This window comes from Pseudomonas sp. PvP025, from assembly GCF_017832155.1.
Taxonomy (GTDB): domain Bacteria; phylum Pseudomonadota; class Gammaproteobacteria; order Pseudomonadales; family Pseudomonadaceae; genus Aquipseudomonas.
In genome coordinates this window covers 4,822,668-4,937,755 of the sequence record NZ_JAFIBJ010000001.1, presented here as the reverse complement: position 1 = coordinate 4,937,755, position 115,088 = coordinate 4,822,668, and the positions used below count along the sequence as shown (strand labels likewise).

Here is a 115,088-nt window from a genome sequence, read left to right as displayed (position 1 = left end):
CACGGTGGCCCGGGCGCCATGGCTGAGCAGTGTGCTACGCATCGTTGGCGGGCTGCTGGTGCTGGTACTGGCCGGGCACCTGCTGCTTGGCGCGGCAGTGGACGTGGCGAGCGACCTGGGCCTGTCGGAGCGTATCGTCGGGCTGACGCTGATTGGCGTCGGCACTTCCCTGCCGTGCCTGGCGACGTCGCTGATCGCCGCCCTGCGCGGCGAGCGCGAGATTGCCGTAGGCAACGTGATCGGCAGCAACCTGTTCAACCTGCTCGGCGTGCTGGGGCTCACCGCCCTGCTCGCGCCGACGCCACTGTCGGTGTCGCCCAATGCCGTGGACTTCGACCTGCCGGTGATGCTCGGCGTGGTGGTGCTGTGCCTGCCGGTGTTCTACAGCGGCTACCGCGTGACCCGCGCCGAAGGCCTGGTGATGCTGGGCCTGTACCTGGCGTATGGGCTGCATGTGATGGCGTTTACTACGGGCATGCCCCTGGCCGGCAAGCTTGAACACCTGATGCTGTATTACGTCCTGCCGGCGCTGGTGGCTTTTCTGTTGTTCAGCACGCTGCGCGCCTGGCGCCGCCAACACAAGAGGGAACCGCAATGACCGATCAGAAGAAACCCGGCGTAGCCATGCGTCGCCAGGTGATGGGCGATGTGTTCGTCGACCGCGCCCTGGGCAATGCCACTGAATTCACCCAGCCGTTGCAGGACTTCGTCAACGACCATGCCTGGGGCAGTGTATGGAACCGCGAGGGGTTACCGCTCAAGACCCGCAGCCTGATTACCCTCGCCGCCCTCACCGCGCTCAAGTGCCCGCAGGAACTCAAGGGCCACGTGCGCGGGGCGTTGAACAATGGCTGTACGGTGGAAGAGATTCGCGAGGCGCTGCTGCATTGCGCGGTGTATGCGGGGGTGCCGGCGGCGATTGATGCATTCCGGGCGGCGCAGGAGGTGATTGAGGTGTATCAGGCAGAGCAGCGGTGATCTTCAGATAGCTATCGCAGGCAAGCCCACCGCAACCTTAGATCCACCCACCCGCCTGCAACACGAAAATCCCGATATTGGTGGTCACCGCCGCCATCAGCGTGGTGATCACGATAATCGCCGCCGCCAGCTCGTGATTACCCTCGGCCGCGCGGGCCATCACATAACTGGCTGCGGCGGTGGGCGCACCGAAGTACAGAAACAGAATCCCCAGTTCGGGCCCGCGAAAGCCCAGCAGCCAGGCCCCCAGGGTGGCGACGATCGGCAGCCAGACCATCTTCATCAGGCTCGCACTGAGCGCCATGTTGCCACTCTTGCGCAGCGCCGCCAGGGACAAGGTGCCACCGATGCAGATCAGCGCCAACGGCAGCGTGGTGTCGGCCAGGTACTGCATGGACTTTTCCAGCCAACCGGGCACGCCGAGCTGGAAGTAGGCGAACGGCGCGGCGACGAACACGCTGATGATCAGCGGATTGGCCAGCACACTCTTGCAGATGCTCCACGGGTCGGACTTGATCACCGGGCTGTACACCGCCAGCACGATGGTCGACAGCGTGTTGTAGAGCAGGATCACCAGCGCCGCGAGGACGGCGCCCAGGGAGATGCCGTAGTCGCCGTACATGCTGGCGGCCAGCGCCAGGCCGATCACCCCGTTGTTGCCGCGAAACGCGCCTTGGGCATAGATACCCCGGTCTGCCGGCTTGCAGCGAAAAATCGCCCAGCCCCAGGCCACGGCAAAACTCAGCACGGTGGCGACCGCAAAATAGATCAGCAAGCCCGGTTGGAGCGCCGCATGCAGGTCGGCGTGCAGGATGCCGAGAAACAGCAGCGCCGGCATGGTGACGTTGAACACCAGGGAGGAAGCGGTATGGATAAAGTTGTCGTTGATCCAGTTGATGCGCTTGAGCAGCACACCGAGAAACAGCATGGCAAACACCGGCGCGGTGATGGTAAGGGTGGTGAGGAAGATAGCCAGCATGCCGGGGAGAACCTTTGAGCGTCGTCAGAAGGTCAATGATAAGCCATGCGGCGCGGTGGCGTCTGGTAGGCCGCTATCGGGAGCAAGCCCCCTCCCACATTTGACTGCATTCACAGTTCAACATGTGGGAGGGGGCTTGCTCCCGATGCAGGCGACGCGGTCTCAGGTAATCGGTGCCGGGTTGAACAAGGTGATGTCGTTATGCAGCTTGTGATGCTCGGCCCAGGTCTGTTTCTTGCCGCTGGCGACGTCCAGGTAGAAGTGGAACAACTCCCAGCCCAGTTCCTCGATGCTCGCACGCCCGGTGGCGATGCGCCCGGCGTCGATGTCGATCAGGTCCGGCCAGCGCTGCGCCAGCTCCGTGCGCGTCGACACCTTGACCACCGGCGCCATCGCCAGCCCGTAGGGCGTGCCGCGTCCGGTGGTGAACACGTGCAGGTTCATGCCCGCCGCCAGTTGCAAGGTGCCACACACAAAGTCGCTGGCCGGCGTCGCGCAAAAGATCAGGCCCTTGCTCTTGAAGCGCTCGCCGGGGCCCAGCACGCCGCTGATCGCGCTGCTGCCGGATTTGACGATGGAGCCCAGGGACTTCTCGACAATGTTCGACAACCCGCCCTTCTTGTTGCCCGGCGTGGTGTTGGCACTGCGGTCCGCCTCGCCCTTGGCCAGGTAACGGTCGTACCAGTCCATTTCCCGCACAAGCTCCTGGGCAATTTCCTTCGTTTGCGCGCGCGACGTGAGCAGGTAGATGGCATCACGGACTTCGGTCACTTCGGAAAACATCACCGTGGCGCCGGCCCGCAACAGCAGATCCGAGGCATAGCCCAGCGCCGGGTTGGCGGTGATGCCGGAGAACGCATCGCTGCCGCCGCACTGCATGCCCAGGATCAGCTCGGACGCCGGCACGGTTTCGCGGCGACGCTGGTCGAGTTTTTTCAGGCGGGTTTCGGCCAACGCCATGATCTGCTCGATCATTTCGGTGAACCCGTGACTGGAATCCTGTAGCCGATACAGCCACGGCTCGCTCAGGTCGACCGAGCTGTCGTTCTCATGCATCACCTGCCCGGCCTGCAGTTTCTCGCAGCCCAGGCTGATCACCAGCGCTTCGCCGCCCAGGTTCGGGTTGCGCGCCAGGTTGCGCACGGTGCGGATCGGGATGTAGGCATCCGTCGCCGTGATCGCCACACCGCAGCCGTAGCTATGGGTCAACGCCACCACATCATCGACATGAGGATACTTGGGCAGCAGTTCGTCCTTGATGCGCTTGACCGCGTGGTCGAGTACACCGGTGACGCACTGCACCGTGGTGGTGATGCCGAGGATATTACGCGTGCCCACGGTACCGTCGGCGTTGCGATAGCCCTCGAACGTGAACCCTTGCAAAGGCGCCTGGGCTTCGGGCACCTCGGTGGACAGTGGCAGGCTGTCCAATGGCGGTGCGGTGGGCATGCGCAGCTGGTCTTCCTGCACCCAACTGCCGCGCGGGATCGGCGCCAGGGCGTAACCGATGGTCTGGCCATAGCGAATGATCTGACCGCCTTCGGGAATATCTTCCAGGGTCACCTTGTGGCTCTGGGGGATGAAATCCACGGTGACCAGGCCGTCCGGGAACTCGGTCCCGGCCGGGACGCCCTGGTCATTGACCACGATCACCACGTTGTCGCGCTCGTGCAAACGGATCGAGCGCGGCGAGTCGGCATGTTCAATCAATTGCATCACGGGGCCTCTCAGGAATGCGCTTCGGTTAGGTTGGTCAACGCTGGCCCCTTGCTTGGCGGCTCTTTGAGGACTACACGCTTGATCGGGCCGACGATGACCAGGTAGCTGAACACCGCCACCAGTGCGTTGGCACCGACGAACACCAGCGCCCATTTGAACGAGCCGGTGGTGCTGATGATGTAGCCGATCACGATGGGCGTGGTGATCGACGCCAGGTTACCGAAGGTGTTGAACAAGCCGCCACTGAGGCCGGCGATCTGTTTGGGCGAGGTGTCGGACACCACCGCCCAACCCAGTGCGCCAACGCCTTTGCCGAAGAAGGCCAGGGCCATGAAGCCCACCACCATCCATTCGATATCCACGTAGTTGCACGCCACGATGCTGCTGGAAATCAGCAGGCCGCCAATGATCGGCGCCTTGCGCGCGAAGGTCAGCGAGTGGCCCTTGCGCAGCAGGTAGTCGGAAATCACCCCGCCCAGCACACCGCCGATAAAGCCGCAGATGGCCGGCAACGAGGCGATGAAACCGGCCTTGAGGATGGTCATGCCACGGTCCTGCACCAGGTACACCGGAAACCATGTCAGGAAGAAGTAGGTGATGCCGTTGATGCAGTACTGGCCCAGGTACACGCCGAGCATCATGCGGTTGGTCAGCAACTGGCGGATGTAGTCCCACTTCGGACCGTCGGTTTTCTTGCCTTTGCCCTTGTCCTGATCCATGTCGACCATCGCGCCATTGGCCGCAATGTAATCGAGCTCGGCGGCGTTGATCATCGGGTGCTGGCGCGGGCTGTGGATCACTTTCAGCCAGACCAGCGAGAAGACGATGCCGATCACGCCCATCACGATAAACACGTGCTGCCAGCCGAAGCTGTAGACGATCCAGCCCATCAGCGGCGCGAATAACACCGTGGCAAAGTACTGCGCCGAGTTGAAGATCGCCGAGGCCGTGCCGCGCTCGGCCGTGGGAAACCACGCCGCCACGATACGGGCATTGCCGGGGAACGAAGGCGCTTCGGCCAGCCCCACCATGAAACGCAGCATGAACAGCGCGACCACGGCGGTGGAGATACCGAATTCACCGACATAGCCTTGCAGCACGGTGAACAGCGACCAGGTGAAGATGCTCAAGGCATAGACTTTCTTCGAGCCAAACCGGTCGAGCAACCAGCCACCGGGAATTTGCCCGGCCACGTAGGCCCAACCGAATGCAGAGAAGATATAACCGAGGGTGACCGCGTCGATGCCGAGGTCTTTTTGCAGGCTAGAGCCGGCGATGGCGATGGTGGCCCGGTCGGCGTAGTTGATCGTGGTCACCAGGAACAGCATGAGCAGGATCAAATAGCGGACGTGGGTCGGCTTGGTCGCTTGCATGTAGAAGTACTCCCACTAATTATTTTTTTTGCGGGTAATCAAGTTGTGCTGCGCACACCGCTTCATGTGGGAGCTGGCTTGCCTGCGACACAGGCACCGCGGTGTGTCAGGCACACTCCGGTAATGCTATCGCAGGCAAGCCAGCTCCCACACCATGCGGGCGCCACAGGTGTTGCGTATTACGAACCGATGTAGCTGGTCTTCACCACGGTGTAGAACTCTTGTGCATAGCGGCCCTGCTCGCGTGAACCATAGGATGAGCCTTTACGGCCACCGAACGGCACGTGATAGTCCACGCCGGCGGTTGGCAGGTTGACCATCACCATCCCGGCCTGGGAGTGGCGCTTGAAGTGGTTGGCGTACTTCAGGGATGTGGTCGCAATGCCCGCCGACAGACCGAACTCGGTGTCGTTGGCCATCGCCAGTGCCGCTTCGTAGTCCGCCACACGTACCACGTTGGCGACTGGGCCGAAGATTTCTTCACGGCTGATGCGCATGGCGGCTTCGCTGTCGGCAAACAGCGTCGGCGCCAGGTAGTAGCCTTCAGTGTCGCAGGTCACCAAACCGCCACCGCTCACCAGCCGCGCACCTTCGCTCTGGCCGATGTCGATGTATTTCAGGTCCTGGTCCAGTTGGGCCTGAGACACAACCGGGCCGATGTCGGTGCCGCTTTTGAGGGCGTGGCCGACCTTGATCGACTTCATGCGCTCGGCCATCGCCGCGACGAACTGGTCGTGAATACCGGCGGTGACGATCAGGCGGCTCGATGCGGTGCAGCGCTGGCCGGTGGAGTAAAACGCGCTCTGCACGGACAGCTCGACGGCCTGCTTGAGGTCGGCGTCATCGAGAATGATCTGCGGGTTCTTGCCGCCCATTTCCAATTGCACCTTGGCCTGGCGCGACACGCAACTGACGGCGATCTGGCGCCCGACACCCACGGAGCCGGTGAAGCTGATGCCATCGACTTTCGGGCTGTTGACCAGCACGTCACCGACCACGCGACCGCTGCCCATCACCAGGTTGAACACACCGGCAGGGAAGCCCGCGCGCGAGATGATCTCGGCCAGGGCCCAGGCGCAGCCGGGTACCAGTTCAGCCGGTTTTATCACCACGCAGTTGCCGTAGGCCAGGGCCGGGGCGATTTTCCAGGCGGGGATGGCAATCGGGAAATTCCACGGGGTGATCAGGCCAACCACGCCCAGGGCTTCGCGGGTCACTTCAACGTTGACGCCCGGGCGTACCGACGGCACGTAGTCGCCGGACAGGCGCAGGCATTCACCGGCAAAGAACTTGAAGATATTGCCGGCGCGGGTCACTTCACCGATGGCCTCGGGCAGGGTCTTGCCCTCTTCCCGGGCCAGCAGGGTACCGAGTTCTTCACGGCGTGCGAGGATTTCGCTGCCGACTTTATCCAGCGCATCATGGCGCGCCTGGATGCCGGAGGTGGACCACGCCGGGAACGCAGCGCGGGCGGCGTCGATGGCCGCATTGACCTGAGCGACATCGGCCTTGGCGTATTCACCAATGACATCGGACAACTCCGACGGGTTGAGGTTGGTGCAATAGTCGGCACCGGCTACCCATTGGCCATTAATGTAGTTTTCAAAACGCTTTGCTTGGGACACGAATCTTCTCCTGACGCAAAAGGCCGCTGATTGCTCAGCGGCCTTGTTGATAAGTTATTGCGGGCCTTGCTTGTCGATCAGCGCGGCCAGGGCTTCGTATTCTTCCGGCAGCAGGTCGGTCAGCGGCGTGCGCACCGGGCCTGCGTCGTAGCCGGCGATCTTCGCACCCGCCTTGACGATGCTCACGGCGTAGCCGGCCTTGCGGTTACGGATATCAAGGTACGGCAGGAAGAAGTCGTCGATGATTTTGCCAACGGTGGCGTGGTCGTCTTTGGCAATCGCGTGGTAGAAGTCCATCGCGGTTTTCGGGATGAAGTTGAACACCGCCGAGGAGTACACCGGCACGCCCAGGGCCTTGTAGGCAGCGGCGTAAACCTCTGCAGTCGGCAGACCGCCGAGGTAGCTGAAACGGTCGCCCAGACGACGGCGGATCGACACCATCAACTCGATGTCACCCAGGCCGTCCTTGTAGCCGATCAGGTTCGGGCAGCGCTCGGCCAGGCGTTCCAGCAGCGGCGCAGTCAGGCGGCAGACGTTGCGGTTGTACACCACGACGCCGATCTTGACCGATTTGCACACGGCCTCAACGTGGGCGGCAACCCCGTCCTGGCTGGCTTCGGTGAGGTAATGCGGCAGCAGCAGCAGGCCTTTGGCACCGAGGCGCTCGGCCTCCTGGGCGTATTCGATGGCCTGGCGCGTCGCACCGCCCACACCGGCGAGAATCGGCACGCTGGAGGCGCAGGTATCGACTGCGGTTTTCACCACCTGGGAGTATTCGCTGGCGGCCAGGGAAAAAAACTCACCGGTGCCGCCGGCGGCGAACAGGGCCGTGGCGCCGTAGGGGGCCAGCCACTCGAGACGCTTGATGTAACCCGCCTGGTGGAAATCACCCTGGGCGTTGAAATCGGTCACCGGGAAAGACAGCAGACCGTGGGAGAGGATGGACTTCAGTTCTTGTGGATTCATTATTCGAACACCCTGGGCGAAGACTTTCTGTCGAAAGGTTATTGTTGGTTATGATGATGTCGTACGTCATCGTACAACTATAAAAGGATTCGTCAACTGCAATTCATCGCAACGGGGGTGCAGCGGGATTTTCCAGACAATGGAAGTCAATGAGGGAGGGGGCTTGCTCTGATGCCAGTCAGTTAAGCGCAGATCCCCTGTGGGAGCGGCGGTGCGACGATTCGACTTGCCCGCGAAAGCGGTGGGTCTTCAACATCAATGTTTGCTGGGCCGACGCCATCGGGAGCAAGCCCCCTCCCACATTTTGTACAGCGTTCGCAAACCATTCCGGTCGGCTCTCAGGCCGCCGCGCTTTTGCTTTTGATCTGGAAGCGCCCCGTCAAACACGCTGGCCGAACGCAGGCTTTGGAGCGTGGGTAACCCGGCAGGACGCCGGGTTAGCCGCGCTGGGCCAAGGATGGCCCATCGCGGCGGCCCACGCTCCAAAGCCTGCGTTCGGGCACACCGAGCCTAAGCGAGGTGCCGAGTGTTGGGGCAAGAGCGTTTTGCTTACTTTTGCGCTTTTCAAAAGTGAGCCGCCGTAAGGGCGGAACCCTAAGTCGCCTTTACCGCAGCACCGGATATGCACACCGAAAAATCGCCATCGCAGGCAAGCCAGCTCCCACATTTTGACCGCATGCAACCCCTGCTTCAGTTGCGCTGCGCCTCTGCCTCTTCATGGGCATGGCGCAGGCGTTCGCGGCTGTTGGTCAGGTGCAGGCGCATCGCGGCGCGTGCTGCGTCCGAATCCTGGCGGGCGATGGCGTCGTAGATTTCTTCGTGTTCGCGGCTCAGGCGGACCATGTAATGCTGCTGGTCGTCATGGGCCAGACGCGCCGAATTCAGGCGGGTTCGCGGAATGATGCTGGTACCCAGGTGGGTCATGATGTCGGTGAAGTAACGGTTGCCGGTGGACAGGGCGATTTCCAGGTGAAACGCAAAGTCCGAGGCAACCGCATCGCCAGCGTGGGCAGCGCTCTCGTTGAGCGCGTCGAGGGCAGCGCGCATGGCCGCCAGTTGCTCATCGCTACGGCGCAAGGCCGCCAGGCCCGCCGACTCCACTTCCAGGCTGATACGCAACTCGAGGATCGCCAGTACGTCACGCAAGGTCACCACGGTGGCCGGGTCAATGCGAAAGCCGCTGGGGCTTGGCGTATCCAGCACAAACGTGCCGATGCCGTGGCGGGTCTCCACCTGCCCCGCCGCCTGCAGGCGCGAGATGGCTTCGCGCACCACCGTGCGGCTGACACCATGGGCGTCCATGATCGCCGACTCGGTGGGCAACTTGTCACCGCGCTTGAGCTGGCCGTCACGGATCTGCTCGGACAACACCGTGACCAATTCCTGGGCAAGGCTGCGGCGCTTGCGGGGAAGACGAGGGGCGGCGCTGGCGTTTTCCATGATGAATCATCTTTCTCGGTGAGCTTGAGCACGCATCATAGCCCATGGTGGTTGTACGATCACCGTCCAGGCGCGACTTTCACCCCTATCCTGCGCGCAAAAAAATGCCCCGACACACGCCGGGGCATTGATTCAGTGCGTCCGCAAGGACAAACCTTTTACTTCACCACTTTCAAGCTCGGCCGGCCGCTGGGGCGCGGGGGTTCCGAATCCGGCGGCGGTAGATCACTACCGCCCTCGCCTTCGATGGACGGCTCGTCCTCGAAAGGCGATTCCAGATCGAAGACCATGCCCTGGCCATTTTCCCGGGCGTAGATGCCGAGGATGGCGCCAATCGGCACGAACAGCGTGTGCGGCACACCGCCGAAACGCCCTTCGAAGCTGACGGCTTCGTTGTCCATGTGCAGGTGGCGCACGGCACTGGGTGATACGTTCAGCACAATTTGTCCATCACTGGCAAAACCCTGCGGCACATCCACCTTGGGGAATTCGGAATTGACCAGCATGTGCGGGGTGCAATCATTGTCCACAATCCACTCGTAGAGCGCGCGGACCAAATAGGGTCGACTGGAGTTCATCAACGGCTCCTTAGGCCTTAGCGCATGTCGCGTTCGACACCAGACAGACTCGCCTGGAAAGCCTCACGCGCAAATTGGCGCTCCATGTAATCAAGCAACGGCTTGGCCGGCCGTGGCAGTTCAATGCCCAGAATCGGCAAGCGCCAGAGTATGGGTAATAGGCAGCAATCCACCAAACTTTGTTCCTCGCTGAGGAAAAAAGGTTTATCCGCGAACAACGGCGAAACGCCTGTCAGGCTCTCGCGCAATTCCTTGCGCGCCACGACACGGGCGGCCTCTTTGCTGCGCGAATCGAGGATCACATCCACCAGCCCGCACCAATCGCGCTGGATCCGATGAATCAGCAGGCGGCTGTTGGCACGCGCCACCGGATACACCGGCAGCAAAGGCGGATGCGGGTAACGCTCATCCAGGTATTCCATCACCACGGTCGACTCCCACAACGCCAGGTCACGATCGACCAGGGTGGGCAAGCTGCCGTAAGGGTTCACTTCGATCAGCTTCGGCGGATGACGACCCGCTTCCACACTGATGATCTCGGCGCTGACACCCTTCTCTGCGAGCACGATGCGTACTCGGTGGGAATAGTGGTCGGCGGGGTCGGAGTAACAGGCCAACCGGTTGGTCACGCCCATGGCGGTCCTCCTCGCTTGTTGAAATTATCGAAAGCTCAAAAACGAGCGCGCCCAGGGGGATTCTCTGCAGCATCCGGTTCAACCGGGTCGCCGTGTAGTCAGAGAAGCCGCTGGGCGCGCAAGATTAACAGCAATTGCTCACGGTTGGATCAATGCACATCCTTCCAGTATTCACGTTTGAGCAGATAGGCGAATACAAAGAAGAAAGCCAGGTAAAGCAAGACGTACGTACCGATGCGCTGGTGCTGCAATTTGACCGGGTTGGCCGAATAGGCCAGGAAGGTCACCAGGTTTCTGACCTTCTCGTCAAACTGCGCTTCACTCAGCTTACCGGTGTTGGGCACGATGGTCAGTTGATCACACGCTTGGTGGGTCAGCGGCGTGCCGGTCAACGGATCATAGTGCTTCTTGCCGTCTTCAACGACCTGAACCTGCGTGCATCCTAACACCTGGCGACCCTGCAGGCCGACCAGAACGTTCGGCATGCCCACATTCGGGGAGACCTTGTTGTTCACGCCCCATGGCCGGGCCGGGTCTTCGTAGAACGACGTGAGGTAGCCGTACAGCCAATCGGTGCCACGAACCCGGGCCACCAGGGTCAGGTCGGGCGGTGCCGCGCCAAACCAGGCCTTGGCGTCCGCAGGCTGCATGCCGATGTCCATGTGGTCGCCGATCCTGGCGCCGGTGAACACCAGCTTCTCCAGCATCAGCGCGTGAGGGATGCCCAGGTCGTCGGCCACGCGCTCATAGCGCTGGTACTTGGCGCTGTGGCAGCCCATGCAATAGTTGACGAAGGTGCGCGCGCCGTCCTGCATGGCGGCCTTGTCGGACACGTCGATGTCGACGTGCTCCAACGGCGCGCCTTGCTCGGCGGCGCAGGCCAGCAGCGGCAGCGCCGCCACCATCAATGCCACGAATAGTTTTTTCATCGGCCCGTCACCCTTTCCGGTACCGGTTTGGTTTTCTCGAACCGGGTGTAGAACGGCATCAGCATGAAGTAGGCGAAGTACAGAAAGGTGCAGACCTGTGCCAGCACCGTGCGCCCAGGCGTCGGCGCCAGTAGCCCCAGCACGCCCAGGGTCACGAACGAAATGCAGAACAGCCACAGCCAAATCCTGCTCAGCCAGCCCTTGTAGCGCATGGACTTGACCGCACTGCGGTCAAGCCAGGGCAGCACGAACAACGCGGCGATGGCCGCGCCCATGGCGATCACGCCCATGAGTTTGTCGGGGATGGCGCGCAGGATCGCGTAGAACGGCGTGAAGTACCACACCGGAGCAATGTGCTCAGGCGTCTTGAACGCGTTGGCAGGCTCGAAGTTGGGCTTCTCGAGGAAATAACCACCCATTTCCGGGAAAAAGAACACGATCGAGCAGAACACGAACAGGAATACCACCACGCCCACAAGGTCTTTCACGGTGTAGTACGGGTGAAACGGAATGCCGTCCAGCGGGATGCCGTTCTCGTCCTTGTGCTGCTTGATGTCCACACCATCCGGGTTGTTGGACCCCACTTCATGCAGCGCCAGAATGTGCAGCACCACCAGACCCAGGATCACGATCGGCAGGGCGACTACGTGCAGGGCGAAGAAACGGTTCAGGGTGATGCCGGAGACCAGGTAGTCGCCCCGGATCCACTGGGCCAGGTCGCTGCCAATCACCGGGATCGCGCCGAACAGCGAGATGATCACCTGGGCGCCCCAGTACGACATCTGCCCCCATGGCAGCAGGTAACCCATAAAGGCTTCGGCCATGAGCGCAAGGTAGATCAGCATGCCAAACACCCACACCAGCTCGCGGGGTTTCTGGTAGGAACCGTAGAGCAGGCCACGGAACATGTGCAGGTAGATGACGATAAAAAACATCGAAGCGCCCACGGCATGCAGCAGGCGAATGATGGCTCCGTGGTTGACGTCACGCATGATGCCTTCAACGGAGGCGAACGCCTCTTCAGCCGTGGGTGTGTAGCTCATCGTCAGCCACACGCCGGTGATGATCTGATTGAACAGCACCAGCAGCGCCAGGGAGCCGAAGAAGTAAAAGAAGTTGAAGTTTTTCGGCGCGTAATACTTGCTGAGGTGGTCTTCCCACATTTTGGTGGCGGGGAAGCGCGCGTCGATCCAGTCCATGAACTTGCTCATCACCCATTCTCCTTGTCGAGGCCAATGACAATCAGGTCGTCCGTTTCGTAGGAATGCGGCGGTACGGGCAGGTTCAGCGGCGCAGGCTGGGACTTGTAGACGCGCCCGGCGAGGTCGTAGTGGGAACCGTGACACGGACAGAAGTAGCCGCCGACCCAGTCCTTGCCCAGGTCTATCGGTGCTACTTCAGGGCGAAAGGAAGGTGAGCAACCCAGGTGAGTACACAGACCGACCAGCAGCAGAATCTCGGGCTTGATCGAACGCACTTGATTCCTGGCGTAGGCGGGCTGGTCGGAATGCTCGGAGGTGGGGTCAGACAGCCGGCCGTCCAGGGTTTTCAGGTTCCTCAGGATTTCCTCGGTACGGCGCACAATGAACACCGGCTGGCCGCGCCACTCGGCAATCATCTGCTGCCCTGGCTCGATCTTGCTGACATTCACCTTCACCGGCGCGCCCGCAGCTTTCGCCTTGGCACTGGGGAACCATGACCCCACGAACGGAACCGCAGCACCGACCGCTCCTGCAGCGCCCACCACGGAGGTGGCTGCTACCAGGAAGCGGCGCCGGCCCGCATTCACGCCGTCATTGCTCATTCAGTCCTCTCCCCATCGGCTCTATGGCCTGCTAAATCAGGCACCTGCTCAGCGTTGAATGTCTGTCTGTAAAAATGTTGTCGGATGGTAGTTAAAAGCCAGACTAATGAATAGGGAATGTCCCTGAGCCCAGCCAGCAGCCCTTGAAGTATAAGGACGCGGCATGTTGTCACGGCAAAAAATACGAAAAATCCGCGCAATAAAAAACGCCCAGCTCCGTGAGGAGACTGGGCGTTTTTGTGGAACGTAAAGCGAATTAACGCTTCGAGTACTGCGGACGCTTACGCGCTTTACGCAGACCGACTTTCTTACGTTCAACTTCACGGGCATCGCGAGTCACGAAGCCAGCTTTGCGCAGAGCGCCACGCAGGGTTTCGTCGTACTGCATCAGAGCGCGAGTGATACCGTGGCGGATTGCGCCAGCCTGACCACTTACACCGCCACCGATAACAGTGACGTAGATGTCGAACTTTTCAACGGTCTCGGTCAGTTCCAGCGGCTGACGAACTACCATGCGGGCAGTTTCGCGACCGAAGAAGTTTTCCAGAGTGCGGTTGTTGATCGAGATGTTACCAGTGCCCGGACGCAGGAAAACGCGTGCGGTTGCGGTTTTGCGACGGCCAGTGCCGTAATTTTGAGTCGCCGACATAATGAACTATTCCGTTAAAACTTCAGTTCTTGGGGCTGCTGAGCAGCATGAGGGTGTACAGCGCCCGCATAGACTTTCAGCTTGCGAAACATATCGCGACCCAGTGGGCCCTTCGGCAGCATGCCTTTGACCGCGATTTCGATCGGGGCTTCAGGCTTCTTGGAGATCAGGCCTTCAAAGTTGGAAGACTTGATACCGCCTGGGAAACCGGAGTGACGGTAGTACATTTTGTCTTGCGCTTTGTTGCCGGTAACACGTACCTGCTCAGCGTTGATGATCACGATGTAGTCACCGGTATCAACGTGAGGGGTGTACTCAGGCTTGTGCTTGCCACGCAGACGGCTGGCGACTTCAGTGGCCAGACGACCCAGGGTCTGACCAGCGGCGTCGACGACAAACCAGTCGCGCTGAACTGTTTCCGGTTTTGCAGTAAAAGTTGTCATTCTTTAATAGCCTCAGGGGCCGCCCTGTAAATTAGACGGCGGATCTTACTGAATAGTGCGTACTTTGACAAGTCAAAGGCAGCCGGATACAGACGCTATCGGGGGCTCGGGTCGGCGCGTCCGTTCAACGGCAAGATTCTTCGGCAGACGGCGCATCACTTCCACTGCAGAAAGAGGTGGGCAATTATGCAGATTGCGAAAAAAAATTCAACCTGCTTTTATGATTGTTTTCCCTGCAAGGAGTACCCGATGGATTATCGACAGCTGGGCCGTACGGATCTGAACGTGAGCGCGATAGCCCTGGGCACCATGACCTGGGGTGAGCAGAACAGCGAGGCAGAGGCTTTCGCACAGATCGAGCGGGCCAAGGCGGCCGGGATCAACTTCCTCGATACCGCCGAAATGTACCCGGTGCCGCCCAAGGCCGACACCTATGCCACCACCGAGCGGTATATCGGCAACTACTTCAAAAGCCGCGGCGACCGGGCCGACTGGATCCTCGCCAGCAAGATCGCCGGCCCCGGCAACGGTATCGACTATATCCGCGACCGTAACCTCAAACACAACCGCACCCACATCGTCCAGGCGCTGGACGCCAGCCTCAAGCGCCTGCAAACCGACTGGATCGATCTGTATCAACTGCACTGGCCGGAGCGCAACACCAACTTCTTCGGCAAGCTGAGCTACCAGCACGAGGATCAGCCGGACATCACCCCACTGGAGGAAACCCTCGAAGCGCTGGACGAGCAGGTCAAGGCCGGCAAGATCCGCCACATCGGCCTGTCCAACGAAACCCCATGGGGCACCATGAAATTCCTGGCCCTGGCCGAAGCCCGCGGCTGGCCGCGCGCGGTGTCGATCCAGAACCCCTACAACCTGCTCAACCGCAGCTTTGAAGTAGGCTTGGCGGAAGTGGCGATTCGCGAACAGTGCGGCTTGCTGGCCTACTCGCCGCTGGCGTTCGGCATGCTCAGCGGCAAATATGAAAACGGCGCGCGCCCGGCCAAGGCGCGGCTGACGGAATACAGCCGCTTCAGCCGCTATTTCAACCCGCAGTCGGAAGCGGCATGCAGCCGCTATGTGGCGCTGGCACGGGAACACGGCCTGGACCCGGCGCAGATGGCCCTGGCGTTCGTCACGCAACAGCCGTTCGTGACCAGCAATATCATTGGCGCCACAAGCCTTGCACAACTGGACAGTAACATTGCCAGTGCCGGGCTGACGCTGTCGAAGGAAGTGCTGGAAGGGATTGAGGCGATTCAGAAGGAGCACCCTAACCCTGCACCCTGATTGATCAGTAGACCGCCATCGGGAGCAAGCCCCTTCCACACTTGATGTGTGAACACGCAGGGGAGCTGCTTTCGATGGCGTCACGGGGCACTGGACACACACGACGAAAAATAAGACGATCCAGCCGTCTGGTGACCACTTTCCCCTATAAGAATAAATGAAATCATGTCCAACCAAGCCTCCACGCCGTTGCGGCGCGTCAGCATCCTGGCCATTGACCGGGTGTTCGCGTCCACGCTCATGCAAGCCAAGGATTTCTTTCACCTCGCCAGCCTGCGCTACGGCAAACAGCAGGGTCTGGGCCTGACCCCGGGCTTCGAAACCCGCCTGGTCAGCCCCGACGGCCAACCGGTGCGCAGCTTCAGCGATGTGATCATGCCGGTGGACGGCGGCCTGGAAGACGCCGACATCATCGTGTTGCCGGCCTTCTGGGACGACTTCGAGACCCTGTGCACCCGCTACCCGCAAGTGCTGCCGTGGCTGCGCGAACAACACGCACGCGGCGCCGTACTCTGCGGCGAGGCCACCGGGGTGTTCTGGCTGGCCGAAGCCGGTCTGCTCGATGGCAAGGAGGCGACCACCTACTGGCGCTTCTTCACGGCCTTCAGCGAGCGCTTTCCCCAGGTGCACCTCAATCAGGACAAGCACCTGACCGACGCCGACAACCTGTATTGCGCCGGCGGCACCACCTCGGCCTGCGACCTCTACATCTACCTGATAGAACGCTTCTGCGGCGCCAATATCGCCCAGGCCGTGGCCCGCGACATCCTCTATGAGGTGCAGCGCAATTATTCGCCGGGACGCATTGGCTTTGGCGGGCAGAAGCTGCACCAGGACGTGATCATCCTGCAGATCCAGCACTGGCTCGAAGAGCATTTCGCCGACAAGTTTCGCTTCGAAGACGTGGCCCGCGAACACGGTATGAGCATTCGCAATTTCATGCGCCGCTTCCAGACCGCCACCGGCGACAAGCCGCTGCACTACCTGCAACGCCTGCGAATCGAGACGGCCAAGGGCCTGCTCTCGGGCAGCCGCAAGAGCATCAAGACCATCAGCTATGAGGTGGGGTATGACGATGCGAGCTTCTTCGCGCGGTTGTTCAGGCAGCACACCGAACTTTCACCGAACCAATACCGCCAGCAATTCCAGCAAGCGGCTTAATTGGGGATAGACACAAAACCAATGTGGGAGGGGGCTTGCTCCCGATAGCAGTCTGTCAGCCAATGATGCACTGACTGATTCACCGCTATCGGGGGCAAGCCCCCTCCCACATTAAAACTCCACAGCTCTGGAAACTGCTTACGGCTTGTGCCCGCGCGACAGGAACTCGTGGGACTGCATCTCGAGCAAACGGCTCAGGGTACGCTGGAACTCGAAATTAAGGCGACCGCCGGTGTAGAGATCCTTGAGCTCGACTTCCGCCGAGATGATCAGCTTGACGTTACGGTCGTAGAACTCATCGACCATGTTGATGAACCGCCGCGCAATATCGTCGGTGGTCACGCTCATCTGTTCCACGCCGCTGAGGATCACCGCGTGGAAGATCTTGCCCAGTTCGATGTAGTCGTTCTGGCTGCGGGGGCCGTCGCACAGTTGGCGGAATTCGAACCAGGCCACGTCGTCGCAGGTACGCAAGGCGATGATTTCGCGGTTCTCGATCATCAGCTTGTCGTTTTCCACCGCCTGGGTGCATTCCGGCGTCAGCGCGCGGAAGCTTTTCTTCAGGCTTTCGTGGGCCGCTTCGTTCAACGGGAAGTGGAACAACTCCGCTTGCTCGAGATGACGCAGGCGGTAGTCGACGCCGCTGTCGACGTTGACGATTTCGGTGTTCTGCTTGATCAGCGCAATGGCCGGCAGGAAGCGCGCTCGTTGCAGGCCGTCCTTGTACAAGCCGTCGGGCACGATGTTCGAGGTAGCAACCAGGGTCACGCCGTTCTTGAACAGCTCTTCCATCAAGGTGCCGAGGATCATGGCGTCGGTGATGTCGGAGACGAAAAACTCATCGAAACAGATGACCCGCGCTTCGTCGGAGAAGCGCTTGGCAATGATGGTCAGCGGGTTCTTCTCGCCCGGCAGCGTCTTCATCTCTTCGTGCACGCGCTTCATGAAGCGGTGAAAGTGCGTGCGCACCTTTTCCTTGAACGGCAGCGCTTCGAAGAAGGTGTCCACCAGGTAAGTCTTGCCCCGGCCGACGCCGCCCCAGAAGTACAGGCCCTTGACCGGCGTCTGGTCTTTCTTGCCAAACAGCTTGCTGAACATCCCGGGCTTGTTCTGCGAAGCCGCGACGAGGTCGTCGTACAGGCGCTGCAAATGACGCACGGCATTTTCCTGCGCCGCATCATGGAAGAATTCAGGGCGTTTCAGATCAGCTTGATATCGTTCTAGGGGCGTCATAATTTCGTTAGCAAGGCAACAAAAACGGGCCGTCACTGTAACGACGGCCCTGAATAATGGCAATCAACCCTTGGTCGGGTTAATCCTCGAGGGGGGTCAACGCAATGCGCAAGGCGGCGATGGCGGCATCGCGTGACGCTTCGTCGGCGAACTCGGCACTGTCGGCCACCGGGTTGCCGTCCAGCCATACGCTGAAGGCCAAGCCTTCATTGCGCACGTCCAGCGCGTCGCCGCTGTGCAATTGCTTGGTTACCGCGCCCGCCGCTTTGCCATCGGCGAAGTTGCGCGACAACAGCAACTGCTCGCCATCGGCGGCCAGGAGACGAAAGCGGAAACTGTCGTCTTCGCGGAAGCTTACAAAACGCGCGGTTTTCGCGGCTTTCTTTTTCGTGGCGACCGGTGCTGCAGCCTGCTCGACGAACGAACGCAGGCCAACGGCCTCGCGCAGTTCAGCCAGAAACGGTGCGGCCACGGCACGGGCCTTCTTCGCGCCCACCAGCAGCAGGTCTTCCATGTCCGACGGGCGCGACATCAACGTGTGATAACGCTCGCGGGCTTCGCCAAGCTGGCCGTCGAGCAGTTGGAACAGGCGGTTCTTCGCCTCGCCCCAGCCCAGGCCCTGTAATAACTCAGCGCGGAACTGTTCTTCCTCGGCCTTGCTGGCAAACGCCTGGTACAGGGTGAACAGGTGTGAATTGTCCGGATCCTTGGCTTCGCCCGGTGCGCGGGAATCGGTGACGATGCGCGAGATCGCGTCCTTCATGTCCTTGGCGCTGGTGAACAACGGGATGGTGTTGTCGTAGCTCTTGGACATCTTGCGGCCATCCAGGCCCGGCAAGGTGGCAACGCTTTCTTCGATCAGCGCCTCGGGCATGGTAAAAAACTCCTTGCCCTTGCCGAACAGGTGGTTGAAACGCTGGCCGATATCCCGGGCCATCTCCACGTGCTGGATCTGGTCGCGACCGACCGGCACCTTGTGCGCGTTGAACATCAGGATGTCCGCTGCCATCAGCACCGGGTAGCTGTACAGGCCCATGCTGATGCCCGCATCCGGGTCTTCGCCGGCCTCCACGTTCTTGTCCACCGAAGCCTTGTACGCGTGGGCGCGGTTGAGCAGGCCCTTGGCCGCCACGCAGGTCAGCAGCCAGGTCAGCTCGGGGATTTCCGGGATGTCGGACTGGCGATAGAACGTCACCCGGTTCACATCCAGGCCACCGGCCAGCCAGGTCGCGGCGATTTCCATGCGCGAGCGCTGGATGCGCTGCGGGTCATCGCACTTGATCAGGGCGTGGTAGTCGGCCAGGAAATAGAAGGAGTCGGCATTGGCGTCCTGGCTGGCGAGGATCGCCGGGCGAATCGCACCGGCGTAGTTGCCCAGGTGCGGCGTGCCGGTGGTGGTAATGCCGGTGAGGATACGGGTACGAGTCGTCATGGGTAATCGCTTATCAGACTGCTGTCAATTCGAGAGGCGCGGCAGCACCAGATCCTTCAGATCGGTGAGCTTGCCATGAAAAAAGTGCCCGCATTCTGCCACTTTCAGCAGCTCATGGGGGCGATTCAAGGCAGCGGACCAGTCGTAGACGAGTTGCGGGTCGACCACTTCGTCGGTTTCCGGCTGGATCACGGTCAGCGGGCAACCCAGCGGCAGCACATCGTTATCGCGCAGGCGCATCACCGCAGCGGCGACCATGAACAAATGCGCGAGTTGTTCGCCCCTGGCTTCCAGGCGCCCGCCGAGGCTGGCGGCCACATAACCGCCGAACGAAAAGCCGAGCAGGGTGATCGGCAGGTCAGGGTGTTTTTCCCGCAGCCAGGTGGCAGCCGCTTCGGCATCGTCGACTTCACCGGTGGCCATGTCATGGGTGCCAGCACTGGCGCCGACGCCACGGTAATTAAAACGCAGCGTAATCAAACCGGCATCGCGTGCAGTGCGTTGCAGGGTCGAAACGACTTTATTGAGCATGGTCCCGCCCTGCACCGGGTTGGGATGGCAGATCAGCGCCAGGCCGCGTGGCTCGGGGTGATCCAGGTACAGGGCTTCCAATTGGCCCACCGGGCCATCGATCAAAACGGGGGTTTCACGCATGAGCAAGAGATGAACTCCGTGACCTCTCAAAGGGTCGACTCGTCTAGCTAAAAGTCTGTGCATGGCATCATTGCGAGCTTAATCGCGGTATACAGCGCAGGTCCGAGCCGTTAACGTAAAGCAAAGCCGTTTATAGAGGAAGGACTCGTGGAACACTCGCTCTTAGTTTGGTTGTTGCCGACTCTTGCCCTGGTTGCCGGTGTCGCCATTGGATTCCTGGTTGCTCGCCTGCTGCCGAATGCCGCGCCTAACCGCACGCAGCGTCAGCTGGATGACATTCAGGAACGTTTTGACAGTTATCAGAACGAGGTTGTTACCCACTTCAACAGCACCGCGACCCTGGTCAAGAAACTCACCCAGAGCTACCAGGATGTACAGGATCATCTGGCCGATGGCGCCAACCGCCTGGCCCTGGATGACATCACCCGCCAGCGTCTGCTGGCCGCGCTGCATTCCGATGCACCGCAAGCGCCACGGGAACGCCTGACCCCACCCCGGGAAAACCAGGAGCCACCACGGGACTACGCGCCAAAAACGCCGAACGCCCCCGGCATGCTGGATGAGCATTACGGCTTGAAGAAGTAAGTCTTTTCAGGCACGACAAAAAGCCCGGCTGATCGATGATCAGCCGGGCTTTTTGTTTGAGACTCGCTTCTCCAACACAACAAAAATCAAATGTGGGAGGGGGCTCGCTCCCGATAGCAATGCATCAGTCAGCTCAGCTGTAACTGACACCCCGCTATCGGGAGCAAGCCCCTCCCACCCTGACCGCAGCCAAGGTTCAGGAAACGGGTTGCTCCTGCAACCAGCCACCCTCGATCCGCACATGCCGCCCATGGAAACGCTTGAGGCTGCTGCGATGGCCGACGCTGACGATGCTCAGCCCCGGCAGCTCATCGATCAAGGCTTGATACAGACTGGCCTCATCCTCCTCATCCATGGCCGATGTCGCCTCGTCCATGTACAGCCACTGCGGCGCGAACAACAAGGCGCGGGCAAAAGCCAGACGCTGCTGCTCGCCGGGCGAAAGCATGCGCTGCCAATGGTTGGCCTCGTCCAGGCGCGCAACCAGCTGCGGCAGACGGCAGGTTTCCAGCACCTGTGCATAACGTTCGGCCGTGTAGGCGCTGTCGTCCTGTGGATAACTCAACACCGCCTTCAACGTGCCGATCGGCAGGTAAGGCTTTTGCGGCAGGAACAGATAACGTGCCGCTGGCAGGCGAATACTGCCGTGACCCGCCGGCCACAAGCGGCCCATGGCACGCAGCAGGGTGCTCTTGCCGCTGCCGGAGCGACCGCTGAGCATCAGGCGCTGGCCCGGCTCGACAATCATGTTCGCATCGGTGAGCAAGTGACGGCCATCGGCCAGGTTCATGCCCAGGCCCTGCACCATCAAGCGTTCGCCTTCGGCATTCACCTCAATAGCGGCCGGACGCTGCTCGTTTTCGGTCATGGCTTGCTGGAAGCTCAACAAACGGTCGCTGGTGGCGCGCCAGGCGGCGAGGTCGGTGTAGGCACTGATAAACCAGCTGAAGTTGCCCTGCACGTTGCCGAACGCCGAGTTGATCTGCATCAGCTCGCCCAGCTCGATCTTGCCGGCGAAGTAACGCGGGGCCGCCACGATAAACGCGAACACGATAGCGATCTGCTCATAACCGGCGGTAAAAAAGGTCAGGCGCTTGGACACTTTCATGATGTCCCAGTAGTTGTGCCATACCCTGCCGAAGCGCGTCTTCAGGCGCTGGTTCTCGTTGGGCTCGCCGTTGTACAGGGCGATACTCTCGGCATTCTCGCGCACCCGCACCATGGAGAAACGCAGGTCAGCCTCGAAGCGTTGCTGCTGGTTGCTCAAGCCGATCAAGCGACGCCCGATCAGGTGGGTCAACCAGCTGCCGACCCCGGCGTAGACCAGCGCACACCAGAACATGTACCCGGGGATGGTGAAACCGAACACTTCAATGCTGCCCGACACGCCCCACAGGATCACGGAAAACGACACCAGGCTGACGACGTTGCGCAGCAGTCCCAGACCCAGGCTCAAGGTGTTGGACGTGAAGCTGTTGAGGTCTTCGGAAATCCGCTGGTCGGGGTTGTCGGTGTAACCGCCCTGCTCCAGTTGGTAATAATTCTTGTGCGCCAGCCAGCGCGCGAAGTGTTTTTCGGTCAGCCAGGCGCGCCAGCGGATGGTCAGCATCTGCGTCAGGTACAAGCGGTAGACCGCACCGAGAATGGCCACCGTCGCGATCCCGCAAAAATAGCCGATCAGTTGCCAGAACGCGGCGGTGTCCTTCTTCTCCAGTGCGTTGTAGAAATCCTTGTACCAGTGGTTGATCCACACGGAGATCGCCACGCTGAACAGTGACAGCGCGATCACTGCCGCCAGCAACAACCACGCCCTGCCCTTCTCCTCACTGCGCCAATACGGCGTGATCATCGCCCAGGTTCGACGGAAGAATTGCCCATGCACGGCGTCATTGACCGCGGAATACTCTGCGTTCTGGTTCATCGTTCAGGCTCTGTAGGAAAAATGGCAGGCGTTTGAACCGATCATAAGGGATCGGTTCAAGGCTCCGTGCGGCCTGAGACGGGTCGTTCAGCTTAGGTTCAGCGGCGCACCGGACGCTTTTGCAACTTGCGTTGCAAGGTACGGCGATGCATGCCGAGGGCGCGGGCGGTGGCCGAGATATTGCCTTCGTGCTCGGTCAGTACACGCTGGATATGCTCCCACTGCAGGCGGTCCACCGACATCGGGTTTTCCGGCACCAGGGTGTCGAGGTCGGCGTGCTCGGAGAGCAGCGCGGCCAGCACGTCGTCGGCGTCGGCCGGCTTGCACAGGTAGTTGCAGGCGCCGCGCTTGATGGCCTCGACGGCGGTGGCGATGCTGGAGTACCCGGTGAGGATCACTACGCGCATTTCCGGGTCGAGTTCCAGCAGCTTGGGCAACAGCACCAGACCCGAGTCGCCGTCCATTTTCAGGTCGAGCGCGGCGTAGTCCGGCAGATCGGCCTGGGCGATGCTCAAGCCTTCTTCGGCGGAACCTGCGGTGCTCACGCGAAAGCCGCGACGGCTCATGGCACGCGCCATCACGCGGGTAAAGGTGGCGTCGTCGTCTACCAGCAACAGGTGCGGCAGTTCTTCGCCTTCGACTTGAATCTCGTCACTCATCGCTATCTCCTCGTGCGACACGGGGCAGGCGCAGCTCGGTGAGCGTGCCACCTTCCTCATGACTGTAGAGTTTCACTGAGCCGCCCGCGCGGGTCACGCTGGCCTTGCTCAAAAACAGGCCCAGGCCGAAGCCTTTGCCCTTGGTGGTAAAGAAGGGTTTGCCGATCTGCTCGGCAATGGCCAGCGGCACGCCGGCGCCGTGGTCACGGATGCTGATGGTGACGTGTTCCGCGTCCCAGTCCAACTGCACGCCCAGGCCTTCGGGGCAGGCGTCGGCGGCGTTGTTCAACAGGTTGAGCAACGCCTGGGTGAGGTCAGGCGGCGGCGCCATGCGCGGCACGCTGCCCTGGCCCAGCAGGGTGAAGCGGTAACTGGCTTCGGGGCGCATCAGGTGCCAGCGGTTCAGGGCTTCGTCGAGCCATTGGGTGACGTCCTGCATCTGCACCGCCAGCCGGCGATTGGCTTCGGCGGCGCGCACCAGTTGCTGCAAGGTCAGCTTGCACTGCTTGACCTGCTCCTGCAGCACGCCGAGGTCGTCCTGCAAGGCCGGGTCATGATGATCCTGGGTCATTTCCTTGAGCAATACGCTCATGGTCGCCAACGGCGTACCCAGCTCATGGGCAGCGCCGGCGGCCTGGGTGGCGACGGCCAGCAGTTGCTGGTCGCGCAGGCCCTCTTCGCGGCGAATGGCACGCAGTTCTTCCTGGCGGCGCAGTTCTTCAGCCATGCGTGCGGCAAAAAAGGTGATGACCGCCGCCGACAGCGCAAAGCTCAACCACATCCCGTAGATCTGCAGGTTTTCCCGCGCGATGGGGAAGGTTTGCAACGGATAGAACTGGGCCAGCAGCAGGGTGTAGAGGGTCAGCGCAATCCCCGACAGCACCACCGAATAGCGCCATGGCAAGGTCACGGCGGCGATGGTCAGCGGCACCAGGTAATAGGAAACGAACGGGTTGGTAGAACCGCCGGAGAAATAAAGCAACACACTGTGGATAAACAGGTCGCAGGCCAACTGCAGCGCATACTCCAACTCGGTGACCGGCCAGGTGGTACGCAACCGGATCACGGTAAACACGCACAACACCGTGGAGAACCCCAGCGTCACACCCAGCGGCAGCCAGGGCAGCGGCAGCAGATCGAACCAATAGGCGAGCCCCACGGAGCCGGCCTGTGCTGCCAGTACCAGGGTGCGGATAAACGTCAGGCGCCAGAGGTTCTGGCGGGTGGCGGAAGTCAGTTTTACGGCGGCGAGCATGGGCTCTCCCGATGAGCGCTGCAGGCGGATCGCCAGGAGTATAAACGAAGCAGCAGCGCAGACAGGGCGCGTGTGGCTCTTTGACGCAGGCCGCACAGACCGCCGTTCGTCGGCATGCGCCGCATTGTAGGTAATGTGTAAACCCGAAGAACCCGACACCAACGTCTACAGTCATACCAACACCACTGTCCCAAGGAGCTTCCATGTCTCGTTTCACTCGCAGCGCAGCCCTGCTCACCCTCGGCGCCAGCACCCTGGCCAGCCTGCCGGCGCTGGCCGCCGACGAACTGCATTACAACCAGATTTCCCTGCGCGCCGAAGTCAGCCAGGAAGTCGCCCGCGACAAGATGATCGTCACCCTCTACACCGAATCGCAGAACAGCGACCCGGCCAAGCTCGCCGCCGACATCACCAACACCATGAACACCGCGCTCGGCCAGGCCCGTGAAGTCAAGGCCGTGACCCTGCGCCAGGGCAGCCGCAACAGCTACCCGATCTACGACAACAAGAACCAGAAGATCACCGGCTGGCGTGAACGCGCTGAACTGCGCCTGGAAAGCGCGGACTTCCCGGCGCTATCCAAGCTCACCGGCGAGCTGCTGAATACCCTGAAAATGCAGAACATGGACTTCGCCATCGCCGACACCACGCGCAAGACCAGCGAAGATGCGTTGCTCAAGGACGCAGTGGCTGCGTTCAAGGCCCGTGCGCAATTGGCGACCGATGCCTTGGGTGGCAAGGGCTACAAGATCGTCAACCTCAACTTCAACACCAATGGCTACCCGATGCCCTACGCACGCAATGGCGCGATGATGATGAAGGCGGCCATGGCTGATTCAGCGCCGACGCCGGAAGTCGAAGCCGGCACCAGCCAGGTAAGCATGAGTGCTGATGGAGTGATTGAAGTTCTGCAGTAAGCCTCTCAATTCAAAAAAAACGGCGCAGCCTTGAAGGCTGGCGCCGTTTTTTTGATCATCGGGTCTCTAATGCCCATAGCGGTAAGTTTTACCCACACGCTGTAGGCCTCTTCTTATGCACGTTTTTTTCCATACAGGGCACAGGCATAACGTGGAACCTTGCGCACGCATTTAGCCACCCAATGATAAATAACTCCATGCGCAAGGTTCCAAACTGTAGCAGGCAGGCCAGCATCAACAGATGCACCAGAAAGATGAGTAATCCCCCGTGGCTTATATAAATTACGAAGCCGAAAACATGAGTTAATCAGTGGCGAAAGAACACTGACCCGCTTCTCTTAATATCATGACATGACGCGGCGCACGCACTGCCAGCGGTGCTATCACGCGCCCGGAAAATGTTGTTAATCACTGATAAGTAGATAGGTCCGACAATGAATATACGCTCGTCTGTGCTACAGCTCCCTGTTACAACGCCTGCTCAACACAGTCGCCCAACGCATGCAATTAACACTGCGCTGCCCTTGGAAAATACACTTCCGGGCACGCCGACCCGCTCAGAAGCTGAAGCGTTGGGTCTGGGACAAAAACCGAACCCCGCCCCAACCCCCAATCATGAATTTGATGTCGCCAAGGGGATCATTTATGGGTCAGTCAGCGTTTCCCCGCCCACGGCAAGCTATACGCAACAGGAGCGTCTACAACGGATCGACGCCTACGCCGGTCGTGTAGTAACGCAAATCAAGAACATAGAAAGTGGCGAGGAAGGCGAAAGTAATATCCGGTTCCAGAAGACTCGCCAGTTTCTGGAGCCTGCCGGCTACTTCAGCGGTGGATTGTTAGCCGCGGGATTCGATCCCCATGAAAAAATCACCGTAACGTTCAATTCATACGTTGGGAAATGGAAACCGGAAGTCAAGACCGACACTGAGAAGCGCACGTATTTTGCCTGGGAAATTGCAGCCGGAGCCCTGAAGCACGATAGACCAGCGGGCGGCGGCCTGCTCAACTTTCAAACTCTGGAAATCAAGCCACAGGACCGGAGCAAGATAAACGATCTGGAAGCGCTGGGTGCGAAGCTGCAAGATCATTGGAAAGATGAAATAGCCAAGCCCATGAGCGACGAGTCAGGCGCATTGGCAAAACGCTCGGGAAAAGCCGATGCCTATGTCGTGAAGGGTATCTTGCAAGGTCTGCGTAACGACAAAGACACTTATAAGACGTTAACACCTGAGGCGCGCGAGGCAATCGATCGCACGCTGGACAAGAATGGAAATGTGGTCATCCCGAATATATACGGCTATCCGCTGTCGGGGTATGCGTTTATCCCTTACGTCAATTATCACGGCAATTATGACACCCGGCCCAATCAAGGCGTGATGTTTGATCTGAAGAACGGCACGGTCGCTGAAATAAAAGGCGATAACGATTTTGCCCAATGGGCTAAAAACAACCGTGAAGCGTTGCAACGTAGCTTCAACGCTCGAGACCGGCAAGGTGGAAACGATGCTCACTGGCCCTCAGCGACAAGTGTGCTCGATAATTTGATTTCAGGTAACCACGCCACCTACCCCGGACGTCGAAACCTGCTCAGTGACAAGCAAGTACCGGTCAGAGAGGCCTTTAATTACACCCAATCTCGCAAGCATCCTTACCACTTGAGATTCGGAGACTTAAAGTCTGGTATTGCCGCCAGTTACCAGGAGGTAAACGTCAACAATGCAACGTGGGCTGACCAAACTGAAGTATTTGGTTCCTCACAGCAAATGTGGAAGCAGGCCAAAGAGTTGTGGGGGCGTACCTTCGGGTACGTACCCATCGTGGGCAACGCAGGCAATATTGTCTTCGGTGTCCATGATTCCATATATGGCATGACCGCCAATGATCGCGTGGGCGGTACGGCCGCAGCCATCATAGCCAGCCTGCAACTGGTACACGAAATTGCGCCATCGGCAGCGGAGGCTGGGCTGGGTGAAGCACAAATCAAACCTAATACCATAAACCGCGAACAATACGGCTGGACATACGATGAGCGCACCCGAAGTCATCAGTTCGTGCGAAAAGTAGAAGCCTCGAACCAGAGCGACATGCCGCACACCGCCAATACCCTGCAAAACGAACAAGGTACGCCATCGGCCGGTGAAGTGGAGCGCACTCATCCGACCGGCGAAATACCCGATAATAAACCTTCAATTTTAACCTCTATAGAAGGTTTGCCGACTGGCGAAGCGCTTTTCTCCACGCCTGAAAAAAACGTAATCCTGAGTGGAGAACTCAACGAACTAAACACCCTAGATAAAAAACTTTATACCTTTACCGACTTCAACAAAAAAGGCACTCAAGAAAGACTCAACATATTGGTACACGGCAGTGTCGACCCTGAGACGGGCATTGCAAAAGTTTCATATAACGAAAAACTCCATACGCCGGCAGAGTTACTTCAGACACTTCACGACGCAGACATTCATCCGGAAACGTTCGACAATGTGCGGCTGTTGTCATGTGACTCTGCAAGCGGTGGAGACGCCTCCTTTGCGGCTCAATTTCAGAAACTCATCGGGCGTCCTGTCAAAGGCTACAGTGGTACCCTGACAACGAACCTCGCGCCGGAAAATATAAACGCGGCCATTCTTAAAGTGGAAGCTGTCTATCTGGAAGCCCTGAAAAACAACCATAGTACCCCACTGACTGCAGCCGATAAGGCGCTGGTCAGATCAGAAGCTGAACAATATGTCTCGCGAGAATTGGCTAAAACCGTAAAACTCAAACCGTCAAAGAAAAACCCCTACTGGCATCCTGTTAAATGGTGGGCCTTTGCGTATAAACCCGTGACCTTCCCCGCACCGTAATATCGAGAGCCCGCTCACGGACGTCCACTGAGCACTACAACGACCTGTGTCAGCCTGGCCCTGAAGCGAAGGCTGCATGAATTTTGCGGCCTCCAGCCTATAGAACGCTGCGAAAAACCAGGATTCTGTGCCCAAGTGCGCCTCAGTCTCTACCTGACAACCCTGAACGGCGGTAACCTCGGTGACCGTCGTTTTCGTTTGGGCCGCTTTTAAGCCTGCCACTTCAGGGGACTCCATGGAAAGAATCGCTTTTAAACCACTGCTCCTTGCCGCCAGCCTCATGGCCTGCATGCCCATGGCCCAGGCGGCGACAACGCTGGTCTACTGCTCCGAAGCCAGCCCCGCCGGTTTCGACCCCAGCCAGTACACCAGCGGCACCGACTTCGACGCCTCGGCCGAAACCGTGTTCAACCGCCTGACCCAGTTCAAGCGCGGCGGCACCGAAGTCGAACCCGGCCTTTCAACCCGCTGGGATATCTCCAAAGACGGTCTGGCGTACACCTTCCATCTGCGCGATGGCGTGAAGTTCCACACCACTGATTTCTTCACGCCGACTCGCGACTTCAATGCCGATGACGTGCTGTTCACCTTCAATCGTCTGCTCGACGCCGACAGCCCGTTTCGCAAGGCCTACCCGTCCGAATCGCCGTACTTCACCGACATGGGCCTGAACACCATGATCAGGAACGTCGAGAAAATCGACGCGCATACCGTGCGTTTCAACCTGAACAACGTCGATGCCTCGTTCGTGCAGAACCTGGCCATGAGCTTCGCCTCGATCCAGTCCGCCGAATACGCCGCGCAGTTGCTCAAGCAAGGCAAGGCCGAAGACATCAACCAGAAACCCGTCGGCACCGGGCCGTTTGTGTTCAAGCGTTACCAGAAGGACTCGCAGATTCGCTACGTGGCCAATAAACAGTATTGGAAGCCCGAGGATGTGAAACTCGACAACCTGGTGTTCGCGATCACCCCGGATGCGGCCTCACGCCTGCAAAAGCTCAAGGCCGGTGAATGCCAGGTGAGCGGCTACCCTCGCCCGCAGGACATTGAAGTGATCAAGCAGGACCCCAACCTGCGCGTGCAGCAGCAGGCCGGGTTCAACCTGGGTTTTCTCGCCTACAACGTGACCCACCCGCCGCTGGATCAGCTCAAGGTGCGCCAGGCGCTGGACATGGCCATCGACAAGCCGGCAATCATCAAAGCCGTGTATCAGGGCGCCGGACAATTGGCGCAGAACGCCCTGCCGCCGGCGCAGTGGTCTTATGACCCGACGATCAAGGACGCCCCGTATGACCCGACCAGGGCCAAGGCGCTACTGAAAGAAGCAGGTATTGCCCCCGGCACTACGATCAACCTGTGGGCGATGACCGTTCAGCGTGCGTCCAACCCCAACGCGCGCATGTCGGCGCAGATGATCCAGCAGGACTGGGCCAAGGTCGGCATCAAGGCCAATATCGTCAGCTATGAGTGGGGCGAATACATCAAACGCGCTAAAAACGGCGAACACGACGCCATGATCTACGGCTGGACCGGCGACAACGGTGACCCGGATAACTGGCTGGGCGTGCTCTACAGTTGTGCCGCGGTCAAGGGCAGCAACTACGCCAAGTGGTGTAACCCGGCCTACGACAAGCTGGTGCAGCAGGCCAAGGTCAGCAATGACCGCGAGCAGCGCATCAAGTGGTATCAACAGGCACAAAAAATCCTTAAGGAACAGGTGCCTATAACGCCTATTGCAAACTCGACGGTTTTCCAGCCGCTGCGTAAGGAAGTGCAGGACTTCAAGATCAGTCCGTTTGGGCTGACACCGTTCTACGGCGTGAGTCTGGAGAAGTAACACAACCGCCCCAACCGGGTGCGCCAGGCGCCTCGGCTGGGCGTTTCTGGTGCGCCCGATGCACCGAAAAAACGCTCTAAATATATGCATTTATGTCAAAACTTTCATAAATGCGACATTCCTGTACGTTCGTACCACACTTTGAGCCCTGCAGCGGTTCAGCATCTTGCAATGGGTATGGCGCCTGCATAAGTATCCGCAGGCCGACTCACGAGGTCGCCCTCACCACCAAAAATGACAACAAATCATGAGGCCAACATGCTCAAACACGCAGTCCTTCCGTTATTAGTGAGCGCGGGCCTAATGGCCGCCGCCCCTGCAGCCCTTGCGGCAACTAACCTGGTGTTCTGCTCCGAAGGGAGCCCGGCCGGTTTCGATCCAGGCCAGTACACCACCGGAACAGACTTCGATGCTTCGGCCGAAACCATGTTCAACCGTCTGAGCCAGTTCGAACGTGGCGGCACCGCCGTGGTTCCTGGCCTGGCCACCAGCTGGGATGTGTCCCCGGATGGCCTGACGTACACCTTCCATCTGCGCGAAGGCGTCAAGTTCCACACCACCCCGTACTTCAAACCGACTCGTGAATTCTCGGCCGACGACGTACTGTTCACCTTCAACCGGATGATCAACAAAGACGATCCATTCCGTAAGGCCTACCCCACCGAGTTCCCGTACTTCACGGACATGGGGATGGACACCAACATCAAGAACATCGAGAAAGTCGATGACCACACCGTCAAGTTCACCCTTGGCACCGTGGACGCGGCGTTCATCCAGAACCTGGCCATGAGCTTCGCCTCGATCCAGTCCGCCGAATACGCCGCCCAACTGTTGAAGGAAGGCAAACCTGCCGACATCAACCAGAAGCCGATCGGCACCGGCCCGTTCGTGTTCAAGAGCTACCAGAAAGACTCGAACATTCGCTACACCGGCAACAAGGACTACTGGAAACCTGAAGACGTGAAGATCGACAACCTGATCTTCGCCATCACCACCGACCCGTCGGTGCGTATCCAGAAGCTCAAGAAAAACGAATGCCAGATCACCCTGTTCCCGCGTCCGGCCGACCTCAAGGCGCTGGGCGAAGACAAGGACCTGAAACTGCCGCACCAGGCCGGTTTCAACCTGGGCTACATCGCCTACAACGTCATGCCGGTACTCAAGGGCCAGACCGCAGCCAACCCGCTGTCCGACCTGCGCGTACGTGAAGCACTGGACATGTCGGTGAACAAGCAGCAGATCATCGACTCCGTGTACCAGGGCGCCGGCCAACTGGCCGTCAACGCCATGCCGCCGACCCAGTGGTCCTACGACACCACCATCAAGGATGCCAAGTACGATCCTGCCAAGGCCAAGGAACTGCTCAAGGAAGCCGGCGTCAAGGAAGGCACCGAGATCACCCTGTGGGCCATGCCGGTACAGCGTCCGTATAACCCCAACGCCAAGCTGATGGCCGAGATGCTGCAGAACGACTGGAAACAGATCGGCCTGAAGGTCAACATCGTCAGCTACGAGTGGGGCGAGTACATCAAGCGCTCCAAAGGCGGCGAGAACCAGGCCATGATCATTGGCTGGAGCGGCGACAATGGTGACCCGGACAACTGGCTGAACGTGCTGTTCGGCTGCGACTCCCTGGCCGGCAACAACTTCTCCAAATGGTGCGACAAGAAATTCGACGGCATCGTAAAAGAAGCCAAGGCTACATCGGATGTCGCCAAACGCACCGAGCTGTACAAGCAGGCGCAACATATCCTCAAAGATGCAGTACCGATGACACCCATCGCGCACTCGACGGTGTATCAACCCATGCGCAACACCGTGCAGGACTTCAAGATCAGCCCGTTTGGCTTGAACTCCTTCTACGGCGTCAGCGTAAGCGGCAAGTAAACATCACTGGCGGCGACGTTTCATAACGTCGCCGTTATTGTTTCTGCCTGGATCGTAGGCAAAAGACTACATATGCATCCATTGCGTCCTACAGCAATGGACTGCGATATGTGCTTCCGCTGCCTACACGGTCCATCCGTCTTTGCGCATTTACTGCAAAGTCCGCGACCCCTAACGTCGTACGACAGCAGAGATGCCACGTTCGGAAAGGCACTTGCTGTGTGTGGGATCAGTAATGTCTTCCTGGCAGGACGCCCGGTTGATTGCTTGCTGATCGATAACTACAAACAAGGATTGGGATCGTCATGCGCCATACCACCGTTCTATCCGCGATTTTCGGCACCAGCCTGCTGGCTGTGGCCACGCTGGGCCAGGCCGCCGACAAGAAGAGCCTGGTGTTCTGCTCCGAGGGCAGCCCGGCAGGCTTCGACACTGCGCAATACACCACCGCCACCGACAACGATGCGGCCGAGCCGCTGTACAACCGTCTGGTCGAGTTTGAAAAAGGTGAGACCAATGTTGTGCCGGGCCTGGCGACCAAGTGGGATATTTCCGAAGACGGCCTGACCTACACCTTTCACCTGCGTGAAGGGGTGAAATTCCACAGCAACAAGGAATTCAAGCCGACGCGGGACTTCAATGCCGACGACGTGCTGTTCACCTTCAACCGCATGCTTGACCCCGACCACCCGTTTCGCAAGGCCTACCCCACCGAGTTTCCATACTTCAACGGGATGAGCCTGAACAAGAACATCGCCAAGGTCGAGAAAACCGGCCCCTACACCGTGGTGATGACCCTGAACACGGTGGACGCCGCGTTCGTGCAGAACATTGCCATGAGCTTTGCCGCCATCCTCTCGGCCGAATACGCCGAGCAGTTGCAGAAGGACGGCAAGCCCAGCGACATCAACCAGAAGCCGATCGGCACCGGGCCGTTTGTGTTCCAGCGCTACCAGAAGGATTCGCAGATCCGTTATGTGGCCAACAAGCAGTATTGGGACCCGAGCCGGGTCAAGCTCGACCAGTTGATCTTCGCCATCAACACCGATGCGTCGGTGCGTGTGCAGAAGCTCAAGGCCGGCGAATGCCAGGTCACCCTGCACCCGCGCCCGGCCGACGTCGACGCGCTCAAGGCCGATCCGAACCTGCAGTTGCTGACCAAGCCCGGCTTCAACCTGGGCTACATCGCCTACAACGTGCGCCACAAGCCGTTCGACCAGCTCGAAGTGCGTCAGGCGCTGGACATGGCGGTGAACAAGCAGAGCATCCTCAACGCCGTGTACCAGGGCGCGGGGCAACTGGCGGTGAACGCCATGCCGCCGACGCAGTGGTCCTACGACGACAGCATCAAGGACGCCGCCTACAACCCGGAAAAAGCCAGGGAACTGCTCAAGGCCGCCGGCGTGAAGGAAGGCACCGAGATCACCCTGTGGGCGATGCCGGTGCAACGTCCGTACAACCCCAACGCCAAGCTGATGGCCGAAATGCTGCAGAACGATTGGGCCAAGATCGGCCTGAAAGTGAAGATCGTCAGCTACGAGTGGGGGGAATACATCAAGCGCACCAAGAACGGTGAGCACGATGTGAGCCTGATCGGCTGGACCGGTGACAATGGTGACCCGGACAACTGGCTGGGCACGCTCTACAGCTGCGACGCCATCGGCGGGAACAACTACTCCATGTGGTGCGACCCGGCGTACGACAAGCTGATCAAGCAAGCCAAGGTTGTGACCGACCGCGAACAACGGACTGTTCTGTACAAACAGGCGCAGCAACTGCTCAAGCAGCAGGTGCCGATCACGCCAGTCGCCCACTCGACGGTCAACCAGCCGTTAAGCGCCAAAGTCGAAGGCTTCAAAGTGAGCCCCTTCGGCCGCAACGTGTTCTCGGGCGTCAGCATTACCCCATAAGAAAATAACCGGATTGCAGAGAGCGAATCGGGCTCTCGCGCAAACGTACGGCCTTTTGTAGGGAAATTTCCTACAGCAAACGTTTGCAACAGCTTGAACGAGTTACACACCCAATAGCCGGATCACCAAAAAAGACCGGCATTAAAAAGAGAACCAAAGGAGCTCCACCCATGAAACTGAGCAACAAAGCGCTTCTGGCCCTGGCCATCAGCAGCATCACGGCAACCGCCTTCGCTGACCCGATCAGCCAGGACTTCGTGCCGACCACACTGGCCGGTACCAGCGCCCAAAGCGAAGCCAAGGGCTTTATCGACGGTCAAAGCCTGGGCGGTACTACCCGTAACTGGTATGCGAACGAAATGAAGTTCCGCAACGACCGCTTCAGCTACCGCAAAGACGGCGTGAAGACCCCAATTTCCCGTCGTATCAACTGGGCTCAGGGCACCATCCTCAACTACACCTCGGGCTTCACCCAAGGCACCGTTGGCGTCAGCACTGAAGTCGCTGCCTACAATTTCATCGCCCTTGACCGTGACCGCAAAGATATTGCCGGCGGCTCCAACCGTACCCTGGCTGACTCCGGCGGCGATGCAGTAGGCCAATGGAGCAAACTGGGCCTGGCCAACGTCAAGTTCCGTGTTTCGAACACCACCTTGACCGCCGGTCGCCAGAACTTCAGCACCGGTATCGTCGACACCATCGGCAACCGTGCCCTGCCTTCGAGCTTCGAAGGTGTGAGCTTCAACAGCGAAGAGTTCAGCAACCTGTCGTTCCAGGGCGGTATCTTCGATCGTGTTTCGCCACGTACCGAGCAGAGCCTGTCGAAATTCCGCTCCGAATACGGCAATGGCCAGGAAACCGACAAGGTCAAGACCCTGGGCTTCAACTACCAGCCGTTCAAGAGCCTGAAAACCAGCGTATTCGCGGCCAACGTCGAAGACTTCTGGAACCAGTACTACTTCGGCGCTACCCACGAACTGGGTGATGCACAGACCCTGGCACTGACCACCGGCCTGAACTACTACAAGACCACCGATACCGGCAGCAAGAAGATGGGCAACATCGACAACGACACCTACTCGTTGTCCCTCGGCCTGACACACCAGGCCCACAGCCTGACCTTCTCGTACCAGGCCGTTAACGGTGACGAATACTTCGACTACCTGCACGAAACCAACGGTATCTACCTGGCCAACTCCCTGACCTCGGACTTCAACAGCCCGAACGAGAAGTCCTTCCAGATCGCCTACGGCATCAACATGGCCGAATACGGCGTACCAGGCCTGAAGTTCAACGTTTACTCGGCTCGCGGCTGGGGCATCGACGGTACTCACTACACCGGCACCGCCTACGGCGAAGCTGGCGCATCGCGCAGCGACCTGCGCCTGATGGATGGCGAGAAACACCAGGAATACGGTGTGGGCACGTCCTACGCGATTCAGAGCGGCCCACTCAAGGCTACGACCATTCGTGGCACCTACGTCACTCACCGCGCCAGCGCACAACAGGCTGACGGCAACATCAAAGAGTTCCGCCTGGTCACCACCATCCCGTTCAACATCCTTTAATTAGCACCAGGTAGACGGCGGGCTCCCAGGAGCCCGCCGTATACGTTTGTCTGGTCCCATCGATTGCAGAGGGCTCTGAATGAAAATGCTCCCGCTACAAGCCGCCATTGCTGCTGCGCTGTTGAGCGTTGCGATCGGCGTTTCGGCAAAACCGCTGGTGGTCTGCACCGAAGCCAGCCCGGAAGGTTTTGACCCGGTGCTGTACACCACCGCCGTCACCGCCGACGCGGCGGCCGAAACCATGTTCAACCGTCTGGTAGACTTCAAGCCCGGCACTACCGAGATCGTGCCCGCGCTCGCCAACGCCTGGGAAATCAGTGAGGACGGCCTGACCTACACGTTCCATCTGCGCGACGACGTCAAGTTCCACACCACCGACTACTTCAAACCCACGCGCAACATGAATGCCGATGATGTGCTTTGGAGCTTCCAGCGCCAGCTGGACCCGAAACACCCATGGCACAACAAGTCCAACGTGGGCTACCCGTACTTTGAAAGCATGGGCTTCAAGGATCTGCTCAAGAGCGTGGAGAAGACCGACGACCACACCGTGGTCTTCACGCTAACGCGCCCTGAAGCACCGTTCCTGGCCGATGTTGCGATGCCGTTCACCGCCATCCACTCCGCCGAATACGCCGACAAGCTGCTCGCTGCCGGCAAGACCGAAGAGCTCAACAGCAAACCGATCGGCACCGGGCCGTTCATCTTCACCCGCTACCAGAAAGACGCCCAGGTGCGCTTCAAGGCCAACCCGGAGTATTTCCGTGGCAAGCCTCCAGCCGACCCGTTGATCCTGGCCATTGCGGTCGACAACAACGTGCGCCTGCAAAAGCTCAAGGCCAACGAATGCCAGATCGCGCTGTATCCCAAGCCCGATGACCTGCCCAGCATCAAGAACGATCCGAACCTGAAGGTCGCTGAACTCGCGGCGATGACCACCGCCTACACCGCCCTGAACACCACCCACAAATACATGAGCGACGCGCGGGTGCGTCACGCGATCAATATCGCGTTCGACAAAAAGGGCTACAACGAATCGCTGTATGGCAAAGGCAACGCCGTTGACGCCACCGGCCCGTACCCGCCGACCCTGCTGGGCTTCAGCGACAAGCTGAAAAACCCGCCGCGTGACCTCGACAAGGCCCGTGCCCTGCTCAAGGAAGCCGGCGTGCCGGAAGGCACTGAGTTCACCCTGTTCACCCGTAACGGCGGCGGCCCGACCAACCCGAACCCGATGCTCGGCGCACAGCGCATGCAGGCGGATCTGGCGCAGATTGGCCTGAAGGTGAATATCAAAGTTATGGAATGGGGCGAAATGCTCAAGCGTGCTAAAAACGGCGAGCACGACATGGTTTCCGCCGGCTGGGCCGGTGACAACGGTGACCCGGATAACTTCCTCACGCCTAACTTGAGTTGCGATGCAGCGAAAAACGGCGAAAACTACGCCCGTTGGTGTAACAAAGAGTTTCAAGACTTGATCGACAAGGCGCGCGCCATCGCTGAACCCGCTCAGCGCGCCGCACTCTATGAACAAGCCATGGACGTTTTCGACAAGGATCAACCGTGGATTCCCATGGCCTACCCGAAAATGTTCACCGCCATGCGTAAAAACGTCGAGGGTTATATCCAAAGCCCTCTGACCACAAATAACTTCGCCACCACCCAGGTGAAGTAAATAAGAGAAACGCTCGGCACCGTCGACATTGACGGTGCCGAACCTGCCTAACCGGCTGATTGAGGTAAACGACAAGATGTTTAGTTTTATTGCCCGCCGACTGGGGTTATTGATCCCCACGTTCTTCGGCATCACGTTGCTGACGTTTGCGTTGATTCGCATGATCCCCGGCGACCCCGTAGAAGTCATGATGGGCGAACGCCGCGTCGACCCCGAGATGCACGCACAGGCAATGGAACGCCTTGGCCTTAACAAGCCCCTGTATGCGCAATACCTGGACTACGTCGGCAAGCTCGCCCAGGGCGACCTTGGCGAATCGCTGCGCACGCGCACCAGCGTGTGGACCGAGTTCACCGCCCTCTTTCCCGCGACCCTGGAACTGTCCATGGCCGCCCTGTTGTTCGCCGGCATCCTGGGCCTTCTGGCCGGGGTGATCGCGGCACTCAAGCGAGGATCCCTGTTCGACCACGGGGTGATGGGCATCTCCCTGGCGGGATATTCGATGCCAATCTTCTGGTGGGGCCTGATCCTGATCATGTTCTTCTCGGTGAGCCTGGGCTGGACCCCGGTGTCCGGGCGTATCGACCTGCTCTACGACATCGAGCCGCGCACCGGCTTCATGCTGATCGACACGCTGCTGGCTGACGAGCCGGACGCGTTCTGGGACGCGCTGCACCACCTGATCCTGCCGGCCATCGTGCTCGGCACCATCCCACTGGCGGTGATCGCGCGGATGACCCGTTCGTCCATGCTCGAAGTGCTGCGTGAGGACTACATCCGTACCGCCAAGGCCAAGGGCCTGTCGCCGGCGCGCGTGGTATTCGTCCACGGCCTGCGCAACGCGCTGATCCCGGTGCTCACCGTGGTCGGCCTGCAAGTCGGCACCCTGCTGGCCGGTGCAGTCCTGACCGAAACCATCTTCTCCTGGCCCGGCATCGGCAAATGGCTGATTGAAGCCATTGGCGCGCGGGACTACCCGGTGGTGCAAAACGGCATCCTGCTGATCGCCTGCCTGGTGATCCTGGTGAACTTCGTGGTGGATATCCTCTACGGCTTCGCCAACCCACGCATCCGTCACCAGCGCTGAGATCATGACCATGACCACACCTACTCCAGTGTCAGCAGTCGATCAAAGCCTGCTGTACCCGTCCCCGTACAAAGAATTCTGGCAAGCCTTCTCCAAGAACAAAGGCGCAGTTGCCGGCCTGGCGTTTATGTTGCTGATCGTGTTCTGCGCGATCTTCGCCCCCTGGGTTGCACCGCATAACCCCAGCGAGCAATACCGTGACTTCCTGCTGACCCCGCCGTCGTGGCTCGAAGGTGGGCAGATCCAGTTCCTGCTCGGCACCGACGAACTGGGCCGCGATCTGCTCTCGCGCCTGATCCAGGGCTCGCGCCTGTCGCTGCTGATCGGCTTGTCGTCGGTGGTGATGTCGCTGATTCCGGGCATCCTGCTGGGCCTGTTCGCCGGGTTCTTCCCGCGTTTGCTTGGCCCCACCATCATGCGTTTGATGGACATCATGCTGGCCTTGCCTTCACTGCTGCTGGCCGTTGCCATCGTCGCGATCCTCGGCCCTGGCCTGATCAACACCGTGATCGCCATCGCCATCGTCTCGCTGCCGTCCTACGTGCGTCTGACCCGTGCTGCGGTGATGGGCGAACTGAACCGCGACTACGTGACCGCCGCGCGCCTGGCCGGTGCCGGCCTGCCACGCCTGATGTTCATCACCGTGCTGCCCAACTGCATGGCACCGCTGATCGTGCAGGCCACGCTGAGCTTCTCCTCGGCGATCCTCGACGCAGCCGCCCTGGGCTTCCTCGGCCTTGGCGTACAACCGCCAACGCCTGAGTGGGGCACCATGCTGGCCTCGGCCCGTGACTACATCGAACGCGCCTGGTGGGTCGTGAGCCTGCCGGGTCTGACCATTTTGCTCAGCGTGCTGGCAATCAACTTGATGGGCGACGGCCTGCGCGATGCGCTCGACCCGAAACTCAAGAACGCCGCCTGAGGAGATTCCCATGTCACTGTTAGAAATCAAGAATCTCAATGTGCGCTTCGGCGACTCGACCGCCGTGCCGGTGGTCGACGGCCTCGACATTTCGGTCGACAAAGGCGAAGTGCTGGCCATCGTTGGCGAGTCGGGCTCGGGTAAATCCGTGACCATGATGGCGCTGATGGGCCTGATCGAGCATCCAGGCATTGTCACCGCCGATGCGCTGACCTTCGACGGCAAGGACATGCTCAAGCTGAGCAACCGCCAGCGCCGCCAGATCGTCGGCAAAGACCTGGCGATGGTGTTCCAGGACCCGATGACCGCGCTGAACCCCAGCTACACCGTGGGTTTCCAGATTGAAGAAGTGCTGCGCCTGCACCTGAAAATGTCCGGCAAGCAAGCGCGCAAACGTGCCATCGAGCTGCTGGAAAAAGTCGAGATCCCGGGCGCCGCCAGCCGTATGGACGCCTACCCGCACCAACTGTCCGGCGGGATGAGCCAGCGTGTGGCAATCGCCATGGCAATTGCCGGCGAGCCCAAGCTGCTGATCGCGGATGAGCCGACCACCGCGCTGGACGTGACCATCCAGGCGCAGATCATGGAACTGCTGCTGGCCCTGCAGAAAGAACAGAACATGGGCCTGGTGCTGATCACCCACGACCTCGCGGTGGTGGCCGAAACCGCCCAGCGCGTCTGCGTGATGTATGCCGGCCAGGCCGTGGAAGTCGGCCAGGTGCCGCAACTGTTCGACATCCCGGCGCACCCCTACAGCGAAGCGCTGCTCAAGGCGATCCCCGAGCACAGCCTGGGCGCCACGCGCCTGGCCACGCTGCCGGGCATCGTGCCGGGCCGCTACGACCGTCCGCAGGGCTGCCTGCTGTCGCCACGCTGCCCGTACGTGCAGGAAAACTGCCGCACCCAGCGCCCGACGCTCGACCCTAAAACCAACAGCCTGGCGCGCTGCTTCTACCCCTTGAACCAGGAGGTGGCGTAATGGCCGTCGTTCTTACCGCCCGCGACCTGACCCGTCACTACGAAGTGTCCCGTGGCCTGTTCAAGGGCCATGCACTGGTACGCGCGCTCAATGGTGTGTCGTTCGAACTGGAAGCCGGCAAGACCCTCGCCGTGGTAGGCGAGTCGGGTTGCGGCAAGTCCACCCTGGCCCGTGCCCTGACGCTGATCGAAGAGCCGTCTTCGGGCTCGCTGAAAATCGCCGGCCAGGAAGTCGCTGGCGCCGACAAGGCCCAGCGCAAGCAACTGCGCAAAGACGTGCAGATGGTGTTCCAGAGCCCGTACGCCTCGTTGAACCCGCGCCAGAAAGTCGGTGACCAGCTCGGCGAACCGCTGTTGATCAACACCAACCTGTCCGCCGCCGAACGCCGCGAGAAAGTGCAGGCGATGATGAAGCAAGTGGGCCTGCGCCCCGAGCATTACCAGCGCTACCCGCACATGTTCTCCGGCGGCCAGCGCCAGCGCATCGCCCTGGCTCGCGCGATGATGCTGCAACCGAAAGTGCTGGTGGCGGATGAACCGACCTCCGCGCTCGACGTGTCGATCCAGGCCCAGGTGCTCAACCTGTTCATGGATCTGCAGCAGGAGTTCAACACCGCCTACGTGTTCATCTCCCACAACCTGGCGGTGGTACAGCACGTTGCCGATGACGTCATGGTGATGTACCTCGGCCGCCCGGTTGAGGTGGGCCCCAAGGAAGACATCTACGCGCGTCCGCTGCACCCCTACACCCAGGCGCTGCTGTCGGCCACCCCGACGATTCATCCGGACCCGAACAAGCCGAAGATCAAGATCGTCGGCGAACTGCCCAACCCGCTGAACCCGCCGTCCGGCTGCGCGTTCCACAAGCGCTGCCCTTACGCGACCGCACGGTGCAGCAGCGAGGAGCCGCTGCTGCGGCCGCTGGATAATCGGCAGGTGGCTTGCCATTACGCGGAGCAATTCGTTGCTTAGGTAACCTGTGGGAGAGGGCGTGCCCGCGAAGGCGGTGGGTCAGTCGACAGCGCCGCGACTGACACTCCCGGATAGGTCAGCTCCCCTACACAGCGTTCTACAGCCCTTCCCGTCAGGTTGCGCATCAGCCTGGCGGGAGGGGCTTTCTTTTGGCGACTCAGGTGTCGCCGTCGTCGTAGGTTTCGCTGTCTTCCCCTTCGTTAAGCGGCTGCTCCGGATCTACCTGAGGCTGGGGTTGGGCTTGGGGTTGCCAACTGCCGGAATTGACTTCGTTCTGCTTTCTCTTGGTGACTGGGCCGGTGTCTTTCCATTGTGGGGTTCCTCTGTCCGCCGACGCGGGGAGAGCCGTCAGTCCCAGGGCCGCGGCCAATGCCAGATGGATTGCGTATTGAAGGTTTCGCACGGGGGGCTCCTTTTCAGTCGATAGGTAGACGCTAGACCTGATGTGGGGTTAGCGCCAATGGCTGGGCAGGGTGGGGTTGGATCGGGGGCATATCCGTTTTCGGGTGATAGCGGATATGGGTTCCGCCCTTACGGCGGCTCACTTTTGAAAAGCGCAAAAGTAAGCAAAACGCTCTTGCCCCACCACTCGGCACCTCGCTCACGCTCGGTGTGCCCGCACGCAGGCTTGAATCCGTGGGCCGCCGCAATGGGCCATCCCTGGCCCAGTGCGGCTAACCCGGCGTCCTGCCGGGTTACCCACGGATTCAAGCCTGCGTTCGGCCAGCGTGGTTAACGGGGCGCCTAAGATCAAAAGCCAGAGCCAGAGCCAGAGCCAGAGCAGATCAAAAACGGTGTGATACCTATCAGACAGATGGAGATCCAAATGTGGGAGGGGGCTTGCTCCCGATGGCAGTGGGTCAGCTACACATAAGTTGACTGACCCACTGCCATCGGGAGCAAGCCCCCTCCCACATTTTGTACAGCTTTCGGCAGACAATTGCAGCCGTTACCGCAGCAACGTATAGGTAAACCCCACCCTAAAAAAAGGGCGAAGCCATCACAGCTTCGCCCTTGGATCTACCGCACAGACCTTAGTGATGCTCACGCGTCGCGCGGAATTTCACATCCGGCCAGCGCTCTTCCATCAGCGCCAGGTTCACCCGCGTCGGCGCCAGATAGGTCAAGTGCCCACCGCCGTCAATCGCCAGGTTTTCCACGGCCTTGTTGGAGAACTCTTCCAACTTCTTCTTATCGGCGCAATCGATCCAGCGCGCCGAATACACGGTGATCGGCTCATACGAGCACTCAACCTTGTATTCCTCTTTCAAACGGCTGGCGACCACGTCGAACTGCAGCACACCCACAGCACCAAGGATGATGTCGTTACTGCGCTCGGGGAAGAACACCTGGGTAGCCCCCTCTTCCGCCAGTTGCTGCAAACCCTGGCGCAATTGCTTGGACTTGAGCGGGTCACGCAGGCGTACGCGACGGAACAGTTCCGGGGCAAAGTGCGGGATGCCGGTGAAGCCCAGCGCTTCGCCTTCGGTGAAGGTGTCGCCGATCTGGATGGTGCCGTGGTTGTGCAGGCCGATGATGTCGCCGGCGTAGGCCTCTTCGAGTTGTTCACGCTCGGAGGAGAAGAACGTCAGGGCGTCGCCGATGCGCACGTCCTTGCCGGTGCGCACGTGGCGCATCTTCATGCCTTTTTCGTAGCGACCCGAGCAGATGCGCATGAAGGCAATACGGTCGCGGTGCTTGGGGTCCATGTTCGCCTGGATCTTGAACACGAAACCGCTGAATTTCTCTTCGACCGGCTCCACGGTGCGCTCGTTGGCGACACGGGCCAGCGGTTTCGGCGCCCAATCCACCACGGCATCAAGCACATGGTCGACACCGAAGTTGCCCAAGGCCGTCCCGAAAAACACCGGGGTCAGTTGGCCGTCGAGGAATTCCTGCTGGTTGAACGCGTGGCAAGCGCCCTGCACCAGTTCCAGCTGGTCGACAAAGCGGTCGTACTCGTCACCCAGGTGGGCTCGGGCTTCATCGGAATCGAGCTTCTCGATGATTTTCACATCGGTGCGTTCATGACCGTGGCCGGCGGTGTAGACAATGATGTAGTCGTCGGCCAGGTGGTACACACCCTTGAAGTCGCGGTAGCAACCAATCGGCCAGGTGATCGGCGCGGCCTTGATCTTCAGGACGGCTTCGATTTCATCCAACAATTCGATCGGGTCGCGGATGTCGCGGTCGAGTTTGTTGATGAAGCTGACGATCGGCGTGTCGCGCAGGCGGCACACGTCCATCAGCGCGATGGTGCGTGGCTCGACGCCCTTACCGCCGTCGAGCACCATCAACGCCGAGTCCACCGCCGTGAGGGTGCGGTAGGTGTCTTCGGAGAAGTCTTCGTGGCCCGGGGTGTCAAGCAGGTTGACCATGTGGTCGCGATACGGGAACTGCATGACCGACGTGGTAATGGAGATACCCCGTTGTTTTTCCATTTCCATCCAGTCGGAGGTGGCATGGCGGTCGGATTTACGCGATTTCACCGTGCCGGCCACTGCGATTGCCTTGCCCATCAGCAACAGCTTCTCGGTGATGGTGGTCTTACCGGCATCGGGGTGGGAAATAATAGCGAAAGTGCGGCGTTTCGCGACTTCGGCGGCCTGGTGGGTCATGGGAAATCGCCTGGCAGGTGAGTCAAAAAAGGGGCGCGAGTATAGCGCAAACCCCACGGGTCGGACCACCGTTCACCCGATCAGGGGTGGCTAAATGCTGCCAAGTGTGGAACCTTTTAAAAGGTGGAGACGTCCACTCCCCTGTTATCGCACTCGTAACAGGGCTGAAAAATCAGCAAGTTAGCCTGACGGGGCTGCGCTCATGGCTCGATACATACCGCGTTGCCGGTATCGACGAGCTGCTTTTCGCGAACGCTTTCGCCGACAGCCAGCAATGGCATTGCCGCCGGAGAATGTGTTCGCCGACAAAAGAAAAAAGGAGTCCGCCTGTGGCTATTCGCTATGGCAAAGGGCTGATAGGAGGTGCGGTTGTCGTCGCGCTCCTGGCCCTGCTGGTCCACTGGATCGGCATCAACACGATCGAACTGTACCGCGACGATTTGTTGTTTTACCTGCAAGCTCATCTGATTCTGGTTTTAGTCTCCATGCTGGCCGCCCTGATTGTGGGCATCCCTGCCGGCATCCTGCTGAGCCGACCGAACATGGTCGGGCGCGCCGAGCGCTTCATGCAGATCTTCAATATCGGTAACACCGTCCCTCCCCTGGCCGTACTGGCCATCGCCCTCGGCGTCCTCGGCATCGGCAGCGGCCCGGCCATTTTCGCGCTGTTTCTCGCCTCCCTGCTGCCCATCGTGCGAAACACCTACGAAGGCCTGAAGAATGTGCAGGGCTCGCTGAAGGAAGCCGCCACCGGCATCGGCATGACCCCGCGCCAAGTGCTGTTTCGTGTGGAATTGCCCAATGCCGTGCCGATCATCATCGGCGGCGTGCGCGTGGCCCTGGCGATCAACGTCGGCACCGCACCGCTGGCGTTCCTGATCGGCGCCAACAGCCTGGGCAGCCTGATCTTCCCCGGCATTGCCCTGAACAACCAGCCGCAACTGCTGCTCGGCGCCGCGTGCACCGCGCTGCTGGCGTTGCTGCTTGACGGTCTGGTGACCATGGCCAGCCGCCTCTGGCTGGAACGCGGGCTGCGTCCGTCTTAAGGCTGGGTAAAGGAATTCACATGAAAAAACTAACGTTGATATTGAGCTGCGTCCTGCTGTGTGCAGGCATCGCGCAAGCCGCCGAAAAACCGGTCATTCGCATCGGCGCCCGGGTGTTCACCGAACAGACCCTGCTCGCCGAAATCACCTCCCAATACCTGCGCACCAAAGGCTATGACACCCGCGTCACTGGCGGCCTGGGCAGCAACCTGGCGCGCAGTGCCCAGGAAAGCGGGCAACTGGACCTGCTCTGGGAATACACCGGCGTGTCGCTGGTGGCCTACAACCACATCGACGAGAAACTCGACAGCGCACAGTCCTACGCCCGGGTGAAAGAACTCGACGCGAAAAAAGGCCTGACCTGGCTGTCGCCGTCGCGCTTCAGCAACACCTACGCCCTGGCGCTGCCGGACAAGGTGGCCAGAGAACATCCCGAAATCAACACTATCAGCGACCTCACCAAGGCCATGGCGGCAGATACCCGGGAACACCGCCTGGTGGCGCTGGACACCGAGTTCGCCAACCGCTCCGACGGCCTCGCCGGCATGGTCAAGCTCTACGACATGAACCTGACCCGCGAGAATACCCGGCAGATGGACGCAGGCCTGGTATACACCGCACTGCGCAACGGCCAGGTGTTTGCAGGGCTGGTCTACACCACCGACGGTCGCCTCAACGCGTTCAAATTGAAGCTGCTGGAAGACGACCTGCACTACTTCCCGGACTACACGGCCGCGCCGGTGATCCGTCAGGAATACCTCGACCAGCATCCGCAACTGGCCGCCGAGCTCAAGCCACTGGCCGATCTGTTCGACGATACAACCATGCGCCAGCTCAATGCGCGGGTCGACGTGGACCATGAGAGCCCGTCCGCCGTTGCCGCAGATTTCCTGCGCCAACATCCCATCAACTAACGAGGAGAAGACATGGAATTTTTAAACGCCTTTTCCCATCTTGATTGGGCCCAGGTGCTGCAACTGACCTGGCAGCACATCACTCTGGTCGGCATTGCCGTACTGCTGGCGATCTTCATTGGCGTGCCCCTGGGCGTGCTGATGACACGCTTCCCGACGCTCGCCGGCCCCTTGCAGGCCAGCGCCACGGTGCTGCTGACCGTGCCGTCGATTGCGCTGTTCGGCCTGTTGCTGCCGTTCTACTCCAAATTCGGCCAGGGCCTGGGACCGATGCCGGCGATCACCGCCGTGTTCCTCTACTCGCTGCTGCCGATCATGCGTAACACCTACCTCGCCCTCACCGGCGTGGAACCGGGCATCCGCGAGGCCGCCAAAGGTATCGGCATGACCTTCGGCCAGCGCCTGCGCATGGTCGAGCTGCCGATTGCCGTGCCGGTGATCCTCGCCGGCGTGCGCACCGCCGTGGTGATGAATATCGGTGTGATGACCATTGCCGCCACCATCGGCGCCGGTGGTCTGGGTGTACTTATTCTGGCTTCCATCAGCCGCAGCGACATGTCGATGCTGATCGTCGGCGCCGTGCTGGTCAGTCTCCTGGCCATCTTCGCCGACCTGCTTCTGCAATGGCTGCAACGCTCGCTGACTCCAAAAGGACTGCTCAAATGATCGAACTTCAAAACCTGACCAAGACTTTTCAAAGCAACGGCAAGACTGTCTCCGCCGTGAACGACGTAAGCCTGACCGTCAATGAAGGCGAAATTTGCGTATTCCTCGGCCCGTCGGGCTGCGGCAAGAGCACCACGCTGAAAATGATCAACCGCCTGATCAAACCCACCTCGGGCAAGATTTTGATCAATGGCGAAGACACCACCGACCTCGACGAAGTGACCCTGCGTCGCAACATCGGGTATGTGATCCAGCAGATCGGTCTGTTCCCGAACATGACCATCGAGGAAAACATCGTGGTGGTGCCCAAACTGCTGGGCTGGGACAAGCAGAAATGCCACGACCGCGCCCGCGAATTGATGAGCATGATCAAGCTCGAACCCAAGCAGTACCTGCACCGTTACCCGCGTGAATTGTCGGGCGGCCAGCAGCAGCGCATCGGCGTGATCCGCGCACTGGCGGCCGATGCGCCGCTGCTGCTGATGGACGAACCGTTCGGCGCGGTCGACCCGATCAACCGCGAGATGATCCAGAACGAGTTCTTCGAGATGCAACGCGCGCTGAACAAGACCGTGATCATGGTCAGCCACGACATCGACGAAGCCATCAAGCTGGGCGACAAGATCGCGATCTTCCGCGCCGGCAAGCTGCTGCAGATCGATCATCCGGACACGCTGCTGGCGCACCCGGCTGACGAGTTCGTGAGCAACTTCGTCGGCCAGGACAGCACCCTCAAGCGCCTGCTGCTGGTGAAGGCCGAAGACGCGGCAGACAACGCCCCGTCGGTAAGCCCGGAAACCCCGGTGGCCGATGCGCTGGAACTGATGGACGAGCATGACCGCCGTTATGTGGTGGTCACCTGCGCCGAGAACAAGGCACTGGGTTATGTACGCCGCCGCGACCTGCACCGCCAGGCCGGTACTTGCGGCCAATACCTGCGCGAATTCAACGCCACGGCGGCGTATGACGAGCACTTGCGCATCCTGTTGTCGCGCATGTACGAGTTCAACCGCTCATGGCTGCCGGTGATGGACGCGGAGCGGGTGTTCCTGGGTGAAGTGACTCAGGAGTCGATTGCCGAGTACCTGAGTTCCGGCAAGTCCCGTGGGGGCAAGACCAGCATCGTTTCGCCTGCCGAGACTGCCCTGGCCTGATCTGACACCCTGCGGTTAAAAATGTGGGAGGGGGCTTGCTCCCGATGGCGGTGTGTCAGTCACTTCATCTGTCACTGATCCACCGCTATCGGGAGCAAGCCCCCTCTCACATTTCCCCTTCGGTGAGTCAGGGAAATCGCCTCGATTACCACTCAGCGGGGAACATCATTCCGTCACACCGGTCGGTTACATAAGTAGCTGCACGCGGTCGCGCGACGAACGCGTGCAAAAACGCGACATTTTTAGTTGATCCCACGCCCATCAAGCCCTAAAGTTCGCGCCGAACGTCCATGCTGGAAACGATCCATCCGGCTCAAGTACTGACGACGAGACAGCAAGGCCAAGGGACGCGTAAATCCCATGGCCTTTTTGCTTTCGGCGACATGCCTTGGGAAGTAGGCGAACCAAAGTGGGGATACGGAGGACGTTCATTTGCACCCATTGCTCAAATCAGTTTGCCCTTAGGAGTTCCCAGCATGTCGATCAACGTCGAAGATTATTTCGCGCGCGCCACCTTTGACAAAATGAAGGCGTTCGCCGACAAACAGGAAACCCCGTTCGTGGTGATCGACACCGCGATGATCAGCCAGGCCTACGATGACCTGCGCGCCGGTTTCGAATTCGCCAAAGTCTATTACGCCGTCAAGGCCAACCCTGCCGTCGAGATCATCGACCTGTTGAAAGACAAAGGCTCGAGCTTCGATATCGCCTCGATCTACGAGCTGGACAAGGTCATGGACCGCGGCGTCAGCGCCGACCGTATCAGCTACGGCAACACCATCAAGAAATCCAAAGACATTCGCTACTTCTACGAGAAAGGCGTGCGCCTGTTCTCCACCGACTCCGAAGCCGACCTGCGCAACATCGCCAAGGCCGCACCGGGTTCGAAAGTGTACGTGCGCATCCTCACCGAAGGCTCGACCACGGCCGACTGGCCTTTGTCGCGCAAATTCGGCTGCCAGACCGACATGGCCATGGACCTGCTGATCCTCGCCCGTGACCTGGGCCTGGTGCCTTACGGCATCTCGTTCCACGTCGGTTCACAGCAGCGCGACATCAGCGTGTGGGACGCGGCCATCGCCAAGGTCAAAGTGATCTTCGAGCGTCTGAAGGAAGAAGACGGCATCCACCTCAAGCTGATCAACATGGGCGGCGGCTTCCCGGCCAACTACATCACCCGCACCAACAGCCTGGAAACCTACGCCGAAGAAATCATCCGCTTCCTCAAGGAAGACTTCGGCGACGAACTGCCGGAGATCATCCTCGAACCCGGCCGTTCGCTGATCGCCAACGCCGGCATCCTGGTCAGCGAGGTGGTACTGGTGGCACGTAAATCGCGCACCGCCGTCGAGCGCTGGGTGTACACCGACGTGGGCAAATTCTCCGGTCTGATCGAAACCATGGACGAAGCCATCAAGTTCCCGATCTGGACCGAGAAGAAAGGCGAGATGGAAGAAGTGGTCATCGCCGGCCCCACCTGCGACAGCGCCGACATCATGTACGAAAACTACAAGTACGGCCTGCCGCTGAACCTGGCCATCGGTGATCGCTTGTACTGGCTGTCGACCGGCGCCTACACCACCAGCTACAGCGCGGTTGAGTTCAACGGCTTTCCGCCGTTGAAATCGTTCTACGTGTAACCTCTGCCCGATCAAAAAGCCCACGCCTTGTCGTGGGCTTTTTGCATGTAAAAAGGAATGTTTCTCGACAACCCACGGCATACTAAGCGCCGTCAATCCCTATCCTGCTTTGCGAGGCCGTACGACGTGTTGAAGAAAACCCTGTTCCAGTTGCACTGGTTCTTCGGCATCACGGCCGGGCTGGTGCTGGCCCTGATGGGGATTACCGGGGCAGCGGTGTCGTTTCAGGATGAAATACTCAGGGCGCTCAACCCCAGCGTATTGACGGTCGAAAAACGCGAAGCCGGCGTGCTGCCACCCGCCGAACTGGTGCGCAAGCTGCAGGCCACCGAAGGCAAGACCGTGTCGATGCTGTCGGTGGAAAGCGACAGCGGCAACGCGGCACGGGTGTTCTTCAGCGCGCCACCGGGTGAGCGACGTGGCCAGATGCGCTACTTCGACCCTTACACCGGCGACTACATGGGCGACGCGGTGGGCCAGGAGCTGTTCGGCTTTATCCTGCAAGTGCACCGCTTCCTCGTCATGGGTGAGACCGGGCGGCAGATCACCGGCGCCTGCACGCTGATCCTGCTGTTCTTTTGCCTGTCCGGCCTGTATCTGCGCTGGCCGCGCCAGGTGACGAACTGGCGCGCCTGGCTGACCCTGGACTGGCGCAAAAAGGGCCGCAGCTTCAACTGGGATCTGCACTCGGTGTTCGGCACTTGGTGCCTGCTGTTCTATCTGTTCTCGGCGCTCACCGGCTTGTACTGGTCCTACGACTGGTACAACAAGGGCCTGACCCAACTGCTGTCCGACGCGCCGCAGAACGAACGGGTACGCACGCGTAACCCGGCGCCTGCAGACGCCCTGCCTGTGGCCAATTACGCCGCGATCTGGAGCAGCATCTACAGCAACGCCGGCCCCGGCTTGAGCGCCTACAACATCCGCATGCCGACCGTCGCCGGGCAGCCGGCCATCGTGTATTACCTGCTGCGCAACGCGTCCAATGACCGCGCACTGAATCAGATCAATCTCGACCCGGCCACCGGCGAGGTCAAATCCCATGACCGCTACGCCGGCAAAAGCCTTAAGTCGCAGCTGCTCACCAGCATTTATGCGCTGCACACCGGCAGCTACTTCGGCGTCGTGGGGCGGGTCATCCTCACTGTCAGCGCGCTGTGCATGCCGTTATTCTTCATCACCGGCTGGCTGCTGTACCTCGACCGCCGTCGCAAAAAACGCCAGGTGCGCGAGGCCCGCAGCGGCCTTGCGACCCACCACAGCCAGGCACCGGCCTGGCTGATCGGCTTCGCCAGTCAGAGCGGCTTTGCCGAACAACTGGCCTGGCAGACCGCCGGGCAACTGCAGTCCGCCGGCCTGCCGGTGAATGTGCAACCCTTGGGCAGTCTCAGCCAGGATGAGTTGAGCCAGGCGCAAAACGCACTGTTCGTGATCAGCACCTTCGGCGATGGCGAAGCCCCCGACAACGCCCGTGGTTTCGAGCGCAGCATCCTGGGCCAGGACGTGTCCCTCACAGGCTTGAACTACGCCGTACTGGCCCTGGGTGATCGCCAGTACCCACACTTCTGCGGCTTTGCGCGGCGCCTGCAGTTCTGGCTGACCCAACAGGGCGGCAACCCGCTGTTCGCCGCGGTGGAAGTCGACAGCGGCGACACTGCCGCCCTGCTCGACTGGCAACAACAACTGGGCCAACTCACCGGCCACGCGCCACCAGCGGCCTGGCCGGTGGCGCAGTATGAACAGTGGACGCTGAGCCAGCGCACGTTGCTGAACCACGACAGTGCGAGCGCGCCGGTGTACCTGCTGGGTTTGACCTCAGCGTCGCCCCACGCCTGGCTGGCCGGTGATCTGGTGGAAATCCTGCCGTGCAATGGCCAGCACGCCATCGAACAGTTTCTCCAGGGCCTGGGCCTGAACGGCAGCGAAGGCGTGCTGATCGACGGCCTGCCGCAACCACTTGCCCAAGCGCTGGCCACACGCCAGTTGCCGGCCAACCTTGCGCACATGGTCGGCCTGCACGCCCAGGCGCTGGTGGATGCACTGGTGCCGCTGGGCATGCGCGAGTATTCCATCGCCTCGATTGCCAGCGACGGTGTACTCGAACTGATCGTGCGCCAGGAACGCCACGCCGACGGCAGCCTGGGCCTGGGTTCCGGCTGGCTCACCGAACACGCCGCCATCGGCTCGGCAATCCGCCTGCGTCTGCGCCGCAACAGCGGCTTCCACCTGCCCGACGTACCGGTGCCGCTGATCCTGCTGGGCAACGGCACCGGCCTCGCCGGCCTGCGCAGCTTGCTCAAAGCGCGCATCGCCGAGGGCCAGCAGCGCAACTGGCTGTTGTTTGGCGAACGCACGCGCCAGCATGACTTCCTCTGCCAGGACGAGCTTCAAGGCTGGCTGGCAAGTGGTGACCTGGCGCTACTGGACCTGGCGTTTTCCCGCGACCAGGCGGAAAAAATCTACGTGCAGGACCGCCTGCGCGAATCGGCCGACGTGCTGCGCAAATGGCTGGCCGAGGGTGCAGCGATCTATGTGTGCGGGAGTTTGCAAGGGATGGCGACGGGGGTGGATCAGGCGCTGGCGGACATACTGGGCAGTGAGGCCGTGGCGCGGTTGATTGAGCAAGGGCGTTATCGGCGGGATGTGTATTGATGTGCCGAACGCTGTGCAAAATGTGGGAGGGGGGCTTGCTCCCTCCCACATTTGGATCTGCATTGGTCTGATGGAAATCACACTTTGGGGCTTTTTTTCCAAGGTGACCCGCGTAAGGGCGGACCCCCTATCCGCCATCACCCAGAAACCGGATATACGCACCCAAAATGCCCCCGCATCAAACAGGCTGCAACCTCTGCTCAAACACAGAAACCCCGTCCAGATCCCGCAAAACCACCGTCAACTCCCCCGTCTGCCCATCAATTTGCACCTCACCAAAAAACTGAAACCCGGCAAACGGTGAGGTGTTCTGCGCTGGCGGCGCCTTCTCGAACACCACCTCGGGGCCAAAGGTCTTGTCCAGTGGATTAGGCCCAAAACTCCCCGCATTCAAGGGCCCGGCGACAAACTCCCAGAACGGTTCAAAATCCTGAAACGCCGCGCGGTCCGGGTGGTAATGATGCGCGGCGCAATAGTGCACATCCGCCGTCAGCCACACATGGTTGCGCACCTGCTGCGCCCGCAGAAACCCGAGCAGTTCGGCGATTTCCAGTTCACGCCCCTGCGCCGGGCCCGGGTCGTTGTTGGCGATGGCCTCCCAGCGCGGCACGCCGGGGCTGACTTCGCCGTCGGGCACGCCAAGCCCAATGGGCATGTCGGCGGCAATGACTTTCCATTGGGCCGTCGAGGCCTTGAGTTCGCGCTTGAGCCAGTCCAGTTGTTCACGCCCGAGAAAGGGCTTTTCACCGCCCAGGTTGTCATCGTTGGGGCCGCGATAGCTGCGCATGTCGAGCACGAACACGTCCAGCAACGGGCCGTAGGCGAGCTTGCGATAAATCCGCCCGCCGGCATCGGCGCCCTGCCTGCGCATCGGCGAATATTCCAGCCAGGCCTGGCGTGCACGGCCGACCAGGGTGTTGATGTCCTTGACCTTGTAACGCTCGTCGAGCTGCTTGCCGGGCGACCAGTTGTTCACCACTTCGTGGTCGTCCCACTGCCAGATCTGCGGCACCTCGGCGTTAAAGCGCCGTACGTTTTCGTCCAGCAGGTTGTAGCGATAATTGCCGCGATAGTCGTCGAGGGTTTCGGCGACCTTGCTCTTGGACTCGGTGGTGAGGTTGCGCCAGATGCGTCCGCCTTCGGTGGGCAGTTGCGCCGGCACCGGGCCGTCGGCATAGATGGTGTCGCCGCTGTGGATAAAGAAGTCCGGCAGGCGCAGGCGCATGGCCTCGTAGATGCGCATGCCGCCGATGTCCGGGTTGATGCCGAAGCCTTGGCCGACCGTGTCGCCGCTCCACACAAAGCGAATGTCGCGGCGTTGTTGCGGCACGCTGCGCAGGTGGCCGAACCACGGTTCGCTGGCGACGCCGCTCTGGGCGTCCTCGAAATGCACGCGGTAGAAAATCGCCTGGTCGACCGGCAGGCCGGTGAGTTCGACGCGGGCGGTGAAGTCGCTGCGGCTGTCGGCCAGCGCCGAGACAAACCGGCGCGGGTTGCTGAACACGCTGCGGGTGTCCCACTCCACCACCATGCGCGCAGGGCGGTCGCTGCGGCTCCAGATCATCGCGCGGTCGCCCAACAGGTCGCCGGACTGCACACCCTCGGTGAGCTGCGGCCGGTCCTTGACCGACGCGATCACGGCCGGGGCCAGGCCAGGCAACAACAGGCCGGCGCCGACGACTTGCATCACGCGGCGACGGCCGAGATCGAAGTGGCTCATGCGGGTGCCCTCTGGGTATCAAAGAGGCCACTAAACCATGCCGATATGACACCGACCTTACAGCCAATAACGCGCTGAATGTGGGAGGGAGCTTGCTCCCGATGGCGGTGGGTCAGTCAGATATTCATCGACTGATAGACCGCTATCGGGAGCAAGCCCCCTCCCACAGAAAGCTTCCCTGCCGAATCTTCTAGGCGGGCGCGACTGCCAGCTCTACCGCCTCCGGGCGTTTGATCAGCGCATACACGACACCGGTCACCACACTGCCGGCCACAATCGCCAGCAAATACAGCAACGCGTGATTCATCGCATTCGGAATGATCAGCACAAACAATCCGCCATGGGGCGCGGCCAGTTTGCAGCCGAAGTACATCGACAGCGCGCCGGTCAACGCGCCGCCGGCGATGCTGGCCGGGATCACCCGCAGCGGGTCCTTGGCCGCGAAGGGAATCGCGCCTTCAGAGATGAAGCACATGCCCAGAATCATCGCCGCTTTGCCGGCCTCGCGCTCGGTCTGGGCAAACTTGCGCCGCGCCAGGAAGGTGGCGATGCCCATGCCAATCGGTGGCACCATACCGGCGGCCATGGTCGCGGCCATCGGCGCACCGCTGGAGGCCGCCAGCAGGCCGACCGAGAACGCATACGCGGCCTTGTTGATCGGGCCGCCCAGGTCGACGCACATCATGCCGCCCAGCAGGATGCCGAGCAGCACGGCGTTGGTGGTGCCCATGGTGCTGAGAAAATCCGTGAGGCCGGTCAGCAGCCGCGCCACGGGCGGGCCCACCAGGTAAATCATCGCCAGACCGGTGAACAGGCTGGCCAGCAGCGGAATGATCAGGATCGGCTTGAGCGCTTCCAGGCTCTGGGGCAACTTCACCGCGCGGGTGATCAGCTTGACGCAGTAACCGGCGAGGAAACCCGCGAAAATCCCACCGATGAATCCCGCCCCCAGCGTACCGGCCAACAGGCCGCCGATCATGCCGGGCGCGATGCCGGGACGGTCGGCAATCGAGTAGGCGATATAGCCTGCAAGCAACGGCACCATCAGCATGAAAGCCTGGTCGCCGACGCTCTTGAGGGCCGCCGCCAGGGTGCCCTTTTCTTCGAAGGCATGGATGCCGAACACAAAGGACAACGCGATCAACAAGCCGCCCGCCACCACCATCGGCAACATGAACGACACCCCGGTGAGCAGGTGCTTGTAGACCCCGGTTTTTTCCTGCCTGGCCACCGCGCCGCTGGCGGCGCTTTCCACCGCACCTTCGGCCAGCGCCTTGTTGAGGGTCGCTTCCGATTGCTTGAGGGCGATGCCGGTGCCGCAGCGATAGATCTTCTTGCCGGCGAAGCGCTCGGTGGCGACTTCGATATCGGCCGCCAGCAACACTACGTCGGCCTCGGCGATGGCCTGCGGGCTCAAAGGTGTCCGTGCGCCGACCGAGCCCTGGGTCTCCACCTGCAGGTCGTACCCAAGGCGCTTGGCCGTCTGCTGCAAGGCTTCGGCGGCCATGAAGGTGTGCGCCACGCCCGTAGGGCAGGCGGTGATCGCGACGATACGCGGCGCCTGACTGGCCGCTTCCTGCGTGGCGACGTACACCTGAGCCTCTTCGGCCCCACGGCGCAATACCGCCTCGACATCGGCCAGCGCCTGGGCCGGCGTGCTCTGGAACACGCGCTTGCCGATGAACCGTTGCATGTCCACCGGCGTGCTGCTGACCAGCAACACCCACTCGGCATCGTTGAGGGTCGCTTCGGACAACTGACGTTCAGGGTGCTGCACATCGATCACTTCGACGCTGGTGCTCCACCCCTGGCGCTGCGCGGCGGCGTCCAGCAAGCGGGCGCACAGCACACTGGTGACCATGCCGTTCGGGCAGGCGGTAACGATGGCTAATTTCATGACAAACCCTCTTATTGTTCTGTCAGCGCGCGCACTTGGACGCCGCTCTGCAAAATGTCCAGCTGTGCGTGGTCGCCGATGCCGAAACCGACCTGCGTCACCGCCATCGCGGCAATCGCCGTGGCGCGGCCCAGGGTTTGCTCCGGCGTATCGCCACTGAGCAGGCCGTGGAGCATTCCGGCCAGCAGCGAATCGCCGGCGCCCACGGTACTGGCCACCGTTACGTTGGGCGGCGTGGCGTGCAGGGTTGCGCCGGGGCTGTACCAGCTCACGCCCGCAGCACCGTCGGAAACCACCACATGTTGCACGCCCAACTGATGCAGACGGCTGATGGCATCCGGGGCATTGCCCAGCGCTTCGGCCAGCTCTTCGGTATTGGGCTTGACCAGCCATGGCCCGGCCTGGAGCCCTGCGCGCAGGGCTTCGCCGCTGGTGTCCAGAGCGACTTTCAAGCCTTGCGCCTTGAGCGTTTCCAGCAAGGCCTGAAACCACTGCGGGCTGACGCCGCGCGGCAAGCTGCCGGCGACCACTACCGCGTCGAACCGGGGGCCGATCTCTGCGAGCAGCTCGAGCAATTGCGCTTGCGCCTGCTCACTCACCAGCGGGCCTGGGGCATTGATGTCGGTGACGCGGCCATCGTGTTCGGCAATCTTGATATTGCTGCGGGTTTCGCCCGGCACGCGCACGAATGCGTCGCCGAAGCCACGGTGGGCGATCAGCGCATCGAAGGCCTGGGGGTTGGCGTCGCCGAGAAAGCCGCTCACGCTCAACTGATGCCCCAGGTCGGCGAGCACCTGGGCAACGTTCACGCCCTTGCCCGCCGCGTGGGTGAGCATGTTTTCGCTGCGGTTGACTTCGCCCGGTGCCAGGCGTGGCAGGCGTACCGTGAGGTCCAACGCCGGGTTCAGCGTCAGGGTCAAAATTTTCGCCATTTACACGGCCTCCACAAGGGCTCGCACTTCGGCGGGCGAACCCACCGCCAGTGCTTTTTGCGCCAGGCTCCGGGCCTCGCTCAGGCTGAATTCACGCACCCGCGCTTTCACTTCAGGAATGCTGCGGGCCGACACGCTCAACTCGTCCACTCCCAGGCCCACCAGTACCGGCACGGCCAACGGGTCTGCGGCCAGCTCGCCGCACACACCCACCCATTTGCCATGGGCATGGGCCGCGCGCACGGTGATGTCGATCAGTTGCAAAACGGCCGGGTGCAGACCATCGGCCTGGGCGGACAACGTCGGGTGGCCACGGTCGATGGCCAGGGTGTACTGGGTGAGGTCGTTGGTGCCGACGCTGAAGAAGTCGACTTCTTTGGCGAGTACCGGCGCCAGCAGCGCGGCCGACGGTACTTCGATCATGATGCCCAACTGCAAGTCGGCCACCGGGATCTCCAGGCGCAGGCGCTCGGTCATGTCGCGGGCCGCGCGCCACTCATCGACGCTACCAACCATGGGGAACATGATGCGCAGCGGGCGGTTGTCCGCCGAACGCAACAGGGCGCGCAGTTGCGCTTCCATGATCTGCGGGCGTTGCAGGGTCAGACGGATGCCGCGCACGCCGAGGAAGGGGTTTTCTTCCTGGGCAATGGGCCAATACGGCAGCGGTTTATCGCCGCCCACATCCAGGGTGCGCACCACCAGCGGGCGGCCGTCGAGGCCATCCAGCACGCGGCGGTATTCGGCTTCCTGGGTGGCTTCGTCCGGAGCCTGGGAGTGGGCCATGAAAATCAGCTCGGTGCGCAGCAGGCCGATGCCTTCGGCGCCCTGCTCCACCGCGCTGGCCACGCCGGCGCTTTCGCCGATATTGGCGAACACTTCCACCGAATGACCGTCGCGGGTGCAGGCCGGCTCGTGGCGCTGGGCCGAGGCGGCTTGCAGGCGTTGCTCGCGGGTGTCGCGCTCCACGGTGGCACGCTGCAGCGTGGCGGCATCGGGGTCGACATGCAGGCGACCGCGCTGGCCATCAAGCAGCAACGGCGTACCGGCAGCCAGCAGCAACACGGCCGGCCCGGCGCCGACCAACGCGGGAATCCCGAGCGCACGGGCGACGATGGCGCTGTGGGCCGTGGCGCCACCGCGGGCGGTGAGGATCCCGGCCACGCGAGTCGGGTCCAGACGTGCGACGTCCGAAGGGCCGACCTCGTCCATCACCAGAATGTAAGGCTCGCTCGGCTCCTGGGCGCTTTCGACGCCGCACAGTTGCGCCAGCACACGGCGGCCGATGTCACGCAGGTCGGCGGCGCGCTCGGCGAGCAAGGCGTCCTGCAGCGACTCCTGCTGTTTCGCGGCGCTTTCGATCACGCTCATCCACGCCGCCTGCGCGCTTTCGCCCTGCTTGAGGCGGGTGTCGACGTCGTCGGTGAGTTCCGGGTCGTCGAGCATTTCCTGGTGGGTGATAAAAATCTCGCGAATCGCCTTGGCCTGGCTGCGCTCGATCAGGCCCTGAATATCGCTGCGCACATCGGCCAGCGCGTCCTGCAGGCGCTGGCGCTCGATGGCGCAGGACTCGCCGCGCAACGGGTAATCAAACACCTGTTGCACCTGAATATGCGCAGGACCGATGGCGATGCCCGGCGCTGCGGCGATGGCCTGGCTCTGACTGCCGGCAACAGGTGCGCTGATCACCGGCTCGATATCGACCATTGCGGGCTCGGCGCTCACGGTCGGCAGCGGTTCGACGTCTTCGCCAAGGCCCTGCTCGACGGCGGCCAGCAAGGCCGGCAACGCGTCGCCGGCAATGCCTGGTTCGGCGACAAATTCCAGCACCTGGCCGCGACGTGCGCCGAGGCTGAGCAGCTTGCTCAAGCTTTTTGCCGACACGGCGCCCACGGCCCCATCGACAATGCGCAGGCGAATATCGCCGTCAAAGCTTTTCGCCAATTGCGCGAGAATCTTCGCCGGGCGCGCATGCAGGCCGTGGGCGTTGGCCAGGGTGATGCGCGCACTGGGCCAGTCTGGCGGCAGTTCGCCGCCGAGCACTTCGAGCACCGCGCGACTGCTGGTGGCGCGCCCCAATTCCTGGCCGCGTCCTTCGATCAACAAGGCGCACAGGCGTTCGAGCAAGGCCTGATGCGCTTCGCCCAGGCTCGCCAGGCAGAACAGGCCATTGAGGGGCTGGCCGAGGTAGCGCATGGGTTTGTCCGGGGTGACAAAGGCCAGGCCCGGACGCTTCACCGTTTGCTCGCTGTGCAGCCACCACAGGCCATCGCCCAGGGGCAGCGCCTCGACCTGCTGCAGCACTGCGGCGAAACCATTGCTCACGCAGTCGGCCTGGCGCAGCAGCCGGGCACCGCGCCATACGAGTTCTTCAAAATCATCGGCGGACACACCCAGGCTGATCATCTGGGCGTCCAGCGCCAGTTCCTGTGGCGCGCCTTGCAACAGTTTCAACAGCGCTTCGGCGCTTTCGGCGCGGCGCAGCGCCTGGCCCAGGTCGGTTTCACCGAGGGCGCGGGTCAAGAGTTGCAGCAGGCGCAGGTGTTCATCGGACTTGGCGGCAATGCCGATCGCCAGGTAGACGATCTGGCCGTCGCCCCAATCCACCCCTTCGGGGAACTGAAGCAGGCGCACGCCGGTGGAAAATACCTGGTCGCGGGTTTCCGGAGTGCCGTGGGGAATGGCGATGCCCTGACCAAGGAAGGTCGAGCCTTGGGCTTCACGGGCTTGCAGGCCACTGAGGTAGCCCTCGGCGACCAGGCCGTCGGTCACCAGTGTGTCAGCGAGCAGTTGCAAGGCAGCAGATTTATCCACAGCCACCTGGCCCATGGATATCTGCTCTACAGTGAGCTCAAGCATGCCGATCTCCTAGTTAGTGCGCGCAACGCACTAGGTATTGTTTTGAATAAAACAGTGTAAGCGTGTTTATGAACCAAACGGCTGATGGTCAATTGGCAGTAGCCAGTCAGTCGCGAACGTCGTAAAAATACGCTGGCTGAAACGTTTAATCTAGAATTTATGGCAGATTACGCGTTAATTGCGCAAGCTTGAAGGACCACTCGGCACTTGAGCTTGGACATTGGTCGCATGCCGGAATCGGTTACGATTGGACAAAATGTCGGGGCAAGCGCCAAAAAACAAGGAAATCCCGCTTTGAAACTCAGCGATATCGCACGCCTGGCCGGTGTTTCCGTGACCACCGCCAGCTACGTCATCAACGGCAAGGCCACACAGCAGCGCATCAGCAGTGCGACGGTCGAGCGGGTGCGTGCCGTGGTCGAGGCCCATGGCTTTACTCCTAACCCTCAGGCCGCCGGGTTGCGCAGCCGGCACACGCGCACCTTGGGCTTTATCCTGCCGGACCTGGAAAACCCCAGTTACGCACGCATCGCCAAGCTGCTGGAGCAAGGCGCGCGGGCGCGTGGCTATCAGTTACTGATCGCCAGCTCAGACGATGACGCCGACAGCGAGCGCCAGTTGCTGCAACTGTTCCGTGCGCGGCGCTGCGACGCGCTGTTCGTCGCCAGTTGCCTGCCGGCCAGCGATGACAGTTACCGCGAGCTGCAAGCCAAGGGCCTGCCGGTGATTGCCATCGACCGGGTGATGGAGGCCGAGCAGTTCTGTTCGGTGGTCAGCGACGACCGCCAGGCATGCCAGCAACTGACCAGTAGCCTGCTGCGACCGCTGCCCGGTCAAATCGCGCTGGTCGGCGCGCGGCCCGAGCTGAGCATCAGCCAGGAGCGCGCCGCAGGTTTTCACCAAGCGCTGCAATGCTTTACCGGCGACGTGATCATCGAACAGGGCGAGGCCTTCAGCCGTGAATGCGGCCGACAGTTGATGGAGCAATTACTGCAACGCCTGGGGCATTTGCCTGACGCGCTGGTGACGACGTCCTACGTGCTGCTGCAAGGCGTGTTCGATGCGCTGCACGATTATCCGCTCAAGTCGCAACCGCTGCGCCTGGGCACCTTCGGTGACACGCAACTGCTGGACTTCCTGCCGCTGCCGGTCAACGCCATGGCCCAGCAACATCAGTTGATTGCCGACGCGGCGCTGCGCCTGGCCCTGGCCGCCATTGAAGCGGAACATTACCAGCCCGGCGTGCACGCCATTGGCCGCACCTTCAAGCAGCGCATTATCGAGGCCTGAGCGTGGAGCTGATCGACACCCACACCCACCTCGACTTTCCGGACTTCGACAGCGACCGCCGTGACGTCCTTGCGCATAGCCGACAGCTCGGCGTGCAGCGCATGGTGGTGCTCGGGGTGTATCAGCAGAACTGGCAGCGTGTGTGGGATATGGTGCAGACCGATGCCGGCCTGTTCGCCGCTTTTGGGCTGCACCCGGTGTACCTCGAGCAACATCGCACCGCCGACCTGACTGAACTCGGTGACTGGCTGACGCGCCTGCAAGGCCATCGGCAACTGTGCGCCGTGGGCGAGATTGGTCTCGATTACTTTCTTCAGACGCTGGACCGTGAGCGCCAGCAACCACTGTTCGAAGCCCAGTTGAAGTTGGCGGTGGACTTTCAGTTGCCAGCGCTGGTGCATGTGCGCCGCAGTCATGCTGCCGTCATCGCCACGCTCAAACGCATCCGCCTCTCGAGGGGCGGCATCATCCACGCGTTTGCCGGCAGCCTGGAAGAAGCCCGCGAATACATCAGGCTGGGCTTCAAACTGGGCCTGGGCGGCGCAGCCACCTGGCCCCAGGCCCTGCGCATGCATCGGGTGCTTGCGCAACTGCCACTGGAGGCCGTGGTGCTGGAGACGGATTCGCCGGACATGCCGCCGGCCATGTACCCAGGCCAGCGCAACAGCCCGCAGCACTTGCCCGCCATCTGCGCGGCCCTGGCCGAACGCATGGGCATCAGCCCCCTAGTGCTGGCTGAGACGAGCACACGCAATGCGCGCGAGCTGTTCAATTGGTAGCACGTGGGCCGGGCTGACCACTTGCAGCTCCAGGATCATCCGCTGCTGGTGACGGACATAACGCAACACCAGAAAATGTACCAGCACCACGCCCAACGACAGGTTCAGTTGTTCAGTGAAGCGGATGAACCCGACCCACTGCGCCACCAGCGCCGCGATCAGCGTGGCACAGGTCAGCACAATCATGCCCGGCCGCACCAGCGCCCAGTGGTCCAGGGCCTTGAACCGGCGCAACTGCCTGGGGCAACTCAACTGCAGGATGCGCTGACAGTAAGGGCAGTCGAAGGGCTCCTGGATGGCGATGGCATTCATTTGCCAGGGCTTGAGTTCAAAGGTGATGTCGCAATGGGCGCAGTGCCCCTTGATGCCGATTGCAGCGGTCATCGTCGTGCCTCCATTGGAACGTGAGTGAATGATATAAATTCTCACTCATCCTCGTCGCCAAAAGCGCCACGCGGGGAAATCAGGATATAAACCACAACGCCGGACGAAACTCCTTACAACCTTCTCTCACCTACAAAATATGGAAAGCGCCGCCAAGCTTTCGACCTGGCTCTGTCACGCAGCAAACAGAGCCTCTGTGGTTGACTGAATCAGCTCATGCCCCACCAAAAGAGGCGCTTGATCAAGGCAACACGGTCCAGATGGCGAAGCCGGCATACCACAGCACGGCGGCGCGCAGCAGCAATTCCCACAGGCGATCGAGGCTGTTGATGCCTTCTGCACCCACGGCTGGCGGCGGGATTTCGGCGGCGACCAGGCCGACTTTTTCCACCAGCTGTGCGGCGCTGATGTCCCAGCTCAGCAATTCGTGAAGCATCACCCGGCCAACCGCGACGAAGTTGCCCACCAGGGCAAAACTCGCGGCCAGCAGGCGTACCGGCACCCAGTCAAACGCATGCCGCAGTTGCCCGGCACGCTCGGCGACCTGGGGGTTCTGGCTGTGCTCACTGGCCAGGGCCAGCAGGCGATACGCCAGGGCTGCGACCGGGCCCAGCAGGAAGTACCAGAAAATCACCGCAAAAAAACTCTGGTACGCCTGCCACAGCAGGTGGCCCTGGACACGCTCCAGCAACTGCTCGCCACTGTCGGCACCCACGTTCAAATCACGTTCGGCCACATGTTCGGCGGCCTGCAAATCGCCGCGCCGCCAGGCGTCACGGAACGGGCCGAGCGCCGCCAGCAGATCGCCACGCCCGAGGCTGTAAATCAGCACCAGCAAGTGCACCGGCAGTGCCAGCAGGCCGTATGCCACTGGTTCCAGAACCAGCAACAGCAACGCCAGCAACGCGACCGGCAACAGCACCAGCACGACCAGAACCAGCCAGGGCTGCTTGCCCAGGCGCGGGTTCGCTTCCAGCCTGGCCAGCTCACGCAGCCAGCCACCATCGCGCTGCAACCGCTGACGCAGGGCCGAGAATTTCTCGATCCATACCGCCAGTACCAACACCAGGAAACTCATTGTGTGCGTTCTCCTTGCTGCAGGGCGCTGCGAAAGCGCGCCCAATCAAAAGCCGGACCGGGGTCGGTCTTGCGTCCCGGCGCGATATCGCTGTGACCCCGGATACGTTGAGGGGTGATGCCCGTGTAAGCCGCCAGCAACTGGCGCGTCAGCCTGATCAGCGATGCGTACTGGGCATCGGTGTACGGCAGGTCGTCCGTGCCTTCCAGCTCGATGCCCAGGGAAAAGTCATTGCACGTTTCACGCCCCTCAAAGCATGAGACACCGGCGTGCCAGGCCCGGTCGAGGCAGGACACAAACTGCGTCACCGCGCCGTCACGCTCAATCAGAAAATGCGCAGACACCCGTAGGTCGGCAATCCCTTCAAAGTAGGCATGTTCCGTGACATCCAGGCGATTCTGAAAAAACTCCTGCACCTTGCCGGTGCCGAACTGCGCCGGCGGCAAACTGATGTTATGCACCACCAACAGTGAGATTTCGCCTGAGGGGCGTTCGTTGAAGTTGGGCGAAGGGCAGTGACGAATGCCCTGGCACCAACCACTGACGGGGTCCAGTTGCATGCAGGATCCTTGAACGTGACTAAGTGTGACCAGTATGCCGCGTTCCACCCCGCCGTTGCGATCACTTGCCGCGATTGAGTTGGCGCAGTTTGCCGGTCACCGCAGTCAATGCACGCTCAAACAGCGGGCCATCATCCAGCAGGCGCAGAGCGTCATGCTTGAATGCCAACGCCAGTTGGCCGACGCTTTTCTCCATGACCTTGAGCCCCGAGCGGTTGACGAACACGTAACTGCCGGCAGGTGCCATGATCGCCAGCAGCTTGCAGCGCACGGGGGCTGGCCGCTCGTCCTGCCATTCGATCCAGCCTCCGATCCGCAGCTGCAACGCCTTGAGCAGATCAGGGTCGTCCGCCGGCAGGACTTCGGTGGCATCGACGGCACCGGGGCCGAGCACAAGCGGCTCACTCACCTCGATCAGTGCCTCGACACCCTCGGCCGGTGGTAGATGCAACGCCTGCAGGCGCACAAAGAAATCGCGCGTGCCGAACGGATCGAACGCTGCGCTGGTCAAGCCGTCCCGCAATGCCTTGAGCAACCCCGGCAAGTGCTCCACCAGATGCCGACCGGCCTCGGTGTCTTGCTGAAGGCTGACGCTCCAGATCAACTCGTCCATGGTGCGCAGCCCCGCCTGCCACTGCACCGACTGCTCACCATGGTTGAGGCTGGCCAATAACAACACCTGGCTCCAGGCCTGTTGCAGAAACTGCACCACGGCCTGCGGCAACACCTTGCCCATCAGCCGGCGGTTGAGCACGTCAGCCACACGCTGGCGTGCAGCATCGGCACGAATGCGCCCGTCTTCAGCGTCGTGGGTGTGTTGCTCGATCAACTCGCGGCGCCGCCGCTCCTCGGCGCGCAACGTGCTGAACTGCGTCAGCAACCGGGAAAAAATCGCCGGGTCGTCGACGTATTCATTGAGCAGGCACTGCACGGCCTGTTCGATGCGCAGGTACAAGCTGTCGCGCAGATAATCCTCGCACGGGTTCCAGCCCAGGGCCGAGGCGGCTATTTCATTGAGCAACTGCCGCGCGGGATGACTGGCGCAACTGAAAAGACGCTTGTCCAGCAACGCCACCTTCAGCATTGGGATCTGCAAGCGCGCAATCAACGCCTTGAAGGCTTCAGGCACCGCAGGGTCATTGAGCATGAATTCGAACAGCAGGGCGACCAGGTTGATCACGTCTTCGTCGGCGCCCTCCACCACGCGGGACTTGCCACTCTTGACGCTGAAGCGGGTCAACAGTTGCTCAAGCTGATTACGCAGGTCGAAATCATCCTCGGCCTGTGGCTCCGGGACGTATTGCTGCAGATGGGAAAGCAGGCGCAGCAGGTCGCGGGTGGCTATCGGCTGAGGTTCGGCGCTGGCTTCCAGGGTGGGCGCCACACTGCCGCGTACGGCCGCGAGCAACTGCTGCAGCGCAGCGAAGTCCTGCTGGCCGCTTTCATCCAGAGCCTGGTCGGTTCCTGGCAAGCTGCCTGGGGGGGCAGGCTCACTCGCCACGCATCCAGCACGACGACGGGAAGGCACACTATTGAGTTCGGGTAAAACACCGGTCGCCACCAGCAACTGATTGGCCTCGCCGTACAACAGGTCGGCGTCGCTGAGCACGTATTTTTCAAACAGCTTGAGCATGATCAGCTTGACGCGGATTTCCACGCCGAGACTGCGCCCGGCGCGCAGGAAGAACTCGCACAACAGGGCCGGGCCCAAAGGGTTCTCGCGCTCGGCCAACTGCGTACCGAGCACTGCGTTCAGACGCGCGGTCAACTGCCCGAGGGCCAGTCCATCACGGTGCCGCACCCGACCGAGCATTGCGTCGAGCGCCACGGCTTTTTCGCGGGCATCGCCAGTGGTCCCTGGCAGCGACTCGTAGGACACCACCGGCACCATTCTTGGATCACCGCTGCCCACCTGGCCTAGATGGGCAAAGGCCTGGAACAGTTGCGCCATGAAGACGCGTTCGAAATTCTTGCGCTTGAGCCGCAGGTCGCGCATGGCCTCAAAAAAGATATGGTGATCGGCGTTACTGCGGGCCTTGTCGGCCATTTCGAACAAGGTGTCGTCGGCGTTATCAAACAGCTCCTGCAAGCCGCGTTGCAACTGTTGGGCAGCCTTGTCGCGAACCTGCAGCAACACCACCGGCAGGCGCGCGAGCGGCGATGGCGTAGCCTGTGCCCTGTTGATGGGCACCACCTTTCCGTCATTGTGCATCCTGGCCTCCTGAAACGGCGGTGTAAGGGGGTAGGACGATCAGGCGGGCACCGCCGATATCCGATTATCACCGGGACGTCAAAGCTATGACGCCAATTGCAAGGCGCGGGATTATCTTGCAAATAGGGGGCGTTACGCCAGCAAACTCTGAGATTCACCGGCAAAAGAGCAGGCGGCGGTGGGTTCGGCCACGCAGTGCCCCTATAATCGGCGCACATTGTTTGTGGAGCCTGTTATGCCGAATCTCCGTCTTGCCGACCTCACCGCCGAAATCGAAGCCAACGTGCGCCGCGCACTACTGGAAGACATTGGCAGTGGCGACATCACCGCGCAGTTGATCCCGGCTGAACGGTTGGCCAAAGCCACGATCATCACCCGCGACGCGGCGGTTATCAGTGGCACGGCCTGGGTGGATGCCGTATTTCGCCAACTGGACCCGCGAGTCGCCGTGCATTGGCAGGTGGCCGACGGCGAGCGCGTCAGTCCCAATCAGGCGCTGTTCCACCTGGAGGGTCCGGCCCGCTCGCTGCTCAGCGGTGAACGGTGCGCGTTGAATTTTCTGCAACTGCTGTCAGGCGTTGCCACGCGTGCCCAGTACTTGGCGGACTTCGTCGCCAGCACCCAGGTCAAGTTGCTCGACACGCGCAAAACCCTGCCGGGCCTGCGCCTGGCGCAGAAATACGCGGTGACCTGCGGCGGCTGTCATAACCACCGCATCGGTTTGTACGACGCCTTCCTGATCAAGGAAAACCACATCGCGGCGTGCGGCGGCATTGCCCAGGCGGTTACTGCCGCGCACAGAATCGCGCCGGGCAAGCCGGTGGAAATCGAAGTGGAAAGTCTGGATGAACTGCGCGAAGCTCTCGACGCGGGAGCCGACATCATCATGCTCGATGAATTGAGCCTGGACGACATGCGTGAAGCGGTGCGCCTGAACGGCGGCAAGGCCAGGCTGGAAGCCAGCGGCGGGATCAACGAAAGCACCTTGCTGCCCATCGCCGAAACCGGGGTGGACTACATTTCGATTGGTGCGATGACCAAGGATGTGAAGGCAGTGGATTTGTCGATGCGACTGAGTATCTGACGCCGGTTTGATGCAGGAGCGAGCAAGCCCGCTCCTGCGCAGGTTCGCGTTCAGACGACCAGGTTGTTCATCTCGCAGTACTCGTCCCATTCGACACCCAGCACTTCGGCCGCCTCTTTGTGCAAAGCCAGGCGTGCGGTCTCGAACTCTTCAGATGTCGAGGTGTACTTGAGGGTCAGTTCCCAGGGCTGGAGACTCTGGCTCTCGGCCTCATCCTCGAATGCCCACTGGATCTGGTCGCGCTGATCATCAGCGCTCAGGTCCTTGATCTCTTCTTTGAGCTGCGGCGTGTCCTCAAGGTATTTTTTGAGGGCCTCTTCGTGCCGGGCTTCCTGGGTCACTTCAGTCGTGGTCATGGTGTTCTCTCAGATCTGGGAATGGAAATGCATCTGGGTCATCAAGGTTGCGCAGATACAAAAGAGCGGGCATCAATACCTGCTCGTCTGGCCTTCAGAAACCATTCTGGGATCAGCTGAAAACAGTGTTGCTGTTGAAACCGTTCGCGCGTCGGGCGCTCAGCCCGACACGCTGATCGATAATAGGCACTCTGCCGAAAGATCGCCACCCTCAGAATGTGACTGGCGAAACCTCATTCGTTCGTTGACTACCTGATGTTTCATGAGTGACGATCGAACCAAGATTCCTACGTGGAGAATGCATTTGCCCGCCGCCCCGAAGACCTTCTCACTTGCGCAGGTCCAGCACCAGCTCCGGCAAATGGGTGTTGCCTTTGTCTGCCACGGCACAGTTGCGCAAAGCGCCTTTGCATTCAAGAGCCTGCGTCAGGTTGAGCCAGGCGGGATTTACTTTTTATCGCCAGGCATTGGTCATCCGCCGCACATAACCCATTCCATTGTCCTGCGCGAAGAAGCCGATGCGTGCGGGGAAGGCAATGTGATACTCCAGGTCGATCATCCACAGCTTGTGTTTTATCGCCTGATGGAAGCCATGGTGGCAGACCGTAAAAAACGTCAGGGCATCCACCCTACCGCCGTTATTGGGGAGGATTGCGAAGTCGACCCTGCGGCTTACATAGGACCTTTCTGTGTACTGGAGGACTGTGTTGTGAAGGCAGGTGCGAACCTTCACTCCCACGTGACCGTGATGCGCGGAAGCACCATCGAAGAAAATGTCACGATTGAATCGCACTCCACTGTCGGCGCAACGGGAGCGGCCTGGATCTGGGATCCGGCCACGCGCCAAAGAGTGATTCAGCCGCAGATCGGCTACACCCGAATCATGGAAGGCGCCTTCCTCGGCACGGATGTGACCGTGGTGCGTGGTTCGGTCAACGAGACAACCATCATTGGTCAGGGGTGCGTCATCGCACACGGCAGCAAAATTGGTCATGGCTCACTGATTGGCGACGAGTGCCACTTTGCCAATAACGTATCGATTGCCGGCAACGTCACGCTCGGAAATCAGTGCTTTCTTGGCTCGGGTGCTATCGTAAGACCACAGACGCGCATAGCCGAGCGCACGGTGGTTGGCGCCGGAGCGGTAGTGGTGAAACACATCGACAAGCCCGGACTTTTAGTAATGGGTACGCCAGCCAAAACGGTGAAGTCGGCAACTGACGATCTGTCAGGTGTCCCAAAATCATTGAAAAACTAAAAGTATCGAAATGAACAATTACTCAATCGTTTCAGACAAGGCAGTAATAGGCGACGGTGTTGTGATCGGCCGATTCTGCATCATTGAAGATGATGTTGAAATCAAAGAAGGCACTGTGATCGAAGACTATGCCATGGTGCTCAAAGGCGCCAAAATCGGCAAACACACAAAAATCGGCACCTATACGAAAATCGGTCGGAATGCAGTGATTGGCGATGATTGCTCATTCACCTCATACTGTGAAATTCGAGACAACTGTCGGTTGGGCAACCGCGTACTGATGGGCAGTCGAGGCACACTTTCCGCCAACACCATTGTTGAAGATGATGTGGTGATGAAATATGCATTCGTGGTCACTGATACGCCCGACCTGACCAAAAATGACGAAAAATGCGTAGGCACACTCAAGAAAGGCTCACGCTTCGGCGCCAGCGTCGTGATCATGCCGTCTGTGACCATTGGGGAAAATGCCGAAATTGGTGCGTGCTCTCAGGTGCGCAAGGACGTGCCCGATAATCAGGTGTGGTTTGGCATACCGGCCAAGTACTATCGGGACGTTTAAAAACCGCTGCCTCAGGGCTTTGGCAGAGCAATCACGCCCTGGGCCCAGAAGCGCGGCTGCAAATGATCACCACGCCCGCCCAGATAGCTTTGCCGGGCTTGCTCCAGATGCGGAACGTCGCGGATCACCACATACACCAACAGCCCCACTGCCAGCACCGTTGCTACTTTCCATGCGCCAACAGCCAGCGGCACAGCAGCCGGCTCGGGGGCTCGCCGCACATGCAGCGCCATCAGCCAGCCCACCACCAGCGCCAGCCACACCTGCGAGTTGGGCATCACGATCACGCCATCGACCATGGACTGCGTCAGTGCACCGACCAGCGCCGCAAACAGGCATAAACGCAGAAGATCGGCACGCGTGGCAAGCACGGCACGCTCACGGATCAGGCCAATAGTGGCCCAGCCGCCCCAACCTGTGAGAATGGCCACGCACACTGCCGACGGCACTCCCCATTCACTGGCCCATTGCAAGATGGCCTGGTGAGGGTGGGCGGCAATGGGGTTGGCCACATCGGCAAAATGCATGGGCCCGAAGCCCAGCCAAGGGCGTTCGGCAATCATCTGCCAGCCCTGCCACCAGATCGGGCCACGTCCCGACAGCGACGTAGTGAGACGGTCACCGGCGGCACTGGCAATCTCGTTGCCGAAATGGTGCGCCACCAACATGAACAAACAACCGTACAGCAACAGCCCACCGCACACGCCCGCCAATTGCCAGGCTACCCAGCGCCGCCCCCAGGGGCCAAGCCACATCAGCACGGCCGCAGCGGCTGCCATGCCGAGCCATGTACCGCGGGTGCCGCCGCTGATTGCAATCAACCACCAGACACACAATAACGCCAACGCGGCCGCACGGGCCGGGCGGGAGACCTTGGGGATCAGCAGGGACAGCGCGAGCAATGGCAGGGTGAACGTCTGGAATTGACCATAGAAGCGCTTGTTGGAAAACCCGGACAGCAGCAGGTCAAGGTTGAGCAGGCGCTGACCACTGCCGAACGCGAGTATCAGCGCATACAGGTACTGCACTGACTTGATCACGCACAACATCAGCACGATCAACATCAGCGCGCTATCGATCGACTCACCGCCGTGGCGCCTGAGCGAGTTGACCGCCAGCGCAATCGCCCCACTGCAGATGAACAGCGCCACTTCGGTGAGTGCCCACAGGGGCTGATGCGCAAGCGCCGACGACACCAGGCCCACTACCATAATCAGTGCCAGGCCTGCAGCGGCATGCCGATTCACCGGCGGCTCGGGTGAAGAGACCGACAACCCGTACAGCACCGCGCACAGCCCCAGGCAGATCTGCGTGCCCCTTTGCAGGTCATGCCCGCTGAACGGCGCACAGATGCCCAGCGCCAGCAGGCACGCCATGGCGATCAGAAACAGGCTGTCGCGATGAGTGCGGGTTAGCAACACGCTTTATGCCCCTGTGACGCCACACCCTTTGGCGACGTATTTCGCCTCGGCGGTGGTCACGCACTTCCAACCTTCGGTGGCACTGCGCGTGAGAGTAATGCTCTTGCCCAGCACTGGCGCCGGGGCGTCGAGTATTTCGCAACTGATGGAGCCGATGCCGGTGGCGACATCGCCTGTCACGTCGATTCTGCAGTTGGCGGTGGGGCTGGTGCCGCCGATCAAGGCGACGGTGGGTACGGTCCCCTGATTGAGGGTATCTTCGTAGCCGGCCTTCAACGCGCTGATTTCAGCCAGCCCGGCCGTGAACTTGGCCTTGGCCTGGTGCGTGGTGTACATGGGCAGGCCAATGGTGGCCAGGATGCCGATAATTGCCACGACGATGAGCAATTCGATCAAGGTAAAGCCTTTTTGACGTATCACATTCACTCTCCAGAATAGAACCATGACAAGGCGCGTCCTGCGCCCCGCAGTCTGCAACGGCGCCAGTGTACTCATGCGCAGGCGCTCAATCGCGCCTTCGTCGCACATTCTGACATTTTGCCGCTCAGCGCGAGCCTGCCCGAGTCATTCCCCTGACTAAGCTGTAGGTCTTCAACGACCTGTGTGCGGAACCGTGACATGAACAACGCTTCAACGATGTACGACTGGGAAGGCATCAATCGCAAAGGCCGCAGGGTGTCAGGGCAGACCACGGCGCACAACCCTGCGCTGCTCAAGGCGCAATTGCGCCAGCAGGGGATCAGCCCTGGCCGCGTGCGTAAAAAGCACCCAGGGCTGCCAGGCCTCACTCAGCCGATCAAACCATCCGATATAGCGCTGTTCACCCGCCAGTTGGCCACGCTGCTCAAGGCCGGGATTGCGCTGTTGCAAGCCTTCGACATCATCAGCGAAGGCTTTGAGAATCGACAGATGCAGGCGCTGGTCAAAGGTTTGAAACAGCAGGTTGCCGCCGGTAACAGCCTGACGCAGGCGCTGCGTAAACAGCCGCGCCACTTCGATGATTTGTACTGTCATCTGATAGCGGCGGGCGAGCAGGCCGGCGCACTGGAAACCCTGCTGGAACGCGTGGCCATCCATCAGGAGAAGACTGAGCAGCTCAAGGCCAGGGTCAAAAAGGCGATGACGTATCCCATCGCCGTCATCGTGGTCGCCGGCGTCGTGTGCAGCGTGCTGCTGATCCACGTGGTGCCACAGTTCGAGCAATTGTTCGCCGGGGTCGGCGGCACGCTGCCTGGCTTTACCCAGCAGGTCATCGCGCTGTCGGCGTTCATGCAGCAAGCCTGGTGGATCATCGCGCTGGGCCTGGCGGCGGGGGTTGTTGGGCTGCGCCACGCCTGCCGCACCTCACCAGGTTTTCGTCATGGGCTGGACGCCAGTGTGTTGAAACTGCCCCTGGCAGGTACACTGCTGAAAAAATCCGCAGTCGCCCGCTACGCCCGTACGCTTTCAACCACCTTCGCGGCCGGTGTGCCGTTGGTGCAAGCCCTGGAGTCCGTGGCTGGCGCGGTGGGCAATGAGCTGTTCAAACAGGCGATAGAGCATATGCGTCACGATGTATCCACGGGCATGCAACTGCATCAGTCCATGGCAAACAGCGGGCTATTCCCGCGCATGGCGATCCAGATGACCGCCATCGGCGAAGAATCCGGCACCCTGGAGCACATGCTCGAAAAGGTCGCGAGCCACTACGAATCCGACGTGGATAACCGGGTGGACAACCTCACCAGTCTGATGGAGCCGTTGATCATGGTGGTGCTGGGCGGCATCGTCGGGGCGCTGGTGATCGCCATGTACCTGCCGGTGTTCCAGTTGGGTACGGCCTTTTGAACCTGCTATTGATCGGGCAGCCCTGGGCTTTTGTCACCTTGGCGGTGGTGCTCGGCCTTGTCGTCGGCAGTTTCCTCAATGTGCTGGTATGGCGCCTGCCAAAGATGCTCGAACGGGACTGGCGCGAGCAGGCCCGCGAGATGCTCGGCTTGCCCGTGGAGCCCGCCGCGCCGCCGTACAACCTGATGCACCCGAACTCCTGCTGCCCTCATTGCGCTCAGCCAATTCGGCCCTGGGAAAATATTCCACTGCTCAGCTACCTCATGCTCAGGGGACGCTGCGCCCATTGCCATCAACCGATCAGTGCGCGCTATCCGCTTACCGAGCTGGCATGCGCCGTGGTCTCGGCCGTGGTCGCGTGGCATTTCGGTTTCGGTTGGCAGGCCGGCGCCGTGATGCTGTTGAGCTGGGGATTGCTGGCGATGAGCCTGATTGATGTGGATCATCAATTGCTGCCGGATGTGTTGGTGCTCCCCCTGCTCTGGCTGGGACTGATCGGCAACAGCTTCGACCTGCTGGTGCCACTGCCCGAGGCGTTCTGGGGCGCAGTGTTTGGTTATATGAGTCTGTGGACGGTGTTCTGGCTGTTCAAGCTGGTGACCGGCAAGGACGGCATGGGCTACGGCGACTTCAAGCTGTTGGCGCTGCTCGGTGCCTGGGGCGGCTGGCAAATCCTGCCAATGACGCTGTTGCTTTCATCGCTGCTGGGCGTGATTACGGGGCTGATCCTGATGCGTCTGAACAAGACCCAAACCTCCACGCCGATACCGTTTGGTCCCTATCTGGCAATTGCCGGCTGGATTGCGCTGCTCTGGGGTGGTCAAATAACCGACTTCTATTTGCAGTTCGTCGGTTTCAGATGACCTCTTCTGTCGCAACACCCTGGATTCTCGGCCTCACCGGCGGCATCGGCAGCGGTAAAAGCGCGGCGGCCCAGCACTTTATCGACCTGGGCATCGATTTGGTCGACGCCGACCACGCCGCCCGCTGGGTGGTCGAGCCCGGCCGCCCGGCGCTGGCACGCATCGCCGAACACTTTGGTGACGGCGTGTTGATGCCCGACGGCAAGCTGGACCGTGCCGCGCTGCGCACGCTGATCTTTGAGGTTCCCGAACAACGTCTGTGGCTGGAAGCCCTGCTGCATCCGCTGATCGCCGAGGAAATCCGCAGCCACCTGGCGCGTGCGCAGTCCCCCTACGCCATCCTGGTATCGCCGCTGCTGATCGAATCCGGGCAGTACAGCATGACCCAGCGCATCCTGGTGATCGACGTGCCGCAATCGCTGCAGATTCAGCGTACCCTGCAGCGCGACGGCATCAGCGAGCAACAGGTGCAGGCGATTCTCAAGGCCCAATCCAGCCGCGAAGACCGCCTGAACCATGCCGATGACGTACTGGTCAATGACCAGGACCTCGCCTGGCTGCACGCCGAGGTCGAGCGACTGCACCACTTTTACCTTACTTTGCGTGGAGGCCGATCATGAGCCAACCCTTGACCGTCGACTGCCCAACCTGCGGCGCCCCCGTGGAATGGAATGCGACCAACCTCAACCGGCCGTTCTGCTCGGACCGCTGCAAACTCATCGACCTGGGCGCCTGGGCTGCCGAAGAGCACAAGATTCCGGTGGCGCCGGACGCCGAAGACGAGCTGTTCTCCGAGGATCTGACGCCGCGACACTGAGGTCGTATAAAGGTGGGACTTCCTGAGGTCATCGTTTGAACGCTAAGCTGCAGGCATGGACGACTCAGATTATTTGCGCCTGCTCACCGTGGCGGCCGAACAAGCCAATGCTTTCCTGTCCAATGCGCGCAAATGGGAGCGTGAGCGTTGGGTCTGCCAGCGCCTGCTGCAAGGCCTGAACGTGCCCTTCCGTGCCGAAGAGTTTCACGCCGCCGGGCAGGAACCGCCGGACGTGCTATTTCGCGACGCCAGTTTCGAGGTGTTCTTCGTGCTCGATGAGGGACGCCGTCTTAACGATGAGTGGCGCGATGAATTGCTGCGCAGGCGCAGTGCGTTTTCCCTCAGCCAATTGGTGCGGCGCGAAGCCAAGCCACGACGCATTCCCGCCCATGAGTTCCTGCTGCGTCTGGCGCCAACGTTGCGCAAAAAAGCGCATAACTATAAAGAGCGCGGCATGGACCTGGGCGAACTGGATATCGTCGCGTTCACCAGCCTCAAGCGCGAAGTGCTGGACCTCAATAGCCATTTCCCTCCGCCTACCGAATACCTGCGCCAGGGCTGGCGCTCACTGTCGCTGGTAGGGCCGACGTTTGCACGCGTACTGTTCGCCCACCCGAACGCCCCGGATTTCTTGCGCAACAATCTGGGGCGCAGCATAGTGTTCGATGTGGGCATCAGCCTCTGAGACCGCGCCTGTAACGTGGCGCCCGTTTGCAACGTCTACCAGACGAGGCTCGTATGCCCAGCCGCCTTTTTGAGTTACCTGACGCTATGAGCTGCCTGGCGCTCGCGAGGGTAACGGCTCCGATTTCCTTTAGCCTTGCGAGATATCCCCATGACCCATCGTATCATCATCGTCGGCGGCGGCGCCGGCGGCCTGGAGTTGGCTACCCGCCTGGGTAAGACTCTGGGCAAGCGCGGTACTGCCAGCGTCACACTGGTGGATACCAACCTGACCCATATCTGGAAACCGCTGCTGCATGAAGTGGCTGCCGGCTCCCTGAACTCTTCGGAGGACGAACTCAATTACGTCGCCCAGGCCAAATGGAATCACTTCGAGTTCCAACTGGGCCGCATGAGCGGGCTGGACCGTGAGCAGAAGAAAATCCAGCTGGCTGCCACCCTCGACGAAGAAGGTCGCGAACTGGTGCCGGCACGGGTGCTGGGCTATGACAGCCTGGTGATTGCAGTGGGCAGCACCACCAACGATTTCGGCACCGAGGGCGCGGCGCAGCACTGTTTGTTTCTCGACACTCGCAAACAGGCCGAGCGTTTCCACCAGCAGTTGCTCAATCACTACCTGCGCGCCCATGCCGGGCAGACCGATGCCGTTGAGCAGATCAGCGTGGCCATCGTTGGCGCCGGCGCCACGGGAGTGGAGCTGGCCGCCGAGCTGCATAACGCCGCCCATGAACTGGCCGCCTATGGCCTGGACCGCATCAAACCGGAAAACATGCACATCACCCTGATCGAAGCAGGGCCGCGAGTGTTGCCGGCGCTGCCGGAACGCATCGGCGCGCCTGTGCATAAAACCCTGGAGAAGCTCGGCGTGACGGTGCTGACCAATGCAGCGGTGAGCGAAGTGACCGCTGACGCATTGATCACCAGCAGCGGCCAGGCGATTCCCGCAAGCCTCAAGGTGTGGGCAGCCGGCATTCGCGCACCGGCCTTCCTCAAGGAGATTGATGGGCTGGAGACCAACCGCATCAACCAGTTGCAAGTATTGCCAACCTTGCAGACCACCCGCGATGAAAACATCTTCGCCTTCGGTGACTGCGCCGCCTGTCCGCAACCGGGCACCGACCGCAACGTGCCGCCCCGTGCGCAAGCAGCGCACCAGCAGGCGTCGTTGCTGGCCAAATCGTTGAAGCTACGCATCGAAGGCAAGGATCTGCCCCACTACACATACACCGACTACGGTTCGCTGATCTCGCTGTCGCGGTTTTCGGCGGTGGGTAACCTGATGGGCAACCTGACCGGCAGCGTGATGCTGGAGGGCTGGCTGGCGCGCATGTTCTATGTGTCTCTGTACCGCATGCACCAGGTGGCACTGTATGGGTTCTTTCGTACAGCGATGTTGATGCTGGGCAGCAAGATCGGGCGGGGCACGGAGCCGCGCTTGAAGCTGCACTGACGTTATCCGCACAGGAGCGAGCTTGCTCGCTCTCTGCCCGCTAATGCCCTGCTGAAGGCTAGAATGGTTCAATACAGGCGACGACCGGCGGGAATAATGCGCCTTAAGCGCCATTCTTATTCGATAAAGCTATAAAAAAACAGAAGTTGCGCACTTTAGATCGTAATAATAAGATACAATTCACGGGTTTCGTTATCGCTCGACATCCGTGCCCACGCGGATTTTGTGAGCCCGAAACGGGTCGGACATGGGCGGCAATCGGCAGAGTTAATAAGGCAGATCATGGAAAGACCAAGCCTGTATAGACAAGTTTATTCCAGAATCGCCCGATCCATTTACCAGGAGACTTTAAGACCTGGGCAGCGAGTTCCCTCCATACGTTCGCTGGCAAGCGAGTTGAACGTGTCAAGGAACACCGTTGAAATTGCCTACAACATGCTCATGAGCGATGGATATCTGGAAGCCCGCGGTCAGGCGGGCACCTACGTTTCAACAACGCCCTCCATAAGAAAACCCCAGCAGGGACACCCCCAAACTTCAAAGCCACTCATAAAGAGTACCGGCCCTGGCGCGCGGCATGAAAAGGCAGTGCCAAACAGCCCACTCTTTTATCAGTTGGGTTTACCGGCACTGGACCTGTTCCCGCACAAGTTGTGGTCCAGTTTGAGCGCCAGGCAAATGCGGCTGCAGAACAGGATGCTCAACTATCCAACCCCGACAGGCTATCAACCGCTCAGAGACAGCGTATGCGCCTACCTTCAACTATCGAGGGGAGTGGATTGTTCGCCGGAGCAGGTATTCATCACGGCGGGCTATCAAGGCGCACTCAGACTGGTAGGCCGCACGCTGATAAAACCCGAGGACGAGGTGTGGATAGAAGATCCGTGTTTCCCGCCTAACCGTCACTTGCTGACGCAGATGGGCGCCAAACTTGTACCCGTACGCGTGGACGAAGAGGGCCTCAGAGTGGAGGACGGAAAAGCCCGCGCCCTGCATGCGAAGTTCGCACTGGTCACACCCGCACATCAAAGTCCGCTCGGCGTCACGTTATCCCTTAAACGGCGATTTGAACTATTGGCATGGGCCACTCACAACGACGCCTACATCATTGAAGACGACTATGACAGTGAATATTGCTATGACGCGCGGCCGCTGCCGGCACTGTCCAGCCTGGACGCGAATGGCAAGGTGCTGTACCTGGGTACATTCAGCAAAGTGCTGAGTCCGTCATTAAGGCTTGGTTATCTCGTCGTTCCCAAAAAGCTGGTTTCAATATTTGAAAATGCGTGCCATCAACTCAACGATGGCTGTCCATTGTTGAGCCAGGCTGTAGTCGCCGAATTCATGCAAAATGGTTATTTCGCCCGACACTTGCGCAAGATGCGAGCGGCTTACTCACAACGAAGAACCCTGGTAATCGACAGCCTCACGGCAGAGTTTGGCGGGCGAGCAACGTTCAGCGCCCCGGCGACAGGATTGCATCTCCTGGCCAGGCTCGCTCCGGAAGACGACGACCAACTGATGGCGCAGCGTGCCCGTGACCACCAGTTCGGCATAGCGTCATTGTCGGCACGCAGCATCGAACATGATTGTGGAAAAGGGCTGCTATTGGGATTTGCCAATATCGCTACGCCGGAGCAGGCCGCCAGTCTGGCTCGACAACTGCGCTTGAGTGTGGAGCCACACCGGCAACGTTGATGACCCGCGTTAGTCAGGAATAACCGCCATGGCCTCAATCTGCACTTTGGCGCCCTCCACCATCAAACCTTGCACCTGGAAAGCGCTCATGGGTGGGTAATGCCCTATTAACGTCTTGTAAACGAGCCCTACTTCACGACCTTCGGAAAAATAGGCATCCCGATCACTGACATACCAGGTGAGACGAACCAGATGCTCCGGACGAGCGCCCGCCTCTGCCAGCACCGTGACTATGTTACGCAGCGCCTGTATCGCCTGCTCTGCGTACCGATCACTGACCAGACGGCTCTGAGCGTCCCAGCCGAACTGGCCAGACAGGCAAATCAGCGTCCCGCGGGCGACAATACCGTTTGCGTAGCCACGCGGACGATCCCAGCCGGGTGGTTGAAGGATATTCATAAGGCACCCTCGGCCACGGGAATAAAGTGACCCAGCGAACGGCGAATATCTGCCGGTATTGGCGTGGACGTTCCGTCCGTCAAGCAGGTTTGGACCATCGTTTGTTGGCTGCGCATGCGCAAAGCGCCGTTGACATGCCCTTCGATAACAACAGTCAACGAGCTTCGACCCAGGCGCTCAACGCGTAAATCAAATGTCAGCTGGTCTCCATGACGCGAGGGCGCTGTAACTTCACAGTTCAGTTTTACCAGCGGAAGTCCCAACTGGCGCTTACCGATAAGGTCAGAGAAATCGATGTTCAAGCCTTCGGTAAACCAGTCCTCCACAAGCCAGTTTGTTAACACCAGATATTGGGGAAAGTAAACGATGCCTGCCGGGTCGCAGTGTTGAAAACGGATCAGATAGGTTTTGGAGAAATGCGGATTTTCCATGATGTGTTCCACGGGGTCTGTTCAGGCAACAGTGCGAAGGGCCTGACCCTGCGCAACCTGTTGGAGGTAATTTGCCGACATCGTCATGCCGGTTGGCGTCATCAATGACTCGGGGTGAAACTGCAGGCCATAAATGGGCAGTTCCCTGTGACGCAGCGCCATAATTTCGCCCCGCTTGCCGTCCTGATCCAGGACGTGTGCCGTCGCCACCAACTCACTCGGCAACTCGCCGGCAACTAACGAGTGATACCTCGCCACTTGCAACTCTGTCGGCAATCCCTCGAACAGATCGCGTCCGTCATGACAGATACGCGACACCTTGCCATGTAACACCTCGCGGGCACGGCGCACTTCGCCGCCAAAAGCCGAATCGATCGGCAACCGCAGAAAGGAATGCACTGGCTAATGCGACACGGGCAAGGATCAGCGCGAATTTCCAGGAGGGGTATACGGGCATGTCAGCTTCTCATTCTTGACTGGTCGTCCGATTCAGACGCCAGGGTGTCTTCGATGCGGCGACTGTAGGCCGATCTACCTGGCCGTTTAAGGGACAAGATTCGACAACTGGAACACGACAAGAAATCGAATTTGAAACAAGGCTGGGCGCCCGCAGCCTCGGGACTGACAACTCTTGTCATGGGCTGTTTTACGTTTTTTGCCCCTAGGAGAATCACTCACAGCAGCTAGGATGGTTGTCTCTGAAGTGTTGGCCGCAGGCCTGCTTCGTTCCCGATGAATGCTCAAAGAGGTAATTGCAATGTCGCGTAAAGTTCTGGTCGCAGGCGCATCCGGTGTCATCGGTACCGCCTTGATCAAGTTGTTGGTCGAGGCGCAATTCGAGGTGTACGGCACCACGCGTCACAGCGAGAAAGTGAAGGACATCGAAGCGGCAGGTGCAACGGCGGTGGTCGTTGACGTTTACGACGCGAAACGCCTGGAGGAAGCGTTGATTGGCATACAGCCCTGGGGGGTCGTGCATCAACTTACGGATCTGCCACGCGGGCTGAGTCCCGAGCTGATGGCCAAGGCCGTGGAAAACAACGCACGCATCCGCACCGAAGGGACGCACAATCTGGTGGCTGCGGCAAAGGCCGCGGGTGCCAGTCGCCTGGTCGCCCAAAGCATTGCCTGGGCCTACTGCCCAGGCGAAACGCCCTATCTGGAAACCCATCCCCTGGACGTAGAGGCCGAGGGTGCCCGCCGCATAAGTGTGGGAGGCGTGGCAGCATTGGAACATCAGGTACTGAGCGAACCCACACTGCATGGCACGGTTCTGCGTTATGGCCAACTGTACGGGCCCGGCACCGGCACGGATGAGCCCAGCGGTGCAAGTCCCGTGCATGTAAACGCCGCAGCGCGCGCCGCCTTGCTGGCCTTGCAGACAGAGGAAGGGGGTATTTTCAACATTACCGAGGACAATCCAACCGTCAGCAACGAGAAAGCCAAGCGCGTGCTGGGCTGGTCTGCCGAGGTGATAAAGGCTTGATCCTCACAGGTGCGGCGGACGTAAGGACAGCGCCCGCGTCCACCCGCGCCGCCAACACCAATGACCCGTAAAGCTGCACGGAGGTACATAACATGACGTCACTGGACACTGTTTTTCATGATTTGCACAACCAGGGCCTACTGATTCTGGCCAACGTAAGCGACGCAGGTGGCGCACGGATTGTGGAGTCACTGGGCGCTGCAGCAATCGCCACCACCAGTGCCGGTATGGCATGGTCGAATGGCTACGCAGACGGCAATCAGCTCCCTCTGGCACTGTTGGCCGCCAACGTTGAGTCCATGACGCGGGTGCTGCGTGTGCCGCTGACCGTGGACATCGAAGGCGGATACTCCGACGACCTGCAACACGTTGCACACGTCATCGATGCCGTTGTCGCGGCAGGTGCGGTGGGGATCAATATTGAAGATGGCGTTGGGCCGCCCGAGCAACTGGTGCGCAAAATAAATGTCGTCAGGGAGGTAGCCGAAAAACGCGGCGTTAACTTGTTTGTGAATGCGCGCAGCGATGTTTACCTGAAAAACCTTTTGCCCAATGATCGAAAGCTCGAAGAGATCATCAGGCGTGCTGCGCTTTATGCAGAAGCGGGCGCCAATGGCTTGTTCGCCGTCGGGATGCTCGACCCGGCCGAGATAGGGATCCTGTGCAAAGAATTGAGCCTGCCCGTGAATCTTTTGGCGCGTGACGCCCTGCCCCCGCCGGATGAGCTGGCGCGTCTGGGCGTCAGGCGCTTGAGTGCAGGCTCAAGCATCGCGGAATTTCTATACGGAGCAATGGAAGGACTCGCGCGCTCATTTCAGGAACGCGGCAGGCTGGATACGCAGGCACTGAAGGGTTTCACGTATGGGGAGCTGAACGGCTTGATGCCTGAATAGAAAACCCTGGCAGCATCAATTCCCAACTGCCAGATTCAGAGCAAAAAAAAGGCGCCTCATGGAGGCGCCTTTTTTCTAAATATGGTCGGGGTAAGGGGATTCGAACTCCTGACATCCTGCTCCCAAAGCAGGCGCGCTACCGGACTGCGCTATACCCCGGTAAAAAAAAGGCGACCTTTCAGTCGCCTTCTTCGATCAGCGCTTTTGGCCTCTGATCTTAAGATTCGATTCCAGCGCTAACTGGTCTCAAAAATGGTGGGTCGTGTGGGATTCGAACCTACGACCAATTGGTTAAAAGCCAACTGCTCTACCAACTGAGCTAACGACCCAAATATGGTCGGGGTAGGGGGATTCGAACTCCCGACATCCTGCTCCCAAAGCAGGCGCGCTACCGGACTGCGCTATACCCCGGTTTGAAATTGGCTCCGTGACCAGGACTCGAACCTGGGACCCAATGATTAACAGTCATTTGCTCTACCGACTGAGCTATCACGGAACTGAATATTTCAAATTTTACTGCGGTGTAACTTCCTCTTCAGCCCCGTCCGTATCGCTACGTTAGTGCCTCTGAGGCGCGCTATTCTACAATCTTAAAAACCTCTGTCAACCCTTTAAATTGCTTTCAAGACAAGGATTTGCGCTTCTTTCTGATTTCTTCCTGGGGGGAAGAAACCCGTGGGCTGACATTGCTGCGGGGCGCACTTTACAAGCCTTTGCCTTACAGTTCAACGCCCTATCGAAAAAAAAGGCCCCGCAATGCGGGGCCTCTCTTTATTTGCGTACAGACCGGGCTTAATGGAAAACGATTTCGTCGTTCTCCACCGTCGCCTCGACGCTGGTGCCCGGCATGAAGCTGCCCGACAGGATCAACTGCGCCAGCGGGTTCTCGATCCAGCGCTGGATGGCGCGTTTGAGCGGCCGCGCGCCATACACGGGGTCGTAACCGACCGCGATCAGCTTGTCCAACGCCTCTCGGCTCAGCTCCAGCGACAGTTCTCGCTCGGCCAGACGTCCACGCAGGCGCCCCAGTTGGATCTCGGTAATGCCCGCGATCTGATCCCGCGCCAATGGCTCGAAGATCACCACCTCATCGACCCGGTTGATAAATTCCGGACGGAAGTGTGTGGTCAAGGCATCCATGACCGCCGCACGCTGGGCTTCGCGATCACCCACCAATTCCTGGATCTGCGCCGAGCCCAGGTTGGAGGTCATCACGATCACCGTGTTGCGAAAGTCCACGGTACGCCCATGACTGTCGGTCAGGCGACCGTCTTCGAGCACTTGCAGCAGGATGTTGAACACATCCGGATGCGCCTTCTCGACCTCATCCAGCAGGATCACCGAGTAAGGCTTGCGCCGCACGGCTTCGGTCAGGTAACCGCCCTCTTCATAGCCGACATAGCCTGGCGGTGCGCCGATCAGGCGCGCCACCGAATGTTTCTCCATGAACTCGGACATGTCGATACGCACCATGGCCTCTTCGGTATCGAACAGGAACTCCGCCAGCGCCTTGCACAGCTCGGTCTTGCCCACACCGGTCGGGCCCAGGAACATGAATGAGCCGCTCGGACGGTTCGGATCGGACAACCCGGCGCGCGAACGCCGTACCGCGTTGGAGACCGCCACCACCGCCTCGTCCTGACCGATGACGCGCTGGTGCAACAGGTGCTCCATCTTCAGCAACTTGTCGCGCTCGCCTTCGAGCATTTTCGATACCGGGATACCGGTCCACTTCGAGACGACTTCAGCGATTTCTTCCTCGGTCACCTTGCTGCGCAGCAACTGGTTCTCGGACTTGCCGTGCTGGTCGACCATCTGCAGGCTGCGCTCCAGGTCCGGGATCACCCCGTACTGCAACTCGGCCATGCGGTTCAGGTCGCCTTTGCGGCGCGCAGCTTCCAGTTCCTGGCGTGACTGCTCGATCTTTTGCTGGATCTGCGCAGAGCCCTGCACTTCGGCTTTTTCCGAGGTCCAGATTTCTTCGAGGTCTGAATACTCGCGCTCCAGGCGCTGGATTTCTTCCTGGAGTTTTTCCAGGCGTTTCTTCGCAGCGTCGTCTTCTTCTTTCTTCAGGGCCTGGGATTCGACTTTCAGTTGAATCAAGCGCCGGTCCAGACGGTCGAGTACCTCCGGCTTGGAGTCGATCTCCATGCGAATGCGGCTGGCCGCTTCATCGATCAGGTCGATGGCCTTGTCCGGCAACTGCCGGTCGGTGATATAGCGATGGCTCAACTTGGCCGCCGCAATGATCGCGCCGTCGGTGATCGCCACCTTGTGATGCACCTCGTAACGCTCTTTAAGGCCACGCAGGATTGCGATGGTGTCCTCTTCGCTCGGCTCCTCCACCAGCACTTTCTGGAAACGCCGCTCAAGGGCCGCGTCCTTTTCAATGTACTGGCGGTATTCGTTGAGCGTGGTTGCCCCGACGCAGTGCAACTCGCCGCGCGCCAACGCCGGCTTGAGCATGTTGCCGGCGTCCATGGAGCCCTCGCCCTTACCGGCGCCGACCATGGTGTGCAGTTCGTCGATAAACAGAATGATCTGCCCTTCCTGCTTCGACAGTTCGTTGAGCAGGGATTTCAGGCGCTCTTCGAACTCGCCACGGAACTTGGCGCCGGCGATCAGCGAGCCCATGTCCAGCGACAACAGGCGCTTGCCCTTGAGGCCGTCCGGCACCTCGCCATTGATGATGCGCTGGGCCAGGCCTTCGGCAATCGCGGTTTTACCCACGCCAGGCTCGCCGATCAGCACCGGGTTGTTCTTGGTGCGGCGTTGCAAGACCTGAATGGTGCGACGGATCTCGTCATCACGGCCGATCACCGGGTCGAGCTTGCCCTCTTCGGCGCGCTTGGTCAGGTCGACAGTGTATTTGTCCAGGGCCTGACGCGACTCCTCATGATTGGGGTCGTTGACCGCATCGCCGCCACGCAGGTTGTTGATGGCATTTTCCAGGGCCTTCTTGCTCACGCCCTGCCCCAGCAACAACTTGCCGAGCTTGCTGTTCTCGTCCATGGCGGCGAGCAGCACCAGTTCGCTGGAGATGAACTGGTCGCCTTTCTGCTGGGCCAGGCGATCAGCCTGGTTGAGCAGGCGTGCCAGGTCCTGGGACATATTCACGTCGCCAGTGGGGTTCTGGATTTTTGGCAGTTGGTCGAGCTCTTTGCTCAGCTCCTTGCGCAGGCTGTTGACGTCAAAGCCCACCTGCATCAACAAGGGCTTGATAGAACCACCTTGTTGTTCCAGGAGTGCCTGCATCAGATGAGCAGGCTCAATCGCCGGATGGTCGAGGCCGACCGCCAGAGATTGGGAGTCCGATAAAGCCAACTGTAATTTGCTGGTTAAACGATCAATACGCATTAGTCACCTTCCTTTTGAGCAGGCCGGAGCTGTAAACACATCCTGAATGAAGAAACCTGCCAGATACCCTTATAGATGGGGTGGATTCTGGAAGATTCAAGCGGGCGACACGTGACGTGGATCAGGAGAGTCTAGCGTTCAAGCCAGATAAGGGAGGCAAATCGGCCGGTGCGAGGGCTGCGACGGTAGGAGAAGAAACGCGGGTCGGTCACGGTGCAAAAACCGCCGCCGTAGACCGCTGTTACGCCCCGAGCAGCAAGGCGCATTCGGGCCAGTTCGTAGATGTCGGCCATGAACTTGCCGGGATTGCGACTGGGTACAAAGGCTCGTTCGGTGATCGGCAGTTGGTGCATGAACGCTTCGCGCACCTCCGGCCCCACTTCAAAGGCTTGCGGGCCGATTGCCGGACCGAGCCAGACCAATACGTCGGCCGGCTCGGTGGCCAGGCTTTCGACCGCCGCCTCCAACACGCCAGCCGCCAAGCCACGCCAACCGGCGTGGGCCGCCGCGACACGGGTGCCGGCGCGATTGCACAACAACGCCGGCAAGCAGTCGGCGGTCATGGCCGTGCAGGCGATACCCGGCGTGCTGGTCCAACTGCCATCGGCTTCGGCAATGCGACCAGGGTCTGCCTCGACCACGCTAACCCCATGGACCTGGCGTAACCAGGCCGGCTCGATAGCGAAGGCATCGGTAAGGCGCCGCCGATTTTCCAGTACGGCGTCTAGAACGTCGTCGACATGATCGCCCAGATTGAGGCTGTCGAACGGCGCCAGACTGACGCCGCCCGCCCGGGTGGTAACGCAGGCTTTAACCTGAGACGGCGCAGGCCAGTCAGGAATCAGCCAGTCACTCATCCGACAAACGCCTCGCGATCCTGCTTGAGCAACGACAACAACCAGACCAGATCGTCTGGAAGCGGCGATTCCCAGCTCATCCGCTTACCGCTCGTCGGATGATCCAGCTCCAGGAAGCGGGCATGCAGTGCCTGGCGCGGGAAAGTTTTCAGCGATTCAACCATGGTCTGGCTCGCCGCAGGAGGGATGCGGAAGCGACCGCCGTAGGCCGGATCACCGACCAACGGGAAGTTGATATGGGCCATATGCACGCGAATCTGGTGGGTACGCCCGGTTTCCAGCTTCACCCGCACATGGGTGTGGGAGCGGAAACGCTCCAGCACGCGGTAGTGGCTGACGGCCTGCTTGCCGCCTTCCATGACCGCCATGCGCTGGCGCTGCTGGCCGTGGCGACCGATGGGCGCGTTGATCTTGCCGCCCGCCACCACCACACCGATCACGATGCATTCGTAGATCCGGCTGACGCTGCGGCTCTGCAATTGAGTAACAAGCTGCGTCTGCGCCTGGATGGTCTTGGCCACCACCATCAGGCCGGTGGTGTCCTTGTCCAGGCGGTGCACGATGCCGCAGCGCGGGACGTTGACGATGTCCGGCACGTGGTGCAGCAAGGCATTGAGCAAGGTGCCATCAGCGTGCCCGGCGGCCGGATGAACCACCAGGCCTGCGGGTTTGTTGATGACCAGGATGTCGTCATCTTCATAGACGATATCCAGCTCGATGTCCTGGGCGACCCATTCTCCCTGGGCTTCCTGCTCGGCAGTCAGCTCAAGAATCGCACCGCCATGGACTATGTCTCGCGGGCGGATAACCGCTCCATCCACAGTCAGGCGGCCGTCTTTGATCCAGGCGGAAAGGCGCGAGCGCGAGTGCTCAGCGAATAATTGTGCGGCGACTTGATCGAGGCGTTGGCCGCCCAATTCGGACGGCACCTCTGCGCGAAGTTCAATTTTATCGGACATGCTCAGACTAGGCGTGGCACAGCCTTTGGTTTCGGCTGCGCGCTTGTGGTTAAATACGGCGTCTTTTGCCCCGAGGCTTTCAACGGGGCGCTCATCATAACAGGACGGCCCCGCCCAAGACAGCGGCCGTCATAGGGACGCAAGCCGCCATGCAAGTGAAACACCTGCTGCTGATCGCCATCCTCGCCATGACTGCTGCTTGCTCGTCAACAAAGGACGTCGTCGACGAAAACCTGAGCGAAGTCGAGCTGTACCAGCAAGCTCAGAAAGACCTGGACAATAATAGCTACACCAGTGCCACAGCCAAGCTGAAGGCCCTGGAGTCGCGTTATCCGTTCGGGCGCTACGCCGACCAGGCGCAGCTCGAGCTCATCTACGCGAACTACAAGAACGCCGAGCCGGAAGCTGCCAAGTCCGCTGCAGAGCGGTTCATCCGCCTGCACCCACAGCACCCGAACGTAGACTATGCCTACTACCTCAAGGGCCTGACCTCGTTCGATCAGGACGTAGGCCTGCTGGCGCGCTTCCTGCCGCTGGACATGACCAAGCGTGACCCGGGCGCTGCCCGCGACTCCTACAACGAGTTCGCCCAGCTGACCAGCCGCTACCCCAACAGCCGCTACGCGCCGGACGCCAAGCAGCGCATGATTTACCTGCGCAACCTGCTGGCGTCCTACGAGATCCACGTCGCCCACTACTACCTGACCCGTCAGGCTTATGTAGCGGCCGCCAACCGTGGTCGCTATGTAGTGGAAAACTTCCAGGAGACCCCTTCGGTGGGTGACGGCCTGGCGGTAATGACCGAGGCCTACCAGCGTCTGCACCTGGACGAGCTGGCCAACACCAGCCTGGAAACCCTGAAGCTCAACTACCCTGATCACCCAAGCCTGAAAGACGGTCAGTTCGTGCCTCAGGTGGCTGAAGCCGACAATCGTTCGTGGCTGAGCAAGTACACCCTGGGCCTGATCGACTCCCGTCCACCGCTGCCGCCGGGTGAAACCCGCGCCAACCAGGACGTGATCAAGCAGTACCAGGACGCCAAGGATGCCATTCCTTCCGAGCTCAAGCCCCATGACGAAAACGGTGACGTGATCGAGGAGCAGGAGCCACAGGCCCTAGGCAATAACCAGGACCGCTCGTGGTTCAGCTACATGACCTTCGGCGTGTTCGACTGACCTGTCCAACGCAACGCAAAAGGGAGCTCTCGGGAGCTCCCTTTTTCATGGGCGCGTATTTATGCACTGTGCGCCCGTCGCGTCCTTGGCTAAACTGCCGCATTCCCTGTCGAGAAACTGCCCATCATGGTTCGTCTACTGTTCTGGATTGCCGTCATTGCTGCCGCGGTATGGTTATGGCGCACGTTCAAAAGCCCGGCAGCTCGGCAGCAACGCCCCGGCGAGTCCGGCGCGGCGCTGATGGTGCGCTGCGCCCACTGTGGCGTGCATTTGCCGCAGGATCGCGCCATCAGTTCGCACCAGGACTGGTATTGCACCCAGGCGCACCTGGAGCAGGGGCCGAAATCTATCCAGCGTTGAGCCGACCTGCCGGCGCATAGGGCGCAGGGTCGATGATCGGCACCTGCTCAAGCAGCAAGTCCGCAAACAACTGACAGGATGCCGGGGCAAGCACCAGGCCATTGCGGTAATGCCCGCAGTTGAGCCACAGCCCCTTGAAGCCAGGTACCTCGCCGATATACGGAATGCCCTCCGGCGAGCCCGGGCGCAAACCAGCCCAATGGCCAACCACTTCGGCATCCGCCAACCCGGGTATCAACTCCACGGCCGACGCCTTGAGACTGTCCAGCGCGAACCGGGTTGGCGTCTTGTCGAACCCTGCGTGCTCCAGGGTGCTGCCGATCAGAATGTGACCGTCGCGTCGCGGAATCGCATAACGCCCCTTGGCCAGCACCATGCTCGATAAAAAGTCAGGCGCACATCGGTACAGAATCATCTGACCCTTGACCGGCTCCACGGGCAGCGACAAGCCCAGTTTGGCCAGTAGCTCCCCGCTCCAGGCGCCGGCCGCGAGCACCACCTGATCACCCAGGATCGGACCCGCTGGCGTGTTCACACCCACCACGGTGTCACCGTCCAGAACGAACCCGTCGACCTCGCACTGCTCTTGAATGGTCACACTCGGCAATGCCAACAACGCGGCCTTGAGGGATTTGACCAGGCGCGGATTGCGCACATTGGCCACGTTTGCCATGTAGATGGCCTGGGAGTAACCGCCGCCCAATACGGGAACGGCATCGTGCGCCGCCGAAACATCGACCTTGCTCAACGGTCGCCCTTCGCGGGCTGCCCACGCCAGCGCTGCGTCTTCGTCATCCAGGTCCAGCCAGTACAAACCGGTGGTGTACACCTCTGGATCGACGCCGGTTGCAGCAAATAATTGCGCTGCCAGCTGTGGATAAAAATCCTGGGACCAATGGGCCAGTGCAGTGACTGCCGGGCTGTAGCGCCAAGGGTACAGCGGCGAAACGATCCCGCCACCCGCCCACGAAGACTCCTGGCCAAGGCCGGCGCGGTCCAACAGAACCACTGCCAGCCCTTGAGTGGCAAGGTTGAACGCCGTCAGCAATCCAATTACACCGCCGCCGACAATCACCACTTGCTGTTGCTTAGCCATTATTTGATCCAGCCAATAAAAGGGGAAAGGCGCGCCCGGCGCCCATTCTTCCTGCACGCTCATCACTGCCCCCAGCATGTCTTGCGCGACATGTCGGGAGTCGCCCCCGGGTTGGTGCGCTCCCCCGTGCTGGCGAGACCGAATGCCCCGCAGGGATCAGCCGCCATCACCGAATCGGCGACAGGCGTCGCGAGCAGGCTGAATGCGTAGAGATCCAATGCAGCCGTGATTCTATAGCGATCATTGCCATCACTGACGCCGCTCGCATCAATAAAGGTGCCGTTTCGGCTGTAAAAGCGCTCGAGATGCTGCGCCTGCTGCGTCAACAAGGCGACGATTTCTGCACGGTATGCCTTTTTTACATGGCCGGTGTAGCCGGGATAGGCAATACCGGCCAGCAACGCGATGATCGCCACGGCGATCAGTAACTCGATCAGGGTAAACCCCCTGCTATCCCTGCCCATTTACACGCTCCCTAGTGCAATTGCCGCCACAGGACCCGCCGATACTGCGCGTCCTCCCCCTCTCCCATCTGCGCGTACATGGCCTCCAGCACGGTACGCACCTGCCCACTGATCCCCACGGCCGTGACCCGAAACAGCGGCGCCGCGGCCTGGGGCAGCAGATGCGGCAACCCCGTTGTCGGCCCCAGCGACTGAACCCCATAGAAACCGTTCGTCATGGCAAGCCACTTCACTGCCGAAACAGGATGGGTCCCAGGCCCCGTCACTGAAGCCGACTCCCCCGGTGGCCCACAGGTCATGACCGATGCGCACAACGGCCACGCGGCAGCGGCTCGACGCAGGCTCGACTCACCCAATCTCAGGCCGCTTTCGGCACTTTGCAGCGATTGATTGCGATGCCACGCACTGCCCGCGCTTTTCTGCTGCGACACAGCGTCCTGCATCGACGACAGGCCGGCCAGTGACAACAGCAGCAGGAATACCAGGCTGATCATTAACGCCATGCCCTTCTGCCGATGATCAATTGCGCACATACGCCCCTATCCCACCCGATTACGCAGCGCCGCAACGACGCTGTAGGTCTGGTTTTTCACGCGCCCAGTGGGGTCCTGCAGTGTCAGGCGGATACGCACGCTACGGATCAACGACTCGTCCGCCGGGCTCTGTTCATAACGCACAACATGGCGCGACTCGGATCGAGCGGCCACGCCAAAGCTCAAGTCGAACGCCTGCACGTTATCCACCAGCACCGTTTTCGCCGGAGCTGCCGGGGTGCTGACCTTCAACTGGCCCGACTCGAAGGTGTAGGTCAATTGCCGTATCGCGAAACGTATCTGCCCTGGGGTTAACGAAGGCGGTGCACCGGCAAAGGCTTGCGCATGGCCGGAACAGTCGGACAGCACCGTCCAATCCGGCAGGCCGTTGCCCTCTCCCACATCGGCCGTCACCAACGTCAGCGACTTCGAGCCTCCCGTCGCACGCCAACTGATCGGCCGCTCAAACGCCACCGGCGCATTGTCGACAAACGCCGTGGCCTGGCAGCCAAACATGCCCACCTGCCGAATATCCTGAATCATTTTGCCGAGCACGAAGCGTGCATCATCCTGCAGCAGCATTGCCGCCTGCTGGCTGGCCTGGGACGCTCGAGCACTGATCGCCACATGGCTGACACCCAGGGTCAGCAGCAGGCCGACTGCCAACGCCAGCAGCATCTCCACCAGGCTGAAACCTCGAACAGCGCGATTCATCGGGTCACGTCCGCGTCGCCGCTGATGCGGCTGGTCAGGGTGAAGGTTTGCCGAGCCCCCTGGATGTTCGAGCCCCGCGTGTCATCCCAACTGATACTGACGGTCACATCGCTACCGCGAATGGCGACCGCGCCTTTGGCACTTTCACCGGCAAACTCGGTGATGTTGGCGTCGAAATCATGCAAGTCGAGGTCACGCACACTGGCGCTCGAGCTGGCCGGTGGCGCGTGCTCGGTGCGCGCCCATGCGTAATCAGCCCCGGCATTGGCGCGCATGCGGTCCAGCATGTCGTAGGCGATAAAGCTGGCCTGACTGATCATGCGTGCACTGTCGGTGTACTTGAGCGCGTTGAGCTGGACCACCGCCGCGCCCAGCAGGCCGACGGCGAGTATGAGCATCGCCACCAGCACTTCGATCAAGGTCATGCCCGCTTGGCACTTGGGGCAAAAGGGAGTTGGGCAGCCAGGCATTTACCGTCGTTATCCATGTCGAGGGCCGAAAACAAGCAGGAAGAGCCTGCGGTGCGACCCAAGACTAGCGGCGCTTTTCGAACCCCGCCGCTGCCGGAACAAAGGGAAATACTTTGGACATGAAGGCCATCATTCAGCGCACGGACTGGCGCGCTATACCTGAACAGGCAACCTCAATACCCATCGCGTCCACGGAGGGACGACTTATGAAACAGCGAGGCTTTACCCTGATCGAACTGCTGCTCGGGTTAATCATGAGCGGCATCCTGGCGCATTTGGCCGTGCCGAGCTTCAAGGGCTTGCTGGAGTCCCGGCACCGCCAGGACGCCGCGCAATCCCTGGCCAGCGGCATGCGCTACGCGCGCACCGAGGCCATCGCACGGAATCGGCCAGTGATCATTCACGCCGTGGACGACGACTGGAGCCGTGGATGGCGCGTGGTAGTGGACATGAGCGGACGCGGCTATAAGGACGACGATAATCCGGTGCTGCGGGTACGCCAGGACGGCGCACGCGTACCGATGGTAGGTAACAGCCCGGTCAGAAGCCAGGTGCGTTTCAGTGGGATGGGCGAGCCGGTCTTCGCCGGCGGGGGATTTCGTGCTGGCACTGTGCATGTATGCGACGCGGATCAGGCGCTGAGCCTGTATCAGGTGGTGCTGGCGCCCAGCGGACGCATCAGCCTGCGCAGCGACAGGGCCGAGCAGGCGTTGTGCCGGAGTGGCTCCGGCACCCTGGCAATCAGAGCAGCGAGCGAACCCGCAGCTCCTTGGGCATGGAGAAAGTGATGTTTTCTTCACGACCGGCCAACTCGTCGGCACCGGTGGCACCCCAGGCGTGCAGTTGCTGGATCACGCCGCGCACCAGCACTTCCGGAGCCGAGGCGCCAGCGGTGATGCCGATGCGCTCGACACCGTCGAACCAGCTGCGCTGCAGGTCTTCGGCGCCGTCGATCAGATACGCTGGTGTCGCCATGCGCTCAGCCAGCTCGCGCAAGCGGTTGGAGTTGGAGCTGTTGGGGCTGCCGACCACCAATACCACATCGCATTCGTCGGCCAGTTGCTTGACCGCATCCTGGCGGTTCTGCGTGGCGTAGCAGATGTCGTCCTTGCGCGGGCCGCCAATGGCCGGGAAGCGGGTGCGCAAGGCATCGATCACACGGCTGGTGTCGTCCATGGACAACGTTGTCTGGGTCACGAAAGCCAAACGCTCGGGATTCTGCACCTGCAAGCTGGCGACGTCTTTTTCGTCTTCCACCAGATAAATGGAGCCGCCGTTAGTGGCGTCATACTGGCCCATGGTGCCTTCGACTTCCGGGTGACCGGCATGGCCGATCAGGATGCATTCACGGCCGTCGCGGCTGTAGCGCGCCACCTCGATGTGCACCTTGGTGACCAGCGGGCAGGTGGCGTCGAATACTTTAAGGCCCCGCCCCGCCGCTTCGGTGCGCACGGCCTGGGAAACCCCGTGGGCGCTGAAGATGACGATTACGTCGTCCGGCACCTGGTCAAGCTCTTCGACAAAAATGGCACCGCGTGCGCGCAGGTCTTCGACCACGAATTTGTTGTGGACGACCTCATGACGCACGTAAATCGGTGGCCCGAAGACTTCCAGGGCGCGGTTGACGATTTCGATCGCCCGGTCCACGCCGGCACAGAAGCCACGGGGGTTGGCGAGTTTGATTTGCATGCTGTGCCTCGTGTCTTGCAGCCAGTTTGAGTCAGGTGTTGACGCTGGCCGAACTGCCTGTGGAGATCAAAGGTGGGAGGGGGCTTGCTCCCGATGGCGGTGCGTCAGTCAATTTTTTCATACCTGACCCACCACTATCGGGAGCAAGCCCCCTCCCACATTTAGTTACAGCGCTTTAACGTCGATGATTTCAACGTCGAACGTCAAGGTTTTACCGGCCAACGGGTGGTTGAAGTCGATGGTCACTTGCGCGTCATCGAAGGTTTTGACCACGCCGGGCAATTCGGTATTGGCCGCATCATTGAAGATCACCAGCAAACCTTCCGACAGGTCCATGTCCTGGAACTGCGAACGCGGGATGATCTGCAGGTTTTGCGGGTTGGGCTGGCCAAAGGCGTTTTCCGGCAGGATCTGCAGGGTGCGCTTGTCGCCGGCCTTGAACCCGAACAGGGCCGCTTCAAAACCCGGCAGCAGGTTGCCGTCGCCGACCTTGAAGGTCGCCGGGGCCTTGTCGAAGGTGCTGTCGACCGTGTCGCCATTTTCCAGGCGCAGTGCGAAGTGCAAGGTAACTTGGGTGTTCTGGCCGATGCGTTGTTCAGTCACTGCATGATCAGTCATTGACGGGCTCCCCGGTCTTCTTGCTCTTGAACATATCCAGCGCGAGCATGATGGCACCGACGGTGATGGCGCTGTCGGCAAAGTTGAACGCCGGGAAATAGTGGCGGTTCTGCCAATGCACCAGGATAAAGTCGATCACATGGCCGAGGGCAATGCGGTCGTACAGATTGCCCAGCGCGCCACCCAGCACCAGCGCCAGGGCGACGGCCAGCCAGGTGTCATCACGGCCCAGACGCTTGAGCCACACTACCAGCACCGCACTGACCACCACGGCGATCAGGGCGAACAGCCAGCGTTGCCAACCGCCGCTGTCAGCCAGGAAGCTGAAGGCGGCGCCGGTGTTGTAGGCCAGGGTCCAGCTGAAGTAATCCGGGATTACCACGATTTGCTGGAACATTTCCAGGGAGCCTTCGAAATGAGCTTTGCTGACCTGGTCGATGACCAGCACCAGCAAGCTCAATACGAGCCAGCCCAGGCGTCCGAAACGGCTGCTTGCCTCAGGCATAGTGGCGTACCTCGCCACTGCCTGTGATGTTGTCGACGCAACGACCGCAGATTTCCGGATGCTCAGGATTCACGCCGACATCTTCGCGGCAGTGCCAGCAACGGGCGCACTTGGGGAAGGCCGACTTGACCACTTTGAGCTTGAGGCCCGGCACTTCGGTGGGGACCGCGTCTGCCGGGGCCTGGGCGAACGGTGCCAGGCTCGCGGTGGAAGTGATCAGCACGAAGCGCAGTTCGTTGCTCAGCTTGCTCAGGTCGGCGGTCAGGCCTTCCTCGGCAAACAGGGTGACTTCGGCTTGCAGGTTGCCACCGACGGCCTTGGCCGCACGCTGGACTTCCAGCTCCTTGTTCACCGCGACCTTGACGGCCATCACGCCTTCCCAGTACTCGCGGCCCAGTTCGAAGTCGGCCGGCAGTTCGGTCAGGCCTTCGTACCAGGTGTTGAGCATCACGGACTCGTTACGCTCGCCCGGCAGGTATTCCCACAGTTCGTCGGCGGTGAACGCCAGGATCGGCGCGATCCAGCGCACCAGCGCTTCGCTGATGTGGTACAGCGCCGTCTGCGCCGAGCGGCGCGCCGTGCTGTTGGCGGCGGTGGTGTACTGGCGGTCCTTGATGATGTCGAGGTAGAAACCACCCAGCTCCTGCACGCAGAAGTTGTGGATCTTCGAGTAGACGTTCCAGAAACGGTATTCGCCGTAGTGTTCCTGCAACTCGCGCTGCAGCAACAGGGTACGGTCCACAGCCCAACGGTCCAGGGCCAGCATGTCCTCGGCCGGCAGCAGGTCGGTGGCCGGGTTGAAGCCGGTCAGGTTGGACAGCATGAACCGTGCGGTATTGCGGATGCGCCGGTAGGCATCGGCGCTGCGCGCCAGGATCTGCTCGGAAACAGCGATCTCGCCCGAGTAGTCGGTCGACGCTACCCACAGACGCATGATGTCGGCGCCCAGGGTGTCGTTGATCTTTTTCGGCTCGATCACGTTTTTGAGCGACTTGGACATCTTGCGGCCCGTCTCGTCGACGGTGAAGCCGTGGGTCAGCAGCTCGCGGTACGGCGCGTGGTTGTCGATGGCGCAACCGGTCAGCAATGACGAGTGGAACCAGCCACGGTGCTGGTCCGAACCTTCCAGGTACAGGTCGGCACGCGGGCCGGTGTCGTGGCCCATCGGGTGCGAACCGCGCAGCACGTGCCAGTGGGTGGTGCCGGAATCGAACCACACGTCGAGGGTGTCGCTGATCTTGTCGTACAGCGGCGCTTCGTCGCCCAACAGCTCGGCAGCGCCCATCTTGAACCAGGCTTCGATGCCTTCCTGTTCGACGCGCTGGGCCACGACTTCCATCAGTTCGACGGTGCGCGGGTGCAGTTCGCCGCTTTCCTTGTTGAGGAAGAACGGGATCGGCACGCCCCAGTTGCGCTGGCGGGAGATGCACCAGTCCGGACGGTTGGCGATCATCGAGTGCAGACGCGCCTGGCCCCAGGCGGGGACGAACTGGGTGTCTTCGATGGCGCTGATTGCGCGCTTGCGCAGGGTGTCGCCGCTGACAGGCTCTTTATCCATGCCGATAAACCACTGCGCGGTGGCGCGGTAGATCAGCGGGGTCTTGTGGCGCCAGCAGTGCATGTAGCTGTGCTTGATGGTTTCGGTGTGCAGCAGCGCACCGACTTCCGTCAGTTTTTCGATGATCGGTTCGTTGGCCTTGAAGATGAACTGGCCGCCGAAGAACTCCAGGGACGGCGCATAGACGCCGTTGCTCTGTACCGGGTTGAGGATCTCGTCGTTGACCATGCCATAAGCCTTGCAGGTCACGAAGTCGTCCACGCCGTAAGCCGGCGCGGAGTGCACCACGCCAGTACCCGAACCGAGCTCGACATACTCGGCCAGATACACCGGCGACAGGCGGTCATAGAACGGATGGCGGAAATTGATCAGCTCCAGCGCGGAGCCGGTGGCGGTGGCGATCACCGACCCTTGCAGTTCGTAGCGCGCCAGGCACGCCTCGACCATTTCCTCGGCCAGCACCAGCAGGCGATCACCCACATCCACCAGGGCATAGGTGAACTCCGGGTGAACGTTCAACGCCTGGTTGGCCGGGATGGTCCACGGGGTGGTGGTCCAGATCACGATGGCCGCCGGCTTGCTCAGGCTCGCCAGGCCAAACGCCTGGGCCAGTTTGGCTTCGTCGGCGATCGGAAAGGCCACGTCGATGGTCGAAGACTTCTTCTCTTCGTACTCGACTTCCGCTTCGGCCAGCGCCGAACCGCAGTCGAAGCACCAGTTCACGGGCTTGAGGCCCTTGAACACGAAACCGCCCTTGACGATTTCGGCCAAGGCGCGGATTTCACCGGCCTCGTTCTTGAAGTTCATGGTCTTGTAGGGGTTGTCCCACTCGGCCAGTACCCCCAGGCGGATGAATTCGGACTTCTGCCCTTCGATCTGCTCGGTGGCGTAGGCACGGCACAGCTCGCGGGTTTTATCGGCGCCCAGGTTCTTGCCGTGGGTCACTTCGACCTTGTGTTCGATCGGCAGGCCGTGGCAGTCCCAACCCGGGACATACGGCGCATCGAAGCCCGACAGGGTCTTGGAACGCAGGATCATGTCCTTGAGAATCTTGTTCAGCGCATGACCGATGTGAATCGTGCCGTTGGCATAAGGAGGGCCGTCGTGCAGGACGAATTTCGGACGATCCTTGCCAATTTCGCGCAACTTACCGTACAGGCCAATACTGTCCCAGCGCTGCAGGATCTGCGGTTCGCGCTGTGGCAGGCCGGCCTTCATTGGGAAGGCGGTGTCCGGAAGGTTTAGCGTGGCTTTATAGTCGGTCATTTAAGGCTCTTCGGTTAGCGATGGGCGCTAGGTGCGGCTAGTGCACGGGCGGCGGCGACATCCGCATTGATCGCCGTTTTCAATGCCTCAAGCGAGGCGAAGCGCTGCTCTTCACGCAGCTTCTGGTGGAAAACCACCGTAATGCGCCGGTCGTATAAATCGCCGGCAAAATCCAGCAGATGAACTTCCAGGTGGGCCTTGCCATCACCTGCAACCGTGGGCCTGACGCCTATGTTGGCGACTCCTGGCCACGATTGGCCGTCAATGTCCACGCCAACCAGATAGACCCCGGTCAGCGGCACACGGCGGCGCTTGAGTTGCACGTTGGCCGTTGGCGTGCCCAGTTGGCGCGCCAGCTTCTGACCGTGCAGGACCCGCCCGGCAATGCGGAACGGGCGACCGAGCAAACGCTCGGCGAGGGCGAAGTCGGCAGCGGCCAGGGCGTTACGCACCTGGGTACTGCTCACGCGCAGGCCGTCCAGTTCGACGGTTTGCGCGGCTTCAACGGTGAATCCCTGGTTGACGCCGGCGTGTTGCAGGAAATCGAAATCGCCCACGCGGTCGCAGCCAAAACGGAAGTCGTCGCCGACCTCCAGGTGCTGCACGCCCAGGCCGTCGACGAGGATACGGTCGACGAATTCAGCAGCGCTGAGGCTTTGCAAGCGCTGGTTGAAGGCCAGGCAGAGCACGCGGTCGACGCCTTCTTCGGCCAGCAACTGCAGCTTGTCGCGCAAACGCGCCAGACGCGCAGGCGCTGTATCGGGGCTGAAGAACTCCCGCGGCTGTGGTTCAAAAATCACCACGCAGCTGGGCACGCCCAGCTCGACAGCACGCTCACGCAGCCGGGCCAGGATAGCCTGGTGACCACGGTGAACACCGTCAAAGTTGCCAATAGTGGCGACGCAGCCCCGATGCTCGGGGCGCAGGTTGTGGAGACCTCGAACCAGCTGCATAACGCGCTTCTTGCTCATAAAGTGGTCGATTATAACCACACCCGGCCCCGGACGACAGGCAACAGCGCAGGCCAAATGGGTCGAATCGATAAAACAGCTGTTTTATCGCGGCAAACTCTCTATTGCAGGGACTTGCGATTGAAATCGCGCAAGCGGAAACCCTGCAGCAGCAACATCCCGAAGTACACCACCACCCCGGCCACCACCAATACGCCAAGGCGCATGAAGCGCTCCAGCATGAAGCCCTGGTCCCACGCCGGCATGAAGTGCATCAGCCCGAGCAGCACCGCCGACATCACCACCACCGCCACCAGCAGCTTGAGCGCAAACAGCCCCCAGCCCGGTTGCGGCTGATACATCTGCTGCTTGCGCAACTGGTAGAACAACAGGCCTGCGTTGATGCAGGCACCTGCGCTGATGGCCAGGGCCAGGCCGGCATGGGCCAGCGGGCCGATAAACACCAGGTTGAGCAGTTGCGTGACGACCAGCGTGAAGATGGCGATTTTCACCGGTGTGCGGATGTTCTGCTGGGCATAGAAGCCCGGTGCCAGCACCTTGATCACGATGATGCCGAGCAGGCCCACCGAATAGGCGATCAGTGCGCGCTGGGTCATCAAGGCGTCATGCGCGTCGAACTGGCCGTACTGGAACAGTGAGACGGTCAATGGTTCGGCCAGGATTCCCAGGGCCAGGGAGCACGGCAGCACCAGCACGAAACACAGGCGCAGGCCCCAATCGAGAATGCGCGAGTACTCCTGGCGATCCTTGCTGGCGTAAGTGCGCGCCAGGGTCGGCAACAGAATCGTGCCCAGCGCCACGCCGAGCACGCCGGAGGGCAGTTCCATCAGGCGATCGGCGTAGTACATCCATGACACGGAGCCCGAGACCAGCAGCGAGGCGAACGCGGTGTTGATGATCAGAGAGATCTGGCTCACCGACACGCCAAGGATCGCCGGCAGCATATTGCGCATGACGCGCCAGACGCCGGTGTCCTTGAGATTCAAGCGCGGCAGCACGAGCATGCCGATTTTTTTCAGGTGCGGCAGTTGGTAAAGCAGCTGCGCCAGGCCACCGGCGAGGACGGCCCAGCCGAGCGCCATGACCGGCGGGTCGAAGTAGGGCGTGAGGAACAGCGCGAAAATAATCATGCTGACGTTGAGCAGGGTCGGCACGAACGCCGGCACCGAAAAGCGGTTCCAGGTGTTGAGGATAGCGCCGGCCAGGGACGACAGCGAGATCAACAATATATAAGGAAAGGTCACGCGCAGCAGATCGGTGGTCAGCGCGAATTTTTCCGGGGTATTGGCAAAACCGGGGGCCGTGGCCCAGATCACCCAGGGCGCGGCGAGCATGCCCAGGATCGTTACCAGCATCAGCACGAGGGTCAGCAGGCCTGAGACGTAGGCAATAAAGGTGCGGGTGGCCTCCTCGCCCTGCTGGGTTTTGTATTCGGCCAGGATCGGCACAAACGCCTGGGAAAACGCACCCTCGGCAAAGATCCGTCGCAGCAGGTTGGGCAGTTTAAAGGCGATGAAGAACGCATCCGTGGCCATGCTGGCGCCGAAAATGCGCGCCAGCAGGGTGTCGCGCACAAACCCCAAAACCCGGGAGATCATCGTGATAGAGCTGACGGCAGCCAACGATTTGAGCAGATTCATTGAAAGAGTTTGCGCCTATAGATAAAGAGCAGGCGAACTAAGCGCCTACTTATGCGATACTGCGCGCCTGCAACAGCACAGCGCCAAAGCTCGCGAGTTTACAGGTCAAGCGCCGGAAATAAATCACCCGCCTCTTCAGATCGACCACTCAGCAGTTCGCATCAGCCGCCCTTGACAACCCGTCAAGTCATCGGCATGATTCGCGGCCTATTTTGTTTGCTATTTCCTAAAAAGTCTTTCGAGGAGCTCGACGGTGGCCAACACACCTTCCGCCAAAAAACGTGCAAAACAGGCTGAGAAGCGTCGCAGCCACAACGCCAGCCTGCGTTCCATGGTTCGTACCTACATCAAGAATGTAGTTAAAGCCATCGACACCAAAGACGCTGAAAAAGCTCAAGCAGCCTACGTTCTGGCTGTGCCGGTTATCGACCGTATGGCTGATAAAGGCATCATCCACAAGAACAAGGCCGCTCGCCACAAGAGCCGCCTGAATGGCCACATCAAGGCTCTGAGCGTTCCTGCTGCAGCCTGAGTGGTAACAACTGCACACGCGACGTCAGTTGCGTAACAGTTAGAAAATGCCCCGTATCGAAAGGTCCGGGGCATTTTTGTGTGTGCCTGAAAATCACCACAGCTCCACCTGTGGGAGGGGGCTTGCTCCCGATGCCGGAGGATCAGTCACCAGATGCGCTGACTGACCCTCCGCAATCGGGAGCAAGCCCCCTCCCACATTTGGATCGCGTACATTCTCAGGACAAAAAAAACGCCCCGAACCAGTCGGGGCGTTTTTGCTGCCAGCTGATTAACGCATCAATCAGTGCTGGTGACCGCCTTCGCCGTGAACGTGGCCGTGAGCCACTTCTTCCTGGGAAGCGTCGCGGATGGCCACGATCTTCACCTGGAAATTCAGACGCTGGCCAGCCAGCGGGTGGTTACCGTCGACGGTGACGTCATCGCCGTCCAGGTCGCGGATGGTGACGATCTGCATCTGGCCATCCGGCGCTGAAGCGTGGAACTGCATACCCACTTCCAGCTCGTCGACACCTTCGAACATGCTGCGGCTCAGGGTGCTGACCAGTTCGGCGGAGTATTCGCCGTAGGCATCTTCAGGTTCTACGGCAACGGTCAGCTCATCACCCACCTCTTTGCCCTCCAGAGCCTTTTCCAGGCCTGGGATGATGTTACCTGCGCCTTGCAGGTAGACCAGCGGCGCGCCGCCGGCGGAGCTGTCGATGACCTCACCAGCGTCGTTGGTCAGGGTATAGTCAATGGAGACAGCCTTGTTGGCGGCGATCGGCATGGGGCGAGACCTTTTGCAGAAGAATGAAGAACGGACAAGTCTAAACAAGGATTTGCCCGAAAGCGAACAGAACCCGGACGGACGGGACCGAATAACGATAACCTTGGCACCTGATTTACGGTAGACGCTCACGCATAGAGCGCCACCCAAGCCATGCACCTCCAGAGAATTCGCATGCAGACTTTTTTTATCGCGCCCACCGATTTTGGTGTGGGTCTGACCTCCATCAGCCTCGGGCTGGTGCGCACCCTCGAGCGGGCCGGGCTCAAAGTCGGCTTCTTCAAGCCGATCGCCCAGCCGCACCCGGGCGACACCGGCCCTGAACGCTCCACCGAGCTGGTCGCCCGCACCCATGGCCTGAAACCACCGCAACCGCTGGGCCTGGCCCATGTGGAACGCATGCTCGGCGACGGTCAGCTGGATGAGCTGCTCGAAGAAATCATCACCCTTTACCAGCAGGCTGCCGTGGGCAAGGACGTGCTGATTGTCGAAGGCATGGTGCCGACCCGTAGCGCCAGTTACGCGGCGCGGGTCAACCTGCACCTGGCCAAGAGCCTGGATGCCGAAGTGATCCTGGTGTCGGCCCCGGAAAACGAAGTGCTCACCGAACTCTCCGGCCGCGTCGAATTGCAGGCCCAGCTGTTTGGCGGGCCGAAAGACCCGAAAGTGCTCGGCGTGATCCTCAACAAGGTGCGCACCGATGAAAGCATGGAAGCCTTCTCGGCGCGCCTTAAAGAGCACTCGCCTTTATTGCGCAGCGGTGATTTCCGCCTTCTGGGCTGCATTCCCTACCAACCCGAACTCAACGCCCCGCGTACCCGCGACGTGGCCGACCTGATGGGCGCGCAGGTGCTCAACGCCGGCGATTACGAAACCCGGCGCATGACCAAGATCATCATCTGCGCCCGTACCATGCGTAACACCGTGGAGCTGCTCAAGCCCGGCGTGCTGGTGGTGACCCCCGGTGATCGCGACGACATCATCCTCGCGGTGAGCCTGGCCGCCATCAACGGCGTGCCGCTGGCCGGCTTGCTGCTGACCAGCGACACCCTGCCCGACCCACGCATCATGGATTTGTGCCGGGGCGCCTTGCAGGCCGGGCTGCCAGTGCTGTCGGTGAGCACCGGCTCCTACGACACGGCCAACCAGCTCAACAGCTTGAACAAGGAAATCCCCATCGACGACCGCGAGCGCGCCGAGATCATCACCGATTTCGTCGCCAGCCACCTCGATGCGCGCTGGCTGCACCAACGGTGCGGCACGCCACGGGAGATGCGCCTGTCGCCGGCGGTGTTCCGCTACCAGTTGATCCAGCGCGCCCAGGCCGCCAACAAGCGCATCGTATTGCCCGAAGGCAGCGAGCCACTGACCGTGCAGGCCGCCGCCATCTGCCAGGCGCGGGGCATCGCCCGCTGCGTGTTGCTGGCCAAACCTGCGGATGTGGAAGCGGTGGCTCGTGCCCAGGGCATCGAACTGCCCGCCGGCCTCGAGATTCTCGACCCGGACCTGATTCGCCAACGCTATGTCGAACCGATGGTGAAGCTGCGCAAGAGCAAGAGCCTCAACGCACCGATGGCCGAGCAGCAACTGGAAGACACCGTGGTGATCGCCACCATGATGCTCGCGCTGGATGAAGTCGACGGCCTGGTCTCCGGCGTGATTCACTCCACCGCCAACACCATCCGCCCCGCCCTGCAGTTGATCAAAACCGCACCGGGCTGCACGCTGGTGTCGTCGGTGTTCTTCATGCTGTTCCCCGAGCAGGTGCTGGTGTACGGCGACTGCGTGATGAACCCGCACCCGAGTGCGGCGGAGCTGGCGGAAATCGCCTTGCAAAGCGCCGACTCGGCGGCCGCGTTCGGCATTACCCCGCGAGTGGCGATGATCAGCTACTCCAGCGGCGACTCGGCCAGCGGCGAAGAAGTGGAGAAAGTCCGCGAAGCCACCCTGCTCGCCCAAGAACAGCAAAGCGCGCTGCTGATCGACGGCCCGCTGCAATATGACGCCGCCGCCAACGAAGCGGTGGCCCGGCAACTGGCGCCCAACAGCCAGGTGGCCGGCAAGGCCACGGTGTTCGTGTTCCCTGACCTGAATACCGGCAACACCACCCACAAGGCCGTGCAACGCAGCGCTGATTGCGTGAGCCTGGGGCCGATGCTTCAGGGCCTGCGCAAACCGGTCAACGATCTGCCGCGCGGCGCGCAGGTAGACGATATCGTGTACACCATCGCACTGACTGCGATCCAAGCCGCTAACCGACCTATGGATATCTGAATGCTGGATTTTCTGCCTGCTGCCGTGCGCGGGGTGATTGCTTCCCTGCTGCTGGCGTTGAATACGATCCTGTTGTGTTCGTTCCTGTTTATCGTCGCGCTGTTCAAAGCGCTGCCCTTCGCCAAGCGTTTCAGCGAATGGCTGATGAACCACACGCATGAAGCCTGGGTGACCAACAACAAGGGCTGGATGAACCTGGTGCGCCGCACGCGCTGGCACCTGAGCGGCCTTGAGGGCCTGGACTACCAGCACTCGTACCTGGTGACCAGCAACCACCAGAGCTGGGTCGATATCATGGTGCTGCAATACGTGTTGAATCGGCGGATTCGCCCGCTGAAGTTCTTTCTCAAGCAGGAGCTGATCTGGGTGCCGGTAATTGGTCTGGCCTGGTGGGCGCTGGGCTTTCCGTTCATGAAGCGCTACACCAAGGCTTACCTGGAAAAGCACCCGGAGAAGAAAGGCAAGGACCTGGAAACCACCCGCAGGACCTGCGCGAAGTTTCGTCACAATCCGGTGGGGATTTTCAATTTTGCCGAAGGCACCCGGTTTACACCGGGCAAGCATGCCCAGCAGAAATCGCCGTTTCGCTATCTGCTCAAGCCCAAGGCTGGCGGGATCGCGTTCGTGCTGGATGCGATGGGTGAACAGCTCAAGTCACTGGTCAATGTGACTATTCATTATCCTGGCGGGCGTCCGGGGTATTGGGATTTGCTGTGCGGGAATGTGAAGGATGTTGTTGTGCACTTTGAAGAGGTGCAGATCCCGGCCGGGTTTATCGGCAAGAATTATGAGCAGGATGGCGAGTATCGACTGGCGTTCCAAGGGTGGATCAACCAGCTGTGGGAAGACAAGGATGCGCTGCTGGACAGGCTGCACACCGATTTCCCAGCTAAAAGATGACCAAAATGTGGGAGGGGGCTTGCTCCCGATAGCAGTGGATCAGTGACAGATGTACTGCCTGACACACCGCCATCGGGAGCAAGCCCCCTCCCACATTTTTAGATCGCGCCGCGTTGACGCAACAACTCCAGCACCTGCTTGACGCTGTCTTCCAGCGACACGGCCTGGGTGTCGATCACCAGATCGGCGTTCAACGGCACGTCGTACGGGAAGGACTCACCGGGGATGTTGTCCCCGCCCGCCGCGTACAAGCCTTGCGGATCACGCTCGGCACACACCAGCGGCGACGCCTGTACATACACGGTCAGCAAGCGGTCACTGCCGATCAGCGCCTTGGCCTGTTCACGGCCTTCGGCATCCGGGGCGACAAACGCGGCCAGGGTCAGCAGACCAGCTTCGTTGAACTGGCGCGCCACATGGGCGGCGCGACGCCAGTTCTCGGTGCGACCGGCGCGGTCCTGCGGCAAGCCCTTGTTCAGGTCGTGACGCAGGTTCTGGCCATCCAGCACGAACACCGCGCGCCCCATGTCGAACAGCTTGCGCTCGACCGCATAGGCCAGCGTGCTCTTGCCGGCGCCGGAGAGGCCGCTGAACAACACGGTGGCCGGCTGCTGGCCGAAGCGCTGGGCGCGTTCTTCGGTGCCCACGTGGGCGAGGCTGCCGTGTTGCGCCGCGCCGCCATGACCGACTGGTGGCGCGATGATCATGCCCGCCGCCACGGTGCCGTTGGTCAAGCGGTCGATAACGATAAACGCGCCGGTGGTGCGGTTGCTGTCGTAACCGTCCAGGGCGATGGCGGCGTCGAGGCTGACCTTGACCCGGCCAATCTCGTTCAACTGCAGGGAACTGGCCGGGCCTTCGGCCAGGGTGTTCACGTCCACACGGTGCACGATGCTGGTGATGGAACCCGGCACGTAGCTGGTGGCGCGCTTGATGTCGTATTTCTTGCCCGGCAGCATCGGCTCTTCGGCCATCCACACCAGCATGGCGTCGAAGGCGTCGGTCACTTGCGGCACGTTGCCGGCGTGTACCAGCAGGTCGCCACGGGAGATATCGATTTCGTCTTCCATGGTCAGCGTCACGGCCTGGCCGGGGCCTGCCTGCTCCAGTTCACCCTCAAAGGTGACGATGGATTTGACGCGGCTGCTTTTGCCGGACGGCAGTACCACGATCTCGTCCCCCTTGTGCACGATGCCGCTGGCCAGGGTGCCGGCGAAACCACGGAAGTTCAGGTTCGGACGGTTGACGTACTGCACCGGGAAACGCAGGTCGGTGTAGTTGCGATCGTTGGCGATCTCGACGGTTTCGAGAATCTCCATCAGCGACTGCCCGGTGTACCAAGGCGAACGCTCGCTCTTGTTCACCACGTTGTCGCCCTTGAGCGCCGACATTGGCACGAAAGCCAGGGTGCTGGGCTTGAAGGCGATACCGTCGGCAAACTTCAGGTAATCGGCCTTGATCTGCTCGAATACGCTTTGGTCGAAGCCATTGATGTCCATCTTGTTGACGGCCACCACGATGTGTTTGATGCCCAGTAACGAGGCGATAAAGCTGTGGCGACGGGTCTGGGTCTGCACGCCATAGCGGGCATCGATCAGGATAATCGCCAGGTCACAGGTGGAGGCACCGGTGGCCATGTTGCGGGTGTACTGCTCATGCCCCGGGGTGTCGGCAATGATGAATTTGCGCTTGGCGGTGGAGAAGTAGCGGTAGGCAACATCGATGGTGATGCCCTGCTCGCGCTCGGCCTGCAAGCCGTCGACCAGCAAGGCCAGGTCGATGTCATCGCCGGTGGTGCCAGACTTCTTCGAATCGCGGGTGATGGCTTCCAGGTGATCTTCGTAGATCATCTTGGAGTCGTGCAGCAGGCGCCCGATCAGGGTGCTCTTGCCGTCGTCGACGTTGCCGCAGGTCAGGAAGCGCAACATCTCTTTGCGCTCGTGCTGGCCCAGGTAAGCGAGGATGTCCTCGCTGATCAAATCAGATTGATGGCTCATTGGGTTCAAGCTCCAAGCTGTAAGCTTCAAGCGGCAAGCTTGTCGGCGTACAGCTAGTCAGAAATTTTGTTGATCAGGCCGCAGAGCATTTTTGACAGCTCGCGAGTTTCTGTAATCCAGTTGTCAGCCAGCGGCTGGGCGATGTAAGCAACGTCACTACCAATGAGAATTTGTGTCCGTAACTCTCCACAGGAAGCCTTCGCAATCCAAAGAAAACGGATCTTTTCTTTGGCACTGCAACGCTCCATGCCTTCGGCAATATTGGAGGGTATTGAGAGTGCCGAGCGAGTAATCTGGTCTTTGAAGCCAAAATCCTTGCATCGCGCAAACTCTCGATAGATTCCCACCGCCAAACCCTTGCTTCTTTGCCAAACAAGCAACTTCTCGAAGTCCATTACGAGTCACTCAATCGCGGCTCGCAACAACCGGCTGCAAGCACCAAACCACAAAGCTACGCATACCGCCTTTAACTTGCAGCTTGCCGCTTGTAACTCAAAGCTTAGAAATACCCTTGCCGTTTTTTATCTTCCATGGAGCCGGCGCCATCGTGGTCGATGACCCGGCCCTGGCGCTCGGAAGTTCGCGTCAGGAGCATTTCCTGAATGATGTCCGTCAGCGTCTCGGCTTCGGACTCCACCGCGCCCGTCAACGGGTAGCAGCCAAGGGTACGGAAACGTACTTTCTTTTTGACGATGCGGGCTTTGTCTTCGTCGGACAAGTGCTCGAGGATGCGGTCGTCGTCGATCATGATCAACGTGCCGTTCTTCTCTATCACGTCACGCTCGGCGGCGAAGTACAGCGGCACGATCGGGATGCCTTCCAGGTAGATGTACTGCCAGATGTCCAGCTCGGTCCAGTTGGACAGCGGAAACACACGGATCGACTCGCCCTTGTTGACGTTGCCGTTGTAGACGTTCCACAGCTCTGGGCGCTGGTTTTTCGGATCCCAGCGGTGCTTGCTGTCGCGGAACGAGTACACGCGCTCTTTGGCACGGGATTTCTCTTCATCGCGACGGGCACCGCCGAACGCTGCGTCGAAACCATGCTTGTCCAGGGCCTGCTTGAGGCCCTCGGTCTTCATGATATCGGTGTGCTTGGCGCTGCCGTGGGTGAAGGGGTTGATGCCTTGCGCCACGCCGTCCGGATTGATGTGGGTGATCAGGTCCAGGCCCAGTTCTTCAACCATCTGGTCGCGGAACTTGTACATTTCCTGGAATTTCCAGCGGGTGTCGACGTGCATCACCGGAAACGGCAGCTTGCCCGGGAAGAAGGCCTTGCGTGCCAGATGCAGCATCACGGCGGAGTCTTTACCGATCGAGTAGAGCATCACCGGGTTGTCGAACTCGGCGGCGACCTCGCGGATGATGTGGATGCTTTCCGCCTCCAGCTGTTTCAGATGCGTCAGTTTGTCGACCATGGTTACTCACGGAAAAACGATCTTATGGACGGCCTGCGGGCCGTGTTCGAGCGGGGCATGCTAGCACAGCGACTTCTTCTATTCAGGGAGCCAGCTAGATCGAAACGGTATATGAATATGCCGCCGAGTTTGGCAGTGCAATGCAGTCAATGTGGGAGGGGGCTCGCTCCCACATGTGCCGCAAATTAGTGGCTTAGATTGGATTGGGGCAGTCGATGAACAGGTGTTCCAGGGCGAAGCGCCGCGCCAGGTAATCGCCCAGCGCCTGCACGCCATAGCGTTCGGTGGCGTGATGGCCGGCGGCGATGAAGCTGATGTCGTTTTCCCGCGCGCTGTGGAAGGTTTGCTCGGAGGCTTCTCCGCTCAGGTACAGGTCGACACCTGCGGCAATCGCCTGGTCGATGTAGCCCTGGCCACCCCCGGTGCACCAGCCGATACGGCGGATCATCGGGCTGCCTTCGATCAGCAACGGCTCGCGGCCCATCACGTCCTGCACACGACGGGCGAAGTCGCGGGGCGACAATGGCTCGGCCAGGGAGCCGACCAGGCCGACTACCTTGGGGTTGCTCGGGTCCAGCGGGCCTTCGACCGTGATATCCAGCTGCCGCGCCAGTTGCACGTTATTGCCGACATCGGCGTGCAGGTCCAGCGGCAGGTGGTAGGCCAGCAGGCTGATGTCGTGCTGGAGCAGGGTTTTCAGGCGGCGCTGCTTCATGCCGGTGATGCACGGGCTTTCGCCCTTCCAGAAATACCCGTGGTGCACCAGCACCAGGTCAGCGCGCGCGTCGACCGCCGCGTCCAGCAGGGCCTGGCTGGCGGTGACGCCGCTGACGATGCGCATCACCTGCGGGCGCCCTTCCACCTGCAGGCCATTGGGGCAGTAATCGGCAATTTTTGCGCTGGCGAGGTAGCGGTCCGCTTCCTCGACGAGGGTAGTAAGGGGGACGGCCATAAAAGACTCCTAAATATCCGGTTCCGAGGCGCTCGCAGCCTCGTATAATGCGCGACATTATGGGCGCTCCCCCGCCCCCTGCAACCTGTCAGGACTTACTTGATGCTCAAGGCACTGCGTTTTTTTGGATGGCCATTGCTGGCTGGCGTGCTGATCGCGACGCTGATCATTCAGCGTTTCCCCCAGTGGGTGGGCCTGCCAAGCCTTGACGTAAACCTGCAGCAGGCGCCGCAAGCCACCACCGTGGTGCAAGGCCCGGTGACGTATGCAGACGCGGTCGTCATCGCCGCTCCGGCGGTGGTCAACCTGTACACCACCAAGGTCATCAACAAGCCGGCCCATCCGCTGTTTGAAGACCCGCAATTTCGTCGCTACTTCGGCGACAACGGGCCCAAGAAACGCCGTATGGAATCGAGCCTCGGTTCCGGGGTGATCATGAGCCCCGAAGGCTACATCCTTACCAACAACCACGTGACCACCGGTGCCGACCAGATTGTGGTAGCCCTGCGTGACGGCCGCGAAACCCTGGCGCGCGTAGTGGGCAGCGACCCGGAAACCGACCTCGCGGTGTTGAAAATCGACTTGAAAAACCTCCCCGCGATCACCCTAGGCCGCTCCGACGGCCTGCGCGTGGGCGACGTGGCGCTGGCCATCGGTAACCCGTTTGGCGTGGGCCAGACCGTGACCATGGGCATCATCAGCGCCACCGGGCGTAATCAGTTGGGTCTTAACAGCTACGAAGATTTCATCCAGACCGACGCCGCCATCAACCCCGGCAACTCCGGCGGCGCGCTGGTGGACGCCAATGGCAACCTGACCGGGATCAACACGGCGATTTTCTCCAAGTCCGGCGGCTCCCAGGGCATCGGTTTTGCGATCCCGGTGAAGCTGGCGATGGAAGTGATGAAGTCGATCATCGAGCACGGCCAGGTGATTCGCGGCTGGCTGGGTATCGAAGTGCAGCCGTTGACCAAGGAGTTGGCGGAATCGTTCGGCCTCACCGGGCGCCCGGGGATCGTGGTCGCCGGAATTTTCCGCGACGGCCCGGCACAGAAAGCCGGCCTGCAGTTGGGCGACGTGATCCTCAGCATCGACGGCGCACCCGCAGGCGACGGGCGCAAGTCGATGAACCAGGTGGCGCGCATCAAGCCGACCGACAAGGTGGCGATCCAGGTAATGCGCAATGGCAAGGAGATCAAGCTGATGGCGGAAGTCGGCCTGCGTCCGCCGCCTGCGCCGGTGAAAGAAGAAGAATAAGCCGTTCAGGTGCTCCTTTCGCGAGCACCTGTAACTTTATGTTTCGCCGCAAAAACCTCTCTATTGGCATGTTATATTGTTTCAATATAGTCCTTGGAACGCTCTCTCATGTCGTCTCGAAAGTTTGCCCCCCTGGCCGGCCTCGCCCTGGGTTTGCTGCTCGATCCCGCCTACGCCGAAGAAAACACCGTGGAACTGGACACCATCAGCGTCACCGGTGATACCTATGAGTCCGCCACCAGCCCGGTCACTGGCTACCGCGCCAGCCGCTCTGCCAGCGCGACGAAAACCGACACAGCCCTGCGCGACATCCCGCAATCGATCAGCGTGATCCCCGCCACAGTGCTCAAGGACCTGGGCAGCACCAGCGTGGAACGCGCGCTGGAATTTGCCGGCGGCGTGTCCAAGCAGAACAACTTCGGCGGCCTGACCCTCTACGAATACAGCGTGCGCGGTTTCACCACCTCGGAGTTCTACCAGGACGGTTTCAGCGCCAACCGCGGCTACCCGAGCACACCGGATGCGGCCAATATCGAACGCATCGAAGTGCTCAAGGGCCCCGCCGCCAGCCTCTATGGGCGTGGCGATCCCGGCGGCACAGTGAACATCGTCACCAAAAAGCCCCAGCCCGAAGCCTTCACCACCCTGCAAACCAGCGCTGGCAGCTGGGACCGCTATCGCACCGCGCTGGACGTCAACACTCCGCTCGACGCCGAAGGCAAGGTGCTGTCACGGGTCAACCTGGCCGTGGAGGACAACCACAGCTTTCGCGATCACGTCGAGAGCAAGCGCGTGTTCGTCGCGCCCTCGTTCAGCTGGCAGCTGGACCCGGACACCAGCCTGCTGGTGGAAAGTGAATTCGTGCGCCACAGCTCCACCTTCGACCGTGGCATCGTCGCCGCCCCCGGTGTTTCGCGTTCCACCTTCCTCGGCGAGCCCAATGACGGTGACATCGACAACCACAACAACCGTATCCAGGCCACCCTCGAACACCACCTCAATGACGCCTGGAAACTGCGCCTGGCCAGCCATTACAAACAGGGCAGCCTGTGGGGCGATGCGTCGGAAAACCGCGCGCTGAATCCCGACGGCCACACCCTCAACCGTCGTTACCGCGAACGCTCCATGGGTTGGCACGACAGCATCACCCAGCTGGAGTTGCGCGGCCTGTTCGACATTGGCAGTTGGCAGCATGAGGTGCTGATCGGCACCGAATACGAGGACTACCGCAAGAAGGAACGCGTGACCGCCATCGGCGGCAGCAATTACGCCATCGACCTCTACAACCCTGTCTACGGCCAGCCCAAGCCCAATGGCCTGCGCTCCGGTACCGATTTTTTCGAACAGACCAAAAGCCACGCGCTGAACCTGCAGGACCAGATCATCTTCACCGACCGCCTGCGCGGCATGGTGGGCGCGCGTGTTGAGCATTTCGAGCAGAGCACCGACGATTTCACCCGCAACGTCACCAGCCAGCAGACCCACGACGCCCTCACCCAGCGCGCCGGCCTGCTGTATCAGCTCACGCCTGAAGTCGGAGTGTTCGCCAACGCCTCCACCTCGTTCAAGCCCAACAGCGGGCTGGATGCCGGCGGCAACACATTCAAGCCGGAAGAAGGCGTGGGTTACGAGGTGGGGATCAAGACTGAGCTGTTCGAAGACCGCCTGAGCGCCACCGTCGCCGCGTTCCATATCGAGAAGGAAAACGTGCTCGCCCTGGACCCGGCCACCAACACCAACCGCGCCATGGGCAAGGCCCGCAGCCAGGGCGTTGACCTGCAATTGAGCGGGCAACTGACTGACGCTGTGCGGGTGATCGGCGCCTACGCTTACATCGATGCCGAAGTGACCAAGGGCGACGCTACCATTCCCGCCGGCAGCCGCATTCTCGGCGTGGCCAGGCACAGCGCCAGTCTGCTGGGGGTGTATGAATTCCAGGATGGCGCGCTGCGCGGATCAGACCTGGGCGCGGCGTTTACCTACGTGGGCGATCGCTCCGGCGAGGCGGGCACCCGCTTTGAATTGCCCGCCTATCACACCGTGGATTTGCTGGCCCACTACAAGGCCAGCAAAAACGTGACCGTGGGTTTGAACCTGAACAACCTGTTCGATGAAAAGTATTACGAACGGTCCTACAGCACTTACTGGGTGAATCCGGGCGAGCCGCGCAACCTCACGGTCAGCCTGACCCTCAACCTGTAAACACAGAGCAAAAATGTGCGAGGCCTCGCCAAGTCTTCGACTTAGCGCTGTCGCGCAGCAAACTGGGGCCTCTGTGGCGAGCAGGCTTGTCCTGCGTTGGGCTGCGCAGCAGCCCCAAAACCAGACGCTGAGCCGTATCAGGTACACCGCGTTTTGCTTGATTGGGGGCGCTTCGCACCCCAACGCGGGGCAAGCCCGCTCGCCACAGGAATGTGGCTGCCTGAAACTTCAGGCTTTAAAATCAATAAGTTATTTTGTGTTTGATAAGAGGGGGCTTGCTCCCGATGCAGTGGATCAGTCACCAGATGCCGTGACTGACACCCCGCAATCGGGAGCAAGCCCGCTCCCACATTTGGAGCTGTGCCGGTTTCGATTACAGTGACACCGGCGCGCGCTCGCAGAGCGTGTTGAGCGCCGCCGCCCATTGCGGGTCATCGTTGAGACACGGCACCAGCACCAATTCCTCGCCCCCCGCTGCGCAAAACTGCTCGCGCCCGCGATCGCCGATCTCTTCCAGCGTCTCGATGCAGTCGGCCACAAATGCCGGGCACATCACCAGCAGCTTTTTCACACCCTGCTGGGCCAGCGCTTCCAGGCGCGCTTCGGTGTAGGGCTCGATCCACTTGGCGCGGCCCAGGCGCGACTGGAACGCCACCGACCACTTGCCGTCCGGCAACCCCAGCCGCTCGGCAAAATTACGCGCAACGCTGAAGCATTGCGCGCGATAACAGGTGGCGAGCACCGCAGGCGAAGCATTCCTGCAGCAATCGGCGTCCTTGAAGCAATGCTGGCCAGTGGGGTCGAGTTTGGTCAAATGGCGCTCGGGCAGCCCGTGAAAACTGAGCAACAGGTGATCGTAATCCTGCTCCACATACGCCCGCGCGCTCTGCGCCAGGGCGTCGAGGTATTCCGGCTGATCGTAGAACGGCTGCAGGATCGAGAGTTGCACCTTCAGCTGCTTCTCACGTATCACCCGCCAGGCCTCTTCAATCACGGTGGTGACCGTGCTGTCGGCAAACTGCGGGTACAACGGCGCCAGCGTTACCTTTTGGATGCCCTGCGCGGCCAGGCGCGTCAGCGTGGTTTCCAGAGACGGCTCACCGTAACGCATCGCCAGTTCGACCGGGCCCTGGGTCCATTGCCGGGTCATCTGCTCTTGCAGGCGACGGCTGAGCACCACCAGGGGCGAGCCCTCGTCCCACCAGATGGAGGCGTAGGCATGCGCCGACTGCTCGGGGCGCTTGATCAGGATCAGCGACACCAGCAGGCGCCGCACCGGCCACGGCAGGTCGATCACATAAGGGTCCATCAAAAACTGGTTGAGGTAGCTGCGCACATCGGCCACCGAAGTGGACGCGGGAGAACCCAGGTTGACCAGTAACAACGCGTGATCCGTCATGCAACTTCCTATGGCTTAAAGGCGGCTGGACAAATCGTCCAGGGCCGCATGCAACTGCGTGAACTGAAATGTAAAACCGGCGGCCAGCAGCCGTTCAGGCACGGCCTTCTGCCCGCCCAGCAGCAATCCCGACAACTCGCCCAACCCCACCTTCAACGCAAACGCCGGCATCGGCATGAAGGCCGGGCGATGCAGCACCTGGCCCAGGGTCCTGGCAAACTCGCGGTTGCGCACCGGGTGTGGCGCGCAGGCATTATAAGGACCGCTGGCGCCTTCCTTGTGCAGAAGAAAATCAATCAGGGCGATTTGGTCCTTGATGTGCACCCACGGCATCCACTGCCGCCCATTGCCGATAGGCCCGCCCAGCGCCAGTTTGAACGGCAGCAGCAGGCGCGACAAAAAGCCGCCCTCGGCCGCCAGCACCAGGCCAGTGCGCACCAGCACCACGCGCACCCCGAGGGCTTCGGCGCGCTGGGCGGTTTCTTCCCAGGCGATGCACAGCTGGCTGGGGAAATCGTCCTGCACCGGGCCACTGGCTTCGGTCAATTCGCGCTCACCCCCGTCGCCGTACCAGCCCACCGCCGAACCGGAAATCAACACCGCCGGTTTCTGCGCCAGGCCTTCGATCCACGCCAGCAGGCTTTCGGTGAGGCTGATGCGACTGCTCCACAGCAACGCCTTGCGCTTGTGCGTCCACGGACGGTCGGCGATCGGCGCGCCGGCAAGGTTGACCACCGCGTCCACCTCGCCGATCACGTCCTGCAAACGGCCAACGCCCAGTACCTGGGCGCCACACAACCTGGCCACTGTTTCCGGCTGACGGCTCAAGACAGTCAGGCGATGGCCCTGGGCAAGCCAGTGGCGACACAGTTGGCGGCCGATCAAACCTGTACCGCCGGTCAGCAAAATATGCATGGGATCTTCCTCATGTAACGTTCACCGCCCGTCACTGGTCTATTTTACTAATTAGGGACAATGTTGAATTCGGACGTAACGTTGGTTAAGTCACCGACGTTAACCATAGGTCACGCCACACAATCAGGCACGCCAAAACTTATACCAAAAAACGAGATTGTACAGCTATTGGTGTCGGCGTAGGCTGTACCCAACGGTAAAACGAGGCCTCCCATGAGTGTTCCCATCGCAATCATCGGCACCGGCATCGCCGGCTTGTCCGCTGCCCGAGCGTTACGAGACGCGGGGCAGGTCGTACACCTTTTCGATAAAAGCCGCGGCAGCGGCGGCCGCATGTCCAGCAAGCGCAGCGATGCCGGCGCGCTGGACATGGGCGCGCAATACTTCACCGCCCGCGACCGCCGCTTCGTCAACGAAGTACAGCGCTGGCAGAGCAACGGTTGGGCCGAGCAGTGGAAGCCGCAGTTGTACAACTCCAAGGCCGGCCAGCTCACGCCCTCCCCCGACGAGCAGATCCGCTGGGTCGGCACACCGCGCATGAGCGCCATCACCCGTGCGCTGCTCGACGACCTGCCGGTGACATTCGGTTGCCGCATCACCGACGTGTTCCAGGGCGAACAACACTGGAACCTGCTGGACGCCGACGGCGGCAACCATGGCCCGTTCAGCCACGTCATCATCGCCACGCCCGCTCCCCAGGCCACTGCGCTGCTGGCGGCCGCGCCCAAGCTGGCGAGTGCCGCTGCCGGCGTGAAGATGGACCCGACCTGGGCCATCGCCCTGGCCTTCGACAAACCTCTGGATACGCCGATGCAAGGCTGTTTCGTGCAAGACAGCCCGCTGGACTGGCTCGCGCGCAACCGCAGCAAGCCCGGGCGCGACACCACCCTCGATACCTGGGTGCTGCACGCCACCAGCGCCTGGAGCAAGGCGCACCTGGACCTGTCCAGGGAAGCCGTGATCGAACACCTGCACGGCGCCTTCGCCGAGTTGCTGCACTGTGCCATGCCGGCGCCGTCGTTCAGCCTGGCTCACCGCTGGCTCTATGCTCGCCCGTCCGGCAGCCACGAGTTCGGCGTACTGGCCGACGCCGACCTGGGCCTGTTCGTGTGCGGTGACTGGTGCTTGTCCGGCCGTGTCGAAGGCGCATGGCTTAGCGGCCAGGAAGCGGCGCGACGCCTGATCGAGCATCTGCAATGAACCGCATCAATCCGGCCAAGCTGCTGCTGTCGAAATGGACCGCGACCGCGCCGAAGAACAAGGAAAAGCATTTCCTCGTCACCGAGCTGTTTCGTGACGAGGAAAACATCGTACTGGAAATCGAACTTCAGGCAGTGATGACCCGGCGCACCCAACGCCTTGCGTGGCAAACCCTGCAAGACGCTGACCACTGGACCATGGGCTGGAAGTAACCCCCGCAGCAAAACCTATACAAAATATTTGACTTGTACACCATCAAACCTATGATGAGATTAGTTGTACAGAGCCTTAAGCCTGTACAGGATTTTTTTGCCGAGGTTTGCCCATGCCCAGCACCGCAAAACCCAGGATTGGCATCAGCGCCTGCTTGCTGGGCGAGAACGTGCGCTTCAACGGCGGACACAAACAATCCCAGTTGTGCAGCGAGACGCTCGCCGATTACTTCGACTTCGTGCCGCTGTGCCCCGAAGTCGCCATCGGCCTGGGTATCCCGCGTGAAACCA

Annotated in this window: 103 protein-coding genes, 4 tRNA genes and 1 pseudogene (2 of these 108 cut by a window edge); 48 read left to right on the top strand and 60 right to left on the bottom strand. The window is 60.8% G+C overall.

Features of this window, described 5'->3' with window-relative positions; all coding sequences use genetic code 11:
- On the top strand, positions 1-598 hold the 3' portion of the coding sequence (locus JOE32_RS21440; RefSeq protein ID WP_209990664.1) for a calcium/sodium antiporter. The gene continues 449 nt to the left of window position 1, outside the view; 598 of the gene's 1,047 nt are visible here — the last part of the coding sequence; its start codon lies off the left edge, out of view; it ends in the stop codon at positions 596-598.
- The gene (locus JOE32_RS21435; RefSeq protein WP_209988606.1) at positions 595-978 is read left to right on the top strand and encodes a carboxymuconolactone decarboxylase family protein; all 384 of its coding nucleotides are present in this window, start codon (positions 595-597) and stop codon (positions 976-978) included. The genes JOE32_RS21440 and JOE32_RS21435 overlap by 4 nt, the downstream gene beginning before the upstream one ends.
- Positions 979-1,015: 37 nt before the next feature.
- Here JOE32_RS21435 and JOE32_RS21430 read toward each other — a convergent pair whose 3' ends face one another.
- The 13 genes from JOE32_RS21430 to rplM form a co-directional block, all read right to left on the bottom strand.
- Positions 1,016-1,957 (bottom strand): AEC family transporter, encoded by a 942-nt coding sequence (locus tag JOE32_RS21430; protein ID WP_209988603.1) that lies wholly within the window; start codon positions 1,955-1,957, stop codon positions 1,016-1,018.
- A 162-nt stretch (positions 1,958-2,119) separates the two neighbouring features.
- Positions 2,120-3,673 carry a galactarate dehydratase gene (garD, locus tag JOE32_RS21425; protein WP_209988600.1) on the bottom strand — a complete coding sequence of 518 codons (1,554 nt, stop codon included), beginning with the start codon at positions 3,671-3,673 and terminating at the stop codon, positions 2,120-2,122.
- Between the two features lie 11 nt (positions 3,674-3,684).
- Positions 3,685-5,049, bottom strand: a complete 1,365-nt coding sequence (locus JOE32_RS21420) for an MFS transporter (RefSeq protein ID WP_209988598.1) — start codon at positions 5,047-5,049, stop codon at positions 3,685-3,687.
- Positions 5,050-5,228: 179 nt separating this feature from the next.
- Positions 5,229-6,674, bottom strand: a complete 1,446-nt coding sequence (locus JOE32_RS21415; protein ID WP_209988595.1) for an aldehyde dehydrogenase family protein — start codon at positions 6,672-6,674, stop codon at positions 5,229-5,231.
- 54 nt (positions 6,675-6,728) lie between these two features.
- Entirely contained in the window at positions 6,729-7,640 is a 912-nt protein-coding gene (gene kdgD / locus JOE32_RS21410) for a 5-dehydro-4-deoxyglucarate dehydratase (RefSeq protein ID WP_209988592.1), read from the bottom strand.
- Positions 7,641-8,330: 690 nt separating this feature from the next.
- A complete protein-coding gene (locus JOE32_RS21405; RefSeq protein WP_209988589.1) occupies positions 8,331-9,080 on the bottom strand; it encodes a FadR/GntR family transcriptional regulator in 750 nt (249 codons plus the stop codon).
- 158 nt (positions 9,081-9,238) lie between these two features.
- Complete coding sequence (locus tag JOE32_RS21400; protein WP_209988586.1) at positions 9,239-9,658, bottom strand: ClpXP protease specificity-enhancing factor; 420 nt, start codon at positions 9,656-9,658, stop codon at positions 9,239-9,241.
- Positions 9,659-9,675: 17 nt separating this feature from the next.
- A complete protein-coding gene (locus JOE32_RS21395) occupies positions 9,676-10,293 on the bottom strand; it encodes a glutathione S-transferase N-terminal domain-containing protein (protein WP_032886246.1) in 618 nt (205 codons plus the stop codon).
- 149 nt (positions 10,294-10,442) lie between these two features.
- On the bottom strand, positions 10,443-11,222 hold the full coding sequence (locus JOE32_RS21390; RefSeq protein WP_209988583.1) for a cytochrome c1: 780 nt from the start codon (positions 11,220-11,222) through the stop codon (positions 10,443-10,445).
- Positions 11,219-12,433 carry a cytochrome bc complex cytochrome b subunit gene (locus JOE32_RS21385; RefSeq protein ID WP_209988579.1) on the bottom strand — a complete coding sequence of 405 codons (1,215 nt, stop codon included), beginning with the start codon at positions 12,431-12,433 and terminating at the stop codon, positions 11,219-11,221. The genes JOE32_RS21390 and JOE32_RS21385 overlap by 4 nt, the downstream gene beginning before the upstream one ends.
- Positions 12,433-13,026, bottom strand: a complete 594-nt coding sequence (gene petA / locus JOE32_RS21380; protein WP_209988576.1) for a ubiquinol-cytochrome c reductase iron-sulfur subunit — start codon at positions 13,024-13,026, stop codon at positions 12,433-12,435. The genes JOE32_RS21385 and petA overlap by 1 nt, the downstream gene beginning before the upstream one ends.
- Positions 13,027-13,282: 256 nt before the next feature.
- Complete coding sequence (gene rpsI / locus JOE32_RS21375; protein ID WP_003216038.1) at positions 13,283-13,675, bottom strand: 30S ribosomal protein S9; 393 nt, start codon at positions 13,673-13,675, stop codon at positions 13,283-13,285.
- Between the two features lie 14 nt (positions 13,676-13,689).
- A complete protein-coding gene (rplM, locus tag JOE32_RS21370; RefSeq protein WP_003171742.1) occupies positions 13,690-14,118 on the bottom strand; it encodes a 50S ribosomal protein L13 in 429 nt (142 codons plus the stop codon).
- Between the two features lie 249 nt (positions 14,119-14,367).
- Between rplM and JOE32_RS21365 the strand changes: the two genes are divergently transcribed.
- Positions 14,368-15,408 (top strand): NADP(H)-dependent aldo-keto reductase, encoded by a 1,041-nt coding sequence (locus JOE32_RS21365; RefSeq protein WP_209988573.1) that lies wholly within the window; start codon positions 14,368-14,370, stop codon positions 15,406-15,408.
- 240 nt (positions 15,409-15,648) lie between these two features.
- Positions 15,649-16,569: a GlxA family transcriptional regulator gene (locus tag JOE32_RS21360; protein ID WP_209990659.1), complete on the top strand. Its 921-nt coding sequence runs from the start codon at positions 15,649-15,651 to the stop codon at positions 16,567-16,569.
- Positions 16,570-16,707: 138 nt separating this feature from the next.
- On the opposite strand, the gene zapE is transcribed toward JOE32_RS21360, so the two are convergent.
- The 3 genes from zapE to JOE32_RS21345 form a co-directional block, all read right to left on the bottom strand.
- Positions 16,708-17,802 carry a cell division protein ZapE gene (gene zapE / locus JOE32_RS21355; RefSeq protein WP_004372268.1) on the bottom strand — a complete coding sequence of 365 codons (1,095 nt, stop codon included), beginning with the start codon at positions 17,800-17,802 and terminating at the stop codon, positions 16,708-16,710.
- Between the two features lie 79 nt (positions 17,803-17,881).
- Positions 17,882-19,234 (bottom strand): tryptophan--tRNA ligase, encoded by a 1,353-nt coding sequence (locus JOE32_RS21350; RefSeq protein ID WP_209988570.1) that lies wholly within the window; start codon positions 19,232-19,234, stop codon positions 17,882-17,884.
- Positions 19,235-19,258: 24 nt separating this feature from the next.
- Positions 19,259-19,888: an alpha/beta fold hydrolase gene (locus JOE32_RS21345; RefSeq protein ID WP_209988566.1), complete on the bottom strand. Its 630-nt coding sequence runs from the start codon at positions 19,886-19,888 to the stop codon at positions 19,259-19,261.
- A gap of 147 nt (positions 19,889-20,035) precedes the next feature.
- Here JOE32_RS21345 and JOE32_RS21340 point away from each other — a divergent pair, with 147 nt between their 5' ends.
- Positions 20,036-20,473: a DUF1043 family protein gene (locus tag JOE32_RS21340; protein ID WP_004372274.1), complete on the top strand. Its 438-nt coding sequence runs from the start codon at positions 20,036-20,038 to the stop codon at positions 20,471-20,473.
- A 196-nt stretch (positions 20,474-20,669) separates the two neighbouring features.
- Here the strand turns inward: JOE32_RS21340 and JOE32_RS21335 are convergent, their stop codons facing one another.
- The 3 genes from JOE32_RS21335 to JOE32_RS21325 form a co-directional block, all read right to left on the bottom strand.
- Positions 20,670-22,394, bottom strand: a complete 1,725-nt coding sequence (locus JOE32_RS21335; RefSeq protein WP_209988563.1) for an ABC transporter ATP-binding protein/permease — start codon at positions 22,392-22,394, stop codon at positions 20,670-20,672.
- A 98-nt stretch (positions 22,395-22,492) separates the two neighbouring features.
- Positions 22,493-23,053, bottom strand: a complete 561-nt coding sequence (locus JOE32_RS21330; protein WP_004372278.1) for a response regulator transcription factor — start codon at positions 23,051-23,053, stop codon at positions 22,493-22,495.
- Positions 23,046-24,308 carry an ATP-binding protein gene (locus JOE32_RS21325; protein ID WP_209988561.1) on the bottom strand — a complete coding sequence of 421 codons (1,263 nt, stop codon included), beginning with the start codon at positions 24,306-24,308 and terminating at the stop codon, positions 23,046-23,048. Before JOE32_RS21325 ends, JOE32_RS21330 begins: the two co-directional genes overlap by 8 nt.
- A gap of 203 nt (positions 24,309-24,511) precedes the next feature.
- Between JOE32_RS21325 and JOE32_RS21320 the strand changes: the two genes are divergently transcribed.
- The 11 genes from JOE32_RS21320 to JOE32_RS21270 all read left to right on the top strand — a co-directional run bounded on the left by JOE32_RS21320 (position 24,512) and on the right by JOE32_RS21270 (position 40,910).
- Positions 24,512-25,225 carry an SIMPL domain-containing protein gene (locus JOE32_RS21320; RefSeq protein ID WP_209988559.1) on the top strand — a complete coding sequence of 238 codons (714 nt, stop codon included), beginning with the start codon at positions 24,512-24,514 and terminating at the stop codon, positions 25,223-25,225.
- A 434-nt stretch (positions 25,226-25,659) separates the two neighbouring features.
- A complete protein-coding gene (locus JOE32_RS21315) occupies positions 25,660-28,074 on the top strand; it encodes a hypothetical protein (protein WP_209988556.1) in 2,415 nt (804 codons plus the stop codon).
- 235 nt (positions 28,075-28,309) lie between these two features.
- On the top strand, positions 28,310-29,911 hold the full coding sequence (locus JOE32_RS21310) for an ABC transporter substrate-binding protein (protein WP_209988553.1): 1,602 nt from the start codon (positions 28,310-28,312) through the stop codon (positions 29,909-29,911).
- A 258-nt stretch (positions 29,912-30,169) separates the two neighbouring features.
- Entirely contained in the window at positions 30,170-31,798 is a 1,629-nt protein-coding gene (locus tag JOE32_RS21305; protein WP_209988550.1) for an ABC transporter substrate-binding protein, read from the top strand.
- 305 nt (positions 31,799-32,103) lie between these two features.
- Positions 32,104-33,708, top strand: a complete 1,605-nt coding sequence (locus JOE32_RS21300) for an ABC transporter substrate-binding protein (protein ID WP_209988547.1) — start codon at positions 32,104-32,106, stop codon at positions 33,706-33,708.
- A 170-nt stretch (positions 33,709-33,878) separates the two neighbouring features.
- Positions 33,879-35,276 carry an OprD family outer membrane porin gene (locus JOE32_RS21295; protein WP_209988544.1) on the top strand — a complete coding sequence of 466 codons (1,398 nt, stop codon included), beginning with the start codon at positions 33,879-33,881 and terminating at the stop codon, positions 35,274-35,276.
- A gap of 79 nt (positions 35,277-35,355) precedes the next feature.
- Positions 35,356-36,951, top strand: coding sequence for an ABC transporter substrate-binding protein (locus JOE32_RS21290; protein WP_209988541.1), 1,596 nt, complete (start codon positions 35,356-35,358; stop codon positions 36,949-36,951).
- A gap of 76 nt (positions 36,952-37,027) precedes the next feature.
- The gene (locus JOE32_RS21285; protein WP_003171721.1) at positions 37,028-38,038 is read left to right on the top strand and encodes an ABC transporter permease subunit; all 1,011 of its coding nucleotides are present in this window, start codon (positions 37,028-37,030) and stop codon (positions 38,036-38,038) included.
- A gap of 10 nt (positions 38,039-38,048) precedes the next feature.
- Positions 38,049-38,960, top strand: a complete 912-nt coding sequence (locus JOE32_RS21280) for an ABC transporter permease subunit (protein ID WP_209988538.1) — start codon at positions 38,049-38,051, stop codon at positions 38,958-38,960.
- A gap of 10 nt (positions 38,961-38,970) precedes the next feature.
- Complete coding sequence (locus JOE32_RS21275; protein WP_209988536.1) at positions 38,971-39,939, top strand: ABC transporter ATP-binding protein; 969 nt, start codon at positions 38,971-38,973, stop codon at positions 39,937-39,939.
- A complete protein-coding gene (locus JOE32_RS21270) occupies positions 39,939-40,910 on the top strand; it encodes a peptide ABC transporter ATP-binding protein (protein WP_106578631.1) in 972 nt (323 codons plus the stop codon). Before JOE32_RS21275 ends, JOE32_RS21270 begins: the two co-directional genes overlap by 1 nt.
- Before the next feature lie 157 nt (positions 40,911-41,067).
- Here the strand turns inward: JOE32_RS21270 and JOE32_RS21265 are convergent, their stop codons facing one another.
- Together JOE32_RS21265 and JOE32_RS21260 are read right to left on the bottom strand one after the other, a co-directional pair.
- Entirely contained in the window at positions 41,068-41,313 is a 246-nt protein-coding gene (locus JOE32_RS21265) for a hypothetical protein (RefSeq protein ID WP_209988534.1), read from the bottom strand.
- A gap of 631 nt (positions 41,314-41,944) precedes the next feature.
- Positions 41,945-43,528, bottom strand: a complete 1,584-nt coding sequence (locus tag JOE32_RS21260) for a peptide chain release factor 3 (RefSeq protein ID WP_209988531.1) — start codon at positions 43,526-43,528, stop codon at positions 41,945-41,947.
- A gap of 329 nt (positions 43,529-43,857) precedes the next feature.
- Between JOE32_RS21260 and JOE32_RS21255 the strand changes: the two genes are divergently transcribed.
- The 6 genes from JOE32_RS21255 to JOE32_RS21230 all read left to right on the top strand — a co-directional run bounded on the left by JOE32_RS21255 (position 43,858) and on the right by JOE32_RS21230 (position 51,600).
- Positions 43,858-44,574: an ABC transporter permease gene (locus JOE32_RS21255; protein WP_004372306.1), complete on the top strand. Its 717-nt coding sequence runs from the start codon at positions 43,858-43,860 to the stop codon at positions 44,572-44,574.
- A 20-nt stretch (positions 44,575-44,594) separates the two neighbouring features.
- A complete protein-coding gene (locus JOE32_RS21250; protein WP_209988528.1) occupies positions 44,595-45,488 on the top strand; it encodes a glycine betaine ABC transporter substrate-binding protein in 894 nt (297 codons plus the stop codon).
- A 12-nt stretch (positions 45,489-45,500) separates the two neighbouring features.
- Positions 45,501-46,154 (top strand): ABC transporter permease, encoded by a 654-nt coding sequence (locus JOE32_RS21245; protein WP_004372310.1) that lies wholly within the window; start codon positions 45,501-45,503, stop codon positions 46,152-46,154.
- A complete protein-coding gene (locus JOE32_RS21240) occupies positions 46,151-47,308 on the top strand; it encodes an ABC transporter ATP-binding protein (protein WP_004372312.1) in 1,158 nt (385 codons plus the stop codon). The genes JOE32_RS21245 and JOE32_RS21240 overlap by 4 nt, the downstream gene beginning before the upstream one ends.
- Positions 47,309-47,784: 476 nt before the next feature.
- Complete coding sequence (locus tag JOE32_RS21235; RefSeq protein WP_032861941.1) at positions 47,785-48,948, top strand: type III PLP-dependent enzyme; 1,164 nt, start codon at positions 47,785-47,787, stop codon at positions 48,946-48,948.
- Positions 48,949-49,074: 126 nt separating this feature from the next.
- Positions 49,075-51,600 (top strand): sulfite reductase flavoprotein subunit alpha, encoded by a 2,526-nt coding sequence (locus JOE32_RS21230; protein ID WP_209988525.1) that lies wholly within the window; start codon positions 49,075-49,077, stop codon positions 51,598-51,600.
- Positions 51,601-51,778: 178 nt separating this feature from the next.
- Here the strand turns inward: JOE32_RS21230 and JOE32_RS21225 are convergent, their stop codons facing one another.
- The 4 genes from JOE32_RS21225 to ptsP form a co-directional block, all read right to left on the bottom strand.
- Complete coding sequence (locus tag JOE32_RS21225) at positions 51,779-53,320, bottom strand: alkaline phosphatase D family protein (RefSeq protein WP_209988522.1); 1,542 nt, start codon at positions 53,318-53,320, stop codon at positions 51,779-51,781.
- Positions 53,321-53,510: 190 nt separating this feature from the next.
- The gene (locus JOE32_RS21220; RefSeq protein WP_209988519.1) at positions 53,511-55,217 is read right to left on the bottom strand and encodes a PTS fructose-like transporter subunit IIB; all 1,707 of its coding nucleotides are present in this window, start codon (positions 55,215-55,217) and stop codon (positions 53,511-53,513) included.
- Between the two features lie 11 nt (positions 55,218-55,228).
- Positions 55,229-56,149 (bottom strand): 1-phosphofructokinase, encoded by a 921-nt coding sequence (pfkB, locus tag JOE32_RS21215; RefSeq protein ID WP_209988516.1) that lies wholly within the window; start codon positions 56,147-56,149, stop codon positions 55,229-55,231.
- Positions 56,150-59,008: a phosphoenolpyruvate--protein phosphotransferase gene (ptsP, locus tag JOE32_RS21210; protein WP_209988513.1), complete on the bottom strand. Its 2,859-nt coding sequence runs from the start codon at positions 59,006-59,008 to the stop codon at positions 56,150-56,152.
- Positions 59,009-59,302: 294 nt separating this feature from the next.
- Between ptsP and cra the strand changes: the two genes are divergently transcribed.
- Both cra and JOE32_RS21200 read left to right on the top strand, forming a co-directional pair.
- Entirely contained in the window at positions 59,303-60,298 is a 996-nt protein-coding gene (gene cra / locus JOE32_RS21205; protein WP_209988510.1) for a catabolite repressor/activator, read from the top strand.
- A 2-nt stretch (positions 60,299-60,300) separates the two neighbouring features.
- Positions 60,301-61,077 carry a TatD family hydrolase gene (locus JOE32_RS21200; RefSeq protein WP_209988508.1) on the top strand — a complete coding sequence of 259 codons (777 nt, stop codon included), beginning with the start codon at positions 60,301-60,303 and terminating at the stop codon, positions 61,075-61,077.
- Here the strand turns inward: JOE32_RS21200 and JOE32_RS21195 are convergent.
- From JOE32_RS21195 to JOE32_RS21180, 4 genes are all read right to left on the bottom strand, one after another.
- Positions 61,024-61,461, bottom strand: coding sequence for a hypothetical protein (locus JOE32_RS21195; protein WP_209988505.1), 438 nt, complete (start codon positions 61,459-61,461; stop codon positions 61,024-61,026). The two genes, JOE32_RS21200 and JOE32_RS21195, sit on opposite strands and share 54 nt — an antisense overlap.
- 241 nt (positions 61,462-61,702) lie before the next feature.
- A complete protein-coding gene (ampE, locus tag JOE32_RS21190) occupies positions 61,703-62,539 on the bottom strand; it encodes a regulatory signaling modulator protein AmpE (RefSeq protein ID WP_209988502.1) in 837 nt (278 codons plus the stop codon).
- Positions 62,536-63,099 (bottom strand): 1,6-anhydro-N-acetylmuramyl-L-alanine amidase AmpD, encoded by a 564-nt coding sequence (gene ampD, locus JOE32_RS21185; RefSeq protein ID WP_209988499.1) that lies wholly within the window; start codon positions 63,097-63,099, stop codon positions 62,536-62,538. The genes ampE and ampD overlap by 4 nt, the downstream gene beginning before the upstream one ends.
- Before the next feature lie 61 nt (positions 63,100-63,160).
- Complete coding sequence (locus JOE32_RS21180; protein ID WP_209988496.1) at positions 63,161-65,311, bottom strand: DUF1631 domain-containing protein; 2,151 nt, start codon at positions 65,309-65,311, stop codon at positions 63,161-63,163.
- Positions 65,312-65,546: 235 nt separating this feature from the next.
- Here JOE32_RS21180 and nadC point away from each other — a divergent pair, with 235 nt between their 5' ends.
- Positions 65,547-66,395 carry a carboxylating nicotinate-nucleotide diphosphorylase gene (gene nadC, locus JOE32_RS21175; RefSeq protein WP_209988493.1) on the top strand — a complete coding sequence of 283 codons (849 nt, stop codon included), beginning with the start codon at positions 65,547-65,549 and terminating at the stop codon, positions 66,393-66,395.
- A gap of 50 nt (positions 66,396-66,445) precedes the next feature.
- Here nadC and JOE32_RS21170 read toward each other — a convergent pair whose 3' ends face one another.
- A complete protein-coding gene (locus tag JOE32_RS21170) occupies positions 66,446-66,751 on the bottom strand; it encodes a DUF6388 family protein (protein WP_209988490.1) in 306 nt (101 codons plus the stop codon).
- A gap of 262 nt (positions 66,752-67,013) precedes the next feature.
- Between JOE32_RS21170 and JOE32_RS21165 the strand changes: the two genes are divergently transcribed.
- Both JOE32_RS21165 and JOE32_RS21160 read left to right on the top strand, forming a co-directional pair.
- The gene (locus JOE32_RS21165; RefSeq protein ID WP_209988488.1) at positions 67,014-68,009 is read left to right on the top strand and encodes a hypothetical protein; all 996 of its coding nucleotides are present in this window, start codon (positions 67,014-67,016) and stop codon (positions 68,007-68,009) included.
- A 10-nt stretch (positions 68,010-68,019) separates the two neighbouring features.
- Positions 68,020-68,571 carry a transferase gene (locus JOE32_RS21160; protein WP_209988485.1) on the top strand — a complete coding sequence of 184 codons (552 nt, stop codon included), beginning with the start codon at positions 68,020-68,022 and terminating at the stop codon, positions 68,569-68,571.
- Positions 68,572-68,582: 11 nt separating this feature from the next.
- On the opposite strand, the gene JOE32_RS21155 is transcribed toward JOE32_RS21160, so the two are convergent.
- The gene (locus JOE32_RS21155; protein ID WP_209988482.1) at positions 68,583-69,992 is read right to left on the bottom strand and encodes an O-antigen ligase family protein; all 1,410 of its coding nucleotides are present in this window, start codon (positions 69,990-69,992) and stop codon (positions 68,583-68,585) included.
- A 3-nt stretch (positions 69,993-69,995) separates the two neighbouring features.
- Positions 69,996-70,409 carry a pilin gene (locus JOE32_RS21150; RefSeq protein WP_122456787.1) on the bottom strand — a complete coding sequence of 138 codons (414 nt, stop codon included), beginning with the start codon at positions 70,407-70,409 and terminating at the stop codon, positions 69,996-69,998.
- Between the two features lie 201 nt (positions 70,410-70,610).
- Between JOE32_RS21150 and JOE32_RS21145 the strand changes: the two genes are divergently transcribed.
- The 7 genes from JOE32_RS21145 (at position 70,611) to JOE32_RS21115 (ending at position 77,331) form a co-directional block, all read left to right on the top strand.
- A complete protein-coding gene (locus JOE32_RS21145; protein ID WP_209988479.1) occupies positions 70,611-71,819 on the top strand; it encodes a type II secretion system F family protein in 1,209 nt (402 codons plus the stop codon).
- Positions 71,816-72,682: an A24 family peptidase gene (locus JOE32_RS21140; protein ID WP_209988476.1), complete on the top strand. Its 867-nt coding sequence runs from the start codon at positions 71,816-71,818 to the stop codon at positions 72,680-72,682. Before JOE32_RS21145 ends, JOE32_RS21140 begins: the two co-directional genes overlap by 4 nt.
- Positions 72,679-73,302, top strand: a complete 624-nt coding sequence (coaE, locus tag JOE32_RS21135) for a dephospho-CoA kinase (protein ID WP_209988473.1) — start codon at positions 72,679-72,681, stop codon at positions 73,300-73,302. The genes JOE32_RS21140 and coaE overlap by 4 nt, the downstream gene beginning before the upstream one ends.
- Entirely contained in the window at positions 73,299-73,499 is a 201-nt protein-coding gene (gene yacG / locus JOE32_RS21130) for a DNA gyrase inhibitor YacG (protein WP_209988470.1), read from the top strand. The genes coaE and yacG overlap by 4 nt, the downstream gene beginning before the upstream one ends.
- Before the next feature lie 55 nt (positions 73,500-73,554).
- Positions 73,555-74,184: a DUF1780 domain-containing protein gene (locus JOE32_RS21125; RefSeq protein ID WP_209988466.1), complete on the top strand. Its 630-nt coding sequence runs from the start codon at positions 73,555-73,557 to the stop codon at positions 74,182-74,184.
- A 150-nt stretch (positions 74,185-74,334) separates the two neighbouring features.
- Positions 74,335-75,633 carry an NAD(P)/FAD-dependent oxidoreductase gene (locus JOE32_RS21120; protein WP_209988463.1) on the top strand — a complete coding sequence of 433 codons (1,299 nt, stop codon included), beginning with the start codon at positions 74,335-74,337 and terminating at the stop codon, positions 75,631-75,633.
- Positions 75,634-75,915: 282 nt separating this feature from the next.
- Entirely contained in the window at positions 75,916-77,331 is a 1,416-nt protein-coding gene (locus tag JOE32_RS21115; protein ID WP_209988460.1) for a PLP-dependent aminotransferase family protein, read from the top strand.
- Positions 77,332-77,340: 9 nt separating this feature from the next.
- Here the strand turns inward: JOE32_RS21115 and JOE32_RS21110 are convergent, their stop codons facing one another.
- The 3 genes from JOE32_RS21110 to JOE32_RS21100 are packed head-to-tail and all read right to left on the bottom strand — an operon-like array spanning position 77,341 to position 78,560.
- On the bottom strand, positions 77,341-77,730 hold the full coding sequence (locus JOE32_RS21110) for a RidA family protein (RefSeq protein WP_057006952.1): 390 nt from the start codon (positions 77,728-77,730) through the stop codon (positions 77,341-77,343).
- Positions 77,727-78,161 (bottom strand): thioesterase family protein, encoded by a 435-nt coding sequence (locus JOE32_RS21105; RefSeq protein ID WP_209988457.1) that lies wholly within the window; start codon positions 78,159-78,161, stop codon positions 77,727-77,729. Before JOE32_RS21105 ends, JOE32_RS21110 begins: the two co-directional genes overlap by 4 nt.
- A gap of 21 nt (positions 78,162-78,182) precedes the next feature.
- Positions 78,183-78,560, bottom strand: coding sequence for a hypothetical protein (locus JOE32_RS21100; RefSeq protein WP_209988455.1), 378 nt, complete (start codon positions 78,558-78,560; stop codon positions 78,183-78,185).
- A 358-nt stretch (positions 78,561-78,918) separates the two neighbouring features.
- On the opposite strand from JOE32_RS21100, the gene JOE32_RS21095 reads away from it, so the two are divergent.
- Both JOE32_RS21095 and JOE32_RS21090 read left to right on the top strand, forming a co-directional pair.
- Positions 78,919-79,647 carry an NAD(P)-dependent oxidoreductase gene (locus JOE32_RS21095; RefSeq protein WP_057006963.1) on the top strand — a complete coding sequence of 243 codons (729 nt, stop codon included), beginning with the start codon at positions 78,919-78,921 and terminating at the stop codon, positions 79,645-79,647.
- Positions 79,648-79,739: 92 nt separating this feature from the next.
- Entirely contained in the window at positions 79,740-80,540 is an 801-nt protein-coding gene (locus JOE32_RS21090; protein WP_209988452.1) for an isocitrate lyase/phosphoenolpyruvate mutase family protein, read from the top strand.
- A gap of 82 nt (positions 80,541-80,622) precedes the next feature.
- Here the strand turns inward: JOE32_RS21090 and JOE32_RS21085 are convergent.
- The 7 genes from JOE32_RS21085 to rluD all read right to left on the bottom strand — a co-directional run bounded on the left by JOE32_RS21085 (position 80,623) and on the right by rluD (position 85,713).
- Positions 80,623-80,699, bottom strand: a tRNA-Pro gene (locus JOE32_RS21085).
- A 94-nt stretch (positions 80,700-80,793) separates the two neighbouring features.
- A tRNA-Lys gene (locus JOE32_RS21080) sits at positions 80,794-80,869 on the bottom strand.
- A 5-nt stretch (positions 80,870-80,874) separates the two neighbouring features.
- Positions 80,875-80,951: transfer RNA gene (locus JOE32_RS21075), tRNA-Pro, on the bottom strand.
- Between the two features lie 9 nt (positions 80,952-80,960).
- Positions 80,961-81,036: transfer RNA gene (locus tag JOE32_RS21070), tRNA-Asn, on the bottom strand.
- Positions 81,037-81,332: 296 nt separating this feature from the next.
- Positions 81,333-83,897: an ATP-dependent chaperone ClpB gene (gene clpB, locus JOE32_RS21065; protein WP_057006965.1), complete on the bottom strand. Its 2,565-nt coding sequence runs from the start codon at positions 83,895-83,897 to the stop codon at positions 81,333-81,335.
- Positions 83,898-84,028: 131 nt separating this feature from the next.
- Positions 84,029-84,754, bottom strand: a complete 726-nt coding sequence (gene pgeF, locus JOE32_RS21060; RefSeq protein ID WP_209988447.1) for a peptidoglycan editing factor PgeF — start codon at positions 84,752-84,754, stop codon at positions 84,029-84,031.
- The gene (gene rluD / locus JOE32_RS21055; RefSeq protein WP_015371141.1) at positions 84,751-85,713 is read right to left on the bottom strand and encodes a 23S rRNA pseudouridine(1911/1915/1917) synthase RluD; all 963 of its coding nucleotides are present in this window, start codon (positions 85,711-85,713) and stop codon (positions 84,751-84,753) included. Before rluD ends, pgeF begins: the two co-directional genes overlap by 4 nt.
- A gap of 149 nt (positions 85,714-85,862) precedes the next feature.
- On the opposite strand from rluD, the gene JOE32_RS21050 reads away from it, so the two are divergent.
- Together JOE32_RS21050 and JOE32_RS21045 are read left to right on the top strand one after the other, a co-directional pair.
- Positions 85,863-86,888 carry an outer membrane protein assembly factor BamD gene (locus JOE32_RS21050; RefSeq protein WP_004372374.1) on the top strand — a complete coding sequence of 342 codons (1,026 nt, stop codon included), beginning with the start codon at positions 85,863-85,865 and terminating at the stop codon, positions 86,886-86,888.
- Between the two features lie 126 nt (positions 86,889-87,014).
- Entirely contained in the window at positions 87,015-87,248 is a 234-nt protein-coding gene (locus JOE32_RS21045; RefSeq protein ID WP_209988444.1) for a PP0621 family protein, read from the top strand.
- Here the strand turns inward: JOE32_RS21045 and thiO are convergent.
- The 5 genes from thiO to pilV all read right to left on the bottom strand — a co-directional run bounded on the left by thiO (position 87,235) and on the right by pilV (position 90,525).
- Positions 87,235-88,344 (bottom strand): glycine oxidase ThiO, encoded by a 1,110-nt coding sequence (gene thiO, locus JOE32_RS21040; RefSeq protein ID WP_209988441.1) that lies wholly within the window; start codon positions 88,342-88,344, stop codon positions 87,235-87,237. The two genes, JOE32_RS21045 and thiO, sit on opposite strands and share 14 nt — an antisense overlap.
- Positions 88,345-88,406: 62 nt before the next feature.
- Positions 88,407-88,808 carry a type IV pilin protein gene (locus tag JOE32_RS21035; protein ID WP_209988438.1) on the bottom strand — a complete coding sequence of 134 codons (402 nt, stop codon included), beginning with the start codon at positions 88,806-88,808 and terminating at the stop codon, positions 88,407-88,409.
- An 11-nt stretch (positions 88,809-88,819) separates the two neighbouring features.
- Positions 88,820-89,341, bottom strand: coding sequence for a PilX N-terminal domain-containing pilus assembly protein (locus JOE32_RS21030; RefSeq protein WP_245229091.1), 522 nt, complete (start codon positions 89,339-89,341; stop codon positions 88,820-88,822).
- Between the two features lie 6 nt (positions 89,342-89,347).
- Positions 89,348-90,055, bottom strand: coding sequence for a prepilin-type N-terminal cleavage/methylation domain-containing protein (locus tag JOE32_RS21025; RefSeq protein ID WP_209988435.1), 708 nt, complete (start codon positions 90,053-90,055; stop codon positions 89,348-89,350).
- Positions 90,052-90,525: a type IV pilus modification protein PilV gene (gene pilV, locus JOE32_RS21020; protein ID WP_209988432.1), complete on the bottom strand. Its 474-nt coding sequence runs from the start codon at positions 90,523-90,525 to the stop codon at positions 90,052-90,054. The genes JOE32_RS21025 and pilV overlap by 4 nt, the downstream gene beginning before the upstream one ends.
- A gap of 206 nt (positions 90,526-90,731) precedes the next feature.
- Between pilV and JOE32_RS21015 the strand changes: the two genes are divergently transcribed.
- Complete coding sequence (locus JOE32_RS21015; protein WP_209988428.1) at positions 90,732-91,313, top strand: GspH/FimT family protein; 582 nt, start codon at positions 90,732-90,734, stop codon at positions 91,311-91,313.
- Here the strand turns inward: JOE32_RS21015 and ispH are convergent.
- The 6 genes from ispH to murJ form a co-directional block, all read right to left on the bottom strand.
- Positions 91,267-92,214, bottom strand: a complete 948-nt coding sequence (gene ispH / locus JOE32_RS21010) for a 4-hydroxy-3-methylbut-2-enyl diphosphate reductase (protein ID WP_209988424.1) — start codon at positions 92,212-92,214, stop codon at positions 91,267-91,269. The two genes, JOE32_RS21015 and ispH, sit on opposite strands and share 47 nt — an antisense overlap.
- 165 nt (positions 92,215-92,379) lie before the next feature.
- Positions 92,380-92,832: an FKBP-type peptidyl-prolyl cis-trans isomerase gene (gene fkpB, locus JOE32_RS21005; protein WP_209988420.1), complete on the bottom strand. Its 453-nt coding sequence runs from the start codon at positions 92,830-92,832 to the stop codon at positions 92,380-92,382.
- On the bottom strand, positions 92,825-93,337 hold the full coding sequence (gene lspA / locus JOE32_RS21000; RefSeq protein WP_209988417.1) for a signal peptidase II: 513 nt from the start codon (positions 93,335-93,337) through the stop codon (positions 92,825-92,827). The genes fkpB and lspA overlap by 8 nt, the downstream gene beginning before the upstream one ends.
- Positions 93,330-96,161, bottom strand: coding sequence for an isoleucine--tRNA ligase (gene ileS / locus JOE32_RS20995; protein WP_209988413.1), 2,832 nt, complete (start codon positions 96,159-96,161; stop codon positions 93,330-93,332). The genes lspA and ileS overlap by 8 nt, the downstream gene beginning before the upstream one ends.
- A gap of 14 nt (positions 96,162-96,175) precedes the next feature.
- Positions 96,176-97,114: a bifunctional riboflavin kinase/FAD synthetase gene (gene ribF / locus JOE32_RS20990; protein ID WP_209988410.1), complete on the bottom strand. Its 939-nt coding sequence runs from the start codon at positions 97,112-97,114 to the stop codon at positions 96,176-96,178.
- 119 nt (positions 97,115-97,233) lie between these two features.
- A complete protein-coding gene (gene murJ / locus JOE32_RS20985; protein ID WP_209988407.1) occupies positions 97,234-98,772 on the bottom strand; it encodes a murein biosynthesis integral membrane protein MurJ in 1,539 nt (512 codons plus the stop codon).
- A gap of 253 nt (positions 98,773-99,025) precedes the next feature.
- Here murJ and rpsT point away from each other — a divergent pair, with 253 nt between their 5' ends.
- Entirely contained in the window at positions 99,026-99,304 is a 279-nt protein-coding gene (rpsT, locus tag JOE32_RS20980; RefSeq protein WP_003188401.1) for a 30S ribosomal protein S20, read from the top strand.
- A gap of 282 nt (positions 99,305-99,586) precedes the next feature.
- On the opposite strand, the gene JOE32_RS20975 is transcribed toward rpsT, so the two are convergent.
- Entirely contained in the window at positions 99,587-100,072 is a 486-nt protein-coding gene (locus JOE32_RS20975) for a peptidylprolyl isomerase (RefSeq protein WP_004372402.1), read from the bottom strand.
- Here JOE32_RS20975 and JOE32_RS25070 point away from each other — a divergent pair.
- The 3 genes and pseudogenes from JOE32_RS25070 to JOE32_RS20965 form a co-directional block, all read left to right on the top strand.
- Positions 100,041-100,169, top strand: a pseudogene (locus JOE32_RS25070) (DUF3565 domain-containing protein); the annotation flags it as partial. The gene JOE32_RS20975 and the pseudogene JOE32_RS25070 overlap by 32 nt on opposite strands.
- A 77-nt stretch (positions 100,170-100,246) precedes the next feature.
- Positions 100,247-102,346, top strand: coding sequence for a phosphate acetyltransferase (pta, locus tag JOE32_RS20970; protein ID WP_209988404.1), 2,100 nt, complete (start codon positions 100,247-100,249; stop codon positions 102,344-102,346).
- Positions 102,347-103,246, top strand: coding sequence for an acyltransferase (locus JOE32_RS20965; RefSeq protein ID WP_209988401.1), 900 nt, complete (start codon positions 102,347-102,349; stop codon positions 103,244-103,246). It abuts the gene before it with no gap.
- Positions 103,247-103,344: 98 nt separating this feature from the next.
- On the opposite strand, the gene cysN is transcribed toward JOE32_RS20965, so the two are convergent.
- The 4 genes from cysN to JOE32_RS20945 all read right to left on the bottom strand — a co-directional run bounded on the left by cysN (position 103,345) and on the right by JOE32_RS20945 (position 107,612).
- On the bottom strand, positions 103,345-105,243 hold the full coding sequence (gene cysN, locus JOE32_RS20960; RefSeq protein WP_209988397.1) for a sulfate adenylyltransferase subunit CysN: 1,899 nt from the start codon (positions 105,241-105,243) through the stop codon (positions 103,345-103,347).
- 53 nt (positions 105,244-105,296) lie between these two features.
- Positions 105,297-105,638, bottom strand: coding sequence for a four helix bundle protein (locus tag JOE32_RS20955; RefSeq protein ID WP_209988394.1), 342 nt, complete (start codon positions 105,636-105,638; stop codon positions 105,297-105,299).
- A 104-nt stretch (positions 105,639-105,742) separates the two neighbouring features.
- Positions 105,743-106,660, bottom strand: coding sequence for a sulfate adenylyltransferase subunit CysD (gene cysD / locus JOE32_RS20950; protein ID WP_122456775.1), 918 nt, complete (start codon positions 106,658-106,660; stop codon positions 105,743-105,745).
- A gap of 193 nt (positions 106,661-106,853) precedes the next feature.
- Positions 106,854-107,612 (bottom strand): Nif3-like dinuclear metal center hexameric protein, encoded by a 759-nt coding sequence (locus tag JOE32_RS20945; protein WP_209988391.1) that lies wholly within the window; start codon positions 107,610-107,612, stop codon positions 106,854-106,856.
- Between the two features lie 102 nt (positions 107,613-107,714).
- Here JOE32_RS20945 and algW point away from each other — a divergent pair, with 102 nt between their 5' ends.
- Together algW and JOE32_RS20935 are read left to right on the top strand one after the other, a co-directional pair.
- Positions 107,715-108,869, top strand: coding sequence for a Do family serine endopeptidase AlgW (gene algW, locus JOE32_RS20940; RefSeq protein ID WP_209988388.1), 1,155 nt, complete (start codon positions 107,715-107,717; stop codon positions 108,867-108,869).
- 108 nt (positions 108,870-108,977) lie between these two features.
- Positions 108,978-111,071 carry a TonB-dependent siderophore receptor gene (locus JOE32_RS20935; protein WP_209988385.1) on the top strand — a complete coding sequence of 698 codons (2,094 nt, stop codon included), beginning with the start codon at positions 108,978-108,980 and terminating at the stop codon, positions 111,069-111,071.
- A gap of 373 nt (positions 111,072-111,444) precedes the next feature.
- On the opposite strand, the gene hemH is transcribed toward JOE32_RS20935, so the two are convergent.
- Complete coding sequence (gene hemH, locus JOE32_RS20930; RefSeq protein WP_209988381.1) at positions 111,445-112,470, bottom strand: ferrochelatase; 1,026 nt, start codon at positions 112,468-112,470, stop codon at positions 111,445-111,447.
- Positions 112,471-112,485: 15 nt separating this feature from the next.
- Positions 112,486-113,385 carry a TIGR01777 family oxidoreductase gene (locus JOE32_RS20925; RefSeq protein ID WP_209988379.1) on the bottom strand — a complete coding sequence of 300 codons (900 nt, stop codon included), beginning with the start codon at positions 113,383-113,385 and terminating at the stop codon, positions 112,486-112,488.
- A gap of 213 nt (positions 113,386-113,598) precedes the next feature.
- Here JOE32_RS20925 and JOE32_RS20920 point away from each other — a divergent pair, with 213 nt between their 5' ends.
- The 3 genes from JOE32_RS20920 to JOE32_RS20910 form a co-directional block, all read left to right on the top strand.
- Positions 113,599-114,585, top strand: a complete 987-nt coding sequence (locus tag JOE32_RS20920) for an FAD-dependent oxidoreductase (RefSeq protein WP_209988375.1) — start codon at positions 113,599-113,601, stop codon at positions 114,583-114,585.
- Complete coding sequence (locus tag JOE32_RS20915; RefSeq protein ID WP_209988372.1) at positions 114,582-114,797, top strand: TIGR02450 family Trp-rich protein; 216 nt, start codon at positions 114,582-114,584, stop codon at positions 114,795-114,797. The genes JOE32_RS20920 and JOE32_RS20915 overlap by 4 nt, the downstream gene beginning before the upstream one ends.
- 113 nt (positions 114,798-114,910) lie before the next feature.
- Positions 114,911-115,088, top strand: partial view of a DUF523 and DUF1722 domain-containing protein gene (locus tag JOE32_RS20910; RefSeq protein ID WP_209988368.1) — the start only. It continues 782 nt past the right edge of the window; only the first 178 of its 960 coding nucleotides appear in the window; it begins with the start codon at positions 114,911-114,913; its stop codon lies off the right edge, out of view.

What these genes read in the sequence shown, in the direction of transcription:
- JOE32_RS21435 (WP_209988606.1), top strand. Translation starts at nt 595, where the DNA reads ATGACCGATCAGAAGAAACCCGGCGTAGCCATGCGTCGCCAGGTGATG.
- JOE32_RS21430 (WP_209988603.1), bottom strand. Translation starts at nt 1,957, where the DNA reads ATGCTGGCTATCTTCCTCACCACCCTTACCATCACCGCGCCGGTGTTT.
- garD (WP_209988600.1), bottom strand. Translation starts at nt 3,673, where the DNA reads ATGCAATTGATTGAACATGCCGACTCGCCGCGCTCGATCCGTTTGCAC.
- JOE32_RS21420 (WP_209988598.1), bottom strand. Translation starts at nt 5,049, where the DNA reads ATGCAAGCGACCAAGCCGACCCACGTCCGCTATTTGATCCTGCTCATG.
- kdgD (WP_209988592.1), bottom strand. Translation starts at nt 7,640, where the DNA reads ATGAATCCACAAGAACTGAAGTCCATCCTCTCCCACGGTCTGCTGTCT.
- JOE32_RS21405 (WP_209988589.1), bottom strand. Translation starts at nt 9,080, where the DNA reads ATGGAAAACGCCAGCGCCGCCCCTCGTCTTCCCCGCAAGCGCCGCAGC.
- JOE32_RS21400 (WP_209988586.1), bottom strand. Translation starts at nt 9,658, where the DNA reads ATGAACTCCAGTCGACCCTATTTGGTCCGCGCGCTCTACGAGTGGATT.
- JOE32_RS21395 (WP_032886246.1), bottom strand. Translation starts at nt 10,293, where the DNA reads ATGGGCGTGACCAACCGGTTGGCCTGTTACTCCGACCCCGCCGACCAC.
- JOE32_RS21390 (WP_209988583.1), bottom strand. Translation starts at nt 11,222, where the DNA reads ATGAAAAAACTATTCGTGGCATTGATGGTGGCGGCGCTGCCGCTGCTG.
- JOE32_RS21385 (WP_209988579.1), bottom strand. Translation starts at nt 12,433, where the DNA reads ATGAGCAAGTTCATGGACTGGATCGACGCGCGCTTCCCCGCCACCAAA.
- petA (WP_209988576.1), bottom strand. Translation starts at nt 13,026, where the DNA reads ATGAGCAATGACGGCGTGAATGCGGGCCGGCGCCGCTTCCTGGTAGCA.
- rpsI (WP_003216038.1), bottom strand. Translation starts at nt 13,675, where the DNA reads ATGTCGGCGACTCAAAATTACGGCACTGGCCGTCGCAAAACCGCAACC.
- rplM (WP_003171742.1), bottom strand. Translation starts at nt 14,118, where the DNA reads ATGACAACTTTTACTGCAAAACCGGAAACAGTTCAGCGCGACTGGTTT.
- JOE32_RS21365 (WP_209988573.1), top strand. Translation starts at nt 14,368, where the DNA reads ATGGATTATCGACAGCTGGGCCGTACGGATCTGAACGTGAGCGCGATA.
- JOE32_RS21360 (WP_209990659.1), top strand. Translation starts at nt 15,649, where the DNA reads ATGCAAGCCAAGGATTTCTTTCACCTCGCCAGCCTGCGCTACGGCAAA.
- zapE (WP_004372268.1), bottom strand. Translation starts at nt 17,802, where the DNA reads ATGACGCCCCTAGAACGATATCAAGCTGATCTGAAACGCCCTGAATTC.
- JOE32_RS21350 (WP_209988570.1), bottom strand. Translation starts at nt 19,234, where the DNA reads ATGACGACTCGTACCCGTATCCTCACCGGCATTACCACCACCGGCACG.
- JOE32_RS21345 (WP_209988566.1), bottom strand. Translation starts at nt 19,888, where the DNA reads ATGCGTGAAACCCCCGTTTTGATCGATGGCCCGGTGGGCCAATTGGAA.
- JOE32_RS21335 (WP_209988563.1), bottom strand. Translation starts at nt 22,394, where the DNA reads ATGAACCAGAACGCAGAGTATTCCGCGGTCAATGACGCCGTGCATGGG.
- JOE32_RS21330 (WP_004372278.1), bottom strand. Translation starts at nt 23,053, where the DNA reads ATGAGTGACGAGATTCAAGTCGAAGGCGAAGAACTGCCGCACCTGTTG.
- JOE32_RS21325 (WP_209988561.1), bottom strand. Translation starts at nt 24,308, where the DNA reads ATGCTCGCCGCCGTAAAACTGACTTCCGCCACCCGCCAGAACCTCTGG.
- JOE32_RS21320 (WP_209988559.1), top strand. Translation starts at nt 24,512, where the DNA reads ATGTCTCGTTTCACTCGCAGCGCAGCCCTGCTCACCCTCGGCGCCAGC.
- JOE32_RS21315 (WP_209988556.1), top strand. Translation starts at nt 25,660, where the DNA reads ATGAATATACGCTCGTCTGTGCTACAGCTCCCTGTTACAACGCCTGCT.
- JOE32_RS21310 (WP_209988553.1), top strand. Translation starts at nt 28,310, where the DNA reads ATGGAAAGAATCGCTTTTAAACCACTGCTCCTTGCCGCCAGCCTCATG.
- JOE32_RS21305 (WP_209988550.1), top strand. Translation starts at nt 30,170, where the DNA reads ATGCTCAAACACGCAGTCCTTCCGTTATTAGTGAGCGCGGGCCTAATG.
- JOE32_RS21300 (WP_209988547.1), top strand. Translation starts at nt 32,104, where the DNA reads ATGCGCCATACCACCGTTCTATCCGCGATTTTCGGCACCAGCCTGCTG.
- JOE32_RS21295 (WP_209988544.1), top strand. Translation starts at nt 33,879, where the DNA reads ATGAAACTGAGCAACAAAGCGCTTCTGGCCCTGGCCATCAGCAGCATC.
- JOE32_RS21290 (WP_209988541.1), top strand. Translation starts at nt 35,356, where the DNA reads ATGAAAATGCTCCCGCTACAAGCCGCCATTGCTGCTGCGCTGTTGAGC.
- JOE32_RS21285 (WP_003171721.1), top strand. Translation starts at nt 37,028, where the DNA reads ATGTTTAGTTTTATTGCCCGCCGACTGGGGTTATTGATCCCCACGTTC.
- JOE32_RS21280 (WP_209988538.1), top strand. Translation starts at nt 38,049, where the DNA reads ATGACCACACCTACTCCAGTGTCAGCAGTCGATCAAAGCCTGCTGTAC.
- JOE32_RS21275 (WP_209988536.1), top strand. Translation starts at nt 38,971, where the DNA reads ATGTCACTGTTAGAAATCAAGAATCTCAATGTGCGCTTCGGCGACTCG.
- JOE32_RS21270 (WP_106578631.1), top strand. Translation starts at nt 39,939, where the DNA reads ATGGCCGTCGTTCTTACCGCCCGCGACCTGACCCGTCACTACGAAGTG.
- JOE32_RS21260 (WP_209988531.1), bottom strand. Translation starts at nt 43,528, where the DNA reads ATGACCCACCAGGCCGCCGAAGTCGCGAAACGCCGCACTTTCGCTATT.
- JOE32_RS21250 (WP_209988528.1), top strand. Translation starts at nt 44,595, where the DNA reads ATGAAAAAACTAACGTTGATATTGAGCTGCGTCCTGCTGTGTGCAGGC.
- JOE32_RS21245 (WP_004372310.1), top strand. Translation starts at nt 45,501, where the DNA reads ATGGAATTTTTAAACGCCTTTTCCCATCTTGATTGGGCCCAGGTGCTG.
- JOE32_RS21240 (WP_004372312.1), top strand. Translation starts at nt 46,151, where the DNA reads ATGATCGAACTTCAAAACCTGACCAAGACTTTTCAAAGCAACGGCAAG.
- JOE32_RS21235 (WP_032861941.1), top strand. Translation starts at nt 47,785, where the DNA reads ATGTCGATCAACGTCGAAGATTATTTCGCGCGCGCCACCTTTGACAAA.
- JOE32_RS21225 (WP_209988522.1), bottom strand. Translation starts at nt 53,320, where the DNA reads ATGAGCCACTTCGATCTCGGCCGTCGCCGCGTGATGCAAGTCGTCGGC.
- JOE32_RS21220 (WP_209988519.1), bottom strand. Translation starts at nt 55,217, where the DNA reads ATGAAATTAGCCATCGTTACCGCCTGCCCGAACGGCATGGTCACCAGT.
- pfkB (WP_209988516.1), bottom strand. Translation starts at nt 56,149, where the DNA reads ATGGCGAAAATTTTGACCCTGACGCTGAACCCGGCGTTGGACCTCACG.
- ptsP (WP_209988513.1), bottom strand. Translation starts at nt 59,008, where the DNA reads ATGCTTGAGCTCACTGTAGAGCAGATATCCATGGGCCAGGTGGCTGTG.
- JOE32_RS21195 (WP_209988505.1), bottom strand. Translation starts at nt 61,461, where the DNA reads ATGACCGCTGCAATCGGCATCAAGGGGCACTGCGCCCATTGCGACATC.
- ampE (WP_209988502.1), bottom strand. Translation starts at nt 62,539, where the DNA reads ATGAGTTTCCTGGTGTTGGTACTGGCGGTATGGATCGAGAAATTCTCG.
- ampD (WP_209988499.1), bottom strand. Translation starts at nt 63,099, where the DNA reads ATGCAACTGGACCCCGTCAGTGGTTGGTGCCAGGGCATTCGTCACTGC.
- JOE32_RS21180 (WP_209988496.1), bottom strand. Translation starts at nt 65,311, where the DNA reads ATGCACAATGACGGAAAGGTGGTGCCCATCAACAGGGCACAGGCTACG.
- nadC (WP_209988493.1), top strand. Translation starts at nt 65,547, where the DNA reads ATGCCGAATCTCCGTCTTGCCGACCTCACCGCCGAAATCGAAGCCAAC.
- JOE32_RS21170 (WP_209988490.1), bottom strand. Translation starts at nt 66,751, where the DNA reads ATGACCACGACTGAAGTGACCCAGGAAGCCCGGCACGAAGAGGCCCTC.
- JOE32_RS21165 (WP_209988488.1), top strand. Translation starts at nt 67,014, where the DNA reads ATGAGTGACGATCGAACCAAGATTCCTACGTGGAGAATGCATTTGCCC.
- JOE32_RS21160 (WP_209988485.1), top strand. Translation starts at nt 68,020, where the DNA reads ATGAACAATTACTCAATCGTTTCAGACAAGGCAGTAATAGGCGACGGT.
- JOE32_RS21145 (WP_209988479.1), top strand. Translation starts at nt 70,611, where the DNA reads ATGAACAACGCTTCAACGATGTACGACTGGGAAGGCATCAATCGCAAA.
- coaE (WP_209988473.1), top strand. Translation starts at nt 72,679, where the DNA reads ATGACCTCTTCTGTCGCAACACCCTGGATTCTCGGCCTCACCGGCGGC.
- yacG (WP_209988470.1), top strand. Translation starts at nt 73,299, where the DNA reads ATGAGCCAACCCTTGACCGTCGACTGCCCAACCTGCGGCGCCCCCGTG.
- JOE32_RS21125 (WP_209988466.1), top strand. Translation starts at nt 73,555, where the DNA reads ATGGACGACTCAGATTATTTGCGCCTGCTCACCGTGGCGGCCGAACAA.
- JOE32_RS21120 (WP_209988463.1), top strand. Translation starts at nt 74,335, where the DNA reads ATGACCCATCGTATCATCATCGTCGGCGGCGGCGCCGGCGGCCTGGAG.
- JOE32_RS21115 (WP_209988460.1), top strand. Translation starts at nt 75,916, where the DNA reads ATGGAAAGACCAAGCCTGTATAGACAAGTTTATTCCAGAATCGCCCGA.
- JOE32_RS21110 (WP_057006952.1), bottom strand. Translation starts at nt 77,730, where the DNA reads ATGAATATCCTTCAACCACCCGGCTGGGATCGTCCGCGTGGCTACGCA.
- JOE32_RS21105 (WP_209988457.1), bottom strand. Translation starts at nt 78,161, where the DNA reads ATGGAAAATCCGCATTTCTCCAAAACCTATCTGATCCGTTTTCAACAC.
- JOE32_RS21095 (WP_057006963.1), top strand. Translation starts at nt 78,919, where the DNA reads ATGTCGCGTAAAGTTCTGGTCGCAGGCGCATCCGGTGTCATCGGTACC.
- JOE32_RS21090 (WP_209988452.1), top strand. Translation starts at nt 79,740, where the DNA reads ATGACGTCACTGGACACTGTTTTTCATGATTTGCACAACCAGGGCCTA.
- clpB (WP_057006965.1), bottom strand. Translation starts at nt 83,897, where the DNA reads ATGCGTATTGATCGTTTAACCAGCAAATTACAGTTGGCTTTATCGGAC.
- pgeF (WP_209988447.1), bottom strand. Translation starts at nt 84,754, where the DNA reads ATGAGTGACTGGCTGATTCCTGACTGGCCTGCGCCGTCTCAGGTTAAA.
- rluD (WP_015371141.1), bottom strand. Translation starts at nt 85,713, where the DNA reads ATGTCCGATAAAATTGAACTTCGCGCAGAGGTGCCGTCCGAATTGGGC.
- JOE32_RS21050 (WP_004372374.1), top strand. Translation starts at nt 85,863, where the DNA reads ATGCAAGTGAAACACCTGCTGCTGATCGCCATCCTCGCCATGACTGCT.
- JOE32_RS21045 (WP_209988444.1), top strand. Translation starts at nt 87,015, where the DNA reads ATGGTTCGTCTACTGTTCTGGATTGCCGTCATTGCTGCCGCGGTATGG.
- thiO (WP_209988441.1), bottom strand. Translation starts at nt 88,344, where the DNA reads ATGGCTAAGCAACAGCAAGTGGTGATTGTCGGCGGCGGTGTAATTGGA.
- JOE32_RS21035 (WP_209988438.1), bottom strand. Translation starts at nt 88,808, where the DNA reads ATGGGCAGGGATAGCAGGGGGTTTACCCTGATCGAGTTACTGATCGCC.
- JOE32_RS21030 (WP_245229091.1), bottom strand. Translation starts at nt 89,341, where the DNA reads ATGTGCGCAATTGATCATCGGCAGAAGGGCATGGCGTTAATGATCAGC.
- JOE32_RS21025 (WP_209988435.1), bottom strand. Translation starts at nt 90,055, where the DNA reads ATGAATCGCGCTGTTCGAGGTTTCAGCCTGGTGGAGATGCTGCTGGCG.
- pilV (WP_209988432.1), bottom strand. Translation starts at nt 90,525, where the DNA reads ATGCCTGGCTGCCCAACTCCCTTTTGCCCCAAGTGCCAAGCGGGCATG.
- JOE32_RS21015 (WP_209988428.1), top strand. Translation starts at nt 90,732, where the DNA reads ATGAAACAGCGAGGCTTTACCCTGATCGAACTGCTGCTCGGGTTAATC.
- ispH (WP_209988424.1), bottom strand. Translation starts at nt 92,214, where the DNA reads ATGCAAATCAAACTCGCCAACCCCCGTGGCTTCTGTGCCGGCGTGGAC.
- fkpB (WP_209988420.1), bottom strand. Translation starts at nt 92,832, where the DNA reads ATGACTGATCATGCAGTGACTGAACAACGCATCGGCCAGAACACCCAA.
- lspA (WP_209988417.1), bottom strand. Translation starts at nt 93,337, where the DNA reads ATGCCTGAGGCAAGCAGCCGTTTCGGACGCCTGGGCTGGCTCGTATTG.
- ileS (WP_209988413.1), bottom strand. Translation starts at nt 96,161, where the DNA reads ATGACCGACTATAAAGCCACGCTAAACCTTCCGGACACCGCCTTCCCA.
- ribF (WP_209988410.1), bottom strand. Translation starts at nt 97,114, where the DNA reads ATGCAGCTGGTTCGAGGTCTCCACAACCTGCGCCCCGAGCATCGGGGC.
- murJ (WP_209988407.1), bottom strand. Translation starts at nt 98,772, where the DNA reads ATGAATCTGCTCAAATCGTTGGCTGCCGTCAGCTCTATCACGATGATC.
- JOE32_RS20975 (WP_004372402.1), bottom strand. Translation starts at nt 100,072, where the DNA reads ATGCCGATCGCCGCCAACAAGGCTGTCTCCATTGACTATACCCTGACC.
- pta (WP_209988404.1), top strand. Translation starts at nt 100,247, where the DNA reads ATGCAGACTTTTTTTATCGCGCCCACCGATTTTGGTGTGGGTCTGACC.
- JOE32_RS20965 (WP_209988401.1), top strand. Translation starts at nt 102,347, where the DNA reads ATGCTGGATTTTCTGCCTGCTGCCGTGCGCGGGGTGATTGCTTCCCTG.
- cysN (WP_209988397.1), bottom strand. Translation starts at nt 105,243, where the DNA reads ATGAGCCATCAATCTGATTTGATCAGCGAGGACATCCTCGCTTACCTG.
- JOE32_RS20955 (WP_209988394.1), bottom strand. Translation starts at nt 105,638, where the DNA reads ATGGACTTCGAGAAGTTGCTTGTTTGGCAAAGAAGCAAGGGTTTGGCG.
- cysD (WP_122456775.1), bottom strand. Translation starts at nt 106,660, where the DNA reads ATGGTCGACAAACTGACGCATCTGAAACAGCTGGAGGCGGAAAGCATC.
- JOE32_RS20945 (WP_209988391.1), bottom strand. Translation starts at nt 107,612, where the DNA reads ATGGCCGTCCCCCTTACTACCCTCGTCGAGGAAGCGGACCGCTACCTC.
- algW (WP_209988388.1), top strand. Translation starts at nt 107,715, where the DNA reads ATGCTCAAGGCACTGCGTTTTTTTGGATGGCCATTGCTGGCTGGCGTG.
- JOE32_RS20935 (WP_209988385.1), top strand. Translation starts at nt 108,978, where the DNA reads ATGTCGTCTCGAAAGTTTGCCCCCCTGGCCGGCCTCGCCCTGGGTTTG.
- hemH (WP_209988381.1), bottom strand. Translation starts at nt 112,470, where the DNA reads ATGACGGATCACGCGTTGTTACTGGTCAACCTGGGTTCTCCCGCGTCC.
- JOE32_RS20925 (WP_209988379.1), bottom strand. Translation starts at nt 113,385, where the DNA reads ATGCATATTTTGCTGACCGGCGGTACAGGTTTGATCGGCCGCCAACTG.
- JOE32_RS20920 (WP_209988375.1), top strand. Translation starts at nt 113,599, where the DNA reads ATGAGTGTTCCCATCGCAATCATCGGCACCGGCATCGCCGGCTTGTCC.
- JOE32_RS20915 (WP_209988372.1), top strand. Translation starts at nt 114,582, where the DNA reads ATGAACCGCATCAATCCGGCCAAGCTGCTGCTGTCGAAATGGACCGCG.